Raw genomic sequence first — 114,129 nt, forward strand, 5'->3', positions numbered from 1 at the left:
GCACGGCCGCCGCGTGGGCGAGGTCGACGCGACGCCCGCGACCGAGCTTGAGCTTGATCGCGTCGAAACCCTGCTCGACGAAGCCGAGAGCGTATGTGGCAGACTCCGCGGGCGTCTCCAGCATCGGGATGGGGCTGGCGTACACCGCGACGCGGTCGCGGTGCGGACCGCCGAGGAGACTGTGCACCGGCACGCCGTACGCCTTGCCCTTCAGGTCCCACAGCGCGATGTCCACGCCGCTCATCGCCTCGAGGTAGTAGCCGCGCACCTGGCCGCCGCCGCTCATCGAGGTGAACACGCGCGACCACAGGCGGTCGATGGCGTTGGCGTCCTCTCCGATCAGCAGCGGTTCGATGATGTCGCGCACGACTTGCGCGGTGACCTTGGGCGCGGGAAGCCCGTAGCATTCCCCGACGCCCTCCAGCCCGTCCTCGGTGCGGATCCGGATCAGCGTCGAGTACTGACCTTTCCGCTGCAGCGTCCGGTGGCTCGCCGCCGGCTGCAGGAGCCAGCCGGGCACGTCGCCGTCGGGGTAGAGGCGCGAGAAGGGCGCGATCACCGGAATGGCTTCGATGGACTGGATCCGCAGTGGCGCGCCGAGGGACGCCGAGGAGGTCTGGAGGGTGTCGAGGGTGCTCATGATGTCAGTTCGCCAGCTTCTGCATGTCCGCCTGAGCCGCGTCCAGCGCGTCCTTGGCGGACTTCTGGCCGGTCAGCGCGGCCTGGATCTGCTCGGCGAGCTTGGCCTCCATCTGCGAGTAGTTCGCGAACTTCCACAGCGGGTCGGGGGACGCCGTGTTCGTGATCGCCTTCTGCCAGGTCGACGCATAGGCATCCGAGGTGATCGACGTGTCGCTTTGCGCAGCCACGGTCGTCGGTACGGAGCCGATCTTCTGGTAGCGGTTGATGCCGACCGCGGGCGTCGAGGTGTAGTACTTCGCGAACTCGGCAGCGGTCTGGGTCGGGCCCTTCTTGAAGACCACGATCAGGCCGCCCCAGGTCAGGGACTGCGGGGCGTCCCCCTTCTTCACGACCGGGCGCGCGACGGGCACCGTGCTGTCGAGAAGGGACGGGTCAGCTGCCTGCGACTTGATCGTGCCGCGTACCTGGTTCGCGTCATCGAAGAACGCAGTCTTGCCCTGTGCGTACAGGGTGCGCGCCTCCGGGCGACCGAGCCCTAGGGTGATCAACCCCTCGTTCTTGAGCTTCGTCAGCCACTCGAGCGCCTTGACGGCGCCGGCGTCATTGACGGAGATCTTGTCGCCGTCAACGATCTTCGATCCGAAGGTCTTGAACCACGGGATGAAGTCCTTGATGGTCTCCGGCTTCGTGGCGAGGGCGTACGGCACGATGTCGGCGCCGAGCGCCTTGATCTTGACCAGGTCGGCCTCGAACTCCTCCGTCGTGGTCGGCGCCGCCGAGATGCCGGCTTTGGCGAGCAGATCCTTATTGGAGACCATCCCGATGGAGCCGGTGTACCACGGCAGACCGAGCTGCTTGCCGTCGACCTGGCCGGTCTTCAGGGCGGCCGGGGTGTATCCCGTGCCCTTCGCGTACTCGGTGAGGTCGGCGAGCACGCCGAGCTTGGCGAGCGACTGGACGTCGGCGATGTCGAGCTGCGCGGCGCCCGTCGTGGAACCGTCGCGCGAGCGCAGCAGGATCTGATTGCGATACTCCGCGAACGGGTACGACGCGAGGTCGGCCTTGACACCGTGCTTGTCGGTGAAGCCGGCCACCTCGCTCTGGATGAGGGCCTTCTGCGCGTCCTCGCCGTAGTTCCAGCTCGTGAACGTGAAGTTCTCGTACTTCACCGAGGCGGCGGGCTTGGGTGCGGCGGAGGAGGAGGATCCGGAACAGGCTGTCAGAGCGAGGGCGGCGACGAGACCGAGGCCGACGGCGGCTAGCGCGGTGCGCTTGCCGGTTCGGCGCTGAACTGCAGACATTGGTGCGTCCTTTCGGGGGTGTTGCGGGTTGGCGAAGAGGGTTCGAACCTTATGGGTGTACTTGACTCGGGATTTGGGATTCGGGGGATGTCTTTGGGGGTCAGCCCTTCACGGCACCGGAGCTCAGTCCGGCGACGAAATAGCGCTGCAGCAGGAGGAAGACGATGATCACGGGGAGTGACGCGACCAGAGACGCCGCCATGAGCTCCGGCCAGCGGTCGCTGAACTCGCTGAGATAGGTGTTCACCAGGCCCGGGGGAAGGGTGCGGGTGGCATCGCCCGAGAGCGTCAGGGCGAAGGCAAAGTCGTTCCAGCCGCGGATGAAGGCGAACAGCCCGGCGGCGATCATGCCGGGAGTCACCAGCGGCATCAGGATCCTGTGGATGATCACGCCCTGGCTCGCGCCGTCGACCTTCGCCGCCTCGATGATCTCATCGGGCAGGTTGTCGAAGATGCCCTTCATCATCCACACGCACAGCGGCAGGGTGAAGGTCGTGAACGAGATGATCAGGGCGAGGTAGCTGTCCAGCAGACCCAGTGCGCTGAAGATGCCGTAGATGGTGATCAGAAGCAGGATCTGCGGGAACAGCTGCGACACCAGCAGCAGGAACATGAACGATCGCCGTCCGCGGTAGCGGAATTTCGAGAACGAGTAGGCGCAGTACATGCCGATGAACACGCTGCCCACGGCCGTCACGGACGCCACGAGGATGCTGTTCAACAGGAAATGCACGACCTGACCGTTCGCGAACACCCGCACATATGCACTGAAGTCGAACCCAGTCGGGAACAGCTTCGGGGGGAACGTGAACACGTCGGCGCCGCTGCGCATGCTGGTCAGCAGCATCCAGTAGATCGGAGCCAGGGCGAACAGCGAGATCAGCAGCAGCGAGATGCGACGGCCCCAGGCGACAGGGCGGGTCTCGCTGACGGAGGATGCACGACGGCGTCGTCCGCGCCCCTTCGCATCACGGGTGATGAGCAGTTCGGTGACGCTGGCACCGTCCTGCGCTTCGGAGACAATGGTCATGATTCGCGCTCCATTCCGCGCAGGTAGAGGATGACGACTGGCAGCAGAAGGACCATCCAGAGCACGCCCAGTGCGCCGGCCATGCCGAGGTCGAAGCCCTTGAACGCGGTCTCGTACACGGCCAGCGAGAAGGTCGTGGTCGCGCCGGCCGGGCCACCCTGCGTGAGCACGTACGGCAGGTCGAACTGCTGGAAGTTCCAGATGAACTCCAGGAGCACCACGACGGTCGCGACCGGCGCGAGCCCCGGAGCGGTGACGTAGCGGAACCGCTGCCACGAGTTCGCGCCGTCCATACGCGCCGCCTCGTAGACATCGGCCGGGAACGACTGCAGAGACGCGAGCAGCATCACCATCATCCAGGGGAACGTCGCCCAGGTGCGCGCCACGATGATCGCCGTCATCGCACCCGGCCCGGACTGCAACCAGGCGATGTTGTGATCGATCGCGCCGGCGCTGCGCAGCACGCCGTTCAGGACGCCGTAGTTCGCGTCGAAGATCCACAGCCAGAGGAAGCTAACCACGACACCTGGGAGCACCCAAGGGAACAGCAGTGCGCTGCGGAGTGCCGCACGGCCACGCATCCGCTGATTGAGCCCGAGCGCCGCCACGAGCCCGATCAGGAACGGCAGCAGCGTCGCCGGGATCGCGAACGTCAGCGTCGTGATCGCCAGCGGCAGGAACTCGCTGGTCACGGCGTCGACGATGTTCTTCAGGCCGACGAAGGTCTTGTCCGGGTAGAGCAGATTGCTGTTGAAGAACGCGTCGCCCAGCGCGGCGAGCAAGGGATAGATCAGGATCGCCACGAGCAGCGTCGCCGCCGGAGCGATCAGCAGCAGCGGAAACAACGAGCGGGGGCGGCGGCGATGTGGCGCAGCGGTGATTGCCACAAGTCCTCCTTGACGGTCATGGCAGGCCAGGATCCCTTCGGGTGGGTTCCGGCCTCGGTATGTGAACTACGATATACGAAATGCGAATACTGTCAAATACTGGCAGAATCGATCACGTCGCAACTTCGGACCGCACGAGTCCGGGCGTCGAGGGGAGCCAACATGGCAACGGGATTCGCGGGGCGGCCGCTCGTGGTCGACACGAAGGCCTCACAGATCCGCAAGCGCTTGGCCGATGCGATCGTCGATGGGGAGCTTCAGCCCGGCGACCGACTGGTCCTCGACGAGATCGCACGTCAGCTCGGGGTGAGCAAGATCCCGCTGCGCGAGGCATTGTCCAGCCTCGAGGGCGCCGGCCTCGTCGTGACGACCCCGCATACGGGCCCGCGCGTCGCGCCGCTGCCGTTCCATGAACTGCGCGGCATCTACCATCTCCGCGAGAGGGTCGAGACCCTCGGTATGGAGCTCGCCGTGGACGGTCTCGACGGCGCTGCGGTCGATGCGCTGCGCGAAATCAACGAGACGATGAAACGACGTCTGCGTCGCGCGGACGTCGTTGAGCTCAGCGACCTCAACGCCGAGTTCCACCTCTCCATCGCACGAGCCAGCGGATACAGCACGGTAGCCGAAGTCGTGAGCGAGCTGCTGACGAAAGTCCGCCGATATCGCGCCATCGTCCCCGCACTGGCAGCCAATTGGGAGCACGCCGTCATCGAACACGACCAGATCATCGAGGCAATCAAATCAGGCGATCGCGCTCGCGCGATCGAGACGATGCGCGCACACGTCCATACGCAGGGACGCCTCGAAGGCGTGGAGGGAATCCTCGAAGAGAAGGGGAACGCCCAGCACTGAAACCCACACCCGCTTCGTTGAGATCAGGTTCGTGACGCCGTCCGGCTTGTCGCCGACTCGCAACCCTTCCACCCGTTGCCATGCGGACGTGCATGTCGATCTTCTTCGATGCATGGTGAAGGCAGATCCGGTTCAACGCCTTGAGCTCCCGCTTCGCCGCCATTGATGATCCCACCAGCCTCCTTTAGCAGCTCAGCCCCCGTCGGCGAATGCGCCTCGACGGTGCGACGGCGCCAACTGCGCCGCGACCTCCCGACATTGCCTATCCGTCTCGTAGCCGGCCTCCGCCCGCAGAAGACGTTCCGCATGCCCGGGATCATCAGTCGATCCTGTCGGGGCACAGTTCACGGCAATTGGGGACAAGCATCGCCGCCCCTCGTACAACACGAGATACGCCGCAGCGAGGAGCGCCGCGCGCCACCAGCGTCCGCGCTCCCAGAGTGGCCGCCACTTCGGCAGTGCTTGATCACCGGTCACGCCAGTCCCTCCTCTGGCTGCCGATGAGCGCGCACGCGCCATGTGCCCGCTACCCATCACGTTGTCGGCAGCGCTCGTGGCTCCCAACAGCTGTGATTCTGGCATGGTCCAGCGACGGTCAGAAGCGGTCCGTTGAGGTTCACGGCTTCGCTGCGACAGGCTCGGATCAGATCGGGTTCCGGACGTCGTAAACGATGACGGCCGATTCGAGGTCTGATGTTCGTCCGCTGGCCTTCTCAGCGTCGTCGACCTGCTTTGCCGCGTGCCGAAGGCAGATCCTATTCAGCTCCTTGTACTCACGCCTTGCGGTCTTAAGCGCCAAGAGCGCTTCGTCCGGCACTGCACCCCCGCCAGTCAGCCAATCCTCGATGATGGCCTCCGCAGCCTCCACCGCAGATTCCGCCGAAGCTCGGTGCTGTCGCGCGACCGCGAAGTCTGCATCGGCTGACAGCAACCGTTCGGAATGAGCTTCTCTCACCGTGCGATCCTATCTCCGCCGATGCACCCGTGCCTTGGGCGGGGGAGTCAACATCCCTGGAAGGTGCACCACGAATGCACCACGAGCCGCGCGGATACGCGAAAACCCCCGATTTCTCGGGGGTTTTCATGGCGGTGACGGTGGGATTTGAACCCACGGTAGGGGGTTACCCTACACAACTTTTCGAGAGTTGCACCTTCGGCCGCTCGGACACGTCACCGCGGAAAAGCATACGCGACGGCGGGATCGAGCGCGAATCGAGGGGATCCGGCCGGGCGCGTCGTCGAACGCACCGGATCCCGCCGAGCGCACGGCTCATCGACGCAGAATTCCCGTGCGCTCGATGAGATGCCGTGCACCCGACGAGATCGCGTGTCGTCGACCCGGTCGCGCTGGTGCGCGCCGCATCGGATCACCAGGCTGCGGCGACCTCGGCGTGCGTGCGCAGAATGTCCTCGGTGGATCCGGCCGGGGCGCGCCCGATGCCGCACTCGGTCGCGACGCCGAACGAGGCGGCGTGCGCGGCGGCCGCTGCGATGCGGCGCCTGGCGCCTTCGGCACCGTCCTCGCGGTGCACGAGACCGAGGTACAGCTCGGTGCCCTCGCCCACGGCGAGCGCGTCGAGCGGAGCGAAGTAGGCGTCGTCGTCGTGCTCGATCGGCACCGGCAGGTGCAACCAGGTGAGCGGGCGGGCGGCGGCCCCCGCGACGGCGTTCGCGTAGCGGACCAGGTTCGCCGCGTCGGCGGGCTCGAAGAAGTGCTTCTCGGCAGCATCGCCGTAACAGAGGTGCACGCCGGCCTCGACGTCCGCCGGCACCGCGTCGATGAGCGCCGACAGCCGCGCCACGAGCCCGTCGAACGGGTCGCCTGCCCACCACGCCTCCATGACCTTCCCGTATCCGGCCGCGCGTTCGATGATGCCCATCTCGCTGGCCACATCCCACTGGATCGCGAGGTCGCCGTGCGGGATCGCGGCGAGGATGTCCGCGAGCTCCCGCAGGATCGCCGCCGTGTAGACGGGCTCGATCGCCGCCCGGTCCTCGCCGGCGAAGAACGAGGAGATGACGGCGAGCGGTGTGGGCAGGGACACCTGGAAGCGGATGCCGTCGGCGATCGCCCCCTCCTCGCGCAGGCGACGGAAGACTTCATAGGAGGCGAGCGCCGCAGCTGCATAGCCGAGTGGCGGCAGCGCGATCCCGGCCGCGTCGACACCGTCGCCGATCCGCAGCGGCCGGGCGTCGAGCCCCGCCCCGAAGGGGATCCGTTCGGCGCCCACGCGTTCGATCCCCTCCGCCTGACCCAGCACGTCGGGCTGGAACATGATCCAGTGGAACCGGGTGCCGACCTCACCGTCCGGGATGCGGCGCAACCGCGGCCCGAGGATCTCGGCCGCCGTGCGCATCGTGGTCTCGGCATCGTCGTAGTTGACGCTGCCGACCAGCAGCGCTCCGCGAGGGTTCGTCATGACTGAAAGCGTAGGGCGGTCATCGCTGTCGGTTTTGCACGGTTGCGCTCCGCACACGGCCGCACGGCGAGAGTTAGGATGCCCTAAGAAGACCCCGGAACCCGGATCGGAGGACGCCGTCATGTCGCACATCCACTCGCCCGCGCTCGAGAAGACCGGATTCGCGGTGCTGGATCCGCATGACCAGGCGGCCGATCCCGCCGAATGGCTCGACCTCGCATACGTGCCGTGGCGCTCCTCCGGCGTCACCCGGTTCGCGCCGCTCACGAGCTACTCCGGCGAGGCGGACTGCAACGGCTTCTGGAACCACACCCCGCCGCGCACCGACAAGGACGGCGTCTGGGTGACGGCGCAGACCGCGCTCGCGCCGACGCTGGTGCGGCGCGCGCAGGAGGCCGGCGCGAACATCGGGCGCTGCCGCGTGGTCGAGCTGCAGCCGAACAGTTACGCCGACGCGATCTACAACCTGCATCAGGACGACAACAACCGCCTCAACCCCGATGGCACCGGCTGGGTGGTGCGCGGGTTCTACAATCTCACCGACGACCCGGACTCGCTGCTGATCCTCCGCGAGGATCGGTTCGACCCGGCCACGGAGATGCGCCTTCCACTGCCGGCGGGCTCTCGGATCGTGGTCGACACCCAGCGCTTCTGGCACGCCGTCTGGCATCGTGGCACCTCGCCGCGGTATGCGCTCATCACGTCATGGACCTCGGGCCCTGAGCTCGACGCGCACCTCGCCGCCGGGCACGCGCACTCCGACGTGACGTCGGTGCCGCTGGATCCGGCCGTCGTCGACGCCGCACAGCACGAGCTGCATCGCCGTATCGAGGAGCGCCGCCGGGCGTTCGAGGCGCTGGGCGAGGTGCTGGAGCCCACCGAGCCGCTCTGGCCCTGATCGCGCCGGGGAGGTCCTGCGGTCGGGTCAGCCGGCCGCGACGAGGCGGATCCCAGACGCCTCGAGCTCCCGGAGGGTCGGATCAGCCGGATCCGCGTCTGTGACGACGCCGACCACCTCGTCCAGCGCCAGCACGGTGTAGCGCGACGCCGTGCCGACCTTCTCCTCGCTCGCGAGCACATAGGTCTCCGCGGCCCGCGAAGCGAGAGCACGCTTCATCGCCGCCTCCTCCGGATCGCCGGTGGTCAGCCCGGCCGTGGGATGCACACCGGTGACGCCGAGGAAGAAGAGGTCTGCGCTGATCCGCTGCGCCGCCTCGACGGCCGCCGCCCCGCATGCCACCGCCGAATGCTTGAACAGCTGCCCGCCGATGAGGAACACGTCGGCGGCATGGTCGAGCAGCGCGGCGGCGATCGTGGGGCTGTGCGTGATGATCGTGCACGGCAGCGAGGTCGGGATCTCGGCGACCATCGCCAGGGTCGTGGTGCCCCCGTCGAGGATCACCGTCGCCCCCGGCTCGATGAGGGCCGCGGCGGCGGCCGCGACACGGGCTTTGCTGTCGGGGGCCACGGCAGCCCGCCGCCCGTAGTCCACCACGGCGGGTGATGCCGGAAGCGCGCCGCCGTAGACGCGCACCGCGAGGCCCGCGGCATCGAGCTCGCGCAGATCCCGACGGATGCTGTCCTCGGACAGCCCCAGTTCGGCGGCGACGTCCTTCGCCACGAGCCTGCCGTCGCGATGCAGTCGCTCGAGCAGCATCTCCTTGCGCGCCGCAGCCAGCATTCCGACTCCTTCATGTTTGTGCACGTTTCTGCTGTATTGTACCCGACATGACCAAGCCACTCATGATCCTCATCGCCGGCCCCTACGCGTCGGGAACCGGCGGCGACCCCGCCCTCATGGCGCAGAACCTCACCCGGCTCGAGGAGGCGGCATGGCCGATCTTCCGCGCCGGGCACATCCCGATGATCGGCGAATGGGTCGCACTGCCCGTGCTGTCCAGCGCCGGCGCGACCGGCCCCGGCGACCCGCTCGCCACCGAGGTGATGTACCCGACCGCGGAGCGGCTGCTGCAGCACTGCGATGCGGTGCTGCGCCTGCCCGGCGAATCCCGCGGAGCAGACCAGGACGTCGCGATCGCCGAGGGGCGCGGGATCCCGGTCTATCGCCGTCTCGACGAGGTCCCGGGGATCGCCGCCTGAGCTCACGCTCACGGTGAGGACGTGGGGCGGCGTCAGCCGACGGGCAGGATCCGCCCCGCGTCGAGCCGGACCGTGCGATCGATCGTGCCGGCCGGGGGTTCCACGTGCGAGACGAGCACGACGGTCTGGGATCCGGCCGCGCCCAGCAGATCGCGCAGCAGCGCGTCGGACGCCTCGGGATCCACCCCCGCCGTCGGCTCGTCCAGCACGAGCACCCGGAAGTCGCGCAGGATCGCGCGAGCGAGCGCGATGCGCTGGGCCTGACCGCCCGAGACCAGGGCACCGCGCTCCCCGACCCGCGCGTCGAGCCCGCCTCGCTCCCGCACCCAGGGTCCGAGCCCCACCCGGTCGAGCACGGCGATCAGCTCGTCATCGGTCGCGGTCTCGCGGGCGAAGAGCAGGTTCTGCCGGATGTCCTCGTCGAACAGCATCGGATCCTGTTCGCACAGCCCGACGTGGCGACGCAGCTCGGGTCCCGGCGCACCGCCCGCATCGCTGTCGCCGATGCGGTAGGAGCCGTCGAAGCGCAGGAACCCGACGAGGACGGCGGCGAGCGTGGTCTTGCCCGCGCCGCTGGATCCGGTGACGAGGACCCGCTCCCCCGGCGCGACGTCCAGGTCGAGGTCGCGCAGCGAGGGGGTGCGGGCGCCCGGCCACGACGCGGTCACGCCGCGGAGGCGCAGCGCGCCGTCCTCGATGCATCCCTCGCCCTCGTCGCCGCGCACCTCGGCCGGCAGCGCGGAGGGCAGGAGGGCGTGGATCCGCTCCGCACCGGCGCGGACGCCGCGCCACGCCGAGGCGGCCTGCGGCACGGCCGAGAACACGTCGAACACCGCCATGGGCAGCAGCACGGCGACCGCGAACCAGGGCGCATCGACGGCGCCTCCGGCCTGCCCCGGCGCCGCGACGGCGAGCGCCCAGATCGACGCGAAACCGGCTGCGACCGACACGAGCGCCGAGGACAGCGCCTGCGCCACAGCGGCGCGGGTGGCCGTGCGCCGCAGCGCGTCGTCCGCAGCCCCGATCCGCTCGCGGGCGATGCTCTCCGCACCGTAGGCCTGGAGCACGTCGAGGGCGGTGAGCTCGTCGACGAGGGCACCGGCGAGCTCCGCCCGGTCGCGACTGAGGGCGCGCTCGGCCCGGCCGCCGACGATGCCGCCGAGCACGACCGCGCCGATGACGGCGATCACCAGGCAGACCGCGAGCGCAAGGGCTGCGGCGGGAGCGATGACGGCGAGGACTGCGATCGAGACGAGGGCCACGACCCCGCCGGTCAGCAGCGGCTGCACCACGCGCAGAGGCAGATTCTGCAGGTTCTCCACGTCGTCGACGAGGGCGGCGAGCACCGAGCCGCGGTCCGTGGACCCCAGTCCCGCCGGCGCCAGCGGAGTGAGCCGGCGCACGACCGCCGCCCGCAGATCCGCGAGGCGGCCGAGCGCGGCATCGTGGCCGATGAGGCGCTCGAGATACCGCGTGACGGCCCGGGTGACGGCGAAGAAGCGCACGCCGACGATCGCGACGGAGAGCGGCACGAGGTTGTCGACGAGCGACGCGGTGACGATGAGCCATCCGCTCACCAGCAGCAGGCCGACCGCGGCCGCCGCCGAGACGATCCCGGCGAGGAGCGCGGGCAGGAACCGTCGCGTCCGGGGCATCGCGAGGCGCAGGATCCCGCCGACCGTGTCCGGGAGATCCGGGATCGGATCCGGATCCGACGCCGCTGTCGTCGATGAGGCGGCTGCGGAGTTCGAGCGGGCACCTGCCATACCGGCGACGGTCGCATCTCCCGGATCGATCGAGACCGCGGCGGCGGGAGCGACGACCGGGTCGTCTCCGATCCGCACGATCTGGTCGGCGATCGCACGGGCCGACTCCCGGTGCGAGACCAGCAGCACCGTCGCCCCGTCATCCGCCGCGCGGCGCACCGCGTGCCACAGCCGATGCTCGGTCACGGCGTCGAGGGCGCTCGACGGCTCATCGAGGGCGAGCACACGCGCACCGGATCCGAGCCGGTACAGGGCGCGGGCCACGGCCACGCGCTGCGCCTGACCGCCGGAGAGGCCGGCGCCCTGCACACCGAGCACCTGATCCGGATCCAGTTCTGCCGCGGCCGCGGCGAGCGCACTCCGCACGCGGGCGAGATCGGGGGCCGGGTCGCCGAGCGCGACGTTCGCGGCGATCGTGCCGCGGATGAGCCCGGGGCGCTGGCCGGCCCAGGCGAGCCAGGCGGCCGGATCCAGATCCGTTGCATCCCCGCCCGCGACCTCGCCTGCGCCGTGACGCACCGCCGCACCCCCGACGCGGATGGCGCCGTCGTACGTCACCGCGCCGCGCAGAGCCGCGAGCAGACTCGACTTGCCGGATCCGCTCCGTCCCTCTAGGAGAGTGACAGTGCCGGGCTCGGCCGTGAACGACACCTCGGGCAGCCGGCGAGCTCCATGCCGCACGGCGACCCCGTCGACGACCAGCCGGACCGCCCCTCCTGTTTCGAAGCGCGCGAATGGTTGGATTCCGGGCCCATCAGCAGCAAAGTGCGCGCTTCGAACAGTGGAGGGATCCGCTTCGAGCACCTCGAAGACGTCCTCGGTCGCGGCGACGCCCTCGGCCGCGGCGTGGAACTGCACCCCCACCTGACGCAGCGGCAGGAAGGCTTCGGGCGCCAGCAGCAGCACGAAGAGCCCGACGCCGAGGCTCAGCTCGCCGCCCAGCAGGCGCAGTCCCACCGACACGGCGATGATCGCCACCGCCAACGACGAGAGCAGCTCGAGCGCGAAGCCGGAGAGGAACGAGTACCGCAGCACCCGCATGGTCTCGCGGCGGTACTGCTCGGCGGTCTCGCGCATCCGGGCGGCCGCGCGGCGCTCGCGTCCGAACACCCGCAGCGTGGCGAGGCCCTGCACGGTGTCGGCGAAGCGCGCCGCGAGCGTGTGCAGCACCTGCAGCTGCTTGCGCTGCACGCTGCGCGTCGCAATACCGATGAGGATGAGGAACAGCGGGATGAGCGGCAGCGTGACGAGCGCCGCGAGCCCGCTCGGCCAGTCCTGCCACCACATCACGGCGACGATGATCGGCGTCGCGATCGCCGTCAGCACGAGCTGCGGGATGTAGCGGGAGAAGTACGGATCCAGCGCGTCGAGTCCGTGCCCCGCCGTCACGGCGAGCGCAGCGCGGTTGCGCGAGCCGAGCCACGCGGGGCCGCGGCGGGAGATCGCCGAGAGCAGGGCCGTGCGCAGTTCGCGCCCGGCCTGCGCGGCCGCGCGGGCGCCCCACGCCTCCGACACCCAGAGCAGCGCGGCGCGCACCAGCACCACGAGCGCGAGCAACGGCACGTGACCGAGCGGCGAGCGGCCGGAGGCCACGTCCGTGATGCCCGCCGCCAGCAGGCCCGCGAAGGCGATCGTGACCGCGGTCTGCACCAGGGCGATGCCCGCGGAGACCGCGAGATAGGTGCGCGCGGCGGGCGCCCACCGCAGCAGTCGCGGATCGATCGGCTTCATCGGCTCTCCCACCGGTTCTGCCTCGACGCGGCCATCCGCCGGTAGCTGCGACGCTTGCACGACCTTGCGACGCCTGCAGGATCGGATCCGGTGATTCGATCGTGCCTCCGTCTCCGGATCGTGCACGCGTCGCTTGGCCGCCCTCCCCGTCGACCCGGCACACCCCGTCCACCCCGCACACCCCGCACACCCTGCACACCCCGCACACGCGGCCATCCGCTGGCAGCTGCGACGCCTGCACGACCTCGCGACGCCTGCACGACCGGATCCGCGAATCCGTCGCGCATCCGTGGCGGAGTCGTGCATCCGTCGCAGGCCAGCCGGCCCGGAAGGCGATCCGACCCGGTCATGCGTGCGCGGGTGCGGCCTCGATCGTCGACCGGCGCACGCGCTTGCGGAACACCCAGTACGTCCACGCCTGGTAGGCGAGCACGAGCGGCATCGCCACGAGGGCCGTCCAGCTCATGATCTGCAGCGTGTACGGCGTGCTGGACGCGTTCTGGATCGTGAGCGAGTTCGCCGGGTCGATCGTGGAGGGCAGCACGTTCGGGAACAGCGCGGAGAACAGCATGAGCACGGCGGTGAGGATCGTGACGACCCCGGCGGCGAACGCCCAGCCGTCGCGGCCGCGCAGCGAGAAGACCACCGACACGATGAGGAACACCGCGGCCACGGCGCCGAGCGCGATCACGGCCCAGAGCAGAGACGGTCGTCCGGCGGCGATCACGATCGTCCACACCACGGTCCCGGCCGCCGCGAGGATCGTCGGCAGCGCGGCGAGACGCGCCACGCGGCGGGCCCGCTCGTGCACGACGCCGTCGGTCTTGAGCGCCACGAAGTACAGTCCGTGCAGGAAGAACAGCAGCAGCGTGGTGACGCCCACGAGCAGCCCGTACGGGTTCAGCAGGTCGAACACCGATCCGCGGAAGACGTGCTTCTCATCCAGCGCCACGCCCTGCACGATGTTGCCGAACGCGACGCCCCACAGCAGCGCGGGAACGGCGGATCCGATCACGATCATGGTGTCGAAGCGGCGCTTCCAGCGCGGATCGTCCCGCTGGTGCCGGTACTCGAACGAGACGCCGCGCAGGATGAGGGCGAGCAGGATCACCAGCAGCGGCAGGTAGAAGCCGCTGAACAGCGAGGCGTACCACTCGGGGAACGACGCGAACAGGCAGGCGCCCGCCACGATCACCCAGGTCTCGTTGAGGTCCCAGACCGGGCCGATCGTGTTGATGACCTGGCGCCGCGAGACGTCGTCCTTGCCGAGAAAGGGCAGCGACATCCCGACGCCGAAGTCGAAGCCGTCGAGCACGAAGTAGCCCACGAAGAAGAGGGCGACGATCCAGAACCAGAGCGTTGCGAGATCCATGTCCGTGTCCTTCCTCAGTACACGACCGACGGGACGGGGGCGTCCTCGTCGTGCTTCTCGGTGGTGTCGGGCCCCTTCTTGGCGGCGCGGACGATGAGCCCGACCTCGACGACCGCGAGGGCGGCATAGATGGCGGTGAAGGAGATGAGCGAGATGAGCACCTCGACCCCGCTCACTCCGGGCGAGACCCCGTTCTTCGTCGTCATCAGGCTGAACACGATCCAGGGCTGCCTGCCCATCTCCGTGAACACCCAGCCGACGATGTTCGCGCCCAGGGACAGCGGGAAGGAGTAGATCGCGATCTTCCACATCCACTGCGCGGGCTCGCGCTTGGCGTTCTTTCGGGTGAACCAGAGGCCGGCCACCGCGACCAGCGCGTGGGCCATCCCCAGCCCGATCATCCAGCGGAACGCCCAGTAGGTGACCCACAGCACCGGGTTGAACTCGGTGAGCCCCGTGGACGCGAACTTCTGCGCGTACTCCGCGTTCAGGTCGTTGATGCCGTGCACGCAGCCGTCCAGGGTGTGGTTGGACAGCAGCGACAGCAGATACGGCACGCGGATCGAGAACAGGTCGGTCTTGCCGTCCGGCGTGCCGAGCGTGAACAGGCTGAACGCCGCGTCCTTGCCGCACACCGTGTTGAACGTCGCCTCGGCGGCCGCCATCTTCATCGGCTGCGTGGAGTACATCGCGAGGCCCAGCTGGTCGCCGGAGAGCACGACGCCGGCGGTCGCGACGAGGATCGCCCACAAGCCGAACTTCAGGGACTTCCGCATCGTCACGACGTGCTGGCCACGGGAGAGGTGCCAGGCCGAGACCGAGATCACGACGCCGGCCGCGAGCATGAACGCGCCGAAGATCGTGTGCGGGAACGCGGCGAGCGCGACCTTGTTGGTCAGCAGCGCCACGAAGTCGGTGAGCTCGGCGCGGTTGGTCGCCGGGTTGTACGTGTAGCCGACCGGGTTCTGCATGAACGCGTTCGCGGCGATGATGAAGTACGCCGAGAGGATCGTGCCGATCGCGACGCCCCAGATGGTGGCGAGGTGCACCTTCTTCGGCAGCTTGTCCCAGCCGAAGATCCACAGGCCGATGAAGGTCGCCTCGAGGAAGAACGCGAGCAGCCCCTCGAACGCCAGCGGGGCGCCGAACACGTCGCCGACGAAGCGGGAGTAGTCCGACCAGTTCATGCCGAACTGGAACTCCTGCACGATGCCGGTCACCACGCCCATGGCGAAGTTGATGAGGAAGATCTTCGAGAAGAACCGCGTCAGATGCAGGTACTCGATCTTGCCGGTGCGCACCCATGCGGTCTGGAAGATCGCGGTGACGGTGGCCATGCCGATCGTGAGCGGCACGAACAGGTAGTGGTAGACGGTCGTCAGCCCGAACTGCCAGCGGGACAGGACGAGCGGATCAAGCCAATCCATGCGCGAGGCCTCCTGCGTTCGCGGATCCGGCGAGGGATCCTGTTCCGTGTGGGGATCCGGATCCTCCCGCGGATCCGTTGCGCTCCTCGACCGCGGAGGCGGCGCCGTCCGTGCGGTCCAGCTCGACCGTGCACTCCTCCGGCCGCGCCGCCGAGCGCACGCAGCGCGCCGTGAGCGGGCCGCCGGCCTGGGCGAGCACGCCCTGCATGAGGCCGAGATGCACCTGGCACAGCACCGGTCGGTGCTCCGGCCGCGCGGCGGCGTGCGGGCACGGGGTGAGCTCGACGGTGAGCCGGTCTTCGTCGATGACGGGCTCGAAGCCGCTCTCCTCGAGGTGCTCGACGAGCGCGTCGAGCTGGTAGGTGGCGCGACGGCCCAGTCCGGAGGGGTCCGTCCGCAGCACACGGCGCAGCAGGTCTCCGCGGCGGGCGGCGGCGTCGGCTTTCTGCTTGGCGACCGGGCTCGATGCCTCGGGCGCGCCCGTGGCGGCGCTGTACAGCACGCGCGGGCGACCACGGGTCGTGCGATGCTCGGTGGCCGGCACGACGTACCCGCCCTCGATCAGCCGCTGCAGGTGCTCGCGCACGGTGTTCGGGTGCAATGCGGTGGCCTCGCACAGCTCGCCGATCGTGCGGCGCGGACGCGCCTGCACGAGATGCAGGATCCGCACCCGCGAATAGCTGGAGATCGGCCCGCAGACGGGCCCGGCGCTGGCCATGGCTCCATACTCGCATCGCGCACGGCCGCGGACGGGGACTTCGGCCGTGAATAATGCCGCGCGCGATAGGAGGTTCGGATCACGACCATGCGGAACACGGATCCGTCCGAGGCTCCCGGGTCGGACTCTCCGCGTCAATCCTCCGGGGCGGAGCGGTGAGCGAGGGCGAGTTCGGAGATCGCGGCGACCACCGCGCGCACATCGCCGGGGCTTCCCCCCGCACGACCCGCCACGAGACCGGCGACGAAGGCGCTGAACGGCGCAGCGGGGCGGGCGACGCCGTTCGCGACGTCACGGGCGAGGTCGAGGATCAGCGCGATCGGCAGGTCGTCCTCGGCGAGGCCGAACCGTTCGCGCAGCTCGGCCGCCCACTCGTCGAGCGCCTCCGGGGGCAGGGTGCGGTCGTTCGGGGTCATCGGGGCTCCTCTGATCGTACGGCGGATCCGGCGGCGTCGGCGCGAGCGCGTTCGAGGTCGTCCGGGGTGTCGATGTCGGCCGTGATCCCATCCTCGTCCGCGACCCACCGGATCGGAAGACCGCCGAGCAGGGCGCGGCAGGAGGCGCCGTCCACCTCGCCGAACCCGGCCAGAGCCGCGCGCACCGCGGCGGCGCTGTAGCGTCCGGCGAGCCATTGCGGGTGGCCGCCTGCCCGGAACACGACGGCGTCGGGCGAACGATCGAGACGGGTCGGCTCCCTCTCGGCCAGGCGCGCGATGACCGCCTCGGGGTGAGCGAGATCTCCGGCCAGGAGCAGGAACTCCTCCGCGTCGTCGAGCTCGGGGCGGGACAGGGCCGCGGCGAGCGCCGCGACCGGGCCTCCGAACGGCGGATCCTCGCGCACCCAGGTCACGGCGCGCCCGGGTGCTGCGCCCGTTCGCGCTCCCCTGTCAGCGGGCGCCGGACCGACCGCGACGACCGGGGACACCCCGTGCGCCGCGAGCGCGTCGAGCGTGCGATCCCACGGCGTGGAGACGCCGAGCTCGAGCAGATGCTTGGCCGCGCCGCCCATCCGCCGGGCGCGACCACCCACGAGCACGACCGCGCCGATCGGCGTCGACGCGGAATCGGGTGCCGGCATGAGGCTCAGTCCAGCTCCAGCACGTCGACGAGATCGCCGATCTCCACCTCCGACACGTCGGCCGGCACCACGGCGTAGGCCCTCGCCCCGGCGAGCCCGACCGTGAGATGCGAGCCGGATCCCCCGCGCGTCGCGGGCAGGACCGTTCCGTCCACGATCACTGCCGGCAGGTACTGCCGGCGGTCCGGTGGCGTGCGCCAGGCCGCACCGGCCGGGATGCGCCGCACCGGACGGAGGACCTCGGCGCGGCCCTGCAGTCGCAGCAGCGCCGGGCGCACGAACGTCTCGAACGACACCGCCGCACTGACGGGGTTGCCCGGCAGCCCGAACAGCAGCATGCCCTCCGCGGTCACTCCGAACGCCTGCGGCTTGCCCGGCTGCATCGCCACCGCCACGAACTCCATCGCCTCGCCCATGCTCAGCCGCACGGCCTCGTACGCTCCGGCGCTCACCCCTCCGGAGAAGATGACGACGTCCGCGCCGAGCGCAGCGGCCCGGGCGGCCGCCTCGGCGGGACCGTCGCCGTCGTCGCCGACCACCTCGCGCAGCACGATCTCGGCACCGGCCTCGGCCGCGAGCCCGGCCAGAAGCACGCCGTTGGACTCGGGGATCTGCCCGCGCCGCAGCGGAGCACCGGGCGCGACCAGCTCGGATCCGGTCGACACCACGGCCACGCGCGGGCGCGGCGCGACCTGCACCTCGGCGATGCCGACCGAGGCGAGCGCGGACAACTGCCGCGGACCGAGCAGCGCGCCGGCGGGCAGCACGACCGCTCCGGCCGCGGCGTCGCTCCCGGCTCGGCGCACGTGCACGCCCGCTGCGCGCGGCGCGTGCTGCACGACGGCGGTCCGCAGCGAATCTGCGAGCCCGCCGGCGGTGTCCTCGAAGGGCACGATCGTGTCAGCCTCGGTGGGCAGCGCGGATCCGGTCATGATCCGCACGGCGCAGCCCGGGGCGAGGGGCGGATCCTCCGGGCTTCCGGCGGGCAGATCCGCCGTCACCTGCAGGGTCACCGGCGCGCCCTCCGAGGCGCCCGCGACATCGGCGAAACGCACCGCGAAGCCATCCATCGCGGAGTTGTCGAACACCGGCACCGGGTTCACCGCGACGGCGTCGACCGCGAGCGTCGACCCGCCCGCCCGGTCGATGGGGATCGTCTCGGCAGGGCGGGGACGCACGGCGGCGAGCACCCGGTCCTGCTGCTCCTCGACCGTGCGGAACGTGCTGCCGTGGCTGCCGCCGGGGGGAGAACCGTGACTCATCGCCTGCTCCTCGCGTCCATGCTCCCGAGGGTACCGGTGTACGACGACCCACCTTCCGCTCGCTGGTCGCCAAGCGCCCCTTCCGCGCCCCGCAACGGGCCATACGAGACCACCGAACGAAAGTGCCACACGAAGCCACCTGGCCCACCTTCCGCTCGCTGGTCGCCAAGCGCCCCTTCCACGCCCCGCAACGGGCCATACGAGACCACCGAAGCGGCTTCGGGATGTAGGCATCCCTCGTCGCCCCCTGCCCTACTCCGCCCCGCCCTCTCCTCAGCCCCGGCTGTCCGCACCCCCGGCTAGCCTTGCTGCATGGCCACCAGGAAACCCACCGCACCCGCGTACGTCTGCACCGAGTGCGGATGGACGACCGCGAAGTGGGTGGGCCGGTGCGGCGAATGCCAGCAGTGGGGCACGGTGACCGAGCAAGCAACGCAGACCGGCATCGTGCGCCGGGTCGAGGCCACAGCCCCCGCGGCGGGCCGGCGGGCGCGCCCCATCACGTCGCTCACGTCGCAGGAGTCGCCGCGACGCTCGAGCGGGGTCGCCGAGTTCGACCGCGTGCTCGGCGGCGGCATCGTGCCCGGGGCGGCGATCCTGCTGAGCGGTGAACCCGGGGTCGGCAAGTCCACGCTGCTGCTCGAGGTGGCCGCCGCGGCCGCCCGCGCCGGCCGGCGGGTGCTCTACGCGAGCGGCGAGGAGTCCACCGCGCAGGTGCGCCTGCGCGCCGAGCGCACCGGCGCGCTGCACGACGAGCTCTACCTGGCGGCCGAGACCGACCTCGGCACGATCCTCGGTCACATCGACGAGGTCTCCCCCGAGCTCGTCATCGTCGACTCGGTGCAGACCGTCGCCTCCGCTCTGTCCGACGGGGCCGCGGGTCAGCCCGCCCAGGTGCGCGAGGTGGCGTCTGCGCTCATCCGGGTGGCGAAGGAGCGAGACCTCCCGATCGTGATCGTCGGGCACGTCACGAAGGACGGATCGGTCGCCGGTCCCCGTGTGCTCGAGCACCTCGTCGACGTCGTCTGCCACTTCGAGGGCGACCGGCAGACGTCGCTGCGGTTCGTGCGGGCGCTGAAGAACCGGTTCGGGCCGACCGACGAGGTCGGCTGCTTCGAGATGACCGGATCCGGGATCGCCGAGGTGCCGGATCCGTCGAGCCTGTTCCTCTCCCGCGGGCGCCCCGAGCCGGGCACCTGTGTCGCGATCGCGCTGGAGGGCCGGCGTGCGATGCCGGTCGAGGTGCAGGCGCTCACGATCCCGACCCAGGCGCCGAACCCGCGTCGCGTGGTGAACGGACTCGATTCGTCGCGTGTGGCGATGGTGCTGGCGGTGCTCGAGCGCCGGGCCGGCATCAGGACCAGCGACAAGGACGTGTACGTCTCGACGGTCGGCGGCGTGCGCTTCGTCGAGCCCGCCGCCGATCTGGCGATCGCGATCGCGGTGGCAGGGTCCCTCACGGAGAACGCCGTGCCGCGCACATTGGCGGCGGTCGGCGAACTGAGCCTGGCCGGCGAGGTGCGCCCGGTGACCCAGGCGGCGCAGCGCCGCTCGGAGGCGACCCGGCTCGGCTATGCGCACGTGATCGACGATCGCTCGGCGACACTGCGCGGGGCACTCGGCGACGTCAAGGCGCACCGGGCACCGCGGCGCCTCGACGACGAGATCCCCGCCTTCTGACGGACGTTCACACGTCCTGATGGACGGTCACGCTTCCAGTGCGCGCAGCAGTTCCTCGGGCGGCGCCTGCATGGGGTGCGGACCGGCGATGTCGAGGAACACCGTGGTGATCACGTCGCGATGGGTCGTGAGGAAAGAACGCAGCCACACCGGCGAGTAGATGCCCACACCGGGCGGGAGGTTCGCGGGCTTGTGCTTCGCGTCGCTGAACAGAAGCAGCGCGACGTCACCCGTGGACGGATCCCGATAGGTCCACACCTCTCCGCTGTCCCGAGGGTTGTCCCTCGCACCGGGCCGGATGAGAGGCACGACCGTGTTGCCGTTGCGCAGCGCGAGCGCGACCGCAGCCATGTCCTGCTTCTCGAGCGCCTGCGCGAGAGCTTCGGAGCGGAAATCCGCCGCGGCGGGTGCCCTCTTCTTCGACTTCTTCACGGCCATCGTTCCAGCTTAGAAGTTCCCGCACAAAGAGGAGGACCTCTTCGCTCATCGCTTGGGGACAGATGATTGAAGAGGCCCTCAAAGTCCTCGACGACGGACGACGATGCGCTGGGGACGCTTGAGATTGTCGAAGCCACTGGGGATGGCACCCGTCAAGATCTCGAAGACTTGATGTCTATGGTATCCCAAAGGATGCTCCTAGGCGACAAATTCCCACTTTCCGCCCAGTTTCAGTTGAGCAGGAACTGCATCGGGTTCGTGCTCTGGAACCCGCCGATCGATACCGTCAGCCGGTAGGCGGCCCCGCCGCCGGGGGCGCGCTGCCGGTCCGTCGCCGCGCAGGTGTCCACGCTGGAGCGCGTGCGGTCCCACGTGACAGGGGTGGAGCTGGTGATCGTCGCGCCGGCCTTGATGGTCTGGATCGCGTCGCTCGGCGTCTGCTGGCAGTCCGTGGAACGCCACCACGTGTCGTTGCCGCTGGTGATGGTGAACGCCTGCGTGGTGGTGCCGACGTTCATGGTGCAGTCCTTGGTGCTGCTGTTGGTCAGCGAGATCGACAGCTGCGGATTCTGGTCGGCGGAGTAGGAGTCGTGGTCGGTGACGGCCGTCACCTGCACTTCGGCCGCCGTGCACGGCACCGGCCCCGCATCGGCGGTGCTGGTCGGCGCGGGCGTCGTGGCGGACGGGTCCGGGCTCGCGTCCGCGCTCGGATCCGGCGACGCGGGCGGGGTGGAGGTCGTCGGCGAGGGCGTGGACGACCGTGTGGCGGATGGCGTCGGATCCGGCCCCGTGCCGCCGCGCGCCACGAGCGACCACACGAGCCCGATCAGCAGCGCGAGCAGCACGACGATGATGCCGAGGACCACGATCCGCCGGCGACGATAGACGGCGGCGGACTGGCGAGGGCTCATGCTTCCAGGTTAGACAAGGTGCTTGAGCATGCGCGTGTTGCCGAGCGTGTTCGGCTTCACGTGCGCGAGGTCGAGGAACTCGGCCACGCCCTCGTCACCGCTGCGCAGCAGCTGGGTGTAGACGTCGGGATCGACGACCTGCTCGCCGATCGGCGCGAATCCGCGACGCTGGAAGAACGGCACCTCGAAGGTCAGGCAGAACAGGCGGCTGAGGCCAAGTCCGACCGCGTGCTCCTCGAGGCGCTCCACGATCGCCCGCCCGACGCCGTGGTGCTTCCATCCCTCCTCGACGAGCAGGGTGCGCACCTCGCCGAGGTCCTCCCACATCACGTGCAGCGCCCCGCAGCCGATGAGGCGGCCGTCGGCCTCGGCGACCACGAACTCCTGCACCGCGCCGTACAGCACCGCGATGTCCTTGCCGAGCAGGATCCTTCGCTCCACGAGCGGCTCCAGCAGTGCGTAGATGCCCTGGACGTCGGCGGCCCGCGCGGGCCGGACGAGATAGTCGCTCATCCCTCCAGCCTACGACCGCGCCTCCGCCCTCCGGGGGCGACGCGGCCCCGTCGCCCGCTCACAGGGAACGGGGCGACGGGGCCTGAAGCCCGGCCTGCACATTCAGACGGTGACGATGACGTCATCCGCATCCACTCGCACGGGGACAGGGCGGAGCCCGACGCGGCGATCCGCCGGGTGCTTGCCGGTCAGGATGTCGAACTCGAAGCCGTGCCAGGGGCACACGATGTTCCGGTCCGTGGGGTGGAAACCCGGTCCGCCGCTCTTGAGTCCGTCCTCGCCCCGTACGAGCTGCACGGTGCGCGGCATGATCTTGCCCTGGCAGACCGGCCCGCCCTGATGCGGACACACGTTGTACCAGGCGCGCACCTCTCCGGCGTGGAAGTACAGACCCAACTCGGTGCCGTCGACATCGACGACGATCCGCTCGCGCTCCTGCAGGTCGGCGAGGCTCGCGACCACGACGTCCCGACGCACGACCTGCGCGCTCATTCGGCCCTCCGGTACCAGATGGCCATGTCGAAGAGGTTCACGTCTGCGGCGTCCAGCAACGCCGTGACGAGCACGACGGTCTCGGTCGCGTTGAGCGCGTCCTCGCGGATCGGCCACGCGATCTTGCCGACCCGATCGGTCTTGGCGGAGAAGAGCCGCGCGGCGGCGTAGAGCACATCGGCGATCTGCTCGTCGGAGACCTCGGCGCCGCGCTCCTCGGCGGCGACGTGCTGCACGAGCTCGCCGAGGCGGGCGATGACCGTCGACAGCTCGGCGGTCTCGGGGGCGGTGGTGGTGGTGTTGTCAGTCATGTCAGGAGATCCCGGGTCGTTCCTGGAGCACGCGCTCCGCGGAGGGCTTCTGTCGGTCGGTGGGGAGGTTGAACACGCGTGCGGCGTTCAGCCCGAGGATGTTGCGCTTGGCCTGTTCGGAGAGGAAGGGCAGGCGCGTGATCGTGGACGGTGCATCCCAGTCCCAGTGCGGCCAGTCGGACGAGTAGAGCAACTGGGTCTCCGCGTTGAACGACTTCATGGTCGCCTCGAGCAGCTCCATGTTGGTCCGTTCCATCGGCTGGGTCGTGTACCACATCTCCTTCATGTACTCGCTCGGCAGGCGCTTGAGACCCGGGGCCTCACTGGGGCGCATGAGCACCTCGTGGTCGAGCCGCTGCATGAGGAACGGGATCCAGGCCAGTCCGCTCTCGACCCACACCATCTTCAGCTTCGGGAACCGCTCCGGCATGGCGTTGATGATCCAGTTGGTGACATGGATCTGGTTGTAATGCGTGAACGAGAGCGCATGCATCGAGAGGAACCGGTTCAGCTGCGAGAACGACGGATCCCCCCAGTGGTAGCCGGAGTGGAAGGCAAGCGGCTTGCCACTGTCCTCGATGAGCTTGTAGAGGCGCGTGTAGACATCGGAGTGCACCGGGTTGTTGCGGGTCGAGCACACCGTGTAGCCGATGATGCCCGGATCGTCCGCATAGGTCTCGACGAGCTCCTCGCACACCTCGGGGGTGTTGTACGGCAGGTAGAGCATGCCCTTGAGACGCGGATTCGGAGGCAGGATCACCTCGGTCAGCCAGCGGTTGAACGCGCGACCGAGCACGACCTCGACCTCGTCCTGCGGGTGCATCCCGAGCATCAGCATCGCGCTCGGGAACACCACCTGATAGTCGAGGCCCATGGCGTCCATGCCGCGACGTGCCGCCGTCACGAACGGGTGCCCCTCCGTGCCCTCCACCGGCTCCTTGCGACCCTGGTGACCGATGCGGCCGCCGACGCTCTGGTGCGACATGCCCGGCTGGATGTTCAGCAGCGCGTTGTTGCCGCCGAATCCGTGGAACTGGCTCAGGCCGAGGTCCCGCCACACATCGTTGTCGATGAGGTCGAGCACCTCACCCCAGAAGTGGTCTTCGGAGACGTGGGCGTCGATGTCGACGATGAAGTAGTCGTCGTAGTCGTCTCGCGCCTGCTTCGTCGCGTGGGCGAGCACGTCGCGGGTGTCGGAGCGGCCGCCGATCTCGGCGAGCTCGCGGATCCGCGGCGCGTCGGAGCGGGGTGTGGGCAGGTCACTCATGGGCGTTCCTCTCGGGCGTCGATCGCTCAGTGCGCGGCGACGATCGCATCGGTCATCGTGGTCAGGTAGTCGTCCTCGGACGGCGCGGCGGATACGCGGTGCGGGATCACGACCGCGCGGGCGGGGTTGATCGCGAAGCCGTACGCGTCGCCGGGGCGGGGCACGGCGTCTGCGGCCATCTCGCCCGTGTCGACCCGTACCCGCACCGGCAGGCCGTCCGCGCGGACGAGGAGGTTGACGGCGCTGCCGAGGTAGGTGCTGCGCTCGACGGCCGCGCGGAACCGTCCGGCGCCGGGCGCGAGGTCGTCGACCGGCATGATCCGGGCGTGCGCCGCGCGGAAGGCGACATCGGCCCGCTCCCCCGGCGTGGCCTCGCCGGTCACGACTCCGGCGACGACGAGCGACGTGCCGTCGACCTCGACGTCGGCGATGCCGTCGCGCACCGCGCGGATCGTGCCGGGGAGGATGTTCTGGAAGCCCATGAAGTCGGCGACATACGCCGAGTTGGGGCGGTCGTACAGTTCGCTCGGTGTGCCGTCCTGCACGATCGCGCCTTCGCTCATCACGATGATCCGATCGGAGAGCGTGATCGCCTCCTCCTGATCGTGCGTGACGTAGACCGACGTCGTCTCGAACTGGTTGTGCAGCGAGCGCACCTGCTGCCCCATCTGATAGCGCAGCTTGGAGTCGAGGTTGGAGAGCGGCTCGTCGTAGAAGATGATGCCCGGCCGGGCGGCCAGCGCGCGGGCGAGAGCCACCCGCTGCTGCTGGCCGCCCGACAGGGCGGTGACCGGACGCTTCTCGAAGTCCGCGAGTCCCACCGCGGAGAGCATGTCGGCGACGCGGGTGCGGCGCTCGGCCGCCCCCACCTTCGCGACCTTGAGCGGGTACGCGACGTTCTCCGCCACGCTCATGTGCGGCCAGAGCGCATAGCTCTGGAAGACCATGCCCACCTGCCGCTTGTCGGCCGGCACGAACGTGCGCCGGTCGGTGTCCACGACGATGCGATCGCCCATGCTGATCCGACCGCCCGTGGGGCGCTCGAGACCGGCCAGGCACCGCAGAGTCGTCGTCTTGCCGCAGCCCGAGGGGCCGAGCAGGGTGACGAACTCGCCGGATCCGATCGTCAGATCCAATCCGTGCAGGGCGGTCTTGCCGCCGTAGCGCTTGGTCAGTCCGGATACCTGGACCTCAGTCATGCCGATCAGTGCTCTCTCGCTGGGGGACGTCGGGTTCGAAACGGCTACTTCTTGAACTGCGCGTTGATGAAGTCGAAGTAGGGCTGGTTGAAGTTCGGGTCGGGGTTGGAGAACGGCAGGCGTCCGAGCTTGCTCAGCGCCGGAGCGCCCTGCGGGCCGGGAGCGTCCGGCGTCCAGCCGTACGACTTGTTCTTCTCGGCGAGCGCCTTCTGCCCCTCGGGCGAGTACAGCCAGTTGATGTAGAGCTGCGCGGCGTCCGCGTGCGGGGCCTTGTTCACGATGCACATGCCGGTGCGGGACATGAAGTTGCCGCCGTCGTCGAGCGGGAAGACCGCGGCGACCGGGCCGCCCTTGGCCTTCACGTCCTCGTAGAAGCCCTGGTAGACCGCGATGCCGATGGGGAACCGGCCGCTGGCCACGTCCGCGGGGACGTTGGGCTCGGACTGGGCGAACTGCACGTCCTGCTTGGCGAGCGATTCGACGTAGGGCTTGCCCCACTTGTCGGCGCTCTCCGGCACCATGAGCGAGGTGAGGATGTAACGGATGCCGCCGGGGACGGTCGGGTCGCCGACCGTGATCTTGCCCTTCCACTTGGGGTCGAGCAGGTCCTTCCAGTTCTTCGGGGCCTCGTTCTCCTTGACCATGTCGGTGTTGTAGACGAACACGAAGTAGCGCATCGCGTAGTAGGTGAGGCGGCCGTCGAAGTTCGTCGGGATCTCGAAACCGTCCGGAGCCGTCTGCACGTCGGCCTTGGTGCACAGGTCTGCCTTCGCGGCGACCTGCGGCGACTCCCCGCCGTCGTAGATGTCGGCGATACGGTTGCCGCTCTGCGCCTCGGTCTCGATCTTGGTGATGCTCTGCGCGTCCGGCTGGTCCTGCTGGACGACCTTGATGCCCGGGAAGCGGTCCGTGAACGCCTTGAACAGCGCCTTCTGGGAGGAGACGCTGGGCCCGTAGACCACGATGTCCGTCTTCCCGTCGGCGACGGCCTTGCCGTACAGGTCGTTCATGTGCTTGTTGCCCGCGGCACTGGTGCCGGGGACCTCGATCGGAGTGTCGGGCTTGGCCGCGGCCGTGCCGGAGGAGCACGCGGTCAGGGCGGCGAGCGCGCCGATGGCCAGGGTGGCCGTGGCGAGGCGGAGGGTGGTGCGGGAGAACGTCATCATTCTTCCTCTCGGGTGTGTCAGGGGGTGATCCGGGTGAGGGGGACTGAGGGGGCGCGGCCCGAGCGGCCGGCGCGGGCGCGGAGGACCGCGGCGAGTTTCATGGACCCCGCGGCGAGCGCGAGCACACCCATGGCCGCGACGAGGATGATCATGAACAGCGCGGCGCCCTGCGACATGTTGCCCTGCAGGAACTGCTGGAACGCGGTCAGCGAGACCGGCTGCAATCCCGGCGGGGCGAGCAGCATCGGCACCGACAGGTTGCCTGCGATGAAGAGCGCGGAGAGGAACCAGCCCGACAGGAAGCTGGGGACGACGAGTCGGAGCACGATCGTGAGCAGCACGCGCCAGGATCCGGCGCCGGACGTGCGCCCGGCCTCTTCGAGCTCCGGCGAGAGCTGGGCGAGCGCCCCCTCGGCGATCCGGCTGGAGACGGGGATCGTGGCGACGATGAGCACGAGCGTCATGAGGAACGCGGTGCCGTAGAGGCTGCGGAAGGCGGGCACGTAGAGCACTGCGAACATGTACGCCAGCGCGAGGACGATGCCCGGCAGCGCCCACGGGATCCACACCGAGAACGACGTGTACGAGCGGATGAAGCCCGTGCGGCGCGCCGTGACGTAGGTGGTGAGCAGAGCGACCGCGATCGAGCCGAAGCCGCCGATCACGGCGAGCCAGGCTGTGAGCCCCAGACTCGAGCTGAACTCGGGGTCCGTGAGCATCTGCACGTAGTTGTCGAAGGTGAGCCCGGTGCTCATGACGCCGAAGATCGGCTGCAGGCTGCCGAGGATCATCGCGAACAGCGGCAGGATCAGGTTCAGCAGCAGGAAGAGGACGATGAGGGCCGAGAGCACCCAGCGCACGGGGCCGAGCTCCTGAGGCTCCCGGCGCGAGGTCTTGCCGGTGAGGGTCGTGAAGCTGCGCCCGCGGAGGATCCAGCGCTGCGCGAGGAAGAGCAGCAGCACGAGCACGATGAGCACGAGCGAGAGCGCGAAGGCCTTCGTGTACTCCGCCGGCGCCTGATCGCGGACGTAGTGGAAGATCTGGGTCGAGAACACGAAGATGTTGGCCTGCCGTCCGATCAGCTGCGGGCTGTCGAAGGACTGGAACACGAGCACCGCGATGAGGATCGCGGCCCCGGTGATCGCGGGCCCGACCGAGGGGACCGTGATGGTGAAGAAGGTCCGCACGGCACCCGCGCCGCTGATGGCGGCCGCCTCATCGAGCGACTGGTCGCGATTCTTGAAGGCGCCGAGCATGAGCAGGTACGCGAACGGCATGTAGCCGAGCGACATCAGCAGGAACAGGCCACCCCAGCTCTGGATGTTGATGAGCGGCCCGTGCATGCCGAGCATGCGGCCGAACTGGTTCAGCAGGCCGTTCTGCGGGTTGCCCAGCATGATCCACCCGAGCGTGTGGAACAGCGGCGGCACGAACAGGTTGACAGCCATGAGCGGCGTCAGCAGGCGGCGACCGGGGACGTTGGTGTTCGCCGCGATCCACGCGAAGAGCCCTCCGCCGGCGACGGAGATCGTGCCGCACACGACCACGAGCAGCAGCGAGTTGCCCATGGTCTTCCACGTCTCGGGATCCTGGAAGGCCGCGAGCAGCCCGCCGATAGTGAAGGGCAGGTCGTCGGACGGAAGTCCGTCGCGGAACGCGCCGATCGCGATCATCGAGACCGGGTAGACGAACACGAGCGTCAGGGCGGCGAGGAACACCGTCCACCCGAACCCGCCGGTCAGCGAGCGCCGGATCGATGCTCGCCGGTCGCGTTCGAAGTCGCTTGCCGTCACTGCCCTCTTCTTCCGTTCGCGAGAGCGGATCCGAGACCTCCGGTCACCCGGGATCAGACCGCTCCGTCTGTCGTGTTGTCAGCGTAGGAAGCCGCTGCGCGAGCCTCATCGGGCCCGGCTCCGAAGTCCTTCCCGGGCGGTCCGACACGGTGTCGGAACCCGGGCCGCCGGTGGCGCGATCGTGTCCGTCGGCGATCCCCGGCGCGCGATCGCGACGCGCCGGGGATCGATCAGGGAGTCAGAGGAGGGCCGCGAGGACGGCGTCGTTCTCCGCGGGGAGGCCGACCGTGACGCGCGCACCGCCGGCGTTCGGGAACGGCCGGGCGAGGACGCCCTGCTCCGCGAAGCGCGCCATGAGGGCGCCGGCATCGCCGGGGAGGAAGAGGAAGTTGGACTGGCTCGGGAGCACGGAGACTCCCGCGCCGTCGAGAGCCCGCACGATGCGCGCCCGCTCCGCGACGATGATCGCGATGCGCTCGTCGGCGATCGCGATCCCCTCGGGACTGAAGGCCGCGATGAGCGCGGCCTCGGCGATCCCGTTCAGCGCGAAGCCGACCGAAGTGCGCCGCAGCGCCTCCGCGATCCGCTCCGAGGCCGCCGCGTATCCGGCCCTGATGCCCGCGAGGCCGTGCGACTTCGAGAGCGTGCGCAGGATCACGAGGTTCTCGAACTCGTCGAGCAGCGGCAGCGTGGCCTCGACGGGCTCGTCGGTGACGAACTCCCGGTACGCCTCGTCGAGCACGACGATCACGTTCTCCGGCACCTGCCCGAGGAACGCACGCAGGCCCTCGACCGGGATCAGGCCGCCGGTGGGGTTGTTGGGGTTGCAGAGGTACACGATGCGTGTCTCGGGACGGATCGCCGCAGCCATCGCGTCCAGGTCCATCGCGCCGTCGTCGGCGAGACCGACCGCCGTGGTCTCGGCCCCGGCGAGCGCCAGAGCGGCCTTGTACGCCTCGAAGGACGGTGCCGGGTAGACGCCGTGCACGCCGGGCTCGCAGACGAGCCGCGCGAGACCGTGCAGCAGAGACCCGGAGCCGTTGTCCACCGCGACCCGGTCGGGGGCGACACCGAGAGCCCCGCCGATCGCGGCGCGGGCCGCGGCGCGGTGATAGTCGGGGTAGCGGTGTGACGTCTCGACCGCCACGGTCATGGCCGCGACGATCGGCGCCGACGGCGTCCAGGGCATCTCGTTCTGCGAGAGCCGGATGGGCGGCGGTGTCGCGCCGGCGGGACGGTTCGGGGTCTGCAGCATCTCATCGACGACGCTTCGGAACTCGAGCGACATGCGTCCTCCTCGGGCGGAAGTCAATTGTTAATAATGAATATGAACATTATTGAAGACGCGCCGCCCTGTCAACCCGCTCCGCCCCTCAAACCCTCAGGAGAGCAGTGTCGCGACCGAGGAATGCCGGTGCCGCTCGGCCGCGGACCGCGCAAGGTCGTGATCGCGCTGAGCGACGGCCGCGGCGAAGTCAAGGTGCGTACGCAGCCGCTCGGGGGTGCTGGGCGCCATGGCGCCTTCGAGCTGCTCCGCGATGATGTAGTCGACGAGGTTCGTGTAGAGGCTGCGCAGCAGTTCGTTCGGCGTGATCAGGGCGATCCGCGCGTGCAGCGCCCAGATCGCCGACGGCCCCGCCTCGGTGCCCCACACGGCCTGGAGCCGCTCGGCCAACGTCGCGATCTCGGCGACGTCGTCGTCGCTCGCGTGCTCGATCGCATCGTGCAGCACCAGACCGTCCAGCGCGTCCAGCACGCGGAGGCAGTCGCTCGCGGTCGCCTTGCCCTCGCGCAGCTGCAGCAGCTGGTCGCTGAGCTGCATGAAGGGCGAGCGCGACGCGACGAAGATGCCGCCGCCGGGGCCGGGCTTCGCGTCCACCACGCCGCGCGAGCGCAGCAACTGGATCGCCTCGCCGAGGGTCGCGGGCGCCACCCCGAACCGGGTCGCGAGCTCCTGCCGCCTCCCGATGAAGTGCCCGGCCTTCCAGCCGCCGGAGACGATCTCGTCCTCGAGCGACTTCGCCACCTGCACGGCGACGGCGGCGTTGGTGATCTGCGTCATGACTTCCCCCGGTGATCCCTGCGGTGACCCCGAGCCGGCCACGCGTGAGTACAGAGTATGAGGTGACCCGCCTCGGCGCACCCTCTATTGGATATATTCATCATACTCAATGGCCATCGGCGACCACGGATCGTCGACTCGGGACGAAGGAGCCCCCATGACGGATCCCGCCGCGCTGCGCGCAGACGCCAGATCCCTCCAGCCCGAGCTGGTGCGCCTGCGCCGCGCGCTGCACGCGCACCCCGAGGCGGGCTTCGCGCTTCCCCGCACCCAGCGCGCCGTACGCGACGCTCTCGACGGTCTCGGCCTGGAGATGCAGACAGGGCCGGAGGAGTTCTCCTCGATCACGGCCGTCGTTCGGGGCGCCCGGCCTGGTCCCGCCGTGCTGCTGCGCGCCGACATGGACGCTCTGCGAGTGCAGGAGCGCACCGGGCTCCCCTACGCGTCAGATGTCGACGGGTTGATGCACGCGTGCGGGCACGACCTGCACACCGCCGGCCTCGTCGGCGCGGCCCGGCTGCTGGCGGCGCGGCGGGAGCGGATGGCCGGCTCGGTCGTGCTCATGTTCGAGCCCGGCGAGGAGGCCGGAGGCGGAGCCCTCCGGATGATCCGCGAAGGCGTGCTCGACGCCGCGGGTCCCCGCGTCGAGGCGGCGTACGGCGTGCACGTCCTGCCCGGGCCTGCCGGGGTGTTCTCGACCCGCGGTGGGACGATCATGGCGGGCGCCTGCGCGCTCGAGATCGTGGTCGAGGGCCGCGGCGGACACGGGTCCCGCCCGCAGCAGGCGATCGATCCGGTGCCGGCCGTCGCGCAGATCGTCCTGGCCCTGCACGCGTTCGCGACCCGCCGCTTCCCGACCTTCGATCCGATCGCCCTCTCGGTCACGAAGCTCGCGGGCAGCGAGATCATCAACGCGATCCCCGACACGGCCTCACTGGGAGCGACGGTCCGCATCCTCTCGGACCGCAGCCGCGAGGTGCTGGAGAGGGAACTGCCGGATCTCGCGCACGGTATCGCGGCTGCGCACGGCTGCAGCGCCAGGGTCTCCTTCCGCACCGTCTATCCGGTCACCGTCAACGATGAGACGTGCGCCGAGCGGGCGCTCGCGACGATCGGCGGGCTGCTCGGCACGGAACGCGCGGTCCCGGCCGCCGAGCCGTCGATGGCCTCCGAGGACTTCTCCGCGGTCCTGGCCGAGGTTCCCGGAGCGTTCCTCTTCCTCGGTGCCACACCGGAGGACATCGATCCCGACGAGGCGGAGATGAACCACTCCCCCCGTGCGCTTTTCGACGACGGCGTCCTCGCGGATCAGGCCGCAGCGCTCGCCGCGCTCGCGCTCGCGCACGTCGGCCCCCGATGAGCGACGCCGGATCGCTGCGGGGCGCCACGGACCGCGGAATCGGGGGCCGCGATGTCCGGGCGGGATCGTTCCGCCACCGACCGTCGCCGCCCCCGGGCGGATCAGTGCTTCTCGTGGATGAGCGACCAGGGCGAGGGGAACACGTCCACCCGCACCCGGACGATCGCCGGACGCCGGGCCGCGATCGCGGCCTCGATCGCGGTGCGGACGCCGTCGGCGTCCTCGACGTCCACGAAGTCGATCCCGAACGCCTGCGCGAGCAGCGCGAAATCGGGGTTGACGAGGTCGGAGCCGATGAAGCGCCCGCCGTAGGTGTCGCGCTGGATGCGCCACACGTTGCCGAACCGTCCGTCCTCGAACAGCACGGTCACCAGCGGGATCCCGTACCGCTTGGCGGTCGCGAACTCCTGCAGCGACCAGCCGATCCCGCCGTCGCCGGTGACGGCGACGACCGGGCGGCCACCCGAGCCCACTGCCGCGCCGAGCGCGGTCGGCATCGCATAGCCGAGCGTGCCCTGGTATCCGGGCCACACGTACGAGTGCGGCGCCTGCACGGGGAAGCCGTAGGTGGAGACGTAGCCGATCTGGGTGAGCTCGTTCACGTACACGCCGTCCTCAGGCAGCGCGGCGCGGATCGCGTCGACGAAGGCCATCTGCGGCGCCACGCGCTCGCGGATCCGCTCCTCGCACTCGGCGCGCAGGCGACGCAGCTCGTCCCCCCAGCCCTCCCGCGCCGGGGCCTCGGCGACGAGCGCCTCGAGCACCGCGGTCGCGTCGGCCTGGATGGCGAGGTCGGGCCGTCGCGGGGATCCGAGATCCGCGGCCTCGACGTTGACGAGCGCGATCCGCGCGTCGCCGACGTTCAGCTGCTGCCCGAACGGGGTGAGGAAGCGGCTGCCGAACGAGATCACGAGGTCGGCCGTCGCGCGCAGCTCCCAGAGGGCGAAGGCGGGGAGGGCATGCGGATCGCGCGCGTCGATCGCCCCGCGGCCGTTCTCGCTCATGACGACCGGGGCGTCCAGCTTCTCGGCGAGAGCCGCGATGAGCGCGAACGCGCGCGTCCCGCGCACACCGCCGCCGACGTGCAGGACCGGGCGCTCGCTCTCGGCGAGCAGGCGCAGGAGCGCCGCCACGTCCTCGGCGGGCGCGACCGGCGCCTCCACCGCGAACGGGTCGCCGACTTCGACATCGATCTCGGCGTGCAGCAGATCCGGCCCCAGCTCGAGGGCGACCGGGCGCGGACGTCCGGTGCGCATCTGGCGGAAGCCCTCGTGCACCAGCTCGGGGATCTCCTCGGCCCGGGTGGGCCGCATCGCCCATTTCGTGAGCCCCCCGACCGTCTCGGTCTGACGCGGGATCTCATGCAGCGCACCGAGCCCGCCGCCGACAAGACGCGAGGGGATCGTTCCGGCCAGCAGCATCACCTGCGAGGAGCACGCGTACGCCGTCGCCATGCCCGCTCCGGCGTTGAGCACGCCGGGCCCGGGCACCACCATCGCGACGCCCGGCTTCCCGGATGCCCTGTGGTAGCCGTCCGCCATGTACGTCGTGCTCTGCTCGTGCCGCGGGACGAGCAGATCGATCTCGTCCTGCTTGCGGTACATCCCGTCGGTGAGACCGTCCAGCTGCACGCCGGGGATTCCGAAGACCGTCTCGACGCCCTCGCTGAGCAGGGCCAGGGTGAGCGCGTCGCCGCCTGTCATCTTTGCCATCGCATCGCCTCTCAAGAAATGAATATAATGAATATAGATCTATTTCCCGGATCTCTGCAACGCGACCATCTGTCGGCCGCTTCCTCGGACGCTCGCAACCGCGTTCGGCAGATCCCGGAGAGCAGCGGAAAGGGAGGCGGGCGATGACGCTCGAAGCACAGGTGCAGGCCTATGCGGACCGGCTCGGACGGCCGATCATCGTGTTCGACGCGGAGTTCGCCGTCACCGCGTTCAGCGTGCACGACGGCGACGTCGACCATGCACGACTGGCGATCATCCTGGCCCACCGCGGCTCATCCCGCGCACGGGAGTCGATCAAGGAGTTCCGGGTCGGGCAGGCGGACGGCCCGGTGCTGATCCCGGCGATCGAGGGCGGGCAGACGCGACTCGTCGCGCCGATCCGGCACGACGGCCACCTCGTCGGCTACGTGTCGTCGACCGTCCCGGAAGGGTACGAGCCCGTCGCCGATGACGAGGTGCTGCGCACCGGCCGGGAGCAGTTGGGCGTGGTGCTCGCCGCGATGGCGCTCGGCAACAGGCAGGACGAGGACAGGGCGCTGCGACTGCTCTCCGCGCTTTTCGGCGGGGCGGCGGAACAGCGGGCACGCGCCGCGGACGAGCTGCTCACGAGCGGCCTGCTCTCCCCCGCCCCGCACTACACCGCGATCTCGCTCGCGGTGGCACCTGGCGCCGTGGCGAGCGCAGCCACCCTGCGCCTCCTGCTGGACCGTGCCGTCGCGAGCATCCCGGTGTTCCCGACCCTCAAGGCGGTCGGGGCGGTGATCGACGGCGAGGCCGTCCTCGCCGTGCCCTACGAGATCGACGCCGATCGCCTCACCGCCCTGCTCGCGCAGCCCGCGTTCTCCGCACTGCGCGCCGGAATCGGGGGCGCGCACGCCCCGCTCGCCTCGGCCGTGCGGTCGCTCCGGGAGGCGCGCATCGCCCAGCGCGCCGCGGTCGTCGACGAAGCACGAGGCAGCGTCGCGCACTGGGCCGACCTGGGCCTCGACCGCGTGCTCCTGCAGCTGCCACTCGCGGAGCTCGCACTCACCGATCTCCCCGAGGCGGTGCAGCGCCTGCTCGACGCGCAGTCCGGCCCCGACCTCGCGCACACGCTCGAGGCCTACCTGGACTGCGGCTGCGATGCGCAGCGCACGGCGCAGGAGCTCCACGTGCACCGGAGCACCCTCTACTACCGGCTCGACCGGATCCGCGCGATCGCCGACGTCGACCTCGCCGACGGAGGCGTGCGCCGCGAGCTGCACACCGCGCTGCGCGTCGCGACGCTCGCCGGCCTGCGCTGACGCGCAGACAGCGATCGGACAATTGACTATATTGATTAGAGTTTATTGCGGCCGTCTTCCGACCGCCGCGACCCCGCCGCACGCAAGGGAGCTGCCATGAACGCACTGCTGACCTCGGTCTCCGACCCCGACGGCCGCCCGATCCTCGACGCCGCGACCCGCGCGGAGGTCGGACGCGCCCCTGTCCGCACTGTCGCGGATCTGGAGCGGGCGATCGACGCCGCCCGGACCGCCCAGCCGAGCTGGGCCGCTCTCGGCCACGCCGAGCGCTCCCGACTGCTGCACCTCGTCGCCGACGACCTCGACGCGCACGCCGACGAGCTCGGCGAGATCGTCACCGCCGAGCAGGGCAAGATCGACGGCGCCGGAGAGGTGCACGGCGCCGCGCACTGGCTGCGCGCCGCCGCCGATACGGCCCTGGAGCCGCAGGTGCTGCGCGAGGAGGGCGCCTCCCGCACCGAGCTGCATTACGTCCCGCTCGGCGTCGTCGCCTCGATCGGCCCGTGGAACTTCCCCGTCATGATCGCGGTCTGGCACATCGCGCCGGCGCTGCGCATGGGCAACACGGTCGTCATGAAGCCGTCGGAGAACACCCCGCTGAGCGTCCTCGCGCTCGCGGAGATCTTCCGGCGTCACCTGCCCTCCGACGTCGTGACCGCCGTCTCCGGCGATCGCGAGGTGGGGGCCGCGCTGGCCGCGCACCCCGACGTCGCGAAGATCGTCTTCACCGGATCCACCCCGACCGGCCGGCGCATCGTGGAGAGCTCGGCGCACAACCTCGCCCGACTCACGCTCGAGCTCGGCGGCAATGACGCCGGGATCGTGCTGCCCGGCACGGACGTCGCCGCGGTCGCCGATCGCCTGTTCTGGGGCGCCTTCATGAACACCGGGCAGGTGTGCGCCGCGCTCAAGCGCCTCTACGTGCACGACTCCGTCTACGACGAGGTGGTCACCGCGCTCGCCGAGCGCGCCGAGGCCGCGCCGATGGGCTCGGGACACGACAAGGGCAACCGGCTCGGCCCGGTGCAGAACCCCGCCCAGTTCGACATCGTCTCGCGCCTCGTCGACGACGCCCGCGAGCGCGGGGGCAGGATCGTCACGGGCGGGGAGCCGGCCGCGGATCTCGGCCCGCTCTTCTACCGCGCCACGATCGTCGCCGACGTCGAGGACGGCACGGCGATCGTCGACGAGGAGCAGTTCGGCCCCGTGCTGCCCGTCGTCCGCTACACCGAGGTCGACGACGCGGTGCGCCGCGCGAACGGCACGGAGCAGGGCCTCGGCGCCTCGGTATGGGGTCCGGACGCCGATGCGGCTGCCGAGGTCGCCCAGCGCCTCGACGCCGGCACGGTGTGGATCAACCAGCACGGCGGCGTGGATCCGTCGATCCCCTTCGGCGGCACCAAGGCCTCGGGCTACGGGCTGGAGTTCGGCGTCGAGGGGTTGAAGGCGATGGCGGCGACGAAGGTCATCCGCCGCTGACGGGCTGGCGCCTGCCGGGGGACCGCGTTTCGTCTCGGTCACCTGCGGCGTCCTCGCTCAACGACCCCGGGAGGAGTTCCGGGGTCGTTGAGCGGCCCCGGCGTAGCCGGAGCGAGCCGAAACGCGGCAACCGCCAGGCGGGTCAGACGGCCCCGCGGAGCAGCTCCCAGAGCGCGGCGGCCTCCGGAGCGGTCGGCGCGGCGCCGCGCCAAACCACGGTCTGGTCCTGTCGGACGAGGGTGATCGGCTGGTCGTACTCGGTCGGCAGCCCTTCCGCGACCTCGACGGCGGCGAACGGGATCCCGCGCAGCTCGGCAGCCGCGGCGAGCACCGCGACCGGGACGCCCGGTGCGCACACCGCCGTGTAGCCGGCGGAGAGCAGGTCGTAGAGCGAGGTCCCGTCCGCGACCCGGAAGTGCGGGGCGCGGCAGCCGGGGACCGTCGAGGCCGTGTAGGAGCCCATCGTGTATTCGGGCGCCGTCCCGTCGTCGTACCGGATGATCGGCGAGGCGTCGTAGCTGTAGCCGTAGTTGAGACCCGCCGCGGCGAACTGCGGCTCGTTGAGGTCGTGGACGGCGGCGCCGAACGCTCGACGTGCCTCGTCCCCCTCCGGCCCGTCGTCCTCGAGCGCCGCGGGCAGTCCAGGCTTGGCCAGCTTCTGCTGGTGGCTCATCGCGAAGTGCGAGACCTGCTCCGTGATCGGGCGCCGCTCGGCCTGGTACGCATCCAGGATCCGCTCGTCCGCCCAGCCCGCGATTCGCGCGCCGAGCAGCCAGGTGAGGTTCAGCACGTCGGCGATGCCCGCGTTCATGCCGAACCCCGCGAACGGCACCCAGAGGTGGCAGGCGTCGCCGGCGATGAAGACCCGGCCGTCGCGGAAGCCGTCGGCGAGCAGGCGCCGCGCGACCCAGTCCTCCTTCGAGACGACCTCGTAGGAGAAGTCCTCGTCGACGCCGAGGATCGCGCGGATCGCCGCATCGCGGTCGACGGATCCCGGATCCTCCGCCTCCTGGGGTGAGAGGTAGGTGTGCACGAGGAACGTCCCCGTGCCGTCGATCGCGTAGACGTGGCCCACCCGGCGCGCGTTGAACGTGTAGTAGCCCCAGGCGCGGGGCTCGTCGGCCGACATGAGCCCGTACAGGTGCGGAGCGCGGATGCACGTCGACTGCACGTGCTGCAGCACCGGATCGCCGCTGAGCTTCGCCCCGATCTGCTTGCGCACCGCCGATCGGCCGCCATCCGCGCCGATGAGGTAGCGGGCGCGCAGGGTGCGCTCGTGCGCGCCGTCGAGGTCGCTGATCGTCGCGGTGACGCCGTCCTCGTCCTGTGCGAAGGCATGGAACCGGGTGCGGTTGAGCAGCGTCACCCCGGGCGCCTCCGCCGCGTGCCGGGCGAGGATCGGCTCCAGGAACGTCTGGTTGATGCGGTGCGGCGGCTCGGGCGTCGCCCAGGTCGTGTCGGGCCCGTCCGTCGCGGTGTACCGCTCGCCGCTCGCCGGGATCGGGATGCGGGACAGCTCTCGCCCGGTGAGGGAGGTGCGGAACGCGACGTCCTGCGGGTAGTCGGCGGGAAGGCCCGCCGCGCGCACCTCGGCCGCGATCCCGAGCCGGCGCAGGCTCTCCATCGTGCGGGACGCGACGTGGTTGCACTTCACGTTCGGCGGTTCGAGGAAGTCGCGCGTCTCGACCACGATCGCCGAGACCCCGCGGGAGGACAGGTCGAGCGCGGCGAGCAGGCCGACCGGGCCCGCTCCGATGATGAGGACGTCGGCGTCCGGCGTGCCGGTCATCGTGCTCCGTTCGGGTCGGCCGCCGGACGGATCGGATCCCCGAAGCGGCGGAAGTCGTAGAGGTCGAGGGTGAGCTCCCCCGCGCGCAGGCGCGCCATGTACGCGTCCTCCTTCGCGGCACGAGCGCGCGCCGCGTCGCGGATACGCTCGACGTCGCCAGCGGGCAGGATCGCCACGCCGTCGCGGTCCGCGACCACCAGGTCGCCCGCGTTCACGACGCGGCCGCGCAGCGTGATCGGGATCCCGATCGTGCCGGGCCAGTGCTTGATCGTGCCGCGGATCGAGATCGAGGTGCTGAACGCCGCGAAACCGAGTTCGCGCAGCTGCGCGGTGTCGCGCACGCCGCCGTCGATCACGAGGCCCGCGATGCCGCGCGCCTGCGCCGCCACCGCCATCACCTCGCCCCAGTAGCCGAAGGGCGCTCCCCCGGCGTCGACGACGAGCACATCGCCAGGGCCGGCCGCCTCGAGGCCGTGGTGCAGGGCGAGGTTGTCCCCCGCCTGCGCCGCCACCGGCACCGCGCGTCCGACGATCTCCGCGCCGTCCCAGGCGGGGCGGAACGCCGCGTCGAGGAAGCAGTCCTGCCCGGAGGCCTCGTACAGCGTCGCGCTCCCGAGGCGGAGCAGCTCCGCGGCGTCGACCGGGTTCGCGCCGCTCACGCCTCGGCCCGCTGCAGGTCGTGGTAGCCGTAGCGCGCGCGGGCCTCGGCGATCGACGCGCCGCCGAGCGCTGCGGCGAGGATCGACTCCTCGCGGGCATGGATCGTGTCCGCGACCTCAAGCACCTCGGTCTCGCAGTCCTGCGGGATCGCGACGACCCCGTCGGAGTCGCCGAGCAGGATGTCGCCCGGACGGACGGTGACGCCGCCGATCGTGACCGGCCCCTGCTCCTCGGCGACCTCGACCCGGTCCTTGCCGGTACGCATGAAGCGCCCGCGGCTGTAGATGGGATAGCCGATCGACAGGGCGCGATGCGTGTCGCGGCACACCCCCTCGATCACGGTGCCGGCGATCCCCCTGTGGTGCGCGACGGCGGTGAGGATGTCCCCCCACACCGTGCAGTCCACGCGGGCGTCGTTGTCGAGCACGACCACCTGCCCGGGCTCGACCTGGTCGATGAAGTCGCCGACCGTGCCGGCCGGCACCTGCGCGCTGACGTAGCGGACGGTGAAGGCGCGGCCGACCATGCGCTGGCCGTCGGCGAGCGGCGCGAGGCCGAGCAGGCTTCCGGGGCGGCGCAGCTTGTCGAGCGCGTCCGAGACGGTCGCGGTGCCGAGCTCCCGGAAGCGCTCGATGAGGGGATCCGTCATGGATTCTGCTCCTCTGCGGTGACGGTGGGGAACTGGGAGTCGTGCATGACCTCGCTCACGTCCCGGCCCGCGCGCACGGCCTCCGCCATGCGCACCTCCCGGTCCGCGATGCGGCGGGCGAGGCCCACCACGCGCTCGGCCTGGTCGGCGGGGACGAACACGACGCCGTTGACGTCGGCGATCACGTAGTCGTAGGAGGCGACCGGGACGCCCGCGACCTGGATCCGCTCGTCCGCCGCCTGCTGCACGATCCGGCCGCGCGCGCTCACCGGCACGGCGGCGCGGGCGAACAGGGGCAGGCCGAGCGCGGCGCTCTCCTGCACGTCGCGGCACGCGCCGTCGACGATCACGCCGGCCACGCCGCGGCGCACGGCGGCCTCGGCGAGCAGACCGCCCCAGCACGACACGTCGATGCGGCCGTGGTTGTCGATCACGACGACGTCGTCGGGCTCGGTGACGGCGACGAGCGGCGTCGCGATGTGCGTCGCGGGGCCCGCCGCGGCCTTGGGCGCCGCCGTGACCGTGCGCACCCGGCCCGCGGTCACGCCGGCCGACGGCCAGCGCGGCGCGAGGGCTGTGACGGCGCCGGGGAGGCCGAGCGTGTCCAGCGCGTCCGACACCGCGCAGCTGTCCAGCTCGCGCAGCGCCGCGACGATCGGATCGGTCATCGGGCGGTCCGCTCCCAGGTGAGGAAGCCCATCGCGTTGCCCGTGCCGGCCTCGGTGCGGTAGCACGGCTCGTAGTCGACGTTCGTGACGCTGAGACCGACCTCGTCGGCGATGCCGGCGACCGCGATCCAGTTGCGCAGCTCGGAGGCGCCCGACATCATCTCGCCCGCGGGGACCGACGAGAGGTACGCGGCGTCGTGGTCCTTCATCGCCTGGATGAACTCGGAGTCGAGCTTCTCGTCGATGACGAAGTGACTGAGGCCGCCGGACGCGACGACGCCGACCCTCAGGTCTCCGGGGAACGACTGGATCGCCCGCCCGACGGCGCGTCCGAAGTCGTAGCAGCGCTTGGCGCTCGGCGGATTCGGCTCCCAGAACGTGTTGATGAAGATCGGCACCATCGGGATCGTCGACTCCTGGCCGAGGAAGCGCTGGTAGATGAAACCGAAGCCGTGCGGGATCGTGTGGTTCTCGTAGCGTCCGGCCGGGATGATCTCCGTCGCGCCGGTGTCGAAGTCATCCGCTTGGGTCGACTGGATGATGTGCTTGCCGAGCGCGCGGTGCGTGGGGCGAATGACCGTGCGATCGGGCACATCCCCCATCGCGGCCTCGGCGAGGCCGGGAGCCATCTCGTCCAGCTGCGCCTGCGTGTACGGCACGTGGGCGACCTCGTCGCCCCAGAACACCGAGAACGGTGCGAGCCACTCGTCGCCGTAGGTCTCCTTGTGGTCGCTCGAGATGATGACGAGCACGTCCACGTCCTGATCCGCGATGAAGCGGGAGAGCGAGTCCATCGACGCCTGGCAGCTGTCCCAGCGGCGCTGCATGACGTCGTGGGTGATCTCGGCGGAGAAGTCCTCACGGAGGGCCTTGAGCTCCTCGAACGAGTACGTGCCCCCGCGGAACTTCAGGCCCTTGCTGCGACGGTCGGCGACGCCGCGCGTCTCCCAGGCCTCGGGCGGCGCGGCCTTGAGCTGCGGGCCGTGCGAGGTGCCGAATCCGGCGACGATCTCGGTCATGGTGGATCCTTTCTCGGAGTGCGGGGCGCGGCCGTCAGAGACGGAAGAGGGCGCGCGCGTTGTTCTCGAGCACGTCGGCGCGACGGTCGTCGTCGAGCCACTCGATGTCGTCGATGAGCAGGTGGATGTCGTCGAACCAGCGCCCGGTCGCCGGGTCGATCTGCGACCCGGTGCCCGGCTTCTCGGATCCGAAGAGCACGCGGTCGGTCCCGACGGCCTTGAGCAGCAGCTCGAGGCTCTCCTGGGTGTAGAGGCAGGAGTCGAAGTGGAAGTTGCGCAGCTTGTCGAGGTAGGAGACGCCGGTGCGCACGACCGAGGGCAGGAACCGGCCCATCTGGTACGGGATCGCCCCGCCGCCGTGCGCGACGACGACCTTCAGATCCGGGAAATCGGCGAAGACGTTCGCCTGGATCATGCTCCAGACCGAGACCGTCTCCTCCTGGATGAAGTGCAGGCTGTACGGCTCGCGAGAGGGGAACTTGCACCCCGCCGAGTGCAGCAGCATCGGCACGTCGAGCTCGCAGAGCGCCTCGTAGAGCGGGTACCAGTAGCGCTCGCCCATCGCCGGCGGCACCTCGGTGCCCTCATAGGGGTCGGAGTTGACCATCGCCCCGACGAAGCCGAGCTCGGTGACGGCGCGGCGCAGCTCGGGCAGCCACTGCTCGACGCTCAAGTACGGGCTCTGCGGGATCCCGGCGACGCCCCGGAAGCGGCCGGGGAAGAGCTCGGTCGCGCGGTGGATGAGGTTGTTGGTCTCGGCCGTGAACCACTCGACGATCTTCGTCGGGCGCTCGGAGTGCATCGCGTGGAACGGCCGCGGGGAGAGCAGCTGCAGATCGATCCCCGCCCCGTCGATGTGGTCGAGGTGCGAGATGTTCCCGAAGCTCGGATGCGGTGCGTTGTACGAGGCGATGAGGGCGTCGTCGCTGATGACCGGGGGCTTGCCGCCGTGCGAGCCGCGGGCGGCGAGCAGCGAGGCCTTCCACGCGTAGTACGCATCCGGGGCGGACATGTGGCCGTGGACATCGATGATCACGGGGGCTCCTTCTAGTCTTCTGCGGTCCGGAGGGCCGGGGCTTCGTCGCTGTCTCGACGCTATGAGAGGCCGCATCGGGGCGGATCGGCCGGCTGCGGGAAACTCCCCGGGACGGATCCGACACGGTGTCCGAATCGGGTCCGCCCCGGGCGCCGCGGTTCGGGCGCCGCGGCTCGGAGGTCACTGCACGAGGACGCTCGCGGCGGCGCGGATGCGCTTCAGGAACGGCTCGGCCGGGTCCTCGACGGGGACGTCGCCGCCGCGCAGGATCACCGCGAGCGCGTCGTCGAGCACCATCGACGGGTCCTCCGGCATGCCCGCCGACCGCCACGCGACCTTGCGGTCGGGGCGCACGAGCAGCGCGCCGTCCTCGCCGATCTCGCGCGCACCGTTCCACGCGCCGTCGGCGTCGTCGATCGCGACGACGGTGACCGGCAGGGCGCCGCCAATGAGGTCGATCGCCTCCTGCCACCGGCCCGCGGCGGATTCCGAGGTGAGCAGGGTCAGCCCCACACGCTCGACGAGGTCGTGCGAGGACACCGCGGCGCCGCCCTCCGCGGTGCGGCTCGCCAGCCAGACGTGGGGCAGGTGATGGCCCGGACGCGACGTCGCCTGGAAGTCGGTGGGGTCGGCGGGGTCGCCCGGCACCGGAGTGCCGTCCGGCACCAGAGCGCCCGCCTCGTAGTGGAACCCGGCCTCGACGCCGAGCTGGCTGTAGTCGTGCGCATTGTGCGCGACCTCGGCCTCGACGCGGGCGCGCATCGCCTCCCCCTCGGGGGTCTCGCTCACGAACACCTCGAGGTTGCGGAACCCCTCCGCCTCGTCCTCGCTGAAGCCGAGTGCCGCGGCGATCGGGGGGTGCCGGTTCGCGTTCTCGAGCGAGTGCGCGGTGTACCACGCCACGATCGGCCGCCGCTCGGCCTGATAGCTATCCAGCAGCGCATCGGGGGCCTGGCCGTCCAGCACCGCGGCGAGCTTCCAGCACAGGTTCTGCGCGTCCTGGATGCCGCTGTTCAGGCCCAGGCCGCCCGTCGGCGGGTGCTTGTGCGCGGCGTCGCCCGCGAGGAACACGCGGCCGGTGCGGAACCGCTTCGCGACCAGTCCGTTGTACGTCCACCGGGTCATCGAGTGCATGGTGATGGCATGGTCCTCGGCGAGGCCGAGCATGCGCCGGATCGAGTCGAAGAGCACCTGCTCGTCGCTCGGATCCCCCTCGACCATCCAGCCGGCGACCGAGACCAGCCACTCCTCGGAGTCGCGGTCGTAGTGCGTGGGGCCGAGCGCCTGGATCGTGCCGCGCCGGCGCGCGCCGCCCGCCGGATGCAGGAAATGACCGAGCAGCGCGTCGGGCTCCGACCATGCCGACAGGTCGAGGCTCACGTGGTAGTTCACGACCTCGCGCATGTCCCGCGGCCCTTCCAGCTCGACGCCGAGCAGAGCCGCGCTGTCGCGTCCGCCGTCGGCGCCGATCACGTAGCGGGCGCGCACCTCGCGGACCTCGTCCGAGACCACGTCGCGGATCTCGACGGTCGCGGACTCGGCGTCCTGCCGGATGCCGACGACCTCCTGCTTCGCTCGGATCCGGCCGGGTGCTGCGGCGACCGCGTGCCGGTGGATGAGGGGATCCAGCCGCAGCTGCGGCATGTTCGCGAACGCTCGCGGGCTCGAGGCCCGGTAACGCTCGGCGTCGGGTCCGCCGCCCCATGCCGGGACCTCGCCGATCTTGAGTCCGTCGAAGCGCCCGGGTCCGGTCGCGGTCGTGTACCAGACCGCCTTGCGCCAGCGGTCGTGTGTGGGCGTTGCGGCGTAGATGTCGTCGGCGACGCCCATGTCGTGGAACGCCTCCATGGTGCGCGGGTTGAGCAGGTGGGCGCGGGGGAAGCGGAACACGAAGTCGCGCCGCTCGACGAGCAGCACGTCGATGCCGCGCTGGGCGAGCAGGATCGCACAGCTCAGGCCGACCGGCCCGCCGCCCATGATGACGACCTCGACGGCCTCGGGCCACTCGTCCTCGCCGAGCGGCGGCAGGGGGGCGCGGGGGCTCTTCACGGATGCGGTCACGGATTCCTCCTCGAATGCGGAATCCCAGGCTAGGGAGGGGTCGGAACGCGACGATACGTGCCGAGAACGCGAAAGTCGGCCGCCGATTCCGACACCATGTCGCAACCCGTCATCGCCCCCGGACACGACGAAGGAGGACGTGCCGTCCCCCTCGGAGCAGCACGCCCTCTTCCGCCCGCAGGCCGGTTCTCAGCCCGAGATCGTAGGGACGGTCACCCACTGCCAGTAGGTGAACTCGTCCAGGTTCCAGTGACCGCCGTGTCGGCCGCCGTTGCCGGAGGCGCCGATCCCGCCCATCGGGATGTGCGCGGCGTCGTAGATCGTCTGCCCGTTGACGGCCACCATGCCGGCCCGCAGCCGCGCCGCGAAGCCGAGCGCGCGGGCGACGTCGCGCGTGTGGATCGCCGCCGTGAGGCCGTAGTCGCTCGCATTGGCCAGCGCCAGGGCCTCCTCCTCCGTCCGGAATCGGGTGACGGGCGCGACGGGGCCGAAGATCTCCGACCGGAAGGCCGCATTGTCCCGGTCCACCCCGTCCAGCACCGTCGGTGCGTAGAACAGGCCGTCGTGGGCGCCGCCGTGGACGACACGGGCGCCGTCGGCGATCGCCGCCTGGACGATCCCGTGCACCCGCTCGGTCTGCGCGGCGGTGATGAGGGGGCCGAGCGTCGTACCGGGTGCGAGCGGATCGCCGGGCACCAGTGCCGCCGCGGCCGCCCGCAGGCGCTCCACGTACTCGTCGGCGATGCTCTCATGCACGAGGTGGCGTCCGGTCGCCATGCAGATCTGTCCCTGATGCCGGAAGGAGCCGGCGACGCCGGCGGTGACCGCCTGGTCCAGATCCGCGTCGGCCATCACGAGGAACGCGTTGTTGCCGCCGAGCTCGAGCACCACACGCTTGAGCAGACCCCCGGCGACCTCGCCGACCCTGCGGCCCGCGGCGGAGGAGCCGGTGAAGGAGATCACGTTCGTGTGCGGGGAGCGCACCACGGCCTCCCCCGTCTCGGGCCCGCCGGGGAGCACGTGCAGCACGCCGTCCGGAAGGCCGGCTCGGCGGAACACCTCGGCGATCGCCGCGCCTCCGGAGAACGCCGTCTTGACGTCGGGCTTGAGCAGCACGGCGTTGCCGAGCGCGATCGCCGGCGCGACCGAGCGGATCGCGAGCATGAGCGGGGCGTTCCAGGGCGAGATCACGCCGACGACCCCGACCGGGATCCGCCGCGCCATTCCGATCGTCGCGGGATCCTCGACCGGCAGCAGGTCGCCCTGCGACATCGTCACCAGCCCCGCCGCAGCGACGAGCTCGTCGATGGCTTTGTCGACCTCATGCCGCGCCTTGCCCGGGAGCGAGCCGCTCTCCCGGATCAGGACATGCTCGACGTCCGCGCGGATCTCGCGCAGCGCGGCGGCCGCCCCCATGAGCACCTCGGCTCTGGTGCGGTAGGACGTACGACCCCAGGCGGCCTGGGCGGCGAGCGCGCTCTCGCCCGCGCGTGCGACGTCCGACTCGTCGGCGAGCCCCGCCTTCGCCACGACGCCGCCGTCTCCGGGCGACACGATCGACTGCACGCCGCCGGCCCCGGGAACCCATCCGTCCGAGAAGATGAGCCCGTCGATGTCCTCGATGTGCCACCGCGCCATCGCCGTCTCCGTCCTCCTCGTCGAGTGCTGCCAGGGCGATGCTATTCGACCTGCGCGCCCGCTCTCCCCGTCGCAGCGGCGCAAGGAGGAGCGCTCGGCTCAGACACCGTGTCGTGGGGGCATGACTCAGGGGCGCGACCCGGGCGGCATGCGCGAAGCCACGAGATCTGCTAGTCTGTTGGATTGCGCCTGGCCCGCCGACGTCTCTTCGGCGCCGCGCCATCCGGTCCTGAGATCAATCCTCGAGATGAACCTCGGGCCACCCGTCCGGAGTGACATCCGCGAATCGCACCGATGCGTTTTCGCGCGTCCGGACAGGATCCGACTTTTCCCGGCGGCCGCGCGCCGCCGGACAGCACGAAGAAGTATCACCATGAACATCACCTGGAAACAGGCGGACCACGACGTGTACGTGGCGACCCGAGACGGCGAGTATGCCGGCTTCGTGGCCGTCGACGGTGCGTCGCACGTCCTCCACGACCGGCACAGCCGCCGCCTTGGCAGTTATCCATCCCTCTCCGCCGCGCGCAGCGCCCTGGAGTCCTTCGGTGCGTCCGCATCTGCGGGGCAGCAGCGCCGACGTCGTTCTGCACGGAGCCGTCGCCGTCCATCCACCGCCCGGAGCCGCTGAACCGACCTCTGAAACACGCGAAAGGGGGACGAGCACCGAAGTGCTCGTCCCCCTTTCGCGTGTGGGGAACCGGATCCGGTCAGGCCGCGCCTGCCGCGATGTCCGGCGTGGTCGGGATCGTGCCGGCGGTGTTCACGCCGACGGAGACCTTCTCGCCGCGCGGGCCCGTCGTGAAGACGAACTTCCCGTCCTTCGCGTCCACGTGCACGTGGTCGCCGGGGTTGAGCTCGCCGTGCAGGATCTTCTCCGACAGCTGGTCCTCGACCTCGCGCTGCATCGCACGACGCAGCGGGCGGGCGCCGAGCGTCGGATCGAACCCGATCTCGATGAGCTGGTCCTTGGCCGCATCCGTCAGCTCCACCGTCATGTCGCGGTCGAGCAGGCGGTCGCTGAGGCGCTTCGTGAACAGGCCGACGATCTGACGCAGCTCGTCCTTGTTCAGCTGCGGGAACACGATGACGTCGTCGAGACGGTTCAGGAACTCGGGCTTGAAGTTGCGCTTGAGCTCCTCGTCGACCTTGCCCTTCATCCGCTCGTAGGTCGTCTGCGAGTTGCCCTCGATCTGGAAGCCGACCGGACCACCGGCGATCGCCGACGAACCGAGGTTCGTGGTCATGATGATCACGGTGTTCTTGAAGTCGATGACGCGCCCCTGGCCGTCGGTGAGGCGGCCCTCCTCGAGGATCTGCAGCAGCGAGTTGAAGATGTCCGGGTGGGCCTTCTCGATCTCGTCGAAGAGCACCACGGAGAACGGCTTGCGGCGCACCTTCTCGGTGAGCTGGCCGCCCTCCTCGAAGCCGACGAACCCGGGAGGGGCTCCGAACAGCCGCGAGACGGTGTGCTTCTCGCCGAACTCGCTCATGTCGAGAGAGATCAGGGCTCCCTCGTCGTCGAACAGGAATTCGGCGAGCGCCTTGGCGAGCTCAGTCTTTCCGACGCCCGTGGGGCCGGCGAAGATGAACGAGCCGGAGGGGCGCTTCGGGTCCTTCAGGCCCGCACGCTGACGACGGATCGTCTTGGACAGGGCGGCGATCGCCTCCTCCTGGCCGATGACGCGCTGGTGCAGCGCCTTCTCCATGAAGACGAGGCGGCTGGACTCCTCCTCGGTGAGCTTGAACACCGGGATGCCCGTGGCCTGGGCCAGCACCTCGGCGATCAGGCCCTCGTCGACGACCGCGTTGGTCGCGACGTCGCCGGCGCGCCACTGCTTCTCCAGGCGCAGCCGCTCGGCGAGCAGCTCCTTCTCCTGGTCGCGAAGGGAGGCGGCCTTCTCGAAGTCCTGCTCCTCGGAGGCCAGCTCCTTCTCCTCGCGGACCTTGGCGATCTTGTCGTCGAACTCGCGCAGCTCCGGCGGGGAGGACAGGATCGACAGGCGCAGGCGGGCGCCGGCCTCGTCGATCAGGTCGATGGCCTTGTCCGGCAGGAACCGGTCGGCGACGTAGCGGTCCGCGAGGTTCGCCGCGGCCACAAGGGCGCCGTCGGTGATCTGCACCTTGTGGTGCGCCTCGTAGCGGTCGCGCAGACCCTTCAGGATGTTGATCGTGTGCGGGAGGTTCGGCTCCTGCACCTGGATCGGCTGGAACCGGCGCTCGAGGGCCGCATCCTTCTCGAAGTGCTTGCGGTACTCGTCGAGCGTGGTCGCACCGATGGTCTGCAGCTCGCCGCGGGCGAGCAGCGGCTTGAGGATCGACGCGGCGTCGATCGCACCCTCGGCGGCACCCGCACCGACCAGGGTGTGGATCTCGTCAATGAAGACGATGATGTCCCCGCGCGTGCGGATCTCCTTGGTGACCTTCTTCAGGCGCTCCTCGAAGTCTCCGCGGTAGCGGGATCCGGCGATGAGGGATCCGAGGTCGAGCGAGTAGAGCTGCTTGTCCTTCAGCGTCTCCGGGACATCGCCCTTCACGATCGCCTGGGCGAGGCCCTCGACGACGGCGGTCTTGCCGACGCCGGGCTCGCCGATCAGCACGGGATTGTTCTTGGAGCGGCGGGAGAGGATCTGCATGACCCGCTCGATCTCCTTCTCGCGCCCGATCACCGGGTCGAGCTTGTTGTCGCGCGCGGCCTGGGTGAGGTTGCGCCCGAACTGGTCGAGCACCTGCGATCCGCCCTGGGCCTGCTGCTGGCTGCTGTCGTGCGCGGCGCCGGAGACGGCGGCCGGCTCGCGCCCCGGGGATCCGGAGAGCATCTGGATGACCTGCTGGCGCACCTTGTTCAGGTCGGCGCCGAGCTTGACGAGCACCTGGGCGGCCACGCCCTCACCCTCGCGGATGAGGCCGAGCAGGATGTGCTCGGTGCCGATGTAGTTGTGGCCGAGCTGCAGCGCCTCGCGCAGGCTCAGCTCGAGCACCTTCTTCGCGCGCGGCGTGAAGGGGATGTGGCCGGTCGGCTGCTGCTGACCCTGGCCGATGATGTCCTGCACCTGCTCGCGCACGGACTCGAGGGAGATGCCGAGCGACTCCAGCGCCTTGGCAGCGGCTCCCTCGCCCTCGTGGATGAGGCCGAGGAGGATGTGCTCGGTGCCGATGTAGTTGTGGTTGAGCATCTTCGCCTCTTCCTGGGCGAGGACGACGACACGACGGGCTCGGTCGGTGAATCTCTCGAACATGTCACTCCTTGTTCGTTGCCCGGTGGGGGCTGCCCGGTGAGGGCGATGGCACAGTTCGTGCCGGATACATCGAGAGTAACGACCGGGCGAGGGCCGTATGCCGTTGTTCGCCGTCGGCTGACCCGCGCGACGGACTGTGACGCGAGCGGATCCGGATCCGATCCTGGGGACCGCCGACGGTCCCTGATCCGCTCATCCCTTGACGCCCTTATCGACTGTCGTTATGTTAACGAACATCGATAACAACGTTCCTCGATAAGGAGTTGCCGATGAACGATCTCAGACCGGCGCCCTCGCAGGCGCTGACGACCCGATCCGAACGCGCCGACGCGATCACCGTGCTGATCGTCGGTCTGCTGGCCAGCGTCGTCATCATCGGCCTCGTTTCGCTGCGGGCGCTGCAGACCTTCCGCTCGGACGGCATCGGCTGGATCCTGCCGATTGATCAGCAGCCGATCGAGGCGACCGTGGGATCAGGGGTCGGGTCCCTGCACGGCTACGCGACCGAGGCCCTCGTCATCGCGCCGAACGTGAATGTCGTCAGCATCATCGCGATCGCACTTTCGCACGCCGTCTTCGCCGCGGCCGCACTGACCATCGTGGGTGGAACGCTGTGGATCGCATGGTCGTTCCTGCGCGGCCGCTTCTTCGCGCGGGGAACGGTGCGCGCCCTGGCGGTGATCAGCTGGGCACTCGCCCTCGCCCCCGCGCTGATCTTCATGCTGGACACGTTCGGGCGCAATGGAGTGCTTGCGGCCCTCTCCATCGAGAACGACGGCTCGGTCGATTCAGACCGGTACTGGTCGTGGCTTCCGCTTTTCAGCGCCGGCGTCGCACTGGGCCTCGTCACGATCGCGTTCCGGCGAGGCGCACGCCTGCAGAAGGATACGGAGGGACTGGTATGAACACGAAGGGCAGTGCTACCGCAGCGTCACGATCCCGTCTCGGCGAGGGGTTCGTGCTCGGGCTCATCGCCACCGGCGCGGTGAGCGTCGCGATCGCCGCCCTCGTCGCGATCGTGCTGCGTGCCGTCGCCCTGTTCGGGCTCGCGCCGACGATCCTGCTCCCGATGCACGACGGCGGGACCGTGAAAGCGCTGGCACAGGCGCCTGCCGTGCTGCAGTCGGACTACGCGAGTGCGCACGTCACGGTCGAGGGGATGCCGTTCTTCGCGCGCCTGCTGCTCGTGCTCGAGGGTGCACTGCCCGCGCTTGCGACGATCGGCGTCTGCGCCGTGGCCTGGTGGCTCGGCGTCTCGCTGATCCGGTCTCGGCCGTTCCGGCGCTCCATGTCGACCGCGATCGGGATCGCCGCGTGCCTCGTGATGGCCGGCGGCGTGCTCGGCCAGCTCGCCGGCGCGATCGGGCGCGCGGAAGTCGTCGATCACCTGAGCGTCGGGGATCCGTCGGTCACGCACGTGCTGTGGCCGTTCCTGCTCGAGTTGGATCTCGCGCCTCTCGGCTGGGGCTTCGCGCTCGCCTTGATCGCTACGGCGTTCCAGCTCGGCGCGCGCATGCAGAAGGATGCGGAGGGCCTGGTGTGATCACCTACAACGGAGATCTCTGGGGCTCGCTCGGTCAGGTCGCCATCTACCTCGGCGTGATGCTCGCGGTCGGCATCGTCGTGTTCTGGCGCGGGCGGCGCCGTCGCAGCACCACACTCATCCTTGACATGGCGCTCTCACTCAGCGGTTGGTGGGTCGCGATCTCCGGCTTCGCGCTCATCATGATCATGATCAAGGCGGTCACCACGAACTGGGTCGAACTGGACGGATCCGGGTTCGCCGTCCCTCTCCCAGCAGACCTCCCGTGCACGGAGTTCGGCGACGCGAGCGGACCGTCGATCAGTTGCAGCCCGGCCGCGATGGCACGATTCACCGTGGTGAACGCGAGCGGGGGGATCCATGCCCTCGCGGCGATCAGCCAGACCTGCAGCCTCATCGTCTCGACGTTACCGGCGGCGTTGATCGCAATCATCTGCTTCCAGACGCTGCGCGGTCGGGCGTTCCATCGCACGGTGACCCGCGCGCTGATCGTCGGCGCCGTGGTGCTCCTGGTGGTCGGGATCGCCGGCGATCTGCTGAGCGACATCACCAGCACCTTGGCGGTGCGCGAAGCCTTCCCCGCCGGATCGCCGTGGCACCCGGACTCATTCGTTCTCTCCGCGAGTCTGCTTCCAGTCGGCGGGGCGATCGCACTGTCAGCCCTTGCCGCGGTGTTCCACCAGGGCATCCGGATTCAGAAAGAACGCGATCTTCTGCAGCAGGACACGGAGGGCCTGGTGTGACCCCCGCGGCCTCCGACGAGGACGACACCGGGATCCACTGCCGCCTCGACGAACTGCTCGCCGCGCGCGGGATGACGCTCACCCAGTTGAGCGAGATGGTCGGGGTGAGCATCGTGAATCTGTCGGTGCTCAAGAACGACCGGGCCAGGGCGATCCGCTACTCGACCCTGCGCGCGGTGTGCGAGGCGCTGCAATGCGAGGTGGGTGACCTGCTGGTCCTGGCCGCGCGAGACTGAGCGCTGGGTCCGGCCCGTGACTCCGCAGCGCGAGCCTCCCTGGATCAGGCCACGGGCGGGGCCGGCGGTGCGGCAGGCTGGGCCGGCGCGGGCACGGCGCCATCGATCGGCTCGATCACCACGGCGGTGCCGTAGGCGCACATCTCGCTGAAGCTGCCGAGCGAGCCGGAGTCGAAGCGCATGGCGATCACCGCGTTGGCACCGCGCTGCACCGCTTCGCCCCACATCCGGTTCATCACCTCGTAGCGGCTCTCGTACATGAGCTTCGTGAACTCGGGGATCTCTCCGCCGCCGAGGGCACGGAAGCCCGCGGTGAAGCCCTGTCCGAAGTTCGTGGAGCGCACGGTGAGGCCCATGACCTCGCCGAGCACCTGGGTCACGCGATAGCCGGGAACGTCGTTCGTCGTCACCATGAACATGCGCTCATCGTCGCACGGCGACCGGATCCGGCGCACCTGTCTTCCTGCCTCCCATCTCCACCTCTCCCAGAGCGCGCACAGGCGCTCCCGGAGTCTGCACAGGTGCCCGTCGGAAGATCGAAGTCCCGCCAGACCGCAGACCCGCACGACAACTGCCCCCGACAGGAACGGATCCGGACGATGACGATGAGCCCCCAGCACGCCGCCCGGCGCCGCATGTATCGACGACGCCGGTGGGTCGTGGGGATCATCGCTGTGATCGTGCTCGCGCTGATCGCCGCGGCCGCGTTCGTGGTCATCACCTACGCCGACGCGAACAACGGGATCCATCGTTCGTCGATCGCCGGCGTGACGGGGCCGAAGCAGAACACCGGCGAGACGAACATCCTGATCATGGGTCTGGACAGCCGGGTGGATGAGAACGGCAAGCCGTTCCCGCAGGCGATCTACGACCAGATCCACGCGGAGGATGCCTCGGTCGGCGGCTACAACACGAACGTGCTGATGCTGATCCACATCCCCGCGAACGGCGGGAAGGCGGTGGGGATCTCGATCCCGCGCGACGACTACGTGGACTTCCCCGACTCCCCCGGTGGCGTGGACAAGGGCAAGATCAAGGAGGCGTACGGCGATGCCATGAACGCCTCGATGCAGAAGCTGACGGACAAGGGCGTCGCAGAGGCCGACGCGTATCAGCAGTCCCGCACGGCGGCGCGGCAGAGCACGATCAAGACGGTGTCGGCGTTCCTCGGCGACGTGCGGATCGATCACTTCGTCGAGGTGACGATGGCCGCCTTCTACGAGGTGGCCGAGGCCGTGCAGCCCATCACGGTGTGCCTGAACCATGCGACCGCCGATACGTTCTCGGGCGCCGACTTCCCCGCCGGCGTGCAGGAGCTGAACGCCGCGCAGTCGATGGCGTTCGTGCGGCAGCGCCGTGACACCACGTCGAGCGACTTCGACATGACGGATCTGGATCGCACCCGACGCCAGCAGGCGTTCATGGTGTCGCTGGCGGTGAAGCTCAAGCAGGCGTCAACGTTCACCGACTTCGGCAAGCTGCAGAAGCTCATCGACGTGGCGAAGAAGGACATCGCGCTCGACGACCAGCTGGATCTGCTGTCGTTCGCGCAGCAGGCGCAGAGCCTGGCCGGCGGCAACATCTCGTTCGTGACGCTGCCGATCGACCACTTCGACACCATCGACGGGCAGAGCGTGAACATCGTCGACGTGGACGCGATCCGCGCACAGGTGCACGACCTGCTGAACCCGCCGACCGCTGCGCCTTCTGCGTCCCCGGCGCCGTCGTCGTCTCCGGGATCGACGTCCGGATCCGGGTCGTCCGGGTCCTCCGCCCCGGCGACGCCGAACCCGGTCTACACGGACTCGTCGTCCCCGCTGCAGTCGGGGAACGTACCCTGCGTGAACTGACGCAATCTATGGCGGCGTGTCATCGCCACCGCGACACCGCTCTGTCGCGCGAGGGCGCGCCGTCGTACGGTTGTCGTCGTGAGTCGTGTCGCCAAGGTCGCCACCGGGGTCGGTGCCGCCGCCGTCGTCGCGGGGTTGGTGGTGCTGGCCTACCCCGCGTTCGCCACCCTCGGCGGCATCGGGCGTCCCGCCGCAGCCGCGGCGGCTTCGGCCAGGCCTCGCAGTACTCCGGTCGCCACCGCTTCGCCCACGCCCAGCCCGGACGGGTGCACCGCCGAGGCGTCCTACAACCTGATGGGCGATGCGGCACACCTGCTCAAAGCCGACGCGATCCAGGACCGCGGATCCCGGCCCGGAGCGCGGGGAGACATCGTCACGCATGCCGACGGCGTCTACGCGTACGTCGTCGCCCCCAACGACAACCTGTTCGCGATCGAGGATCGCCTGTGCTTCGACCAGTGGACGCTCGCGCGGTTCAACCACGTCGTCGGCATCGCCATCCAACCGAGCGCGCAGTTGATCGTCCGCCCCGACCCCACGCTCCCGTGGATCGATTCCTACCACCCGTATGACGAGGTGCCGGGAGTGAGTAACGCGGACTACACCGACGGACTGGCAGCCATCGGCGCCGCTGTGCGCACGCAGGATCTGGACACCGCCCGAACGATCTGGAACAGGCTCGTGTCCGGCCACGTCTCCCCGGCTGCCGAGGCCGCCGCGACGAAGGCCTTCGATGACAGCGATTGGGCGGTGCTGGATCAATTGTTCCCGTAGCCGAGGCGCGTTCTGCGGCGAGGCTTCGACGGCCAGGCGCTTCGGCTCACCCGGCCGAGGACCCTTCGCGGGCTCGGTCAGGCGGCGGGGCGGAACCGTTTGGGTGGCGGATCCACGTCTCCCCAGAGGTAGCGCAGCGGCAGCCGCCGGGCGAGGATCGTCGTCGCCCCGTCGGGCCCGCGGAGGATGAAGTCGTCCTTGCCGTCTCGGGTGATCCGCCACCCGCCGTGATGCAGTTCCCCGTGGTGGAACCGGCACAGCAGGATCCCCCGGTCGATGTCGGTGCGGCCGTGGTCGCGATGCCATTCGTCGATGTGGTGCGCCTCGCAGTAGGACGCGGGCCGGTCGCACCCGGGCCATCGGCAGCCGCCATCGCGCACCGCCAACCCGATCCGCTGTTTAGGCGTGAACAGCCGTTCCTCGCGGCCGACGTCGAGCGGGTTGCCGCACGAGTCGACCGCCACCGTGACCGCGCCCGCCTCGCAGAGCCGCCGCTCCGCGACAGCTGCCGATACGACGGTGAGCCCGTCTTCGGTGACGGCGATGCGGCCGAACGCGCCGGTGGCGTCGATGGTCTGCACGATCCGCAGCCCTGCCTGGCGAGTGCCGAAGACCGCGGGCGCGTCGGTCAGCACGCCGGCGCGCACGATATCGAGGAGCAGGTCGTACGCGAGCTGATCATTGGAGCACGCGTCCGCGGTCAGGTCGGCCGCCGCCTCCTGCTCGTCCGCGTCGACGAACCTGGGCCCGCCCCGGCGCGGGCGCAACGCCGCAGCGAAGATCGTGTCGAAGAACGCCCCGCCCTCATCGTCGAACACCATGCTCCCGCGCCGGGTGCCCTCCTGATCGAGCCAGGTGCGGAACGCCCGCCGCTCGTACCGCGCCCGGCAACGCTCCTCGGCCCCGACCGGATCCAGCAGGTCCCGCACGCATCGCGCGTGTGCCAGCAACTCCTCCACCGTGCGCCGCGAGGCCTCCTCCACCAGCTGCCCGGCGGCGGTCCACCACGCCTCCTCCGCCCCGGAGGGAGGTTCACCGAGCCCGCGACGGATCGCATCGAACTGCGCCGACGTCAACCGGCCCGCCCGCAGCGCCGCACGCAACGGCTCGAACCACGGCAGCACCGGATCCGGCCCGGGCGGCACCGCAGTGCTCCCCTCGACGCCCGCGGGCCGGGGATCCGCGGAGTCCTCGGACCCTGGATCCACGGCGGCCGAGGACTCCGGCTCCTCCGCCGGATCGGGCCCCTCATCGAGGAGCGCCTCCCCCACCCGCACCTGCCGGGACGCCTCCGCCTTGCTCATCCCGCCGAGTGCCTGCACCAGCGACGCCGCCGACCGATGCCCCAGCCGCTGCGCCAAGCCTTCGTGCCCTGCACGCCAGGTCGACCGGGCATGGAGCACGCCCGCCTCGATCGCCTGCAGCTGCTCGATCAGAACCCCCAACTCCGCGGTCTCCCCGAACGTGGTCACCAGTTCCGCGTCATCCAGACCGACGATCACGGACTGCGCATCGTCGATGCTCGCACCCGCGCCGAACCGGCCCCGGAGGGCCGGGATCAACGCTGCGATCGCATCGAAGGAAGCCATGTCCCATGATCTCAGCGACCACCGACATTCGAAGATCTGTCCACAGGTCGAATCCTGAGATCTGCCCGCGAATCACGACGCCGAATCCTCTGGCGCGCAGGCCCGGGGCCGCAGTATTTTGATCCTCGTGAGCCGCGCAGCCAAGGTCGCCACCGGCGTCGTGGCCGCCGCCGTCGTCGCAGGCCTGGTCGTGCTCGCCTATCCCGCGTTCGCCGCGCTCGGGGGCATCGGCCACCCGGCCGCGAGTGCGGTGACGTCGACGCGTCCGACAGCCGTGTCGGATCCCGCCCCTTCCCCCACGCCGAGCAAGGACGCTGGATCCGGAGACTGCCCTGCGGAGGCCTCCATCAGCCTCAGTGGTCAAGACAAGGCCCACATGGTTCCGACGCTCGTGAAGGCAGACGCACTGACGGACCGAGGCACAAGGCCCGGTGCGCGCGGCGAGGTGGTCAGCAACGCGCAGGGCATCTACTCCTACATCGTCGCTCCGAACGACAACCTGATCTCGATCGGGCAGCGCCTCTGCATCGAGTACGGGAACGTGGCCCTGTATGACCACGTTCTCGGCGCCGCGATCCAGCCCGGTGCGCAGCTGATCCTCCGCCCCGACCCGTCGATCCCCTGGATCGACCCCTACGTACCGTTCGACGCGATCCCGAATGTGACCAACACGGTCGATTACAACAGCACGATCTACGAGATGGGCGCCGCCGTGCGCACGCACGATCTGGACACCGCTCGGGCGCTCTGGGCCCGGTCTCTCTCCGGGCATGTCTCCCCCGCCGCCCAAGCTGCCGCGACTGCAGCGCTCGACGCGGGCGACTGGGCGGTGCTGGATCAGCTGTTCCCGTAGCCAGCGTCCGCGCGCACCGGAGCCGACGGCACCGTCGCCCCGCATCGAGCAGGAATCGAGAAGCGCCCTGCGGCGCCGGATCCGAGACTCGAAGCATGAACATTCAGCGCATCACCATCGAGACCGAACCCGAGGCCGTGCAGGCGGCCGAGGCCTTCTACCGCGACGCACTGGGACTGGCGGAGCGCGTCGCCGTCCGCGCCGCCTCCGAGCCGAGCAGCGGGTTCCGCGGCTTCGCTCCGTCGCTCATCTTCGTGCAGCCGGGCGACGTCGACGCGGCCGTCGAGCGGGCGCTGGCCGCCGGGGCGAAAGTCATCAAGCCGGTCGCCAAGAGCCTCTGGGGCTATGGCGGCTCGTTCCTCGCGCCCGACGGCACCGCCTGGCAGATCGCGAGCGCCAACAAGACCGCCACCGCGCCCGCCACGGGTGAGGTCGAGCGGCTCGTCCTGCTGCTCGGCGTCGACAGCGTCAAGACCAGCAAGCGCTTCTACCAGGAGCAGGGCCTGACCGTCGCGAAGAGCTTCCCGTCCTACGTCGAGTTCGACTCGGGCGACGTCAAGCTCGCTCTCTACAAGCGCGCCTCCCTCGCGAAGCAGGTCGGCATCGACCCGAGCGGCAGCGGATCCCACCGGCTCGCGGTCGTCGCGGGCGGGACCTTCACCGACCCCGACGGCTACGCGTGGATGACTGCGGAGAGCATCGTCAGCGCCGGGTGACGGCGAGGAGGAGCCACCCGGATCCGGGCCCCTCGAGAGATGCTTCGGGACCGGATCCGGGTGCGCCCGCAGGTGCGCCGCGTTTCGTCTCGCTGCGCTCGCTCAACGACCCCCGGGGAGCGCCCGCCCAACTACCCCCATCGAGCGCCCCCGGCGCCGCGAGCCTGCGTCATCGTTCGTCACACCCGACCCCGGAATACCAGCGGACTCATAGCGTTGAACTCATCCGGCGCCACGGCGCCCGCTGACCTGGCGCGAACCGCGCCGATCTTCCCCGGCGCACCCACGCGCTCCGACCAGGAGTCTCTGATGAGCACAACCACCCCCGCGGCACGGCGCCCCAAGGCGCCGGACACGCGCGGCCCCGTCCGCAAACTGCTGACCTCGTTCGGCTTCCAGATCATCGCCGCGCTCGTGCTCGGCATCGCGGCGGGCCTCATCGGTCGCCAGCTGGGCGCCACGCACGACACTCACACGGTGCTGTCCGACACGCTCGACAAGATCGGCGGCTCGTACGTCACGCTGCTGCGCGCAGCGGTGGTGCCCCTCATCTTCACGGCGATCGTCGCGAGCATCTCGAACCTGCGCCGCGTGCAGAACGCAGCCCGCCTGGCCGGTCAGACCATCCTCTGGTTCGCGATCACCGCGTTCATCGCCGTCTCCATCGGCATCGTGCTCGGCATCACCATCCAGCCGGGCGCGCACGCCGGCACCGACCTCGTGAAGGGCACCGTGCCCACCCAGGGCACCTGGTGGAATTTCCTGCTCGGCCTGATCCCGCAGAACTTCCTCGGCCTGGCCGTCAACACGACCGCCGGCCCGACCGACGGCACCTTCGTCTCGGGCGTTAACTTCAACATCCTCCAGGTGATCGTGGTCGCCGCCGCGGTCGGCATCGCCGCCCTCAAGGCCGGCCGCAAGGCAGAGCCGTTCCTCGCCTTCACGGAGTCGCTGCTCAAGGTCATCCAGCGCGTGCTGTGGTGGATCATCCGCATCGCCCCGATCGGCACCTTCGGCCTCATCGGATCCGCCGTGATCAACTACGGCTGGGACAAGCTGACCTCGCTCGCCTGGTTCACGGGCGCCATCTACATCGGCCTCGCGCTCGTGCTGTTCGTGGTCTACCCGATCCTTGTGAAGACGCACGGCCTCTCGATCAAGCAGTACTTCACGGGTGTGTGGCCCGCGGTGCAGCTCGGCTTCGTGAGCCGCTCGTCGATCGGCACGCTCCCGCTGACCGAGCGCGTGACCGAGCGCAACCTCGGCGTGCCCCGCGGCTACGCCTCGTTCGCCGTGCCGCTCGGCGCCACCACCAAGATGGACGGCTGCGCCGCGATCTACCCGGCCCTGGCCGCGATCTTCGTCGCCCAGTTCTTCCACATCGACCTGAGCATCATGCAGTACCTGCTGATCGTCATCGTCTCCGTGGTCGGATCCGCCGCGACCGCCGGCACCACCGGCGCGATCGTGATGCTGACCCTCACCCTGTCCACGCTGGGCCTGCCGCTCGAGGGCGTCGGCCTGCTGCTCGCGATCGACCCGATCCTGGACATGGGCCGCACCGCGGTCAACGTCGCGGGTCAGGCTCTGGTGCCGACGATCGTCGCCAAGCGCGAGGGCATCCTCGACCTCGACCTCTACAACGCGCCGCGCAACGGTCTGCCGTTCGCCGAGGACATCGACGACGAGGCGCCCGAGGCCGTCGAGTCCGCCGCCGACGAGGCCGCGGTCGGATCCGCCGCGCGCTGACGCTCCTGCGCGAATGAGGCCCTCGGATCCTTCGGGATCCGAGGGCCTCGTTCGTCGACCCGTCTCCCTCAGGACTCCAGCAGGGCGACGTCGAGATCGAAAGCCAGCACCGCCGCACGCACGAGCAGCCGTTCCTGGTCCTCTCCGAGGAAGCCGATCGTGCGCCCCAGTCGATCCACCGGAATCGTGAGGACGTTGTCGAGCGATACCGCGCAGTCGTGATCCAGTCCATTGCGAGGCCCCACGGACACCTCGCTGCTGAGCCCCTTCACCGTGGAGGTGATCGGCGCGACGGTGACCTTCGTCATCGCATGCCGCGCGGCCTCGCGAGTGAGCACCAGCACCGGCCGGGTCTTGTCCAGCCGTGCCAGGCAGATCTCACGCATCAGTCGCCGACGTCCAGGTGGTTCGCCGCCCAGTCGACGAGCCCGTCCAGGTCATCCGCCGCGCCCTCTCGGTGCAGGATCTCCGCATCGCGCTCGGCGAGCAGCCGGCGCATCTCCCGCTCCAGCGCCGATGCGACCAGCGCGGCCCTGCTGCTCACGCGTCCCGCGGCGACCTCTTCGTCGAGGAACGCGACGACCGGATCCGGCAGACGCACGGCGATCTGAGTGCTCATGGTCGCACTCTACTCCGGTTGCATCCCAGTTTGGGATGCATCCGCGGGCAGATCCCAAGTGATTCGGGGTCGTTGAGCGAGCACGGCCGCAGGCCGAGCGAGACGAAACGCGGTGATCTCGCGAGGGCACCGCGTTTCGTCTCGGTCGCCTTCGGCGTCCTCGCTCAACGACCATCCGTCGTCCAGGGATCCGCTCGTTCCCGTCCTCGGATCCGGCGTCAGCGCTCGGCAGGACCCGTCGCCATCCGGGTGTCGAGCGCGAGCTCCTCGGCGTCCATCGCCGTGATGAGCTCGCGCATGACCTCCTCGTTCAGGGTGCCGGCGTCGCGCTCGGCGATGAGCACGTCGCGGCGCACCTGCAGCCAGCCTTTCGACAGGCCGACGAGCTCGTCCCGGCTCGGGCGGGGCATGGCGTCCTCATCGCGCTGCCCCTTCTCCGTATCCCGCTCCACGCGGGTGAACCGCTGCGCGAAGCGGTCGAACCAGCCCAGCGACGCCGCACCGTGCTTCCGCTCCCACGCCGCGCGCTTCTCGTCGAGGAAGACCTTGCCCGCCTCGCGGGTGCGGGTGCGCACCTGCGCCAGCTGCCGGCGATCCTCCTCATCTTCATCGGTGACGTCGGCGACGCCGAGCCCGCGGATCAGCAGCGGCAGGGTCAGCCCCTGGAGCAGCAGGGTGCCCACCGTCACCAGGAACGCGACGACGACGATCGCGTGGGCCGCCTCCGTGTCGAGCCCGGCGAGATCGGCCGCGGCGAGCGCGGTCGCCAGGGTGACCACGCCGCGCATCCCTGCCCAGGAGATCACGGCGTTGTCGCGCCAGCTCAGCTGCGACTCCTGGAACCGCTCGCGCAGCTCCTCCTCGCTCGGTCGACGGCCCGTCCAGCCCCGCCTCCGCTGCTTCTCTGCGACGGCGTCGACCCGTTTCTGGAACTGCCCGGACGCGAGGGCCTTCTCGAACTGCCGCAACCGCAGCCGTGACCAGAACGCACCCCAGGCCGATGCCGGATACACGAACAGCGGCCGCACCAGCAGCACCACCACGAACACCGCCGTCGCGAGCCAGAGCACGCCACCGACCTGCGTCGCGCCCAGCTCGCCGATCACCGGCGGCAGCTGCAGTCCGATGTACGCGAACACGAACGCCTCCAGCAGGAAGTCCGCAGACAGCCAGATCGGAGCCTCCTGCATCCGCGTCGCGTAACTGGTCCGAGGCGCGTTGTAGCCGACCACGAGCCCCATTGCGACGACCGCGAGCACCCCGGATCCGTTCAGGTGCTCCGTGATCGCGTAGATCCCGAAGGGCGCGAGCAGCCCGAAGGTGCCGATGACCACCGGATCCGAGATGCGCATCCGCAGCTGGTGCATGCCGAGGCCGGCGACCGCGCCGATCGCGACGCCGACGACGACCGCGACCAGGAACTGCCAGACGCCGTCCCAGACGGTGAGGGTCGCGCCGGCGACGATCGCGGCGAACACCCGGTAAAGCGTCAGCGAGGTGGCGTCGTTGATCAGGCTCTCCCCCGACAGCACCGTCATCACCCGCCGCGGCAGGCCCAGCTTGCGGCCGATCGCGGCGGCGGAGACGGCATCGGGCGGCGCGACGATCGCGCCGAGCAGCAAGGCGCCGGGCAGGGTCAGCGACGGCATCAGCAGCCACGCCACGAGCCCGACGGCCGCGGTCGTGACGACGACCAGGCCGATGCCGAGCCGCCGGATCTGCGGCATGCTGCGCCGGAAGCTCACGAACGACACGTCGAGCGACGCCGAGTACAGCAGCGGTGGCAGCACGAGCGTGAGCAGCACGTGCCCGTCGATCCGGAGGTTCGGCACCGCCGGGATGAAGGACACGGCGAGCGCAACCACGGTCACGAGCAGCGGCGCCGGCCATCCGCGCCAGCGTGCGACCGCCGCGACGATGACGGATCCGACCAGCACGTAGAAGATCTCGGCGTCCATGCCGCCAGGGTAGCGGGGCACTGCTGTCGCGCCTCTGTCGCGACGCTGTCGGGACGGGACCGGATCCGTCAGCCACTGGAGGCGAGCAGGCGGACGACCTCCCCGTCCGGCGTCTGCCGGAAGTCGACGTAGTGCATCCCCACCGCCATGAAGCCCTCCGGCGCCTCGAGGCAGACGACCTCGTCGGCAACCGGATCCGACCCGGCCCTCAGCTCCGCGAGCACCTCCGGCGGCGCCACCGGCACCGCCACCACGACCCTCGCCGCGCCCCTGGCTCGCGCGATCGCGCAGGCGGCGCGCACCGTCGCGCCCGTGGCGATGCCGTCGTCGACGATGAGCGCGGTGCGTCCGATGAGCGGCTCGGGCGCACGCCCGCTGCGGAACAGCTCCGCCCGCCGTTGCACCTCGGCGCGTTCGCGGCGTTCCACGGCACGCAGGGTCTGCTCGTCCACTCCGGCGGCGCGTACGACGTCGGCGTTGCGGACCGCCGCGCCCTCCTCGCCGACGGCGCCCATCGCGAGCTCCGGTTGCCAGGGCACGCCGACCTTGCGCACCACGAGCACGTCGAGCGGAGCGCCGAGCGCCCGCGCCACCTCGGCCGCCACCGGCACTCCACCGCGGGGCAGGCCGAACACCACCGGATCCGGGGGCGGATCCGCCACCAGCAGCGCGCCGAGCCGCCGGCCGGCGTCGGCGCGATCCGCGAACCCGTGCATGACTCCGGACTACGCCGTGCGGACAGCACGGTCAAGACGGACGGCACGCCGGGGGGCGCTGAGCGAGGGCGTGCCGCGCGAGGGCGCCGCGCGCGTCGAGCGCCGACGGGCACCCGACCGCGCGCGTGGAACGCCGAACCACCCCTTTGCGCGCGAACCACCCCCTTCTGCGCGGCGTGCACGGGGGTGGCTCGCACAGAAGCGGGTGGCTCGGCGCCCCGCCGCACACTGCGCCGCGGACGTGCGCCCCGACCGCAGGCCGCGGCGCGGCAGAGATGCGGATCCGGAATGCCCCGGCACCCGCTCGCGTTGTCGAAAGCGATGTCTTCTCTCGCGCTCTCCGTCCTCGACCTCGTCCCGGTGCGCACCGGGCAGACCAGCGGCCAGGCGGTGTCGGCGTCGCTCGCCCTCGCCGCGCGCGCCGATGAACTCGGCTATCGGCGGTACTGGTTCGCCGAGCACCACAACATGCCGGCGGTCGCCTCCACTGCCCCGCCCGTGCTGATCGCCGCAACCGCCGCGCGCACGCAGCGCATCCGGGTCGGATCCGGCGGGGTCATGCTGCCGAACCACGCGCCGCTCATCGTCGCAGAGCAGTTCGCCGCACTCGAGGCGATCGCTCCCGGCCGCATCGATCTCGGCATCGGCCGCGCCCCCGGCAGCGACCCGGTCATCACCCAGCTGCTGCGGGCAGCCGGCACGGCCGGCGACGTCGAGCACTTCCCCGACCACGTGCAGGACATCGCGCTCATGCTGCAGCCCGACGGCGCGACCGTGCAGTTCACCTCGGGCGGCGAGTACGCGGTGCGCTCCACGCCTGCGGCCGCAGGCGCCCCCGAGGTGTGGCTGCTCGGATCCAGCGACTACTCCGCACAGCTCGCCGCTTCGCTCGGTCTGCCGTACGTGTTCGCGAACCACTTCTCCGGGCAGGGACTCGACCGGGCCCTTTCGCTCTACCGCGAGGGCTTCCGTCCCACCGAGGCGCACCCCGAGCCGCGCACCTTCCTCACCGCGAACGTGGTGGCGGCGCCCACGGCCAAGGAGGCGTCGGATCGGGCGATCCCGCAGCTGCGCATGATGGCGCGCCTGCGCCTGAACCGTCCGCTCACGGCACTCGAGACCGTGGAGCAGGCCCGCGCGGCCCTTGCGGCGAACCCCGATGCGCAGGAGGAGCAGATCCACGCTGCGGCGCTCGCGAACTGGTTCGTCGGCGACGCCACGACCGTGCGCGCAGAGCTCGAGGCGTTCGCCGCGCAGCACGGCGTGGACGAGATCATGGTCTCGCCGGTCGCCGGATCCTTCGCCGCCGAGGATCCCGACCGCACGCCCGGCCGGACGCAGACGCTGGAGTTGCTCGCGGGCTGACGGGCGGCCCGACTCGCCCGACGGCGTGCTCGCTGCTCAGAACAGGGTGCCGAGCTTGGCGATCGTCTCGACGACGTGCCGGGCCTGGTCGGCGCCGATCCCGAGCTCCGAGCGGATCCGAGTCTCGGCTTCGGCGGTCCGGCCCTGCTGCACGAGAGCGATGATCTCGTCGGGGAGCTTCGCCGAGAACGACGACGCCGTCGTCCCCTCGGGTGCGGCCGGCTCCGCTCGATGACGCCGGGACGCGGTGCTCGACCAGCTGACCGTCGTCGAGCTCGTCGACGTCGTCCGCGTCACTCCGTCGTCGGCGGGGTTCGCGTGCGGATCCGCCCCGCCCGTCCTCAGGAACGAGCGGACATCGGAGCGGGAGAGCCCGTCGACCGCACGCCGCGCCCACTCCGGTTCGTGCCGGCCCGTCGCCGCCATGAGAGCCGTCACCGCCTCGTCGACCCGCCCGTCGGCCACCAGGGTGAGGACCTCGTTCGGCACGATGTGGGAGCCCGCGGCCGCCCCGGTGTCGGCGTCGGGAAGCGGAGAGGTCTGGGGACCGACCGTGGCACCGGCCATGAACTCAGGACTCGTTCGCGTGCCCATCGCGCCCGGATCCGCTGACGCGGCGGGCGGAGTCGCATGCATGCCCGACGACGGGTTCAGCACGGCGCCCGATGGCAGGGTCGCACCGATGCCACGGTCGTCGGCACCGCGGGGGCGCCTCAGCGCGCGCACCAGGATCACGATCACCGCGGCGGCGACCGCCACCACGACCAGCCCCGCGACAAGCAGCCCACTCGAGATCATGACTCCACCGTAGAGGGCCGCCCGACCGGACAATCGCTCGGCGCAGATGCACCCGGGTCGGGACGCGCACGGGACACCGGAGGCGCCAGGACCCGGCCTAGGCCTCCGGTTCGCCCGCGATCAGCCCGCGCAGCCAGTCGCGGGCCTCGACGAAGACGTCGTCCGCGTAGCGCTCCGGATACTGCACGATGCGACGGTCGGCGCGCGGGTACGAGCCGAGGTAGACCACGCGCGGACTGAACCGGCGGATGCCGAGCAGCGCGTCGGCCATGCGCTCGTCCTGGATGTGGCCGTCCGCGTCGAGGACGAACCGGTACCGGCCCAGCTCGTCGCCGATGGGCCGGGACTGCAGCAGCGACAGGTTGATGCCGCGGGTGGAGAACTGCTCCAGCAGTTCGAGCAGCGCACCGGCGTGGTCCTCGGGGAGCTCGACGATGAGCGAGGTCTTGTCGGCGCCGGTCGGCGGGGCCGGCGCGGTCGTGCGCGCGACCAGTACGAAGCGCGTGACGGCGTTGTCGTTGTCGCCGATCCCGTCGGCGAGCAGCTCGAGCTCGTGGTGCGCCACGATGCCGGGGGCCGCGATGGCGGCGTCCGCCGGGAGCGAGCCGTCCAGGATCCCCAGCGCCGAGGCGACGTTGCTCGCCGCGGGCACGTGCTGGTGGGTCGGGATGTGCTCGCCGAGCCAGCCGTAGCACTGGGCGTAGGCGACCGGATGCGCGGCGATGACCGTGACGTCCTCGATGCGCGTCCCCGGAGCGGCGACCAGCACGAAGTCGACCTTCACCAGGTACTCGCCGACGATCCGCAGGCCCGGCAGGGTGGCCAGCGCGTCGAGCGTCGTGGTGACCCCGCCCTCGACCGAGTTCTCGATCGCGATCATCGCGGCGTCACTGCGCCCCTCGAGCACGTCGGCGAGCGCCTCGCCCACGTTGTGCACCGGGCGCCAGTCGTGTCCGCGCGCCTCGGGCACCTGCTCCAGCGCCGCCTCGGTGAACGTCCCCGCAGGGCCGAGGTAGCTGTAGGTGCGGCGGGCGGGGGCGGCATCGGTCACGGCGTTCAGCCTAGTCCGGGGCGCGTCCCCGCCTCCGGTCGATGACGCGGGCGGGCGCACGAGGTCGGCCACCTGCCCGATCGATGCCCCGCGCCGAAACGATGGTGCGTTGCGCGGCCCGGCGCGGCAGACTATCCCCATGACGAGCCGTGCCGGCCTCCCCGCGGAGGAAAGCGACCTGATCGACGTCGACGAGCTGATCGCCGCCTACTACGACCGGATCCCGGATCCGAAGATCTCCACGGAGAGGGTCGTCTTCGGCACGAGCGGGCATCGCGGATCCTCGCTGAGCGGCAGCTTCAACGAGCAGCACATCCTCGCCACGACCCAGGCGATCGTCGACTACCGCACCGCGCAGGGCATCACCGGCCCGCTGTTCCTCGGCCGCGACACGCACGCCCTCAGCCGTCCGGCCGAGCGCAGCGCGATCGAGGTGCTCGTCGCGAACGGCGTCGACGTGCTCGTCGACGCACGCGACGCCTGGGTGCCGACGCCGGCACTCAGCCACGCGATCCTCACGTACAACCGCGACCGCACGGACGACGAGCCCGGCCGCGCCGACGGCATCGTGGTCACCCCGTCGCACAACCCGCCGCGGGACGGCGGCTTCAAGTACAACCCCCCGCACGGCGGCCCCGCCGACACCGACGCGACCGGCTGGATCGCGAACCGTGCGAACGAGCTCATCGAGGCGGGCTTAGAGGGCGTGCGGCGCACCCGCTTCGCCGACATCGACACGAGCGAGCTCGGCACCTACGACTTCCGCGACGCCTATGTGCGCGACCTGCCCTCGATCATCGACATCGACGCGATCAAGAAGGCCGGCATCCGGATCGGAGCGGATCCGCTCGGCGGCGCGTCGGTCGAGTACTGGGCCCTCATCGGCGAGATGCACGGCCTCGATCTGACCGTGGTCAACCCCGAGGTCGACCCGACCTGGCGGTTCATGACGCTGGACTGGGACGAGAAGATCCGGATGGATCCGTCCTCCCCGTCGGCGATGGCGTCCCTGGTCGCGAAGAAGGGCGACTTCGACGTGCTCACGGGCAACGACGCCGACGCCGACCGGCACGGCATCGTCACCCCTGACGCGGGCCTGATGAACCCGAACCACTACCTCGCGGTCGCGATCGACTACCTGTTCTCGCACCGCGCGGGCTGGGGCCGCGACGCCGCGATCGGCAAGACCCTGGTGTCGTCGATGATCATCGACCGCGTCGCCGAGTCGCTGGGCCGGCGCCTGCTCGAGGTGCCCGTCGGGTTCAAGTGGTTCGTGCCGGGGCTGTTGGACGGCTCCGTCGCGTTCGGCGGCGAGGAGTCGGCCGGGGCGTCGTTCCTGCGCAAGGACGGATCCGTGTGGTCGACCGACAAGGACGGCATCCTGCTGTGCCTGCTGGCCGCGGAGATCATCGCCGTGACCGGCAAGACCCCGTCGGAGCGCTACCGCGAGCTCGAGGAGGCGTTCGGCGCCTCCGCCTATCAGCGCGTGGACGCCCCCGCGACGCCTGAGCAGAAGGCCACGCTCGGCAAGCTGTCTCCGGCATCCGTCGCCGCCACCGAGCTCGCCGGCGAGGCGATCACGGCCAAGCTCTCGCATGCCCCCGGTAACGGCGCGGCCATCGGCGGCCTCAAGGTGCAGACCGAGCACGCCTGGTTCGCCGCACGCCCCTCCGGCACGGAGGATGTCTACAAGCTCTACGCCGAGTCGCTGCTCGGGCCCGACCACCTCGCCCGCGTGCAGGAGGAGGCCAGAGCCGTGGTCAGCGCCGCGCTCGAGGGCTGAGCGCGGAGCGCAGCGACGAGACGAAGGGCGTCTCCGTCCTCGTCACTCAACGCCCCTGGGAACGCACCAGGGACGCGCTTAGCCTGCCTGGCCGTTTCCCGGGGTGCTGCCCCGCACCACGACCTCGACAGGCAACGGACCCTGAGTCCAGTCGTCATCGACGATGGCGCGGAACGCCTGGTAGCCGGCGGCGTTGAGCGGCAGTCTCACCGTTGTGAGCGCGGGTGTCACGTCACCGCTCGCGGGTACGTCGTCGAATCCGCAGACCGCGATGTCGGCGCCGACCTCGCGCCCCGCGGCTCGAATGGCGGAGATCGCGCCGAGCGCCACGACATCGCTCATCCCGAACACGAGCGTGCCGGGCTCGACCCCCTCCGCCAGGGCCGCCGCCATGGCCGCCGCGCCCGACTCCCGCCGGAAGTCGCCGCGGTGGATCCGCTCCATGTGACCTCCGCCCGACCCGAATCCGCGGGCGAACCCGTTCAGACGGTCGTCGGAGGTGCGCACCCCCTCGGCGGCGCCGATGCCGATCGCGGTGCGGTATCCGAGTGCGGCCATGCGTCGGCCGAGCTCCTCCGCACCGCCCGCGTTGTCGATGGTGATCGCCCGAGCACGGTCCCCGGCGCCGGTCGGGCGGTCGCCGAACGCGACGACGCGGCCGCCGTAGCGCTCGAACGCCTCGAGTTCGGAATCGCTCGAAACGGATCCCGCCCCCTCGTCGATGCCGTCAGCGCGGGAGGCCGCGAGGATGAGGCCCTGCGGACGCTGGCCACGCAGAGCGCGCAGGATCCTGTTCTCGCGTTCCGGGTCCCGCTCGGTGATGGAGATCGTCACGACGAGACCACGCTCGTCCGCGCCGCGGGCGACACCCGCCGCGATCTGACCGAAATAGGGATCGGCGATGTCGGCGACGAGCAGCGCGATGACCGGCGAGTGCCCGCGTGCCGTTGCCTGGGCCGACATGTTCGGGGTGTATCCGAGCGCCTCCGCGGCGCGCTCCACGCGCTCGCGGAAGGCTCCGGCGACCTTGCGCTCAGAGCCGTTCAACACGCGAGATGCGGTCGCCAGCGACACCCCGGCCTCCCGCGCGACGTCCTGCAGCGTGGCCGCGTGAGCGTCTGAGGAGACCGCACGCGGGGAAGGGCTTACCGGGCTCATGCCCCGAGCATAGTCCGCGACATTCCCGCCGAGAGGTACCCGCGCAGCGCAACCGATTCGGCCGCGAGTGCCGCCGGATCATCGTCCGGCACGAACTCGAGCAGTGCGTCGCGTGGGGGCGCAGGGGCGGCGGCAGCCGCGGCGAAGAACGCACGCCACAACCCGTCACGCGCGGTGAGCGGCAGCCGCTCGGTCGCAGGCCACCACGAGAACACGTGCACGGCGGAGACCAGGTCGGCGATGCGGGCGTACTCGGCCACGGCGGCCGCGTCGGAGGCCGCGACAGTGGGCTGCCAGTAGGTCGACAGATGCGGGCTGGCGACGTCGTCCAGCACCCGGAGCGTCTGTTCGGCGTCATCGGCGAGCGTGCGCCCGTGGAACTCCAGGGCGAGCGAGATCCCGCGCCTCCCCGCCTGCTCAGCGGCGGAGGCAAGGGCGTCGATGGTCGCTGCGCGCCCCGCCGCGGTGGCGTCCGCCGATCCGATCCGTCCCGCCCACACGCGGATCCGATCCGCGCCGAGCGCCGCGGCGGAGTCGAGGATCGGCGCAATGTCCTCCGCCGGATCCGCGCGGAAGTACGAACCGTACGAGGCGACGGCCAGCCCGGCGTCCGCCGTGATCCGCGCGACCTCGGCCGCGCGCGCGGCATCACCCGGGGGCACGTGCACGTCGCCGCCCCATTCGATCGCCTGGAGCCCGGCGCTCGCTGCGAGCGCCGAGATCGCGGCCGGATCCAGCTGGCGGAAGGTGACGGAGCACAGCCCCGGTCGGATGGTCATGGCGTTCAGCCTTTCATGTGGCGTCGGGCTCGGTTTCCGGTGGCGCTCGGTCTCCGGTGGCGCTCGGTCTCGCCGGACCTCGGCACGTCGCACCGCGTTCCCCCTTGAGACCGAACCTCCGTCCCGAAACCCACGATAAGAACGTCGGTCTCGTGACGCAGGTTCGGTCTCGCGGGATACGACGAGCGGTTACCGCAGGTGCGGGGAGACCGCCGCGCCGAACGATTCCGCCGTGCGGCGGACGACCTCGGCCGGATCCTGGGCCCAGATGTCGGCGTTGAAGATCTCCACCTCGATGTCGCGGTCGTACCCCGTCGCGACGACCGCCTGCGTCAGCGATCCGAAGTCGACGATGCCGTCGCCCGGGTAGTGCCGGCTGAGCAGCACGTCGACGGGCAGCGGCGTCTTCCAGTCGCACACCTGGTACGTCGCGATGCGGCCCTCACGGCCGGCGCGGGCGATCTGCTCGAGCACCTGCGGATCCCACCAGACGTGGAACGTGTCGACCGCCGCCCCGACCACGGCCGGGTCGAAGCCCGCCGCGATGTCGAGTGCCTGCCCGAGCGTGGAGACCACGCACCGGTCGGATCCGAACATGGGGTGCAGGGGCTCGATCGCGAGCGTGACGCCGGCGGCGGCAGCATCGGCGGAGAGCTCGCCGATCGCGTCGCGCACCCGCTCGCGAGCACCCGCAATGTCGCGCGATCCCTCGGGCAGTCCGCCGGCGACGAGCACCAGCACCGCCGTGGAACCGGCGGCCCCGGCGGCGGCGAGGGTCGCGGTCTCCTCGATCGCACGGCGGTTGTCGTCGAGCGCGGCGACGCGCTCCGGCCCCGCCGGGAGGGTGAAGAACCCGCCGCGGCAATGCGTGGTGAAGCGCAGCCCGGAATCGGCGAGCATCCGCGCCGCCACGTCGAGGCCGACCTCGTTCACGGGCTCGCGCCACAGGCCGATGCCCTGCACGCCCGCCTCGGCCGTGACCTGCAGCGCTGTGGCGAGGTCGGCGTACTTGATCGTGGCCTGGTTGATCGACAGGCGCGGGTCGACGGCGCTCATGCGGTCACTCTCCCCAGGTCGATGCCGTTCAGCGCGAGCATGCCGTGCCAGCGCTCGCGGGCGAGTTCCGGATCCTCGAGCGCGAGCGATGCGTTCGCGAGCTCGACGATGCGGCTGAGGTGCGGCAGGCTGCGCGCGGAGTGCAGACCGCCCACCATCTGGAACGCCGGCTGGTGGCCGTTCAGCCAGGCCAGGAACGCGACGCCGGTCTTGTAGTAGAACGTGGGCGCGGCGAAGACCTGGCGGCTGAGCTCCTCGGTGGGCCCGAGGATCTCGAGGTACCTCGCAGGATCCCCCGCGTCGAGTGCCTGGATGGCCGCCGAGGCGACCGGGGTGATCGCGGCGAACGCGCCGAGCAGGGCGTCGGAGTGGCTGCGGTTGTTCTCCGCGAGGGCGCCGCGTTTCGTCTCGGTCGCGCTGCGCGCGTCCTCGCTCAACGCCCCCGAGAGAGACCCGCTGCGCGCGTCCTCGCTCGACGACCCCGACGAGTCACCGCCGATCAGGCCGACGTAGTTGAAGTCGTCGCCGGTGAACATGCGCACGCCCTCCGGGAGCTGCGCGCGCACCGCGATCTCGGACTCGGCGTCCAGCAGGCTCATCTTCACACCGGCGACCTTGCCCGGGTTCTCGGCGATGATGCGCAGCAGCGTGGCAGACGCCTCACGCCAGTCGGAGGATCCGAAGTAGCCCTCCAGCTGCGGGTCGAATGCGGTGCCGAGCCAGTGCAGCACGACCGGGGCGGTCGCCTGCTGCAGCACGGCGGCGTACACACGCAGGTAGTCCGTGCGCGACTCCGCGACGCGGGCGAGGTGGCGCGAGGCCATGAGTACGGGGCCGGCGCCCTGCTCCTCGGTGAAGTGCAGCTGCTCGACGTAGGCGTCGATCACTCGCTGCAGCGAGATCCGCTCCTCGTCGACATGGTCGGTGTTGACGCCGACGACGACGGATCCGCCCTCCTCGCGCGCGACCTCGGCGCTGCGCGCGATCAGCTCGCGCGTGGCCGCCGCGTCGAGCCCCATGTTGCGCTGCGCGGTGTCCATGGCGTCGGCGACGCCGAGGCCCCAGGAGTACACGTTGCGGCGGAATGCGAGCGTGGCGTCCCAGTCGATGTCGGCGGGCTGGCCCGGCGTGTTGTCGGCGTGCACCTTGGGCACCACATGCGCGGCTGCGTAGGCGACGCGGCTCTGCAGCGGCACGGTCGGACGCGTGTAGGCGCCGGAGTCGTTCAGTGCGGCATCGGTCCTCGTACCGTCGGCCGCGAGGAGGCGGATGGTCGTCATCGGATCCGCCTCAGTCCAGGCTCAGCGCGGGCAGCGCGATCTTGCGTCCCTCGGCGGAGGACTGCAGGCCGGCCTCGGCGAGCTGCACGCCGCGAGCCCCGGCGAGCAGGTCGAAGGCGTAGTCGGTGCCGAGCACATAGGACTCCAGGTACTCCTCCCACTGCTGACGGAAGCCGTTCAGGAACACGTCGTTCACGGGCACGTCGGCCCAGTCGGCGTCGTAGTCGTGCGCGTCGGCCAGGTCGGGGTTCCACACCGGCTTCGGGGTGGCGTTGCGGTGCTGGATCTTCGCGCCGAACAGGCCGACGACGGCGGATCCGTGGGTTCCGTCGACCTGGAACTCGACGAGCTCGTCGCGGTTCACCCGCACGGTCCAGCTGGAGTTGATCTCGGCGACGATCCCGCCGGAGAGCTCGAAGATGCCGTAGGCCGCGTCCTCGGCGGTCGCGGTGTAGTGCTCGCCGTTCTCGTCCCAGCGGTCGGCGATGTGCACGGCGGCCTGGGCGTAGACGCTCTCGACCTCACCGAAAAGGTTCTCCAGGACGTAGTTCCAGTGCGGGAACATGTCGCTGATGATGCCGCCGCCGTCCTCGGTGCGGTAGTTCCAACTCGGGCGCTGCGCCGGCTGCCAGTCGCCCTCGAACACCCAGTAGCCGAACTCGCCGCGCACCGACAGGATCCGCCCGAAGAAGCCGGAGTCGATCAGCCGCTTGAGCTTCTGCAGACCCGGCAGGTAGAGCTTGTCGTGCACGACGCCGGTCTTGACCCCGGCCGCCTGCGCCAGACGAGCGAGCTCGAGGGCCTCCTCGACCGACTCGGCGGTGGGCTTCTCGGTGTAGATCGCCTTGCCCGCGGCGATGGCCTTGCGGATCGCGGTCGCGCGCGCCTTGGTGACGAGGAAGTCGGCGTAGATCTCCCACTGCGGATCCGCGAGCGCGGCGTCCAGGTCGGTGGTGTAATCGGCGATGCCGTGCTTCGCGGCGAGCTCGGCGAGCTTCTGCTCGCTGCGACCGACGAGGATCGGCTTCACGGTGACGCGGCTGCCGTCGGGCAGCTCGATGCCGCCCTGGTCGCGGATCGCCAGGATCGAGCGCACAAGGTGCTGGCGGTAGCCCATGCGCCCGGAGACGCCGTTCATGATGATGCCGATCTCGCGAGTGGTCGTCTCAGCCACGGTGTTTCCTTCGTCTCGTGCCCACCTGCGGGTCGTGTCGTGGATCCCGATCCGGTAAGCGCTTTCCAGTTCGCATCATCCTGACATGGGAACGCGCTTTCCGCAAGTGGCGCACGCCCGTCACGGGGGTCGCGGATCCGCCCCCGGGGACCTCGGAGTCAGGCGCTCGCGCGCACGATCAGCGACGGCTTCAGCAGCGGCGGATCCGCGACGTCCCGCCCCTCGACCCGGTCGACGACGAGCCGCACGGCCAGCTCGCCGAGCGCGGCGAAGTCCTGCCGGATCGTACTGAGCGGAGGTCGGAACTCGGCGGCGTCGGCGATGTCGTCGAAGCCGAGCACAGCCACCTCGTCCGGAACGCGACGCCCCGCGTCGGCGAGAGCCCGCAGCAGGCCGAGGGCCATCTGGTCATTGGCGGCGAAGACGGCGTCGACCGAGGCATCGGCTGCGAGCACGCTTCCGCGGTCGTGGCCCGAGCGTGCACTCCAGTCACCCCGCACCGGATCCGGGACCGGGAGCCCGCGCGCGGCGAGCTCCTCTCGCCAGCCGCGCTCGCGCTCCGCCGCAGCGAACGAGCCCTCGGGCCCCGCGAGGTGGTGCACGGTCGCGGCGCCCCGGTTCAGGAGGTGCGCGGTCGCCGCGCGGGCTCCCGCCGCGTGGTCGGTCCCGATGACGGTGAACCGCGGATCCGCGGGGGAGTCGACGACGACGAGCGCGAGCCCGGCCGGATCCGCGTCACGCGCCAGCACGGACGCCTCGTTCAGCACGACCGCCCCGTCGACGCCCTGGTCGTGCAGCCGGTCGAAGGCCTCGCCGATCCGCCCCTCGACGCCGAGGGTGACCACGGCGAGCGCGTAACCGCGCGCCTCCGCAGCCTCGGAGACGGCCTGCAGGAGCGCGGAGTTGCCGACCGTGGCGAGGGTCTGCGCGACGACGCCCAGGGTCTCGGACCGCCCCGTGCGCAGCGCTCGCGCGGCGCGGTGCGGACGGTAGCCGAGCTCGGCCATGGCGGCCTCGACACGCTCGCGCGTGGCCGGATCCACCCGCGGGCTGTCGTTCACGACGCGCGAGACCGTCTGTCCGGACACCCCGGCGCGCGCGGCGACCATCGCCATGGAGACGCGCCCGGTGGACCGCGGCCCCCGGCGGGCGCCACCCGCCGCAGCGCCGTCGGCGATCCGGCGGAGCTCCTCGAGCTCGTCGTCGTGCTTCGGCATCGCCTCGCCTCTCCCCTGCCGGTCCCCGCGCGTACCGATCTCAGGAATGTTGACGCTATCACGCCATGTGCCCTATCGTGTTTACGTGAACATGGAAATCGATCCTGAGTACGGCACGGGCGCGCCGGCCGACGGCCCCGCCGCGCTCCCGGGCAGCACGGCCGCGCGCACCGGCGCCGCTCAGTCCGACGATGCCGCTCAGGCCGACGGCACCGGCGCCGCGACGCCGGCAACTGCCGGGGCGCCCGGCGCAACTCTCGAGGTCACCGCGCTCGGCGCGGGCGTGGTCAAGCGCGCCACGCGCCTCGCCGACGGCCGCGACCTCATCTACTACGACGACCCCGGCACTGCGCTCGGTCCCGACCGGAGCGCCGATGCCCGCGCCCTGGATCCCCGTCCCGACACCGCATCGATGCGCCAGGACGTGCTGACCGGCGACTGGATCACCTTCGCGACGAAGCGCCAGACCCGGGTGATGATGCCGAGCGCGGATGCGGATCCGCTCGCGCCCCAGTCTCCGACGAACCCCTCCGAAGTGCCGTCGCGCTATGACGTCGCGGTGTTCGAGAACCGCTCCCCGTCGTTCGGCCCCGCCCTCGCCGAGGCGGTCGGCGCAGCGCCGGCGGCCGTCGACCCGCCGCGCGGCCTGGACGACCTCGAATCGATCGGGCTCGAGCGCACCCGCACCAGCGTGGGCCGGTGCGAGGTCGTGTGCTTCAGCCCGGAGCACGCCGGATCCTTCGGCACCCAGTCCGTCACCCGCGCGCGCACCGTGATCGAGGCTTGGGCCGACCGCACCGCGGCACTCTCGGCCCTTCCCGGCATCGAGCAGGTGTTCCCGTTCGAGAACCGCGGCGAGGCGATCGGCGTGACCCTCCCCCACCCGCACGGCCAGATCTACGCCTACCCGTATGTCACGCCGCGCACGCAGCGACTGCGCGAGAGCATCGCCCGCACCGGCGCCGACCTGTTCGACCGGGTCCTGGACGCCGAACAGCGTTCGGAGCGCATCGTGCTGCAGGGCGAGCACTGGACCGCGTTCGTGCCGTTCGCCGCACGCTGGCCGCTCGAGGTGCAGCTGATGCCGCACCGTCATGTGCCCGACTTCGCCGCGCTGGACGACGCCGAGCGCGATGAGCTCGCTCCCCTTTACCTGCACTTGCTGCGCGGCGTGGATGCGCTCTACGGCACGCCCACCCCGTACATCGCCGCCTGGCACCAGGCACCGGTGAGGGTCGGGCGCGACGAGATCCGGATGCGGCTCGAGCTCACCAGCCCGCGCCGTGCCGCCGACAAGCTGAAGTTCCTGGCCGGATCCGAATCCGCGATGTCCGCATGGACCGCCGAGATCCTGCCCGAGGATGCCGCCGCGCGTCTGCGCGACGCGATCGCATCCGTGCCCGCTCCGACCACCTGACCCGGCGCCCCGCCGCCTGCCCTCTCTCGCCGACCATGTCCCCTTCCCGCTCCCGATTCAGCGCTTTCGCCGCCGGAAGTGGGACATGACCCCACCAGAAGTGGGACGCCGTCGGCGGAACACCCCTCCCGAGGAGACCCGATGACCTTTGCCCGCACCGCCGACCCCGCCACCACCGCGTCCCACGCGGTCGGTGCCGCGACGGAGCTGTTCCGCAGCCTGACCGGATCCGACCCGGTCGGTGTGTGGTCGGCGCCGGGACGCGCGAACCTCATCGGCGAGCACACCGACTACAACGACGGGTTCGTGCTGCCTTTCGCGATCCAGCACCGCACGGCTGCTGCCGCGCGCCTGCGCACGGACGGCCGGATCCGCGTCGCCTCCACCTTCGCCGCGGAACCGGTCGAGGTCGCGCTCGACGACCTCGAGACGCTCTTCCCGTCCGACGGCGCCCCCCGTGTCGCGGAGTGGGCGGCGTACCCCCTCGGCGTCGCGTGGGCGCTGCGCGCTCTGGTTCCCGCCTGGGCCGCCGGCACCTTCGCCGGCGTCGACATCGCGATCGCCTCCGACGTGCCGGTCGGGGCGGGGCTCTCGTCGTCCGCCGCGATCGAGGGCGCCACGGGCGCCGCCCTGAACGAGCTCTGGGGCCTGGGGCTGGATCCGGTCGCGCTCGCGCAGGCCGGCCGCCGCGCCGAGAACGAGGCCGTCGGCGCCCCGACGGGGATCATGGACCAGATGGCGTCGACGCTCGGGCAGGCGGACGCCGCGGTGTTCCTGGACTGCCGCACGCTGGACACTCGCGCGATCCCGCTCGGATTCGCGGAGGCCGGGCTCGAGGTGCTCGTGATCGACACCGGCGTGAAGCACGCCCACTCCACGGGGGGCTACCGCGAGCGTCGCGAGTCCTGCGAACGCGGAGCCGCCGCCCTCGGCGTGGCAGCACTGCGCGACGTCGCCGTGGCTGATCTGCCGCGTGCCGCCGAGCTGCTCGACGAGGTCGACTTCCGCCGGGTCCGGCACGTCGTGACCGAGGACCAGCGCGTGCTCGACACGGTCGCCGCCCTCGCTGCGCACGGACCGCGCGCGATCGGCGCTCTCCTCGTCGCCTCGCACGTGTCGATGCGGGACGACTTCGAGATCTCGATCCCCGAACTCGACACCGCCGTCGACACCGCCCTCGCGCACGGCGCGATCGGCGCACGCATGACCGGCGGCGGGTTCGGCGGCGCTGCGATCGCGCTCGTCGACCACGACCGGGTGCCGGCCGTCGCCGAGGCCGTACGCGTGGCGTTCGCCGAGGCCGGCTTCGCCGAGCCGCACCTGTTCACGGTCGTCCCCTCGGCCGGCCCGCACCGCGACGTCTGAGCCTCCGTCTCGGTTTCGAAGCGCGCACTTGGTTGCATCCGGCATCGGAATGCAGCAATGTGCGCGCTTCGAAACCGGATCCGGATCCAAACCGGAGCCGAATCCGGCCCGGTGATCGCCCAGCAAGAGCCCTGCCAGAATGAGACCCGCGCAATCGCGCGACGGAAGGAGACCCATGTCCTGGCTTGTCACCGGCGGCGCCGGCTACATCGGATCGCACGTGGTGCGCGCGCTCGCAGAGGCCGGGCTCACCCCCGTCGTGCTGGACGACCTCTCCAGCGGCGTCGCCTCGTTCGTGCCCGAGGGCGTCGCCTTCGTGCAGGGCAGCATCCTCGACCGGGAGCTGGTCGAGCGCACACTCCGCGAGCACGGCGTGCAGGGCGTGATCCACGTCGCCGGCTTCAAGTACGCCGGAGTCTCGGTGCAGCGCCCGCTGCACACCTACGCGCAGAACGTCGAGGGCACCCGGGTCATCCTCGAGGCGATGGCTGCGGCCGGCGTCGCGAACATCGTGTTCTCCTCGAGCGCGGCGGTGTTCGGCACGCCCGACGTGCCGCTCGTCGTGGAGGAGACCGACAAGCGGCCGGCCAGCCCCTACGGCGAGTCGAAGCTCATCGGCGAGTGGCTGCTGCGCGATCAGGCCGTCGCGACCGCCGGATCCGAGACGCCCCTCGTGCACACCTCGCTGCGCTACTTCAACGTCGTCGGATCCGCGGATCCGTCCGTCTACGACGTGAGCCCGCACAACCTGTTCCCGATCGTCTTCGAGAAGCTGCTCGCGGGTGAGACCCCGCGCATCAACGGCGACGACTACGCCACGGAGGACGGCACGAACGTGCGCGACTACGTGCACGTCGGCGACATCGCGCTCGCTCACGTGGCCGCCGCGCAGCGCATGATCGCCGGCGAGGCCGTCGAAGCCACTTACAACCTCGGATCCGGCGACGGCCTCTCGGTGCGTCAGATCATGGACGCGATGGCGCGCGTGACCGGCATCGCCTTCACACCGGAGATCGGTCCGCGCCGCCCGGGCGATCCCGACCGCATCGTGGCCACCGGCGAGCGCGCCGCGCGCGACCTGGACTGGCGGATGCGCCACTCGGTCGACGAGATGGTGCGCTCCGGCTGGGAGGCCCGCCGCAACGCCGGCTGATCGGCCCATGGTCCGGGCCGTTGAGCAAGCTCGAGCGCAGGCGAAGCGTCCCGCCCCGGGTCGTTGAGCGAGCCCCGAGCGCAGCGAGGCGCGAGACGAAACGCGGTGCCCTTGCGAGAGCACCGCGTTTCGTCTCGGTCGCCTGCGGCGTCCTCGCTCAACGACCCCGGGAGGGCGCTCAGCGGATCCGCCGCCTGCAACGCGGAACGCGGCCTCCCCGACGGGAGACCGCGTTCCGTTGACCGAGCGCCGGACTACGCCTGGGGTGCGTTCGCGGCGGCGATGAGCTGGTCGACGCCCTCGCGGTCGAGGCCCCAGCCGAACGCGGGGAGGCGCCCGAGCGGGAACGAGCCCATCATCTTCGCCATGGCCTCGCCCGACATGATGCCGTCGCCCTCGCCGCCGAACTGCTCCTGGAGCGCGGCGAACGCGCCCGCGACCATCGGCCCCGCGACCGGGTGCGCGAACACCGCGGCCAGCGTGGACTCGGGCGTGAGCGGAACCATGACCGCGTCGCCGGCCACGTCGACGACGGTGGAGCCGCGCAGGTCGCGGCTGGAGGCCCCGGCCTCGACGCGGTACGCGCCGCCCTCGACGACGAAGCGATCGACCCGGATGTCCCAGTACGCGAGGTCCTCGCGGCGCACGGTCAGCACGACGTCGGTCGTGGCGCCCGCGGCGATCTCGACCGACGCGAACGCCTTGAGCTCGCGGGGGGCGCGCTCCACGGCGGAGGCGACCGGGGCCACGTAGACCTGCACGACCTCTCGGCCGTCGCGGGATCCGGTGTTCGCGACGGGAACCGTCACCGCGATGTCGCCGGAGGCCGTGACCTCGGCCGCGACCTCGCCGTACGCGAACGACGTGTACGACAGGCCGTGGCCGAACGGGTAGGTCACCGCGATGTCGCGGGCGTCGTACCAGCGGTAGCCCACGAAGATGCCCTCGCCGTAGCGGACGTGCCCGTTCGAGCCGGGGAAGTTGCCGAACGCCGGGGTGTCCTCGAGGCGGTGCGGGATCGTCTCAGCCAGGCGGCCCGAGGGGTTCAGCGCGCCGAGCAGCACGTCGACGGTCGCGGATCCGCCCGCCTGACCCAGCAGCCACGCCTCGACGATCGCCGGCACGCGGTCGGCGAAGGGCAGCGCCACGACGGATCCGTTCGACAGCACGACGACCGTGCGCGGATTGGCGGCGAGGACCGCGTCGAGCAGCGCGAGCTGGTGCGCGGCGAGGTCGATGTGGTCGCGGTCGAAGCCCTCCGACTCCTCGGCGTCGGTGAGGCCGAGGAACACCACGGCGACGTCGCGGGAGGCGGCGAGCGCGACGGCCTCGGCGCGCAGGGCGTCCTGCCCGTCCGTTGCGGCGTCGAAGGCGAAGCCGGGTGCGAAGGCGACCCGATCGCCCGCCGCGGTGGTGAGCGCATCGAGAGCGGAGTCCACGCGGGTCGGGTTGATGTGCGACGATCCCCCGCCCTGGAAGCGCGGAGTGCGGGCGAACTCGCCGATCAGCGCGATCGAGGCGTCCTCGGCGAGCGGCAGCAGCGGGGCGCCGTCGACGGCCTCGTTGCGCAGCAGCACGATCGAACGACCTGCGACCTCGCGGGCCAGCGCGTGGTGCGCGTCGACGTCGAGCGGCCCGGCGACGGCCGGGCGGGCCTGGGCGCGGCCGACGAGGTCGAGCACGCGTCCCGCGGAGGCGTCCAGCGCCGACGCCACCGCCGGGTCGGAAGCCGCAGCGGTGGCCACGGCGCGGTCCGGGGCGCCGTCACTGCCGGGCATCTCCAGGTCCAGGCCGGCGACGAGTGCGGCGACGCGGTCGTTCACCGCACCCCAGTCGGAGACGACGAGACCCTCGAAGCCCCACTCGTCGCGCAGCACCTGCGTGAGCAGCCAGGGATCCTGCGAGGCGTAGACGCCGTTGATCTTGTTGTACGAGCACATCACGGTCCACGGTTGCGCGTCCTTGACGACGCGCTCGAAGCCGCGCAGGTAGATCTCGCGCAGGGGTCGCGGATCCACATCGCTCGAGGCGGTCATCCGCTCGAACTCCTGGTTGTTCGCCGCGAAGTGCTTGAGCGAGCTGCCGACCCCCTGCGACTGGATGCCCTTCACGAGCCCCGCGCCCATCGCGCCGGAGACGATCGGGTCCTCAGAGACGTACTCGAAGTTGCGTCCGCACAGCGGCGAGCGCTTGATGTTGATGCCGGGGCCGAGGATCACGGCCACGTCCTCGATCGCCGACTCGACGCCGAGCGCGACGCCGACGCGCTCGGCGAGGCCGGGGTCGAAGGTGGAGCCGAGGCCCGAGGCGGGCGGGAAGCAGGTCGCGGGGATGCTCTCGCTGAGACCGAGGTGGTCGCTCTCCGCCGCCTGCTTGCGCAGTCCGTGCGGGCCGTCCGTGACCATGATCGACGGCACGCCGATCCGGTCGATGGGCTTGAGCGTCCAGAAGTCCTTGCCGCTGGTCAGCGACGCCTTCTCCTCGGTGCTGAGCTGGGGCAGGTGATCGCGGGGCGATGTCATTGTCGACTCCTTCGTGGACGACTCTCGGGTGACGGGCAGGGCCAGTCGATCAGGTTCCGGGATAAAAAGCAAGCATTACTCGGTTTTTGATGCCGCGGATCCGGATCCCGGGATAGTCTCGGGACATGGCACGACGAGGTTCGTACGCGAAGGGCATTGCGAAGCGCGAGGAGATCCTGCACGCAGCCCTCGCCGTGGTCGCCCGCGAGGGCTATCACGGGGCTTCCGTGAAGGAGCTCGCCGAGGCGGTCGGCCTCAGCCAGGCAGGACTCCTGCACTACTTCGACAGCAAGGACGAGCTGTTCGTCGAGATCCTGCGCACGCGCGACGAGGTCGACATGGCCGGTCATGCCGGGGCCGTGGAGGCCGTCGACCTCGACGAGATGCGCGACGGCTACCTCGAGATCGTGCGCCACAACGCCCGCGTCCCGGGGCTCGTCGAGCTGTTCACCCGGCTCGCGGCCGACGCCGCGGACCCCGAGCATCCCTCGCGCGTCTTCTTCGCCGAGCGCGGCGCGGGTCTGCGCGACCGGTGGGCGGGCACGATCGCCGACGCTCAGGCCGAGGGCCGGATCCGCGGCGATGTCGATCCGGTGCTGGCCGCGCGCCTCCTGCAGGCCGTGTCGGACGGCGCCCAGATGCAGCTGCTCGTCGAACCGGAGCTCGACATGACCACCCTCATCGAGACGCTGTTCGACCTCATGCGGGCGCCGGCGGAGACCCCCTGACGAACCTGCACCCGGTCGGCGACGGCGGAATCGCTCCGGTGATCCCACCGCCAGGTCCGCCACCGGACCGCACCGTCGCCGACCGGGATCCTGTCATGCCTCCAGCAGCGGGCGCACCGAGGCGTACGCGTCGCGCACGTCGCGCGAGGGCGTGTCGAACACCCGCGCGACGCCGTCGCGGTCGTACCGCGTCCACCCGGGGTCGCCGCCCGCGATGAAGGCGACCGCGGCCCCGTGCACCTCGTCGGCAAGGGCCTGCGGCGGATTCGGGCCGGCCAGCGGCACCATGGCGGGACCGTCCAGGCAGTCGAAGAAGAACGGCACGTCGAGGCAGTGCTCGGCGAACCCGAACGTGACGGACGGCCAGGAGAACCGGTACACCCAGGTGGGGGCTGCGCCCCGATCGGCGACGATGCGAAGGATCGCGCGACGGAACATCTTGTCGGTCAGCACGCGTCCGGCCAGGCGCGCCTTGCCCAACGCCTGCACATCGGCGTTCGCGGCCAGGTAGGCCTTGCGCGCCGGCTTCGCGACGCCCAGCTTCCCGAGCAGCATGCCCGTGGGCACCCAGCGCAGCATCTTCGCCGCGTCACCCATCGCCATCGTGAACTCGTCGTCGGTGGCGCCGAGTACGAGCGGCTTGTCGGATCCGACGCCCGCGCGGAAGGAGTCGGGAGTGGGGCGCAGGATGAGGTCGCCGTCGACGGACGGCCCGAGCGGCAGCCCGTTCTCGACGATGTCGCTCATGTCACCGCCGTCGAAGGCGGTGAGCTTCTTCTGCGCCTCGAGGATCCGCTCCTCGCTCAGCGCGCCGAGGCCCTCCCGGGTCGGGGCGACGCCGAGCTCGGCGGCCAGACGGCGCCCGAACTCCTCCGAGCGCGCGGCCGACACATCGGCGAGCGCGCCCGAGATCGCATACACGCCGTGGAACAGGTGCTGGGCCTTCTCCATGCCGAGCAGGGTCATCACCGCGCCACCGCCGGCGGACTGCCCGGCGATCGTGACCCGGGCGGGGTCGCCGCCGAACGCGGCGATGTTGCGCTGCACCCATTCCAGGGCGAGCAGCCAGTCGCGCACTCCGCGGTTCGACGGGGCGTCCTCGATCCAGCCGAAGCCGTCGAAGCCGAGCCGGTACGAGATCGTCACGGTCACGACGCCGTCGCGGTTGAAGTTGCGGCCGTCGTACCAGGGGCTGGCCGGGGATCCGGCGAAGTAGCCGCCGCCGTGGATGTAGACGAGCACGGGCATGCCCGTGGCGTCCGCCGCCGGGTCGGCCGGGATCGCCGGCGTGTACACGTTCACGTTGAGCGTGGAGTCGCCCTCGACGCTGGGCTCGGGGATGAGGGTCACCCCCGGGTCGCCGCGCTGCGCGGTCGCACCGAACTCGGCGGCGTCGAACACGCCCTCCCACGGCGCCTTGGGCACCGGTGCCGCGAACCGCAGCTCGCCCACGGGCGCCTCGGCGAACGGGATGCCGAGGAACGCCGCGGACTGCGGGTTGCCCGTGCCGCCCGTGGTGGGGCGCCAGCGACCGCGGACCACGCCTGCTGCGACCCGCACCTCGGGCTGCGCGAGCACGGCGTCGGCCGCGACGGAAGAGGTCTGAGTGTTCTCCATCGGAGTTCCTTTCGTGGAGGAGAAGGTTGCCGCTCCCCGCAGCCGCACCGGATCCGGTCCGGCCGCGGGGAGCAGCGGACTGCTATCTGACCGACTTGATCGGCGCGATGGCGACGGCGCCGAGGACCGCGAACACGATCGCGAACACGAACAGCACCGGATAGCCGCCGAAGGAGCCGATGATGATCGCGGCGATCGGTGCGCTCAGCGCCTGCGGGATGTTGGTGGCGACGTTGAGGATGCCGAGGTCCTTGCCCGCCGAGGTGCCCTCGTTCGGCAGCACCTCGGTCATGAGCGCCGCGTCCACCGACATATAGAGGCCGAAGCCGACGCCGTTGACGATGCTCATGATGATCATGCCGGTCATGTTCGGCACGACCAGCGGGAACGCGAGCCCGGCCGCCATCACGACGGTGGCGACGTAGATGAACACCTTGCGGCGCCCCACCTTGTCGCTCCACCAGCCGGAGAGCGCGATCGCGATCAACGTCGGGACGAAGGCCACGAGCGTCAGGGTCATCACCGCGCCCTGAGCCTGCTGCAGCGGCAGCTTGATGTAGTCGGTCAGGATGTACAGCTGATACGCCGAGACGACGAAGTAGCCCAGGATCAGCAGGAAGCGACCGGTGAAGGCCCAGAAGAAGTCGGGGTGCCGGCGCGGGTTGATCCAGAAGCCCTTGAAGAACGCGCTCCAGCGGAACGGTTCGACGACCGCGTCCTTCGAGGACCAGTCCTTGTTGAACAGCGCGAACAGGATCGTGACCACGATCACGGCGATGCCGAAGACCGAGTAGCCGAGCCCCAGCTGTGCACCGAGGCCGACCGCGAGCATGACGCCGACCGTCATGCCGAGCTGCGTGCCGAGGCCGATCGTGGCGCTCGCGCCTCCGCGCTTGGCACGCGGGAAGCGGTCGGCGGTGATGGTCGTCAGCGGAGCCTGCAGGAAGTTCAGCGCGACCTGGATCAGCACCCAGAACACCGTGATCCAGATCAGGTCGGTCAGCGAGCCCATGCCCAGCAGCAGGACGCCGCCGATCAGCGCACCGAGCACCATCCACGGCACGCGTCGGCCGAAGCGCGAGCGGGTGCGGTCGCTGAGGGCGCCCGCGATCGGCTGCGCGAACAGGGTGAAGATGAACGACGTCGTCGTGACGATGGCGAGGTTGGCGACCTTGTTCTTCTCGTCGAGCAGCAGGATCTGCGTGGGCAGCAGGATCGCGATGAGCCCGCCGTAGGTCGCGAACAAGGTCATCGAGGCGATGAGCAGGCTGGGCAGCAGCCGCTTGGTCGCCGGCGGACTCGCAGCCGGCTCCCCCGCCGTGGGAGCGGTGGCCCGGATGAGCCCTGTGGGGGCGATCTCGGCGGCGGGATCGGGAGGGGTGATGGTCATGGGACGGCTCCTCATCGAGCGGATCGGGTGCGGATCCAAATCCCGAACCTTGTTTGGTATTTGGATCCGACTCGTATTGTGACACCGAAACCTGAACACTGCAAGGGTTTGGGTGTCACAAACCGATCGTCGTTCATGTTTCGTGACGGACGGATATCCTGATCCCATGGCCAAGAGAGGCGCGTACGCCAAGGGCGTCGTCAAGCGCGAGGAGATCCTCGAGGCCGCGCTCGAGATCGTCGGCAGGCTCGGCTACCGCAACGCCTCGGTACGTGAGATCGCCGACGCCGTGGGGCTGAGCCCGGCCGGCCTGCTGCACTACTTCGGCACCAAGGAGCAGCTGTTCGTCGAGATCCTCCGTGCGCGGGACGCGCACGACTTCGCCGGCCCGCCCGACGGCGACTTCTTCGAGACGTTCCTCGCCGTCATCCGACACAACGCCGAAGTGCCGGGCCTGGTCCAGCTGTACACCCAGCTGCAGGCCGAGGTCGCCGATCCCGACCACCCGGCGCGGGCCTTCTTCCTCGACCGCACCGCGGCCGTGCACGCCGCCGCACGCGAGGAGTTCATCGCCGCGCAGCAGAACGGACTCATCCGCGCCGACCTGGATCCGGAATGGATCATCCGCGCCGGTCACGCGCTCGCGGACGGGCTGCAGAACGCGTGGATGCTGGATCCGACCATCGACATGGCCGCCGACGTCGAGCAGTTCTTCGCGTTGCTGAAGCCCTGACACGCCGGTCGCGGATCCCCGATCGAGCGCCGCGAGACGAAGGGTGATTGATCACCGGTCTCAGTATCGGTTGGCGACGATCTGCAGCAGCGCCTCGTGGTCCGGAATGGTCACGGTGTGGGGCCAGGGCGGTGATTCCTTCTTGCCCGACCATGTCAGGTGCACCAGCACCACCCGATCCCGGGCCACGGCGAGCACGTCATCCTGCGGCTCGGCTTCAGCGACCACCGTCCATCGCACGCCTGCCAGGGGATGCTTCCTCGCAATCTCACGGCGCAGCTCCTCTGTCAGCATGGCCGCACGACGCGGGTCGCCGCGAAGGTCGATCATCGGCTCCCCGAACACCGCAACGTCTGCCCAGCTCACAACCACACCGTATCCATTGGACAGGCCAATCGGGAGTACCAACGATCGGGCTGCAGTTGTGGTCGTCGAAGTTCGCTGCGTCTGCGGGTTCCAACGCCGATGCCCGTTCCAAACTCAGTCGATTCGGGTGTTCCGCCCGCAGATCCGGCCGATGGCGCCCTATTCGACCGAGTTCGACACCGGATTCCCGCCGGTTACCCTGATCGGGTGACCGCCGACGCACCACTCGCCCAGACCGACTCCGGCCCCGTCCGGGGATTCTGGCGGGGCGAGCCCGGCACGCCCGGCGCCTCGGCGGCATTCCTCGGGATCCCGTTCGCTGCCGCGCCCGTGGGCGAACGGCGCTTCTCGGCCCCGAAGCCGCCCGAGCCGTGGACGGAGGTGCGCGACGCGACGGCGTTCGGCCCCACGGCGCAGCGCGGCGACAAGGGCGAGACACTCATCCCCGAGCCGAGCATCCCCGGCGCCGCGACGCTGAACGTGAACGTGTTCACGCCGTCGGTCGAGGGATCCCGGGCCGTCATGGTCTGGATCCACGGCGGCGGCTACGTCGACGGCTCCCCTGCCAGCCCCTGGTACGACGGCGCCGCCTTCAACCGGGACGACGTGGTGACGGTGAGCGTCTCCTACCGGCTGGGCTTCGACGGCTTCGGCCTCATGCCGGGCGCTCCCGCGAATCGCGGGGTTCTGGACTGGATCGCGGCATTGGAGTGGGTGCAGCGCAACATCGCCGCGTTCGGCGGGGATCCGTCGCGCGTGACGATCGCCGGGCAGTCCGCTGGAGCCGGTGCGGTGCTGACCCTGCTCGGCCTGGAGCGCGCCCAGCACCTGTTCCACGCGGCAATGGCCTTCTCCCCTGCGCTCGCGGACATCGACCCGGATCTGGCGTCGCGACGCACCCGGGCGCTGGGCGTGCTGCTCGGCTGCGCACCCGACGCCGACGGCTTCCGCACGGTGCCCGAGCGCACCCTGCAGCGCGCCCAGCCGAAGGCCGCCCTGCTCGGCGCGACCCGGTTGAAGGCGCTGCTCGCTCCGCTCGCCGAGGGGCTGCCCTGGGGTCCGGTGGTCGACGGCGATGTCGTGCCGCGGCCCGCCGTCGCGGCGTTGCAGGCAGGGATCGGCGCCGACAAGCCGCTCCTGCTCGGCGCCACCGATGACGAGTTCACCATGACCATGGACCAGGCACCGGGCGTGCTGCGGTTCGTGCCCGCGTCGTTCGCGCTGATGCTGCTCACCCGCGATCGCAGCATGCGCCGCGCCTACCTCGCCGCGAACCGGGAGCAGCGCCGCCGCGGCACCCCGGCGCTGCTCGGACGGTTCGTGACGGACCGGGTGTTCCGCTCACTCGTGGTGCGGGCCGCCCAGGCCCGCGGCGATGCCCCCACCTGGGCCTACCGCTTCGCCTGGGTGTCTCCCGCGAAAGGGTGGTCATGCCACTGCCTCGACGTGCCGTTCTGGTTCGACGTGCTCGAGGATCCGTTCGTGGAGCGCCTGGCCGGCCCCACCCCGCCGCAGCACCTCGCGACCGAGATGCACGCCGTCGCGGCCCGGTTCGTCGAGGAGGGCGATCCGGGCTGGCCGCAATGGCGCACGGATCCGGGCCTCTCGCGCGTCTTCGGCGGCGGGCCCGCCGAGCCCGCGCTGTCGGCGACCGCCTACGACGGAGCCCTGCCGCTGGCCTGACCGCGCACGCCCTCGCCTTCGCCCCTCCCCAGGGGCCGTTGAGCGAGGACGCCGCAGGCCCTCATCGCCCGGAGTGGCCGGCCTTCTGCCGTGTTCGCTCAGAAGGACGAACCCGCCGTCCGATGGGAGCGGGACGGCGGGTTCGGGTCGATGCGGGGCCTGCGCCCCGGGCGGATCCGATCAGGCGATCGGGTCCAGCAGCGGGATCTCGTAGCGGTGCGGCGTGCCGAAGCGGTGCGCGGTGACCGAGACCGCCTGCTCGCGCAGGAAGGTCAGGATCTCCACGCGGCCGGCGGCGACCACGGGGTTCGCGTACAGCGCGAGGCTCGGCGAGCCGTCGACCGCTGCCGCCGTCGCAGCCGCGGCGGCGCCGACGAGGCGCACCCGGCCGTCCCGCGCAGCCAGGCGCTGGGCGTGCGCGGCCCATGCGGCGGCGTCCTCGGTGGCGACGGTCACGTCCTGCGTGCCGAGCCAGGTAGCCACGGATCCCGGCAGCGGAGCGAGCGTGCTGACGGTCACCCGCGCGCGGGCCCGGCGGCCGGCGGCGACCACACGGATCAGCTCGGCGACGCGGTCGCCCTCGAAGCGCACCGTGACCGGCACGGCCTGGTAGCGCAGCGCGTTCTGCTCGGTGGTGAGGCCGGTGGCGTCGCGCACCACGCCGAACTCGTCGGCCCAAACGTCGATGTCGGTGGCCAGCGCGCCGCGCAGCCACGCGATGTCCGCGTCGGCATCGCCCGCAGCCGCGAGCGCACCCACGGCACCGGTCGCGAGCGCGTCGAGCTCCCGCGTCGACGTGACGGGAGCGTCGGTCCACTCCGAGAGGCCCACGAGGTAGTTCGGGCCGCCCGCCTTGGAGCCGGCGCCGACCGCGGCCTTCTTCCAGCCGCCGAACGGCTGGCGCTGCACGATCGCACCCGTGGTGCCGCGGTTGACGTACACGTTGCCCGCCTGGATCGCGGCGAGCCACGTCTGGATCTCGTCCTCGTCGAGGGAGTGCAGCCCCGAGGTGAGGCCGTAGTCGATGTCGTTGACGACGTCGATCGCCTCGTCCAGGGAGTCGGCGGTCATGATGCCGAGCACCGGGCCGAAGTACTCCACGCGGTGGAACTCGCTTCCGCGCTGGACACCGTCGCGGATGCCCGGGCGCCAGAGCTGGCCGGCATCGTCGAGCTTCTCCGGCTGCAGCAGCCAGCTCTCACCCGCGTGCAGCGTGGTCAGGGCGCCGAGCAGCTTGCCCTCGGCCGGGCCGATGAGCGGGCCGATGCGGTTCGAGCCGTCCTCCGGCGTGCCCACGTCGTAGGCGCGCACGGCGTCGACGAGCTGGCGTCGGAACCGCTCGGAGCGCGCAGCGGATCCGACGAGCACCACGAGCGAGGCCGCGGAGCACTTCTGCCCGGCGTGGCCGAAGGCGGCGTAGGCGACATCCTTCGCGGCGAGGTCGAGGTCGGCCGACGGCGTGACGATGATCGCGTTCTTGCCGCTGGTCTCGGCGAGCAGCGGCAGGTCCTGGCGGAAGCCGCGGAACAGCTCGGCCGTCTCGTAGCCGCCAGTGAGGATCACGCGGCCCACGGCCGGGTCGCTCACGAGCTTCGTGCCGAGGTCGCGCCCGTCGAGCTGCACGTACTGCAGCACCTCGCGCGGCACGCCGGCCTCCCACAGCGCCTCGACCATGACCGCGCCGGAGCGGCGGGCCTGACGGGCGGGCTTGATGATGACCGGGGATCCGGTCGCCAGCGCCGAGAGGGTGGATCCGGCCGGGATCGCGACGGGGAAGTTCCACGGCGGGGTCACCACGGTCAGTCCGACCGGCTGCATGACCGCGCCGTCGACGTCGGCGAGCTGCTTGGCGCTCTCCGCGTAGTAGTGCGCGAAGTCGATCGCCTCGGAGACCTCGGGGTCGCCCTGCTCGATGACCTTGCCGGCCTCGGATCCCATGACCTCCAGCAGCTCGGCGCGACGCGCTTCGAGCACATCGCCGGCCTTGTGCAGGATCGCGGCACGCCCCTCGGCGCCGAGTGCACGCCAGGCCTCGCCCGCGGCGACGGCGGTCGAGATCGCGTCGTCGACCTGCTCCGGCGTGGAGAGGGTGTTCGCTTCGACCGTCGCGTTGCCGAGCTCCGAGCCCTTCATGCGGGCGCGGATCGCGTCACCCCAGGCGCGGTTGGCCGCGAGCGACGGGTCGGTGTCGGGGGCGTTCAGGAAGCCGTCCGTGAGTCCCGCGGTGATGGGAGCGGTACGGTCCTGCACGCGGTTGGTGCCGGGCACCTCGGTCGGCATGCTGCGCACGGAGGCGAGGAAGCGCTCCTTCTCGCGTTCGAAGAGCTTCGGGTCCGCGTCGAGGTCGAAGACCGCCGACATGAAGTTCTCCTGCGAGGCCCCCTCCTCGAGGCGGCGGATGAGGTAGGCGATCGCGACGTCGAACTCGTCGGGGTGCACGACCGGGGTGTACAGCAGCAGGGATCCGACCGTGCGCTTGACGACCTGCGCCTGAGCCGAGGCCATGCCGAGCAGCATCTCGAACTCGATGCCCTCGGTCACTCCGCGCTTGGAGGCGAGCAGCCAGGCCATCGCGATGTCGAAGAGGTTGTGGCCGGCGACACCGATCCGCAGGTTGGCCACGTGCTCGGGGCGCAGTGCGTACTCCAGCACGGCCTTGTACGAGGCGTCGGACTGCTGCTTGGTCGACCAGGTGGCGAGCGGCCAGCCGTGCGACTCGGCGTCGACGGTCTCCATGGGCAGGTTCGCGCCCTTGACGACGCGCACCTTGATCGGCGCGCCGCCATCGGCCACGCGCTTCGCCGCCCACTCCTGCAGGCGGATCATCGCGCCGAGCGCGTCGGGCAGGTAGGCCTGCAGCACGATGCCGGCTTCGAGGCCGCGGAACTCCGGACGTTCGAGGATGTTCGTGAAGACCGCGATCGTGAGGTCGAGGTCCTTGAACTCCTCCATGTCGAGGTTGATGAACTTCGCGGATCCGTCGGGCATGCCCTTGAGCGCGATCCGGTACAGCGGCAGCAGCGCCTCAGCGGCGTCGGCGACGGCGGCGTCGAACGCCCACGGGCTGTGCGGGGCGACGGTCGACGAGACCTTGATCGAGACGTAGTCGACGTCGTCGCGCTCCAGCAGACGGCGGGTGCCCTCCAGGCGGCGCGCGGCCTCCTCGCGGCCGAGGATCGCCTCGCCGAGGAGGTTGATGTTGAGCTTCACGCCCTGGCTCTCGCGGATGTGCGCGATCGACTTGCCGAGCTTCTCGTCGCGGGCGTCGACGATGAGGTGGCGCACCATCTGGCGCAGCACCGTGCGCGCCGCGGGCACGACGATCCCGGGGACCATGCCTGCGGTCGCGCCGCCGAGCCCGATCGCGGCCTTCATCGGCGCGGGCAGGAAGCCCGGGGTGAGCGGCACGAGCTCCTTGAGCTTCGCGGCGGCGACCTTGAGGTCCTCCGGACGCACGACGCCGTCCACGAAGCCCACGGTGAAGTCGAGGCCGTTGGGGTCGCGCAGCACGCCGGCGAGACGCTGGCCCGCGGCGTCGACGGGGACCTCGCGGCTCTCCACGAGCCACTTCTTGACGAGGGCGACGGCGTCGTCGGCGAGGGCGGAGAGATCGTCGATGCCGGCTGCGGTGCCGACAGGGCTTTCGTTGGCGGTCATGGTTCCTCGTGGGTTCGGTGCCGGGTCGGGATCACGCGCACGCGCGCGGGATGCTCCCAGCATGGATCCGATCTCCCTGCAGGAAAAGCGATGATTCCTGGCGAGTATCATTCGATCCTGTCGATGCATTGTGGGGCCTCGGCACATCCGCCATCGACGCCTTACCCGCGAGACCGAACCTGCGTCCCGAGACCGACGATCACATCGTCGGTCTCGGGACGTGAGTTCGGTCTCGCGATCGCCCGGAACGGCCGGACGGCGAGACAGCAGAGGAGGGCCACCATGTTCGAGTTGCGCCGATTGCGGTTGCTGCACGAGTTCGCCCTGCGCGGCACGATCGCCGAGGTCGCGCATTCGCTGTCGTACAGCCCCTCGACGGTGTCGCAGCAGCTCGCGCTGCTCGAGCGCGAGGCCGGAGTCGCCCTGCTCGAACCCGATGGGCGCCGTATCAGGTTGACCCCGGAGGGCAGGGTGCTCGCCGAGCACGCCGCGCGCGCCCTCGAACTCGACGAGCAGGCCCGGCAGGCGCTCGCGCACGCCCCGGCCGAGGCCGTGCGGATCAGCGCCATGCCGACCGCCGCCGAGACCATCGTGCCGGCCGCACTCACCGCGCTCACCGTCGCGCATCCGCACCTGCGCGTCGAGATGACCGAGGCCCCGCCCGAGGAGGGCCTGTTCGAGCTCACCGCGCGCCGGTTCGATCTCGTGATCGCCGAGCAGTATCCGGGCCACACCCGGGAGCGGCACGCCGGCAACGCGCACGAGCTCATCGGCGAGGATCCGATCCGCCTCGTCCTGCCTCCCGGCGAGCGCGCCGTGTCGCTCGATCGGCTGCGAGACCGGCCCTGGGTCATGGAGCCGACCGGATCCGCCGCGCGCCAGTGGGCGGTCCAGCAGTGCCGCGCCGCGGGCTTCGAGCCCGACGTGCGCTTCGAGGCCGCCGATCTGACCGCGCACGTGCGGCTGATCGAGACCGGCCACGCGGTCGGCATGCTGCCAGATCTCATCTGGGGCGACACCCCTGCAGCGGTCACCTTCGCCGAGCTGCCCGGATCCCCCGTGCGGGAGGTCTTCACGGCCGTGCGCGAGTCGGCGCGGGGGTCCGAAGCGATCGGCGCCGTGCGCGGCGCGCTCGCGGAGGCGTTCGCACAGCACCGTCGCCCCCGCGCCCGCTGAGCCGGCCGGGACCGTCGCAGCCGGGGCACGAGAAGCGCGGCCGGCTCACCGCTCCGGCCTGTGACGATCAACACATCCCGCGACGATCAGCACACGTTTTCTCCGGATCCGTGTGCTGATCGTCACAATGTGTGCCGATCGTCACGGGCCGGCAGGCAGGGGCTCAGCCCTCCCGCACGCTCGCATGCGGGATCCGCTGCCGCATCACCCGCACAGCCTCGGGGCTCACGTCGACGAGCAGAGCATCGCGGCCGAGTGCGGAGGCGACGGCGCCCGCGGTACCGGATCCGGCGAACAGATCCAGGATCCGATCCCCCGGACGACTGGACGCCTGGATCATGCGGCGCAGGATCCCCTCCGGCTTCTGGGTCGGATAGCCGGTCTTCTCCCGCCCCGACGTGGGCACGATCGTGTGCCACCACACATCGGTGGGCAGCTTGCCGCGCTCCCGCTTGGCGGCGCTGACCAGGCTCGGCGCCATGTAGGGCTCGCGCTCGATGTCGTCGACGTTGAACACGTGCCCGCCCGGCGTCTTCACGTAGACGAGGATCGTGTCGTGCTTCGTGGGCCAGCGCGTGCGCGGCTTGGCGCCGTAGTCGTAGGCCCAGATGATCTCGTTCAGGAAGCAGTCCCGCCCGAACACCGCGTCCAGCATGACCTTCGCGTAGTGCGCCTCGCGGTAGTCGAGGTGCAGGTAGAGCGTGCCGTCGTCGGCGAGCAGCCGCCACGCCTCCTCGAGCCGCGGCATGAGGAAGTCGCCGTAGTCGTCGAATCGATCGTCGTACGCGTGCAGCAGCTCGCGCACCCGCTCGTAGCGGTGCCCGTGGAAGCCGTGGTTGACCTCGCGCGAGCGCTCCTCGGGGGCCGGCCGCTCCGTTCTCAGGATGGATTTCGCGGATCCCCGGATTCCGGGCACGGAATCCGCCGAGTCCCCGGACTCATCCTGAATCGCGTCCGCCGGGCGGTCGGCACGGCGGCTCGAGACCGCGTGCCGCTCCTGCGTGCGGCCGGTGTTGAACGGCGGATCCAGGTAGACGAGCGTGAAGGATCCGTCCGGCAGCGTGCGGGCGACGTCCAGCGCCTCCCCGTGCACGATCTCGACGGCGCCGGGCGTCGGCGCGCCCTCGGCGGCCGGGCTCACGGAACCCGGTGCAGCCACGCCTCGGTGCCGAACTTCGTGCGCACGAGCTCCTCCGCGGCCTCGTACTCGTCGGCGGCGATCACGCCGTCCTCGGCACCGGTGACCGCGCGGAACGTGTCCTTGAACCGCTCGATGATCTCGGCGCGGCTGAGGCCGGTCTGGCTGCGCAGCGGATCCACCCGCTTGGCGGCCGAAGCCGTGCCCTTGTCGCTGAGCTTCTCACGGCCGATCCGCAGGACCTCGGTCATCATCTGGCCGTCGATGTCGTAGGACAGCGTGGCGTGGTGCAGCACGCCTCCGTTGGCGAGCCGCTTCTGCGCGGCGCCGCCGATCTTGCCGCTGGGGCCGGCGATGTCGTTGAGTGGCTGGTACACCGCGTCGATGCCGAGCGAGCGCAGCGCCTGCAGCACCCAGTCGTCGAGGAACGCGTAGGAGTCGGCGAACGTCATGCCCTGCACGAGCGTCGCCGGCACGTACAGCGAGTAGGTGATGATCTGACCGGCGGCCATCATCATCGCACCGCCCCCGGAGATGCGCCGGACGACGTCGAAGCCGTGCTTCGCGGCCCCGGCCGGATCCACCTCGTTGCGATACGACTGGAAGGATCCGATCACCACGGCGGACTCGTCCCACTCCCAGATCCGCAGCGTGGGACGACGCCGACCCTCGCCGACGCGGGTGGTGAGCACCTCATCGAGGGCGAGGTTCATCCGCGGCGAGACGGCCTTGTCGTGCAGGATCTCCCAGTCGAAGTCGCGCCAGCCCGGCGCCGTGACGAGCGCGCGGCGCACCGCGGTCCCGACGGCCTCGGGCGTGAGTCCGAGCAGTTGCGCACCCTCGGGAAGCGCGGCGCGCACGGCGGCGGCGATGGCCGATGCGTCCGTCTCGACGGGCAGTCCGGTGACCGCGGCGTTGATGTCGTCGAGGGCGTCGTCCGGCTCGAGGAAGAAGTCCCCCGCCAGCCGGAAGTCGGCGATCGCGCCGTCCGTCACCTCGAAGTCGACGACGACCAGCTTGCCGCCAGGAACCTTGTACTCACCGTGCACCGCTCCAGCCTACGGGGCGGCGGCGCGGGGCGGACCCGCGTCAGTCCCGGGACGGGACGCGCTTGTCGAGCCAGGCGAGCAGATCGGCGCGGACCTCGGCCTGCTGCAGTTCGTTGAAGATCTCGTGACGCGCGTCGGGGTACACCAGCGTGGTCACGTCAGTGAGGCCGGAGCGGTTGCGGTAGTCGTCGGCGAGGCGGTGCACGCTGCGCGGTCCGCCGACCGGGTCGTCGCGGCCGACCATGAGCAGCACGGGCACGTCGTTCGGGAAGTCCTTGCCCGGGCGTCCGTAGAGCCGCGCGGCCTCGATGGGTCCGAACAGCTTCAGCAGCGGGACCTCGGTGGTCAGCGGATCGGCGCGGAACGCCTCCCACACGGCGGGATCGCGCGTGAGCCACTCGAGCCCGTGCGCGGCCGGTCCCTTCCATCGCGCGTTCAGCGGCCGCGAGTTGAGATCGGTCGGGGTGCGGTGGGCGGATCCGGTGAGGATCACGGCGTCATAGGCGTCCGGATGCGCGTTGAGCACCATCTGGGCGAGGAAGGATCCCCAGGAGTGACCGAGCAGCACGAGCGGCAGCCCGGGGTTCTCCGCGCGGATGAGCTCGGTCAGCTGCCACTCGTCGGCCACGACCGCGCGCATGCCGCCGGGGCCGAGCCGCCCCAGCTTCGCCGCGTCGCCATGCTGCTTCATGCCCGTGCGCCCGTGCCCACGGTGGTCGTCGGCGTAGACCGTGAAGCCGGCGGCGGTGAGCTCGGCGATCACCGCGCCGTAGCGGCCGGCGTGCTCGCCGACCCCGTGCAGCAGCTGCACCACCCCGCGGGGCGTGACGCCGCCGGCGGCGGGGTGGACGTCGTAGACGATCGCGATGCCGTGTGCGTCGGTGAACTCGGCGGTGCGGGGCTCAGCCATGCCCCGAGTCTACGGATCCGGCGCCCGCACGCCGCATCGGGTCTGCAGATGACGCGGCCCGCGTCGCACGGATGCGGTGTCGTGGGTCGGCCCGCGTCGGCTGGAGCACGCGTCAGATCCCGACTGCGACCGGGGCTCGCGCCAGATCCCGACTGCGACCGGGGCTCGCGTCAGAGCCCGAGCGCGGCGCGCACGGCGAGCGCCTCCGCGAGGTCGGTGACCTCGTGGCCGCCGCCGTCGTCGGCCGCGGATCCCATCCGCACGGATCCGGACGCGGCGACCGTGCGCTTGGCGGAGAAATGCAGGGCGTCCACCCCGGTCGCGGCGATCTCCGCAGCGTTGACCGCGGTGACGCCGCTGCCGGCCATCACCTCGATCCGGCCGGCGGCATCCGCGACCAGGGCCCGCAGCATGTCCACACCGTCGCGCGCGGCCGACGCTCCGCCCGAGGTCAGCACGCGGGTGAGCCCCAGGGCGAGGGCGACGTCCAGCCCCGCGACGAGATCCGGGGTGGCGTCGATCGCCCGATGCAGAGTCACCGCGGCATCGGCGCTCGTCTCGCGCGCCGCGTCTCGCAGCCGCACCAGCGCATCGGCGTCGAGCTCGCCGCCGGCGGCCTGCGCGCCGATCACGACGCCCGTCGCGCCGTGCGCGAGCATCCACCGCACATCCCGCACCGCGGTCGCGATCTCCTCCGCGTCGTAGTGGAACCCGCCCGCGCGGGGGCGCACCAGCACGTGCACCTCTGGACCGCCGTGCGCCGCCGCCTCGACCGCGAGCTCGAGTGTCGCGGGCGACGGCGTGAGTCCGCCGAGGGCGAGGGCCTGCGTCAGCTCGACGCGGCGCGCGCCGATCTCGCGGGCGACGCGCACTCCGGCAGCGTCCTGGACGGCGACTTCGAGCGCGAGGGGCATCCGACCATTCTCACCGTTCGACGAAGCGGGCGGAATGGACGCGCGGGCATTTGTTCAGCCTCTTGCATGACGTATTCGCCCCGCCGGGCCGAATACTTAGTTAGGCTATCTAAGCAATGACCTCCGAGAACCTGCACGAGACCGCCACCGAACTGCGCCTCGCCACGTTCCGACTCGCCCGCCGGCTGCGCTCCGTGCGCGCTGTGGACAGCCGCAACACGGCGATGAGCGATGCCCAGCTGGGCGTGCTCGCCGCGCTCCGCGCGCACGGGCGCCACTCCCTCACCGCCCTCGCCGACCGGGAGCGCGTCACGGCGCCGACCATGAGCGCCCTCGTGACAGGCCTCGAGGAGCAGGGCTACGCGATCCGGATCCCCGACGAGGTGGATCGGCGCCGCGTGCACGTGGAGATCACGCCCGCAGGCGAGACCGTCGTGACGGAGACCTTCGAGCGTCGCACCCAGCTGCTGATGGCCGAGATCACCGAGCTCGACCTCACCGACGACGAGCTGCGGGTGCTGCACGAAGCCAGCATCCTGATGCGGAAGCTGGCCGAGCTGTGAGTCAGATGTTCCGCTCCTTCGGGGCCTACAACTACCGGATCTGGTTCTTCGGCGCGATCATCTCGAACATCGGCGGCTGGATGCAGTCGACCGCGCAGGACTGGGTCGTGCTCACCGAGCTCACGCACAACGACGCGACGGCGATGGGCGCGACCATGGCGCTGCAGTTCGGGCCGCCCCTGGTGCTGGTCGGGCTCACGGGCCGGGTCGCCGACCGCTTCGACCGGCGTCGGATCCTGCTCGTCACGCAGAGCACGCTGATGGCGCTCGCCATCGCGGTCGCCGTGCTCCTGCTCACGCACGTGATGACGCTGCCGTTGATGCTCGTGTTCGCGGCGTGCTTCGGCATCGCGAACGCGTTCGACGCCCCCGCCCGGCAGGCGTTCGTCTCCGACATGGTCTCGATGGAGAACGCCTCGAACGCGGTCGCGCTGAACTCCGCGTCCTTCAACATGGCGCGGCTGATCGGCCCCGCCGTCGGCGGTCTCGCGATCGTCGCGCTCGGATCCGGCTGGGTGTTCGTCGCCAATGCGGCCACGTTCCTCGCGATGATCGTGGCGCTGCTCCTGATCCGCACCCGCGAGCTCATGCCGCGGCCGAAGAACCGCCGCGCCGGCGGGCTCATCGTGGGCATGCGGTACGTGGGCAGCCGCCCGGACCTCGTGGTCGTCTTCGCGATGGTCTTCCTCATCGGCGCGTTCGGCATGAACTTCCCGATCTTCGCGTCGACCATGGCGCTCGAGTTCCACAAGCAGGCCGACGGCTACGGTGTGCTCAGCTCGGTGCTCGCGATCGGATCCCTCACCGGGGCACTGCTGGCCGCCCGCCGCGATCGCGCCAGGGTGCGAGTGCTGATGATCGCCGCCGGCGGGTTCGGCGGCGCCTCGATCGTGTCGGCGCAGATGCCGACCTACGTCTCCTACGCGGTCACGCTCGTGTTCGTCGGATTCTCCACGGTGACCATGCTGACGACGGCGAACGGCTACGTGCAGACGACGACGGATCCGGCCCTGCGCGGCCGAGTGCTCGCGTTGTACATGGCCGTGGTGATGGGCGCGACACCGATCGGCGCCCCGATCGCAGGCTGGGTGGCCGACGCCTTCGGGCCACGTGCGGCGATCATGGTCGGCGGCGCCGCCGGACTCCTGTCGTTCGCGATCGGCGCGGCGTGGATGCTCTACTCCGGGCGGCTGCACCGCCGGGAGGAGTCCCGCTTCCTGCTCACGCTCGACGAGACGCGGCCGGTGCGGGTGGTGGAGGCGATGCGGCGCGCGGTGACCCCGCCGATCACGAGCGCGACCACGCCGATCCGGGTCGAGCCGCGCGCCGCGGGCTCGGGCGACGACGCGTGAGCGGCGCATCCTCGGCCGAGGACGCCCGCGGCCGTCGGTCGCTGCTGCCCGCGCTCGGTGCGCTCTCGGCGTTCGGCCCGCTCTCCATGGATCTGTACATCCCTGCGCTGCCCCAGCTCGGGCGGGATCTGCACACCACCGAGACCCTCGCCCAGGTGACCATGAGCGCATGCCTCATCGGGCTCGCACTCGGTCAGCTGCTGTGGGGCCCGATCAGCGACCGCTACGGGCGCCGACGCCCGCTGCTGTGGGCGGTCGCCGGGTTCGCCCTCGCCTCGCTCGTGTGCGCCCTCTCGCCGTCGATCGAGCTGCTGATCGCGGTGCGCCTGCTGCAGGGTCTCTGCGGCGCGGCGGGGATGGTGATCGCCCGCGCGGTCGTGCACGACGTGTACGAGGGTGCGGAGGCGACGGCGGGCTTCGCCGCGCTCACGGCGATCGCCGGTGCAGCACCCGTGCTCGCCCCGCTGCTCGGCGGCCTGCTGCTGACGTTCACGGACTGGCGCGGTCTGTTCGTCGCGCTCGGCGTGATCGGCGCGCTGCTCCTGCTGACGGCAGCGCTCGCCGTGCCCGAGACCCACCCCCGCGCGGAGCGCACCACGGGCGGGCTCGGCAATGACCTGCGCGGGATCGGAGCGGCCCTCGGCAACGGGCCGTTCCTGGTGTTCGCCCTCACTCTGGGGCTCGCCGCGGGAGGGTTCTTCGCCTACCTGCAGATGTCGTCGTTCGTGCTGCAGAACCAGTTCGGCGTCGACGCTCAGGGCTTCGCACTCATCTTCGCCATGAACTCCGGCGGCATCGTGCTGGGGGCCTGGCTCAGCCGCCGCCTCGCACGCCGCACCGACGGGCGCCGCTTCGACGGTCGCCGCGTCGTGCTGACCTCGCTCACCCTCGGCACCGCCGCGGCCGCGGCGGTGCTGGCGAGCGCGCTGCTGCACAGCCCGCTGCCGTGGCTGCTCGCGCCGCTCTTCGTGCTCGTCGGACTGCACGGCGTGAACAACCCGACGCTGACCGCGCTGGCGCTGTCCCGCATCACGCGCGGGGCGGGGTCCGCCTCCGCCATCCTCGGCACGCTCTCGGCCCTGCTGGGCGCTCTGGTGCCGCCGCTGCTCTCGCGCGCCGGAGCGTCGGCCGCTCTCATGGGCGGGACGATGCTGGTCGCCTTCGCCGCCGCACTGGTGCTGCTGGCCGCGACCGGGCGGATCACACGCGCACGAGACCGGCCTGATCCACCGGCCTGAACGGATCCGGACCGCGCATCCGTCCTCGCCTCCGCTCCCCCGCTGCCGCTCCGTGGTCGCCGCTCCGTGGTCGCCACCTGCGGCCAGGCCCCCGGCCCGGACGCGATCCAGGTCCGCTGAGCAGTCCGGATCTGCGAAGTTCTTACGGATCCGTGATCTCGCCGCCCTGGGGATCCTGCAGATTCGTACGCTGAGAGCATGACCGGATCCGCTTCGCGTGACAGGGCAGGGGCCGCCGCAGCCGGCATCGCCGCGGCCCTGCTGGGGATCGGCGCGGGCGAGCTCATCGCGACGCTGCTGGCGCCGCAGTCCAGCCCGTTCGCGGTCGTCGGCGGCACCCTGATCGACGCTGCCCCGGCCTGGGCGAAGGACACGGCGATCGCCTGGTTCGGCACCGGGGACAAGACGGCGCTGCTCACCGGGATCGCGATCATGCTGCTCGCCGCCGCGGCCGCGCTGGGGCTCGGCGAACGACTCCGAAGCGGCATCGGAGTCGCCGGTTTCGTGGTGCTCGGAGCCGCGGTCTCGCTGATCGCCCCGCTGCGCGCCGACGCCGCCACCCTGTCCTGGCTGCCCGCGCTGCTGTCCGGGATCGTCGCCGCCCTCGTGCTGCGCATGCTCCTGCGGCGGCTGCCCGACCGGCGCCTACCCGACCGCGACACTGCATCTGCGTCTCGAGACAGCAGACGAGAACTGCAGTCTCGAGACGGAGATGCAGTCTCACGGTCCTCGGGCGAGGAGGCGCCGGGCTCGCCGGAATGGAAGGACTCGCCACCCGCCCCTCACGAGACGCCCGCATCCTCGCCCGAACACGCCGCCCCTGCCGCTTCGCAGCCCTGGGGCGAGGAGATCCCGACCGCACCCGACGGGCCGCCCGTGCCCGTGGCTCCCCGCGCGACGAACGACACCTCCCGCCGCCGCTTCCTGGCCTGGACCGTCGGCACCGCCGCCGTCGGGATCCTCGCGGCCGTCGCCGCCACGGCGGCGCGGGCCGGATCCGTCGCCGTCGGCACCGTGCGCAGCGCGCTGCACCTGCCCCGGCCCGCGGTGCCCGCCGCTCCGGTCCCGGCCGGCGCCGCGCTGAAGGTCGACGGCCTGAGTCCGCTGATCACCCCGAACGCCGACTTCTACCGCATCGACACCGCGCTCGTCGTGCCGCAGGTGGATCCCGCGACCTGGCGGCTGCGCATCCACGGAATGGTCGCGCACGAGGTGGAGCTCACCTGGGACGAGCTGTTGGCGCTCCCACTCGTGGAGAGCGCCGCCACGCTGTCCTGCGTGTCGAACGAGGTCGGCGGCGACCTCATCGGCAACGCCGTGTGGCTCGGCTACCCGATCCGCGAGCTGCTCGCGAGGGCGCAGCCGTCCGCCGACGCCGACATGGTGCTCTCGACCTCCGCGGACGGCTTCACGGCGGGCACACCGCTGGAGGTCCTGACCGACGACCGGGCCGCACTGCTCGCGATCGGCATGAACGGCCAGCCGCTGCCGTTCGAGCACGGGTTCCCGGTGCGCATGGTGGTGCCGGGTCTGTACGGCTACGTCTCGGCGACGAAATGGGTCACGGATCTGGAGGTCACCCGCTTCGACCGGGCGACCGCGTACTGGACGGCGCGCGGCTGGTCTGAGCGCGGCCCGATCAAGCTCGAGTCGCGCATCGACGTGCCTCGAGGCCCCGTCCCCGCCGGCGACACGGTGATCGCCGGGGTCGCGTGGCAGCCGCATGCCGGCGTCTCCGCCGTCGAGGTGCAGGTCGATGACGGTCCGTGGCAGCGCGCCGAGCTCGCCCCGGCGATCTCGGCCGACACCTGGGTGCAATGGCGGCTGCCGTGGAAGGCGACCGCCGGCCAGCGCACCGTCCGCTGCCGGGCGATCGGCGCCGACGGCACCGTGCAGACCGCGGACGTCGCACCCCCGGCGCCGGACGGTGCGACGGGCTGGCACACGATCGGGGTGACGGTCAACGCCTGAGCCGGCACAGGATCCTCACGGAATCCAAACGCTTCACTTCCTTCACGAATTTGTGAAATCGGCGTAGCATCGCCGCCATGAACACGATCATCCGCACCGACGGCCTCACCAAGCACTACGGCCGCGTGCATGCGCTCGACGGACTGGACCTCAGCGTCGACGAGGGCCAGGTGCACGGCTTCCTCGGCCCGAACGGGGCCGGCAAGTCCACCACGATCAGAATCCTGCTGGGTCTCGCCCGCAGGACCGGCGGGTCCGCCACCGTCTTCGGGGAGGATCCCTGGACATCGGCCGTGGGCATCCACCGCCGCGTCGCATACGTGCCCGGCGACGTCAGCGTCTGGCCGAATCTCTCCGGAGGCGAGGCGATCGACTTCCTCGCACGCCTCCGGGGAGCTGCGACCAAGGACCCCTCCTACCGCGCGGAGCGGGAGCGCCTCATGACGGCGTTCCAGTTCGACCCGCGCAAGAAGGGCCGCGCCTATTCGAAGGGCAACCGGCAGAAGGTCGCGCTGATCGCCGCCTTCGCCGTCCCCGCCGACCTGTACATCCTCGACGAGCCGACCAGCGGGCTGGATCCCCTCATGGAGGTCGTCTTCCGCGACGAGGTGCAGCGAATCAGGAGCCGCGGCGCGACCGTGCTGCTCTCCAGCCACATCCTGTCGGAGGTCGAGCTGCTCTGCGATCGCGTCAGCATCATCCGCGCCGGGCGGATCGTGGAATCCGGCACGCTCTCGGAGCTGCGCCACCTCACGCGCACCGAGGTGTCGTTCGAGGCCGCCGACGACGCCGCCCTGGCCGGGATCCCCGGCGCGCACGACGGCACGTTCGACGACGGCCGGGTCCGGTTCACGGTCGACAGCGACGCGGTCCCGTCGGTGCTGCCCGTGCTCGCGCAGCGCAGCGTCGCGGGCCTGCGCATCGAGCCGCCCTCCCTGGAGGAGCTGTTCCTTCGGCACTACGGCGACGACCTGGCCGCTCTGCGAGCCGCCGAAGAGGACGGCGGCACCCGCGCCTCGCGTCGCGCCGCCATGAAGGAGTCATGATGGGCGCCCTGCTCCGGCAGCGCCTGCGCCGCGACTGGCTGCAGGTGCTGCTCTGGATCCTCGCCACGGTCCTGATGGCCGCCGCCGGCTACTCGGGCGTGACCCAGTCCTACGCCACCCACACCGATCGGGTCGAGGTGCTCTCGGCGGTCATGGCGAACCCCGTCATCATGATGTTCCGCGGGCTCCCCTCCGGAGCCTCGGAGGGGCAGTTCCTCTCGTTCGAGGTCCTGCCGTGGCTCACGATGCTCGCCGCACTGATGAGCACCTTCCTCGCCGTCCGCCACACCCGCGGCGACGAGGAGGCGGGCCGCACGGAACTCGTCGCGGCCACCCCCGTGGGGCGCGCACTGCCGACCGTCGCCACGATCATCCACGGCGCAAGCGCGAACATCGTCCTCGGCGTCCTGGTGGCGGTGACACTGATCGGGTCCAAGCTCGACGCGACCGGATCCTGGCTCATGGGCGCGACCTCCGCGACGACGGGCATCGCCTTCCTGGGCATCGGCCTGCTGGCCGCGCAGCTCATGCGCACCTCCCGCGGGGCCAACGCGCTCACCGTGTGGATCCTGGTCGGCACGTTCCTGGTGAACGGGATCGGCAATGTCGCGGGCACGCCCAGCGACGACCTCACCCGCATCACGAGCTCGGGGCTTGTCTGGGCCTCGCCGTTCGGCTGGGCCGAGCAGGCGCGCCCGTACGACGCGAACGACGGCTGGCCCGCGCTGCTCGGGCTCGCATTCGGGCTGCTGCTGGCGATCGTCGCCGTGGCGCTGCAGTCGGCGCGCGACATCGGCGAGGGCTTCGTCCCAGCTCGCCCCGGCCGCGTGCACGCCCGGCCCGCGCTGTCGACGCCGCACGCGCTCGTGTGGCGGCTGACCAACGGCGCGATCATCGGCTGGGCCGTCGGCGGCGCGCTCACCGGCGTGCTCGCGACCAAGCTGTCCGGGCTCGCCGGGCAGATCTCGGGGCAGAACCCCGCGGTGCAGCAGATCCTCGACAAGATCGGCAAGGCCGGCAACCTCGAGGAGACCGTCGTCTCGGTGTTCTTCACGATGATGGGGATCCTGGCCGCATGCGCCGCCGTGCAGATCGTCGCGCGCGCGAGGCAGGAGGAGGCGCACGGCACCGCCGAGAGCGTGCTCGCACAGCCGGTCGGACGGGTGCGGTGGCTGCGGGACTACCTGCTGGTGGCGACGTTCGCGATCGCGATCATCGTCGCGGCGGCGATCCTCGCGGGCTACGCCGGACTCGTCGGCAACAAGGACGCGTCGTCGCTGATGCAGGTCGTCACCGTGGTCGGAATCGGGCAGGGCCTCGCCGCCTGCGTGTTCACCGTGCTCACCGGGATCGCATTCGTACTGCTGCCGCGCGGCACGGTCCCCGTCGCGTGGGCGCTCGTGCTCGTGGCCACGCTGTTCGGCCTGTTCGGTCCGCTGTTCGGGCTGCCGGAGTGGACCACGCGGTTCTCTCCGTTCTCGGTCACCCCGATCGTGACGAACGGCGACGTGGACCTGCGCGGGACGTGGTGGCTCGTGCTGGTGGTCGCGGCCGGTGCGACCGCGGCGCTCGCTCTGATGCGCCGCCGCGAACTCCGGACCGCGGGATGATGGGCTCATGAAGGCGCAGGATCCGGCACCGCTCGTGCACCACGGGGTCGATGCCGCGGAGGCCGCGGCGGCGATGATCGCCGCCGTCGGCTTCCCGCGCATGCCGGGACGCGTGATGATGGCGCTCATCGCCGCGCCCGCGGATGGATACACCGCGGCGGAGCTGGCCGAACGGCTGGGCATCAGCGCGGCCGCGGTGTCGGGGGCGGTGCGCTACCTGCAGACGATCCAGGTGATCCGTCGCGTCTCCCGGCCCGATCGCCGGCGCGACCACTACGTCATCATCCCGGACACCTGGTACGGGCTGATGACGAACAACGGCCCGATCTACGAGCGCCTCGCCGCGCACATCGAGGCGATCGGGGCCGAGCACGCCGACGACCATGCCGCCCGGGATCGGGCCTCGGAGATGGCGGAGTTCTTCCGGTTCATGGCGCGGCGCATGCCGCAGCTGATCGACGAGTGGGAGGCCCTGCGCGCCGAGCATCGCCTGGCGGAGTGACCCCCTCCGCTCCGGTGCTGCTCCCGTCCCGGCCCATGATCGCCGAAACCCCCGCGCAGCGCCGAGACCCCCACGTGGCGGCGCCTGCCCGTGGGGGTTTCGGCGCGCCGTGGGGGTCTCGGCGAGCTCGTGCACGCGGGGAAGCCCCGCGGGCCGACCGGACGTACCCGAGCCGCGGGCGTCAGCCGCCGAGCACCACGCGGAGTTGCTCGAGCGCCCAGTCCAGCTCGGTCGCACGCACCACGATGGGCGGGGCGATGCGGATCGTCTGGCCGTGGGTGTCCTTCACGAGCACGCCACGGTCCAGCAGCTTCTCCGCGATCTCGCGTCCGGTGCCGCGCGACGGATCGATGTCGACCCCGGCCCACAGACCGGCGACGCGCACCTCGGTCACCCCGTGGCCGAGGAACGCCTCGAGGCCGGCGCGCAGGTGTTCCCCCAGCGCGCGGGCGCGCTCCTGGAACTCCCCGGACTCGAGCATCTCGACCGCGCGCAGCCCGACGGCCGCGGCGAGCGGATTGCCGCCGAACGTGGATCCGTGCTCGCCCGGACGGATGACGCCCAGCACGTCCTCGTTCCCGACGACGGCCGAGACGGGCAGCAGCCCGCCGCCGAGCGCCTTGCCGAGCAGGTACAGGTCGGGCACGACGCCCTCGCGATCGCACGCGAAGGTCTCGCCCACGCGTCCGAGTCCAGACTGGATCTCGTCGGCGATGAACAGCACGTTCCGCTCGTCGCAGATCTCCCGAATCCGCCGCAGGTAGCCGTCGGGCGGGATGATCACGCCACCCTCACCCTGGATGGGCTCGACGAGCACGGCGACGGTGTCATCGGTGATCGCCGCCGCGATCGCCTCGGCGTCGGCGTAGGGCACCGCGTCGAAGCCGGGCGTGAACGGACCGAAGCCGTCACGCGCCGACTCGTCGTCGCTGAAGCCGACGATGGTCGTGGTGCGGCCGTGGAAGTTGCCGTGCGCCACGATGATGCGCGCCGCGTCCGGGCGCACGCCCTTGACACGGTAGCCCCAGGCGCGGGCGACCTTGATGCCGGTCTCGACGGCCTCGGCGCCGGTGTTCATCGGCAGCACCAGATCCTTGCCGCACAGCCGGGCGAGAGCCGCGGCGAACGGCTCGAGCCGGTCGTTGCGGAAGGCGCGGCTGGTGAGCGCGACCCGGCCCAGCTGCTCCTCGAGGGCGGCGACGAGCGCGGGGTGACGATGCCCGAAGTTCACCGCGGAGTACGCCGCGAGCAGGTCGAGGTAGCGCTTGCCCTCGACGTCGGTCACCCATGCGCCCTCGGCACGGGCGATCGTGACATCGAGCGGGGCGTAGTTGCGCGCCACGTGCGGCTCGGCGCCGGCCTCCGGATCCTGCCCGGCGATCGTGCCGTGCTCCGCGTACTCCCTGACCTGCTCCGGCGTCATCACGCGCCCCGCAGTTCCAGGGTGCAGCACTTGATGCCGCCGCCGCCGAGCAGCAGCTCGCTGAGGTCGACCATGAGGGGGTTGTAGCCGCGCTCGCGCAGCTGCTTCTCGAAGCCGGTCGCGCGCGGCGAGATGATCACGTTGTAGCCGTCGCTCGCCGAGTTCAGGCCGAACACGGCACCGTCCTCGTCCGAGACCAGGATCGCGTCCGGGAAGCGCTCCTCGAGAATCGCGCGGCTGGCGTCGTCGAAGGCGTGCGGAAGGTATGCGATGTTCGCGGTCGCCGGGCCGCCGTTCTCCTCGCCGATCACGGGGTCGAGCACGGTCAGCGCGGTGTCGAGGTGGTAGAAGCGCGGGTCGACGAGCGTCAGCGTCACGACCTCGCGACCGAAGACCTCGCTCACCTCGCGGTGGCTGTCGCCGGCGGAACGGAAGCCCGTACCGGCCAGGATCACGTCGCCGGCGAGCAGGAAGTCGCCCTCGCCCTCGTTGATCTCCTTCGGCATCACGGTGTCGAAGCCGTGGGTGCGGAACCAGTCGGCGAACGCGGGGGACTCGCCCTGGCGCTGCTCGTAGTAGAACGACGGCACGTAGGCACGGCCGCCGATCACGAAGCCGCCGTTGGCCGTGTAGACCATGTCGGGGTAGCCGGCGAGCGGCTCGATGAGCTCGACCTCGTGCCCCAGCTCGAGGTACAGGTCGTACAGCTTCTGCCACTGCGCGACGGCCTTGGCCGTGTCGGTGGGGTTCGCCGGCTCCATCCACGGGTTGATGCTGTAGTTCACCGTGAAGTGCTCGGGCTTGCACATCAGGTACCGGCGGTGGTGCGCGGTACGGGCCGGCGTGGCAGTGGCGGTCTCAGGCGTCGACATGAGGCTCCTCGGAATCTTCGGTCGCGGCGGACGCTGTCCTGAGGCCCGGCGGTCCTTCGATCCGTTGTGCGGAGAAGATGCGACACGGGCACGCCGCCGCCCATTGTCTCACCCGAGCCTGGATATGGCCCTCACGGCGCGGCCGCGGCCGAAGGCGGCCGATGTCAGCCCGGCAGCGTGTCGCCGATCGCGCGCAGGTAGCGGTCGGCGTCGAAGTCCTCCAGAAGCGCGGTCTGCACCGCCGCACCCTGCACCAGTCCGACGATCAGAAGCGCCATCCCCTGGGCCCAGGCCTCGGGATCGGAAGGAACCGGATCCGGCTGCGTGCGGGACCAGGCCACCATCGACTGCACGAACACCTGGCGCACTTCCGGGAAGACCCGGGACACGAGCGCGCGCAGCTCCGGATCCGTCACCGCCTCACCCCAGGTCTGCACGATCAGCGGCAGCGTAGCGATCTCGCGCAGACCACGGATCGTCATCACCGCCAGCTCACGCGGCGACCTCGGCGCGGGCCGCCCGTCGGCGCCGACGCCGATCTCGGCGATGCGCTCGCCGAGCACGGTCTCGGCGACCGCCTCGAGCAGTTCCTGCTTGCCGGCGAAGTAGCCGTAGATCGCCCCCGCCGACGAACCCGACTCGGCGATGATGTCGGCCATCGACGTCCGCTGATATCCGGTCCGTCCGAACGACCGCATGGCCGCGGCGATGATCTCGGCGCGACGCTCCTGCTTGCGCTCTGCGCTGATCTTCGGCATCGGGACCTCCTGGCTTGACTTCTCACTCTCTCAGGTGAACTATACAAAACGAACATTCATTCTGTTTGGAGTCCTCGTGAACACCGCACCGCGCAACGTTCTGCACACGACCTGGCCCCGTGCCGTCCTCACCGCCCTCGGCGCCTGCCTGATCGTCGGCGTGGTCCTCCTCGGCTTCGCCTGGCCCTCGGTCACCGCCTCGCCGAAGAACCTCCCGGTCGGCATCGTCGGATCCGACGCCCAGGTGACCCAGGTCGAGAAGGCGATCGCCGAGAAGGCCGACGGCGCGGTGAGGCTCTCGGTGTACGACGATCGCGCCGCCGCCGTCGCCGCGATCAAGAGCCGCCACGCCTATGGGGCGATCGTGCTCGGAGCCGCGCCGACGGACGCACCCGAGATCCTCACCTCCTCGGCGGCGAGCACCGCGGCCGCGCAGCTGCTGCAGGGACTAGGCACCGGGCTGCAGGCGCAGATCGACGCGCAGATCCGCAGCACGGTCGAGAAGAACGTGCAGAAGGCGGCGGCCGCAGGCCCCGCGGGTGCCACCGCGCTGCAGAAGCTCACGATCCCGACCGTGACGGTCGTGGTGAACGACGTCGTGCCGCTCACGGACTCCGACCCGCGCGGCACCGGCATCGCCGCGGCCATGTTCCCGCTGACGCTCGGCGGCATGCTGGGCGCGATGGTGGTCTCGTTCGCCATCAAGGGCAGCTGGCGGCGGCTGGCCGGGCTCGCCGTCTATGCGGTCGGCGCGGGCCTGGTGCTGACCTCGATCCTGCAGGCCTGGTTCGGCGCCCTGCAGGGCGACTTCCTGACGAACGCCGCGGCGATCGCCCTGTCGATCGCCGCGGTCTCGGCGCCGATCGTGGGGCTGTACAGCCTGATCGGCGCCCCCGGGCTGGGGCTCGGCGCCGGGTTCACGCTGCTGATCGCGAATCCGCTGTCGGCCGCGACGATGCCGGTGGAGTTCCTGGCGACGCCATGGGGATCGTTCGGTCAGGCCCTCGCGCCGGGCGCCGCGGGCACCCTGATCCGCACGCTCTCGTACTTCCCCGACGCGGCCACCGGCACGCAATGGACGACGCTCGCGATCTGGGCCGGCGCAGGGCTCCTGCTGCTCGCGCTGAGCGGTGTGCGGCGACCCGCCTCTGCCGCGGCGGGGCTGTCGTCGACCTCGTCCGCGCAGCCGGCCACCGCCTGACCCGGCGCGTCAGATCACCCCCGCGCTCCAGTCGTCGGGGTTGCCGTAACGGTGCGCGGTGATCGCGATGGCCTGCTCGTGCAGGAACGGCAGCAGCTCGATGCGGCCGGCGGTGGTCACCTCGCCGGCGAAGATCGCCAGATCCGGATCCCCCTGCACCGCCTCGGCGAGCGCGGCTTGCAACGCCGCGACGTCGTCCGCCGCGCCCACGATGCGCACGCGGTTCGGCCGCGCCGGCGCACCCTCCACAGCGGGTTCCTTCTCGCTTCCGTCGCGCTCTCTGCCGCTTTCCGTCAGGCTTTCCGGCAGTTTCTGCGACGGGAGCAGATCGGATCCGTGCGCCGTCACCGCCGGCCCCGTGAACCGCTGGGTCCACTCCGCGTCGCTCTCCACGAACACGGTGACACCGGCCTCCCCCAGCACGCGGCGCACCGCAGCGGGCAGGCCGATCGGCGACGACAGGGTGAACGCTCCCCCGCCGCGGATCGCCGCGATCGCCACCCGCAGCAGCGCGCGCAGGGGCGCCTCGCCCGTGGCGCGCACGGCGACGGGCACCGAGCGGTACCGGAAAAGATTGCGCTCCACGCCGAGACGCGAGACGTCGCGCACGCGCCCGAATTCGCGATCCCAGGCCAGCGCATCCGATAGCGCCGCCCGGCGCAGCCACTCGAACGCCGCGTAGTCCAGCGACGGCTGGGCCGCCTCGATGAGTGCGGTGATGCGAGAGTCCAGCCCGCGCAGATGCAGGGTCGTGGATCCGGCCCCGCCGGTGTCCCGCCAGGATCCGAGCCCGATCAGGTGGTTCGGCCCGCCCGCCTTCGTGCCGGTGCCGACCGAGGAGCGCTTCCACCCGCCGAAGGGCTGACGCTGCACGATGGCGCCGGTGATGCCCCGGTTCACGTAGAGGTTGCCGGCCTGCACGCGGTCGAGCCAGAGGGCCAGGTCGTCCGGATCCTGCGTGTGCAGCCCCGCCGTGAGCCCGTAGTCCACCGCGTTCTGCAACTCGACCGCCCGCGCGAGCGTCGGGGCGTGCATGACGCCGAGGACCGGACCGAAGAACTCCTCGCGATGGAAGCGCGATCCCGGCTGCACGCCGAGACGGATGCCCGGCGTCCACAGCCGCCCCTCCGATCCGGGGATCTCGCGCGGCTTCAGCAGCCACTTCTCGTCGGGACCGAGCTCGGTGAGCGCCCACTGCAGCTTGCCCTGCGGCGGTTCGATCACCGGCCCGACCTCGGCGCGCGGATCCTCGGGCCACGCCACCCGCATCGACCGGGTCGCGTCGACGAGCTGGCGCGCGAACCGCTTCGACCGCCCCACGGGGCCCACCAGGATCGCGAGCGACGCGGCGGAGCACTTCTGCCCGGCGTGCGCGAACGCGCTCTTCACGAGGTCGGCCACGGCGAGATCCAGATCCGCCGACGGGGCGATCACGATCGCGTTCTTCCCGCTCGTCTCGGCGTGCAGAGCCAGGTCGTGCCGCCAGCTGCGGAACAGCGCGGCGGTCTCGAAGGATCCGGTGAGGATCACCCGGTCGACCTCGGGATGCGCGATGAGCGCCCGGCCGAGCTCGCCCTCGGAGATGTCGACGAAGGCGAGCAGGTCGCGCGGGATCCCCGCATCCCACAGCGCAGCCGCGATCACGGCCGCCGAACGCCGGGCCTGCGGCGCCGGCTTGAACACGACACCGGATCCCGCGGCGAGCGCGGCGAGCACGCCGCCCGCGGGGATCGACAGCGGGAAGTTCCAGGGCGGGGCCACCACGGTGACACGGGACGGCACGAACGCGGCTCCGGGGATCGCGTCGAGCTCGCGGGCCTTGGCGGCGTAGTAGCGCGCGAAATCGACGGCCTCGCTGACCTCCACATCACCCTCGGAGATCACCTTGCCCGTCTCGGCGGCAGCGACCTCGATGAGCTCGGCGCGACGCGACTCGAGCACCGCGGCGACTCGCAGCAGCACCTCGCCGCGCTCGGCGGCCGGTCGAACACCCCACGCTCCCGCCGCAGCCCGCACGCGGGACAGGATCCGCTCCAGCTCCGCCTCTTCGGCGACGCGCGCGCTGCGCACGATCCCGTCGCCCGTCGTGGACGCTGGGATCCGGGCGAGGATCTCATGGGCCCACTCGCGGTTCGCCGGCAGCGCCGGATCGCTGTCCACGGCGTTGCGGAAGCCGGGCGCGCCCGCAGCGACGGCGGACTCGTCCTCGCGCGCGGCGAACACGGCCGTCTCGACGAAGGTGTCGCCGGGATCCACGGCCTCGGCGATGCCGAGCACGGCCTGCGTGAGGGCGGCGGACTCCGTGTCGGGATCCGTGGTGAGCGCGGTGGACTCGTGCACCGGGGCGAGCCGGTTCTGACGGCGGCGCGGACGCGCGAGCAGCCCGGGATCGGCGGAGCGCTCGAGCGACAGCGCGAACCGGTTGATCTCGCGATCGAGTGCATCCGGATCCTCATGCAGCCGGAACGCCGCGGAGAGGAAGTTCTCCGGGGAGGCGGTCTCCTCGAGCCGTCGCACCAGATAGCTGATCGCGACGTCGAACTCCTGCGGCTTGACGACCGGCACGTACAGCAGCACGTGCCCGACCTCGCGACTCACCGCCTCGACCTGCCCCTGGGCCATGCCGAGCAGCATCTCGAACTCGATCGGCGCGGATCCGGATCCGTCGTCACCGATCTCGGGTCGCACCCCGCGATCGCCGGCGAGCAACCACGCGTACGCGATGTCGAAGAGGTTGTGACCCGCGATGCCGATGCGCACGGCCCGCACCGATTCGGGCGTGAGCGCCGCGTCCAGGCAGCGCAGGTAGTTCGCATCGGTGTCGATCTTGGTGTCGTAGGGGGCGGGCGTCCAGCCGTGCAACGCGGCCTCGACCCGCTCCATGGCGAGGTTGGCGCCCTTCACGAGGCGCACCTTGATCGGCGCACCGCCGTGGTCGACGCGATCCTTCGCCCAGGCGGTGAGCTCGCGCAGCGCCGGCAGGGCGTCGGGCAGGTAGGCCTGCAGCACGATGCCCGCTTCGAGGTCCTTCAGCCGCGGATCCTCCATGATGCGCGTGAACACCGCGATGGTGAGGTCGAGGTCGCGGTACTCCTCCATGTCGAGGTTGATGAATGTCCTGCGGCTCTTGGGGCTCGCCGAGGCCCACGGATCCCCCGCCGCCGTCAGATACAGCGGCAGCAGCCGCTCCGCCACCTGCTCGACGACCTCGTCGAACGCCCACATCGAGATGCGGCTCACGACCGCCGAGACCTTGACCGAGACGTAGTCGACGTCGTCGCGGCGGATGAGATCGTGGATCCCGTCGAGGCGGCGCTGCGCCTCGTCCTCTCCGAGCACGGCCTCGCCGAGCAGGTTGAGGTTCAGGCGGGCGCCGGTCGAGCGCAACTTGGCGATCGCGGGGCCGAGCTTGGCCGGGCGGGCATCGGCGATGAGGTGGCCGACCATCTCGCGCAGCACCGTGCGGGCGATCGGCACCGTCGGCGCGGGGATCCCCTGCGCGACCAGGCCGCCCGCACGGACGGCCGCCCGCAGATACCAGGGCAGGAAGCCGGGCACGAGGGGAGCCACCCTGTGCAGTCCGGAGGCCGCCGCACCCAGGCTCTCCGGCCGCATCACGTCGTCGACGAAGCCGAGTGTGAACGGCAGCCCGTTCGGATCCCGCAGCACCCCGGCGAGCCGCTCGGCGGCCGGATCCGCATGCGAGGAGGCGGCCTCGTCGATCCAGCGCTGAGCCAGGGCCACGGCCCGGCGCGCGCGCTCGGTCTCCGAGGCGTTCAGCCACTGCGGCATCGGTTTCGTCCTTCCCGCCCCGCGCCGTCGGGTGGGCGCGGAGTGCTCCCCTCAAGCATGGCGTTCCTCACCGCCCACGGCAGGGCGGCACGCCCTCCGCGCCTCTCTATATGCTCAGTCGACCCAGACGCTCGGTGCGGGAGCCTTGGTCGGCGGCAGCGCCGAGGCGGCGGCCCAGTCGTGGATCCAGTCCTCGACGCCCGGCACGTCTTCGGGACGACCCAGGGCACCGAAGAACTCCTCGTGCGAGACCGTCCCGCCGGTGCGGCGCAGCATGCGCGCGCGCACGATCACCTTGGCGTACACCTCGCCGTCCACGACCGCACGATGCTCCATGAACAACGCCTTGTCGTCGTGACCGATGAAGCGCGACTCGACATCGAACCGCTGCCACAGCTCGAGGGACTTGCGGAAGGTGATCGTCTCGCTCGAGACCACGGCGTACCAGCCGCGCTCCTTCATGGCGTCGAACAGTCCCGTGCGGATCAGCAGGTCCCACCGACCGAGGTCGAACAGCGACAGATACCGGCCGTTGTTCATGTGCCGCAGGATGTCGAGATCCGTCGGCAGCGTGGTGAGTCGGATCCGCCCGACGGCCGTCGGCGCCAGGGTCTGCCCCCGGCGGGAGCGCCTGCGGGCGGAGAGGATGACGAGCAGAGTGCGCCAGATCACGTTCACACGAGGAGCGTAGTGAATCCGGCACGGAATCCCCTGATCGATTGTCGGATCCGCACAGTCACGGCACGACGTGTCACGTGGCGAAACGAGCCCGTAACGCTCGATTTCTCCTCAGCGCACCGCGCGCGTAGAGTCGCGAACATGAGCGCCGAAGCCCTTCCCACCGTCACCGTCCGGCCCGTTCGCGATGTCGATGCCGAAGCGCTCGGCCGTGTGCACGCGAAGTGCTGGCACGAGACCTACGACCACCTGATCAGCACCGCGACGCTCGAGGCCGTCTCGCCCAAGCGCCTCGCCGAGCTGTGGACGCACTGGGCATCCCAGGGCGAGGAGTACCGCATGAGCGCGGCGCTCGTCGACGGCGAGATCGTGGGCTTCGTCGGTTCCGGCCCTGCTCGGGACGAGAACCCCCCGGCGGAGCGCGAGCTCTACTTCATCTACCTGCTGGACGCCTGGCACGGCACCGGCATCGGCCAGCGACTCTTCGAGGCGGCCGTCAGCGCCGGCGAGAGCTCCTACCTCTGGGTCGCCGAGGACAACCCCCGCGCGCACCGCTTCTACGTGCGCAACGGCTTCGTGCTCGACGGCGCGTCGCAGCAGGAGCCGTTCCTCGGCGAGACCATCAAGGAAGTCCGCTTCGTGCGCTGAGCCCGGCGGCGGCTCAGCGGGCTGCGGCGTAGCCCTCGGCGCCGCACCCTTCTGCGCCGAAACCCCCACGCACCGTCGAAACCCCCTCTGAGCCACGTCGCTCCGAGGGGGTTTCGACGGCCAGAGAGGGTTTCGACGCTGCGGCGGGGCCTCGATGCGGATCCGATCGCGCGAGGCCACGGATGGCCACGGGCCAATCGGTCTCAGCCGTCGATCGCGTAGAGGAGCACCCGGCCGGCGTCCTCGAGCCGCTCACCGCGGAGCGTGTAGCCGAGGCGGTCCAGGATGCGGATCGATCCGGCGTTGTCCGCGTCGACGGTCGCCCAGACCTCGGGCAGCCCCAGGGCGAAGCCGTACTCGGTGACGGCGCGCGCGAGCTCGGTGCCGATCCCCTGCCCCCACTGCGACCGCGCGAGGATGTAGACGAGCTCCCAACCGGGCACGTCATCGCTCGGCGAAGGCTTGATCTCGGCGTGCCCCACGACCGCGCCGCCACGTTCGACGGCCCACACGGCGAAGCGCTCGGTCGGGTAGACCTTGTCGAAGACCCGCCCGAACAGCGCACGGTCCTCCTGCTCGGTCTGCTTGCCGTCGCCGACGTAACGGGCGACGGCG

At 70.8% G+C, this 114,129-nt stretch carries 99 protein-coding genes and 1 tRNA gene (2 of these 100 cut by a window edge); 35 read left to right on the top strand and 65 right to left on the bottom strand.

Annotation, left to right across the window (positions count from 1 at the left end; genetic code table 11):
- From LXM50_RS09850 to LXM50_RS09865, 4 genes are all read right to left on the bottom strand, one after another.
- Positions 1–640, bottom strand: the 5' portion of a protein-coding gene (locus LXM50_RS09850; RefSeq protein WP_233311142.1) for a mandelate racemase/muconate lactonizing enzyme family protein. It extends 563 nt beyond the left edge of the window; 640 of the gene's 1,203 nt are visible here — the first part of the coding sequence; the start codon lies at positions 638–640; its stop codon lies beyond the left edge, outside the window.
- A gap of 4 nt (positions 641–644) precedes the next feature.
- Positions 645–1,943, bottom strand: a complete 1,299-nt coding sequence (locus tag LXM50_RS09855; protein ID WP_233311143.1) for an extracellular solute-binding protein — start codon at positions 1,941–1,943, stop codon at positions 645–647.
- Positions 1,944–2,043: 100 nt separating this feature from the next.
- Positions 2,044–2,973, bottom strand: coding sequence for a carbohydrate ABC transporter permease (locus LXM50_RS09860; protein ID WP_233311144.1), 930 nt, complete (start codon positions 2,971–2,973; stop codon positions 2,044–2,046).
- Positions 2,970–3,860 (bottom strand): carbohydrate ABC transporter permease, encoded by an 891-nt coding sequence (locus LXM50_RS09865; RefSeq protein WP_233311145.1) that lies wholly within the window; start codon positions 3,858–3,860, stop codon positions 2,970–2,972. The genes LXM50_RS09860 and LXM50_RS09865 overlap by 4 nt, the downstream gene beginning before the upstream one ends.
- Before the next feature lie 162 nt (positions 3,861–4,022).
- On the opposite strand from LXM50_RS09865, the gene LXM50_RS09870 reads away from it, so the two are divergent.
- Positions 4,023–4,715 carry a GntR family transcriptional regulator gene (locus LXM50_RS09870; protein WP_233311146.1) on the top strand — a complete coding sequence of 231 codons (693 nt, stop codon included), beginning with the start codon at positions 4,023–4,025 and terminating at the stop codon, positions 4,713–4,715.
- Between the two features lie 643 nt (positions 4,716–5,358).
- On the opposite strand, the gene LXM50_RS09875 is transcribed toward LXM50_RS09870, so the two are convergent.
- From LXM50_RS09875 to LXM50_RS09885, 3 genes are all read right to left on the bottom strand, one after another.
- Positions 5,359–5,670, bottom strand: a complete 312-nt coding sequence (locus LXM50_RS09875) for a hypothetical protein (protein WP_233311147.1) — start codon at positions 5,668–5,670, stop codon at positions 5,359–5,361.
- A 129-nt stretch (positions 5,671–5,799) separates the two neighbouring features.
- Positions 5,800–5,890: transfer RNA gene (locus LXM50_RS09880), tRNA-Ser, on the bottom strand.
- 192 nt (positions 5,891–6,082) lie between these two features.
- Positions 6,083–7,135, bottom strand: a complete 1,053-nt coding sequence (locus tag LXM50_RS09885; RefSeq protein WP_233311148.1) for a hypothetical protein — start codon at positions 7,133–7,135, stop codon at positions 6,083–6,085.
- A gap of 121 nt (positions 7,136–7,256) precedes the next feature.
- Here LXM50_RS09885 and LXM50_RS09890 point away from each other — a divergent pair, with 121 nt between their 5' ends.
- Positions 7,257–8,033: a hypothetical protein gene (locus LXM50_RS09890; RefSeq protein ID WP_233311149.1), complete on the top strand. Its 777-nt coding sequence runs from the start codon at positions 7,257–7,259 to the stop codon at positions 8,031–8,033.
- 27 nt (positions 8,034–8,060) lie between these two features.
- Here LXM50_RS09890 and LXM50_RS09895 read toward each other — a convergent pair whose 3' ends face one another.
- Positions 8,061–8,816, bottom strand: coding sequence for a DeoR/GlpR family DNA-binding transcription regulator (locus LXM50_RS09895; protein WP_233311150.1), 756 nt, complete (start codon positions 8,814–8,816; stop codon positions 8,061–8,063).
- Between the two features lie 47 nt (positions 8,817–8,863).
- Between LXM50_RS09895 and LXM50_RS09900 the strand changes: the two genes are divergently transcribed.
- Positions 8,864–9,235, top strand: a complete 372-nt coding sequence (locus LXM50_RS09900) for a DUF4406 domain-containing protein (RefSeq protein ID WP_233311151.1) — start codon at positions 8,864–8,866, stop codon at positions 9,233–9,235.
- Between the two features lie 32 nt (positions 9,236–9,267).
- Here the strand turns inward: LXM50_RS09900 and cydD are convergent, their stop codons facing one another.
- The 7 genes from cydD to glp all read right to left on the bottom strand — a co-directional run bounded on the left by cydD (position 9,268) and on the right by glp (position 18,589).
- Positions 9,268–12,732: a thiol reductant ABC exporter subunit CydD gene (gene cydD / locus LXM50_RS09905; protein ID WP_233311152.1), complete on the bottom strand. Its 3,465-nt coding sequence runs from the start codon at positions 12,730–12,732 to the stop codon at positions 9,268–9,270.
- 346 nt (positions 12,733–13,078) lie between these two features.
- Positions 13,079–14,104 carry a cytochrome d ubiquinol oxidase subunit II gene (gene cydB, locus LXM50_RS09910; protein ID WP_233311153.1) on the bottom strand — a complete coding sequence of 342 codons (1,026 nt, stop codon included), beginning with the start codon at positions 14,102–14,104 and terminating at the stop codon, positions 13,079–13,081.
- 14 nt (positions 14,105–14,118) lie between these two features.
- Positions 14,119–15,531, bottom strand: coding sequence for a cytochrome ubiquinol oxidase subunit I (locus tag LXM50_RS09915; protein ID WP_233311154.1), 1,413 nt, complete (start codon positions 15,529–15,531; stop codon positions 14,119–14,121).
- Positions 15,518–16,249 carry a metalloregulator ArsR/SmtB family transcription factor gene (locus tag LXM50_RS09920; protein WP_233311155.1) on the bottom strand — a complete coding sequence of 244 codons (732 nt, stop codon included), beginning with the start codon at positions 16,247–16,249 and terminating at the stop codon, positions 15,518–15,520. The genes LXM50_RS09915 and LXM50_RS09920 overlap by 14 nt, the downstream gene beginning before the upstream one ends.
- A gap of 134 nt (positions 16,250–16,383) precedes the next feature.
- Positions 16,384–16,665 (bottom strand): DUF6457 domain-containing protein, encoded by a 282-nt coding sequence (locus LXM50_RS09925; RefSeq protein ID WP_233311156.1) that lies wholly within the window; start codon positions 16,663–16,665, stop codon positions 16,384–16,386.
- Positions 16,662–17,327 (bottom strand): molybdenum cofactor guanylyltransferase, encoded by a 666-nt coding sequence (locus LXM50_RS09930; protein WP_233311157.1) that lies wholly within the window; start codon positions 17,325–17,327, stop codon positions 16,662–16,664. Before LXM50_RS09930 ends, LXM50_RS09925 begins: the two co-directional genes overlap by 4 nt.
- A gap of 5 nt (positions 17,328–17,332) precedes the next feature.
- On the bottom strand, positions 17,333–18,589 hold the full coding sequence (glp, locus tag LXM50_RS09935; protein WP_233311158.1) for a gephyrin-like molybdotransferase Glp: 1,257 nt from the start codon (positions 18,587–18,589) through the stop codon (positions 17,333–17,335).
- Positions 18,590–18,901: 312 nt separating this feature from the next.
- On the opposite strand from glp, the gene radA reads away from it, so the two are divergent.
- Positions 18,902–20,269 carry a DNA repair protein RadA gene (gene radA / locus LXM50_RS09940; protein ID WP_233311159.1) on the top strand — a complete coding sequence of 456 codons (1,368 nt, stop codon included), beginning with the start codon at positions 18,902–18,904 and terminating at the stop codon, positions 20,267–20,269.
- Between the two features lie 27 nt (positions 20,270–20,296).
- Here the strand turns inward: radA and LXM50_RS09945 are convergent, their stop codons facing one another.
- The 11 genes from LXM50_RS09945 to LXM50_RS09995 form a co-directional block, all read right to left on the bottom strand.
- A complete protein-coding gene (locus LXM50_RS09945) occupies positions 20,297–20,707 on the bottom strand; it encodes a dehydrogenase (RefSeq protein WP_233311160.1) in 411 nt (136 codons plus the stop codon).
- Between the two features lie 230 nt (positions 20,708–20,937).
- Positions 20,938–21,618 carry a hypothetical protein gene (locus tag LXM50_RS09950; RefSeq protein ID WP_233311161.1) on the bottom strand — a complete coding sequence of 227 codons (681 nt, stop codon included), beginning with the start codon at positions 21,616–21,618 and terminating at the stop codon, positions 20,938–20,940.
- Positions 21,619–21,627: 9 nt separating this feature from the next.
- Complete coding sequence (locus tag LXM50_RS09955) at positions 21,628–22,131, bottom strand: amino-acid N-acetyltransferase (protein ID WP_233311162.1); 504 nt, start codon at positions 22,129–22,131, stop codon at positions 21,628–21,630.
- 102 nt (positions 22,132–22,233) lie between these two features.
- The gene (locus tag LXM50_RS09960) at positions 22,234–22,623 is read right to left on the bottom strand and encodes a Rieske 2Fe-2S domain-containing protein (RefSeq protein ID WP_233311163.1); all 390 of its coding nucleotides are present in this window, start codon (positions 22,621–22,623) and stop codon (positions 22,234–22,236) included.
- Positions 22,620–22,934 carry a hypothetical protein gene (locus LXM50_RS09965; RefSeq protein WP_233311164.1) on the bottom strand — a complete coding sequence of 105 codons (315 nt, stop codon included), beginning with the start codon at positions 22,932–22,934 and terminating at the stop codon, positions 22,620–22,622. The genes LXM50_RS09960 and LXM50_RS09965 overlap by 4 nt, the downstream gene beginning before the upstream one ends.
- A gap of 1 nt (position 22,935) precedes the next feature.
- Positions 22,936–24,201 carry an amidohydrolase family protein gene (locus tag LXM50_RS09970; protein WP_233311165.1) on the bottom strand — a complete coding sequence of 422 codons (1,266 nt, stop codon included), beginning with the start codon at positions 24,199–24,201 and terminating at the stop codon, positions 22,936–22,938.
- Between the two features lie 26 nt (positions 24,202–24,227).
- Positions 24,228–25,400, bottom strand: a complete 1,173-nt coding sequence (locus LXM50_RS09975) for an ABC transporter ATP-binding protein (protein WP_233311166.1) — start codon at positions 25,398–25,400, stop codon at positions 24,228–24,230.
- Positions 25,401–25,444: 44 nt separating this feature from the next.
- Positions 25,445–26,563 carry an ABC transporter substrate-binding protein gene (locus LXM50_RS09980; protein WP_233311167.1) on the bottom strand — a complete coding sequence of 373 codons (1,119 nt, stop codon included), beginning with the start codon at positions 26,561–26,563 and terminating at the stop codon, positions 25,445–25,447.
- 20 nt (positions 26,564–26,583) lie between these two features.
- On the bottom strand, positions 26,584–28,359 hold the full coding sequence (locus tag LXM50_RS09985) for an iron ABC transporter permease (protein ID WP_233311168.1): 1,776 nt from the start codon (positions 28,357–28,359) through the stop codon (positions 26,584–26,586).
- Between the two features lie 238 nt (positions 28,360–28,597).
- Positions 28,598–29,647, bottom strand: coding sequence for a histidinol-phosphate transaminase (locus LXM50_RS09990; RefSeq protein WP_233311169.1), 1,050 nt, complete (start codon positions 29,645–29,647; stop codon positions 28,598–28,600).
- 93 nt (positions 29,648–29,740) lie between these two features.
- Complete coding sequence (locus tag LXM50_RS09995) at positions 29,741–30,421, bottom strand: FadR/GntR family transcriptional regulator (RefSeq protein WP_233311170.1); 681 nt, start codon at positions 30,419–30,421, stop codon at positions 29,741–29,743.
- A gap of 157 nt (positions 30,422–30,578) precedes the next feature.
- Here LXM50_RS09995 and LXM50_RS10000 point away from each other — a divergent pair, with 157 nt between their 5' ends.
- The gene (locus LXM50_RS10000) at positions 30,579–31,781 is read left to right on the top strand and encodes a M20 family metallopeptidase (RefSeq protein WP_233311171.1); all 1,203 of its coding nucleotides are present in this window, start codon (positions 30,579–30,581) and stop codon (positions 31,779–31,781) included.
- A gap of 101 nt (positions 31,782–31,882) precedes the next feature.
- Here the strand turns inward: LXM50_RS10000 and LXM50_RS10005 are convergent, their stop codons facing one another.
- The gene (locus tag LXM50_RS10005; protein ID WP_233311172.1) at positions 31,883–33,493 is read right to left on the bottom strand and encodes a thiamine pyrophosphate-binding protein; all 1,611 of its coding nucleotides are present in this window, start codon (positions 33,491–33,493) and stop codon (positions 31,883–31,885) included.
- Positions 33,494–33,636: 143 nt separating this feature from the next.
- Here LXM50_RS10005 and LXM50_RS10010 point away from each other — a divergent pair, with 143 nt between their 5' ends.
- Together LXM50_RS10010 and LXM50_RS10015 are read left to right on the top strand one after the other, a co-directional pair.
- Entirely contained in the window at positions 33,637–34,797 is a 1,161-nt protein-coding gene (locus tag LXM50_RS10010; protein WP_233311173.1) for a CdaR family transcriptional regulator, read from the top strand.
- A gap of 96 nt (positions 34,798–34,893) precedes the next feature.
- Complete coding sequence (locus tag LXM50_RS10015; RefSeq protein WP_233311174.1) at positions 34,894–36,276, top strand: aldehyde dehydrogenase family protein; 1,383 nt, start codon at positions 34,894–34,896, stop codon at positions 36,274–36,276.
- A gap of 142 nt (positions 36,277–36,418) precedes the next feature.
- On the opposite strand, the gene LXM50_RS10020 is transcribed toward LXM50_RS10015, so the two are convergent.
- The 8 genes from LXM50_RS10020 to LXM50_RS10055 all read right to left on the bottom strand — a co-directional run bounded on the left by LXM50_RS10020 (position 36,419) and on the right by LXM50_RS10055 (position 45,796).
- Positions 36,419–38,065 (bottom strand): FAD-dependent monooxygenase, encoded by a 1,647-nt coding sequence (locus tag LXM50_RS10020; protein ID WP_233311175.1) that lies wholly within the window; start codon positions 38,063–38,065, stop codon positions 36,419–36,421.
- Positions 38,062–38,724: a 4-carboxy-4-hydroxy-2-oxoadipate aldolase/oxaloacetate decarboxylase gene (locus LXM50_RS10025; protein ID WP_233311176.1), complete on the bottom strand. Its 663-nt coding sequence runs from the start codon at positions 38,722–38,724 to the stop codon at positions 38,062–38,064. The genes LXM50_RS10020 and LXM50_RS10025 overlap by 4 nt, the downstream gene beginning before the upstream one ends.
- Positions 38,721–39,374 (bottom strand): RraA family protein, encoded by a 654-nt coding sequence (locus LXM50_RS10030; RefSeq protein ID WP_233311177.1) that lies wholly within the window; start codon positions 39,372–39,374, stop codon positions 38,721–38,723. Before LXM50_RS10030 ends, LXM50_RS10025 begins: the two co-directional genes overlap by 4 nt.
- A complete protein-coding gene (locus tag LXM50_RS10035) occupies positions 39,371–40,042 on the bottom strand; it encodes an RraA family protein (RefSeq protein WP_233311178.1) in 672 nt (223 codons plus the stop codon). Before LXM50_RS10035 ends, LXM50_RS10030 begins: the two co-directional genes overlap by 4 nt.
- Complete coding sequence (locus LXM50_RS10040) at positions 40,039–41,061, bottom strand: hypothetical protein (RefSeq protein WP_233311179.1); 1,023 nt, start codon at positions 41,059–41,061, stop codon at positions 40,039–40,041. Before LXM50_RS10040 ends, LXM50_RS10035 begins: the two co-directional genes overlap by 4 nt.
- A 34-nt stretch (positions 41,062–41,095) precedes the next feature.
- Positions 41,096–42,097 carry an amidohydrolase family protein gene (locus tag LXM50_RS10045; RefSeq protein WP_233311180.1) on the bottom strand — a complete coding sequence of 334 codons (1,002 nt, stop codon included), beginning with the start codon at positions 42,095–42,097 and terminating at the stop codon, positions 41,096–41,098.
- Between the two features lie 180 nt (positions 42,098–42,277).
- Positions 42,278–44,158, bottom strand: a complete 1,881-nt coding sequence (locus LXM50_RS10050; RefSeq protein WP_233311181.1) for an FAD-dependent oxidoreductase — start codon at positions 44,156–44,158, stop codon at positions 42,278–42,280.
- A gap of 189 nt (positions 44,159–44,347) precedes the next feature.
- Positions 44,348–45,796, bottom strand: coding sequence for an aldehyde dehydrogenase family protein (locus LXM50_RS10055; protein ID WP_233311182.1), 1,449 nt, complete (start codon positions 45,794–45,796; stop codon positions 44,348–44,350).
- 373 nt (positions 45,797–46,169) lie between these two features.
- Here LXM50_RS10055 and LXM50_RS10060 point away from each other — a divergent pair, with 373 nt between their 5' ends.
- Positions 46,170–46,427: a hypothetical protein gene (locus LXM50_RS10060; protein WP_233311183.1), complete on the top strand. Its 258-nt coding sequence runs from the start codon at positions 46,170–46,172 to the stop codon at positions 46,425–46,427.
- Positions 46,428–46,506: 79 nt separating this feature from the next.
- Here the strand turns inward: LXM50_RS10060 and LXM50_RS10065 are convergent, their stop codons facing one another.
- On the bottom strand, positions 46,507–49,035 hold the full coding sequence (locus tag LXM50_RS10065) for an ATP-dependent Clp protease ATP-binding subunit (RefSeq protein WP_233311184.1): 2,529 nt from the start codon (positions 49,033–49,035) through the stop codon (positions 46,507–46,509).
- A gap of 269 nt (positions 49,036–49,304) precedes the next feature.
- Between LXM50_RS10065 and LXM50_RS10070 the strand changes: the two genes are divergently transcribed.
- The 4 genes from LXM50_RS10070 to LXM50_RS10085 are packed head-to-tail and all read left to right on the top strand — an operon-like array spanning position 49,305 to position 51,557.
- On the top strand, positions 49,305–49,940 hold the full coding sequence (locus LXM50_RS10070; RefSeq protein ID WP_233311185.1) for a hypothetical protein: 636 nt from the start codon (positions 49,305–49,307) through the stop codon (positions 49,938–49,940).
- Positions 49,937–50,578: a hypothetical protein gene (locus tag LXM50_RS10075; protein WP_233311186.1), complete on the top strand. Its 642-nt coding sequence runs from the start codon at positions 49,937–49,939 to the stop codon at positions 50,576–50,578. The genes LXM50_RS10070 and LXM50_RS10075 overlap by 4 nt, the downstream gene beginning before the upstream one ends.
- Positions 50,575–51,321: a hypothetical protein gene (locus LXM50_RS10080; RefSeq protein ID WP_233311187.1), complete on the top strand. Its 747-nt coding sequence runs from the start codon at positions 50,575–50,577 to the stop codon at positions 51,319–51,321. The genes LXM50_RS10075 and LXM50_RS10080 overlap by 4 nt, the downstream gene beginning before the upstream one ends.
- A complete protein-coding gene (locus LXM50_RS10085) occupies positions 51,318–51,557 on the top strand; it encodes a helix-turn-helix transcriptional regulator (RefSeq protein WP_233311188.1) in 240 nt (79 codons plus the stop codon). The genes LXM50_RS10080 and LXM50_RS10085 overlap by 4 nt, the downstream gene beginning before the upstream one ends.
- A 44-nt stretch (positions 51,558–51,601) precedes the next feature.
- Here LXM50_RS10085 and LXM50_RS10090 read toward each other — a convergent pair whose 3' ends face one another.
- Positions 51,602–51,976, bottom strand: a complete 375-nt coding sequence (locus LXM50_RS10090; protein WP_233311189.1) for a YbjQ family protein — start codon at positions 51,974–51,976, stop codon at positions 51,602–51,604.
- 180 nt (positions 51,977–52,156) lie between these two features.
- Here LXM50_RS10090 and LXM50_RS10095 point away from each other — a divergent pair, with 180 nt between their 5' ends.
- Together LXM50_RS10095 and LXM50_RS10100 are read left to right on the top strand one after the other, a co-directional pair.
- Positions 52,157–53,407 (top strand): LCP family protein, encoded by a 1,251-nt coding sequence (locus LXM50_RS10095; protein WP_233311190.1) that lies wholly within the window; start codon positions 52,157–52,159, stop codon positions 53,405–53,407.
- Positions 53,408–53,485: 78 nt separating this feature from the next.
- The gene (locus LXM50_RS10100) at positions 53,486–54,181 is read left to right on the top strand and encodes a hypothetical protein (RefSeq protein ID WP_233311191.1); all 696 of its coding nucleotides are present in this window, start codon (positions 53,486–53,488) and stop codon (positions 54,179–54,181) included.
- A 77-nt stretch (positions 54,182–54,258) separates the two neighbouring features.
- Here the strand turns inward: LXM50_RS10100 and LXM50_RS10105 are convergent, their stop codons facing one another.
- The gene (locus tag LXM50_RS10105; RefSeq protein ID WP_233311192.1) at positions 54,259–55,770 is read right to left on the bottom strand and encodes an HNH endonuclease signature motif containing protein; all 1,512 of its coding nucleotides are present in this window, start codon (positions 55,768–55,770) and stop codon (positions 54,259–54,261) included.
- A gap of 127 nt (positions 55,771–55,897) precedes the next feature.
- On the opposite strand from LXM50_RS10105, the gene LXM50_RS10110 reads away from it, so the two are divergent.
- The 3 genes from LXM50_RS10110 to LXM50_RS10120 all read left to right on the top strand — a co-directional run bounded on the left by LXM50_RS10110 (position 55,898) and on the right by LXM50_RS10120 (position 59,088).
- Positions 55,898–56,623, top strand: coding sequence for a hypothetical protein (locus LXM50_RS10110; RefSeq protein WP_233311193.1), 726 nt, complete (start codon positions 55,898–55,900; stop codon positions 56,621–56,623).
- Between the two features lie 95 nt (positions 56,624–56,718).
- Positions 56,719–57,339 carry a VOC family protein gene (locus tag LXM50_RS10115; protein WP_233311194.1) on the top strand — a complete coding sequence of 207 codons (621 nt, stop codon included), beginning with the start codon at positions 56,719–56,721 and terminating at the stop codon, positions 57,337–57,339.
- Between the two features lie 309 nt (positions 57,340–57,648).
- Positions 57,649–59,088 (top strand): dicarboxylate/amino acid:cation symporter, encoded by a 1,440-nt coding sequence (locus tag LXM50_RS10120; protein WP_233311195.1) that lies wholly within the window; start codon positions 57,649–57,651, stop codon positions 59,086–59,088.
- Between the two features lie 68 nt (positions 59,089–59,156).
- On the opposite strand, the gene LXM50_RS10125 is transcribed toward LXM50_RS10120, so the two are convergent.
- The 4 genes from LXM50_RS10125 to LXM50_RS10140 all read right to left on the bottom strand — a co-directional run bounded on the left by LXM50_RS10125 (position 59,157) and on the right by LXM50_RS10140 (position 62,381).
- Positions 59,157–59,474, bottom strand: coding sequence for a type II toxin-antitoxin system PemK/MazF family toxin (locus tag LXM50_RS10125; protein WP_233311196.1), 318 nt, complete (start codon positions 59,472–59,474; stop codon positions 59,157–59,159).
- Positions 59,474–59,707 carry a hypothetical protein gene (locus LXM50_RS10130; protein WP_267920808.1) on the bottom strand — a complete coding sequence of 78 codons (234 nt, stop codon included), beginning with the start codon at positions 59,705–59,707 and terminating at the stop codon, positions 59,474–59,476. Before LXM50_RS10130 ends, LXM50_RS10125 begins: the two co-directional genes overlap by 1 nt.
- Before the next feature lie 218 nt (positions 59,708–59,925).
- On the bottom strand, positions 59,926–61,665 hold the full coding sequence (locus LXM50_RS10135) for a sodium:proton antiporter (protein ID WP_233311197.1): 1,740 nt from the start codon (positions 61,663–61,665) through the stop codon (positions 59,926–59,928).
- Between the two features lie 68 nt (positions 61,666–61,733).
- Complete coding sequence (locus LXM50_RS10140) at positions 61,734–62,381, bottom strand: phosphoribosyltransferase (protein WP_233311198.1); 648 nt, start codon at positions 62,379–62,381, stop codon at positions 61,734–61,736.
- A gap of 321 nt (positions 62,382–62,702) precedes the next feature.
- On the opposite strand from LXM50_RS10140, the gene LXM50_RS10145 reads away from it, so the two are divergent.
- Positions 62,703–63,746: an LLM class flavin-dependent oxidoreductase gene (locus LXM50_RS10145; protein WP_233311199.1), complete on the top strand. Its 1,044-nt coding sequence runs from the start codon at positions 62,703–62,705 to the stop codon at positions 63,744–63,746.
- Between the two features lie 36 nt (positions 63,747–63,782).
- Here the strand turns inward: LXM50_RS10145 and LXM50_RS10150 are convergent, their stop codons facing one another.
- Both LXM50_RS10150 and pheA read right to left on the bottom strand, forming a co-directional pair.
- Positions 63,783–64,544, bottom strand: a complete 762-nt coding sequence (locus LXM50_RS10150) for a hypothetical protein (RefSeq protein WP_233311200.1) — start codon at positions 64,542–64,544, stop codon at positions 63,783–63,785.
- Positions 64,545–64,641: 97 nt separating this feature from the next.
- On the bottom strand, positions 64,642–65,604 hold the full coding sequence (pheA, locus tag LXM50_RS10155) for a prephenate dehydratase (RefSeq protein WP_267920795.1): 963 nt from the start codon (positions 65,602–65,604) through the stop codon (positions 64,642–64,644).
- A gap of 130 nt (positions 65,605–65,734) precedes the next feature.
- Between pheA and pgm the strand changes: the two genes are divergently transcribed.
- Positions 65,735–67,378 (top strand): phosphoglucomutase (alpha-D-glucose-1,6-bisphosphate-dependent), encoded by a 1,644-nt coding sequence (pgm, locus tag LXM50_RS10160; protein ID WP_233311202.1) that lies wholly within the window; start codon positions 65,735–65,737, stop codon positions 67,376–67,378.
- A gap of 78 nt (positions 67,379–67,456) precedes the next feature.
- On the opposite strand, the gene LXM50_RS10165 is transcribed toward pgm, so the two are convergent.
- The 6 genes from LXM50_RS10165 to LXM50_RS10190 all read right to left on the bottom strand — a co-directional run bounded on the left by LXM50_RS10165 (position 67,457) and on the right by LXM50_RS10190 (position 73,940).
- Positions 67,457–68,536 carry a LacI family DNA-binding transcriptional regulator gene (locus tag LXM50_RS10165; protein ID WP_233311203.1) on the bottom strand — a complete coding sequence of 360 codons (1,080 nt, stop codon included), beginning with the start codon at positions 68,534–68,536 and terminating at the stop codon, positions 67,457–67,459.
- The gene (locus LXM50_RS10170; RefSeq protein ID WP_233311204.1) at positions 68,533–69,315 is read right to left on the bottom strand and encodes a sugar phosphate isomerase/epimerase; all 783 of its coding nucleotides are present in this window, start codon (positions 69,313–69,315) and stop codon (positions 68,533–68,535) included. The genes LXM50_RS10165 and LXM50_RS10170 overlap by 4 nt, the downstream gene beginning before the upstream one ends.
- A gap of 189 nt (positions 69,316–69,504) precedes the next feature.
- Positions 69,505–70,371 (bottom strand): sugar phosphate isomerase/epimerase, encoded by an 867-nt coding sequence (locus tag LXM50_RS10175; RefSeq protein WP_233311205.1) that lies wholly within the window; start codon positions 70,369–70,371, stop codon positions 69,505–69,507.
- The gene (locus LXM50_RS10180; RefSeq protein WP_233311206.1) at positions 70,368–71,651 is read right to left on the bottom strand and encodes a dihydrodipicolinate synthase family protein; all 1,284 of its coding nucleotides are present in this window, start codon (positions 71,649–71,651) and stop codon (positions 70,368–70,370) included. The genes LXM50_RS10175 and LXM50_RS10180 overlap by 4 nt, the downstream gene beginning before the upstream one ends.
- Before the next feature lie 10 nt (positions 71,652–71,661).
- Positions 71,662–72,789, bottom strand: a complete 1,128-nt coding sequence (locus LXM50_RS10185; RefSeq protein WP_233311300.1) for a Gfo/Idh/MocA family protein — start codon at positions 72,787–72,789, stop codon at positions 71,662–71,664.
- A gap of 194 nt (positions 72,790–72,983) precedes the next feature.
- A complete protein-coding gene (locus LXM50_RS10190) occupies positions 72,984–73,940 on the bottom strand; it encodes a LacI family DNA-binding transcriptional regulator (RefSeq protein WP_233311301.1) in 957 nt (318 codons plus the stop codon).
- Between the two features lie 187 nt (positions 73,941–74,127).
- Here LXM50_RS10190 and galT point away from each other — a divergent pair, with 187 nt between their 5' ends.
- From galT to galE, 3 genes are all read left to right on the top strand, one after another.
- Positions 74,128–75,459, top strand: a complete 1,332-nt coding sequence (gene galT / locus LXM50_RS10195; protein WP_233311207.1) for a galactose-1-phosphate uridylyltransferase — start codon at positions 74,128–74,130, stop codon at positions 75,457–75,459.
- Positions 75,460–75,600: 141 nt separating this feature from the next.
- Positions 75,601–76,824: a galactokinase gene (gene galK, locus LXM50_RS10200; RefSeq protein ID WP_233311208.1), complete on the top strand. Its 1,224-nt coding sequence runs from the start codon at positions 75,601–75,603 to the stop codon at positions 76,822–76,824.
- A 175-nt stretch (positions 76,825–76,999) separates the two neighbouring features.
- On the top strand, positions 77,000–77,977 hold the full coding sequence (gene galE, locus LXM50_RS10205; protein ID WP_233311209.1) for a UDP-glucose 4-epimerase GalE: 978 nt from the start codon (positions 77,000–77,002) through the stop codon (positions 77,975–77,977).
- 254 nt (positions 77,978–78,231) lie between these two features.
- On the opposite strand, the gene LXM50_RS10210 is transcribed toward galE, so the two are convergent.
- Positions 78,232–80,499 (bottom strand): glycoside hydrolase family 3 C-terminal domain-containing protein, encoded by a 2,268-nt coding sequence (locus LXM50_RS10210; RefSeq protein ID WP_233311210.1) that lies wholly within the window; start codon positions 80,497–80,499, stop codon positions 78,232–78,234.
- Positions 80,500–80,624: 125 nt separating this feature from the next.
- Between LXM50_RS10210 and LXM50_RS10215 the strand changes: the two genes are divergently transcribed.
- Positions 80,625–81,227: a TetR/AcrR family transcriptional regulator gene (locus LXM50_RS10215; protein WP_233311211.1), complete on the top strand. Its 603-nt coding sequence runs from the start codon at positions 80,625–80,627 to the stop codon at positions 81,225–81,227.
- A gap of 93 nt (positions 81,228–81,320) precedes the next feature.
- Here the strand turns inward: LXM50_RS10215 and LXM50_RS10220 are convergent, their stop codons facing one another.
- Positions 81,321–82,844: a carboxylesterase/lipase family protein gene (locus LXM50_RS10220; RefSeq protein WP_233311212.1), complete on the bottom strand. Its 1,524-nt coding sequence runs from the start codon at positions 82,842–82,844 to the stop codon at positions 81,321–81,323.
- Between the two features lie 82 nt (positions 82,845–82,926).
- Entirely contained in the window at positions 82,927–84,234 is a 1,308-nt protein-coding gene (locus tag LXM50_RS10225; RefSeq protein WP_233311213.1) for an MFS transporter, read from the bottom strand.
- A gap of 166 nt (positions 84,235–84,400) precedes the next feature.
- On the opposite strand from LXM50_RS10225, the gene LXM50_RS10230 reads away from it, so the two are divergent.
- Positions 84,401–84,967 carry a TetR/AcrR family transcriptional regulator gene (locus LXM50_RS10230; protein ID WP_233311214.1) on the top strand — a complete coding sequence of 189 codons (567 nt, stop codon included), beginning with the start codon at positions 84,401–84,403 and terminating at the stop codon, positions 84,965–84,967.
- Between the two features lie 60 nt (positions 84,968–85,027).
- Here the strand turns inward: LXM50_RS10230 and LXM50_RS10235 are convergent, their stop codons facing one another.
- A complete protein-coding gene (locus LXM50_RS10235) occupies positions 85,028–85,333 on the bottom strand; it encodes a hypothetical protein (protein WP_233311215.1) in 306 nt (101 codons plus the stop codon).
- A 207-nt stretch (positions 85,334–85,540) separates the two neighbouring features.
- Here LXM50_RS10235 and LXM50_RS10240 point away from each other — a divergent pair, with 207 nt between their 5' ends.
- Entirely contained in the window at positions 85,541–87,016 is a 1,476-nt protein-coding gene (locus LXM50_RS10240; protein WP_233311216.1) for a carboxylesterase/lipase family protein, read from the top strand.
- Positions 87,017–87,196: 180 nt separating this feature from the next.
- Here the strand turns inward: LXM50_RS10240 and LXM50_RS10245 are convergent, their stop codons facing one another.
- The gene (locus tag LXM50_RS10245) at positions 87,197–90,673 is read right to left on the bottom strand and encodes a bifunctional proline dehydrogenase/L-glutamate gamma-semialdehyde dehydrogenase (RefSeq protein ID WP_233311217.1); all 3,477 of its coding nucleotides are present in this window, start codon (positions 90,671–90,673) and stop codon (positions 87,197–87,199) included.
- 282 nt (positions 90,674–90,955) lie between these two features.
- On the opposite strand from LXM50_RS10245, the gene LXM50_RS10250 reads away from it, so the two are divergent.
- Positions 90,956–91,849: a LysR substrate-binding domain-containing protein gene (locus tag LXM50_RS10250; RefSeq protein ID WP_233311218.1), complete on the top strand. Its 894-nt coding sequence runs from the start codon at positions 90,956–90,958 to the stop codon at positions 91,847–91,849.
- 163 nt (positions 91,850–92,012) lie between these two features.
- Here the strand turns inward: LXM50_RS10250 and LXM50_RS10255 are convergent, their stop codons facing one another.
- From LXM50_RS10255 to LXM50_RS10270, 4 genes are all read right to left on the bottom strand, one after another.
- Positions 92,013–93,008, bottom strand: coding sequence for a site-specific DNA-methyltransferase (locus tag LXM50_RS10255; protein WP_233311219.1), 996 nt, complete (start codon positions 93,006–93,008; stop codon positions 92,013–92,015).
- Complete coding sequence (locus LXM50_RS10260; RefSeq protein ID WP_233311220.1) at positions 92,987–94,036, bottom strand: biotin/lipoate A/B protein ligase family protein; 1,050 nt, start codon at positions 94,034–94,036, stop codon at positions 92,987–92,989. The genes LXM50_RS10255 and LXM50_RS10260 overlap by 22 nt, the downstream gene beginning before the upstream one ends.
- A 40-nt stretch (positions 94,037–94,076) precedes the next feature.
- Positions 94,077–94,946 carry an alpha/beta fold hydrolase gene (locus LXM50_RS10265; RefSeq protein ID WP_233311221.1) on the bottom strand — a complete coding sequence of 290 codons (870 nt, stop codon included), beginning with the start codon at positions 94,944–94,946 and terminating at the stop codon, positions 94,077–94,079.
- Between the two features lie 170 nt (positions 94,947–95,116).
- Complete coding sequence (locus LXM50_RS10270) at positions 95,117–95,860, bottom strand: copper homeostasis protein CutC (RefSeq protein ID WP_233311222.1); 744 nt, start codon at positions 95,858–95,860, stop codon at positions 95,117–95,119.
- 116 nt (positions 95,861–95,976) lie between these two features.
- Here LXM50_RS10270 and LXM50_RS10275 point away from each other — a divergent pair, with 116 nt between their 5' ends.
- The 7 genes from LXM50_RS10275 to LXM50_RS10305 all read left to right on the top strand — a co-directional run bounded on the left by LXM50_RS10275 (position 95,977) and on the right by LXM50_RS10305 (position 104,142).
- A complete protein-coding gene (locus tag LXM50_RS10275) occupies positions 95,977–96,423 on the top strand; it encodes a MarR family winged helix-turn-helix transcriptional regulator (protein WP_233311223.1) in 447 nt (148 codons plus the stop codon).
- A 5-nt stretch (positions 96,424–96,428) separates the two neighbouring features.
- Positions 96,429–97,775 (top strand): MFS transporter, encoded by a 1,347-nt coding sequence (locus LXM50_RS10280; RefSeq protein ID WP_233311302.1) that lies wholly within the window; start codon positions 96,429–96,431, stop codon positions 97,773–97,775.
- The gene (locus tag LXM50_RS10285) at positions 97,772–99,013 is read left to right on the top strand and encodes a multidrug effflux MFS transporter (protein ID WP_233311224.1); all 1,242 of its coding nucleotides are present in this window, start codon (positions 97,772–97,774) and stop codon (positions 99,011–99,013) included. The genes LXM50_RS10280 and LXM50_RS10285 overlap by 4 nt, the downstream gene beginning before the upstream one ends.
- 198 nt (positions 99,014–99,211) lie before the next feature.
- Positions 99,212–100,984, top strand: coding sequence for a molybdopterin-dependent oxidoreductase (locus LXM50_RS10290; protein WP_233311225.1), 1,773 nt, complete (start codon positions 99,212–99,214; stop codon positions 100,982–100,984).
- A gap of 77 nt (positions 100,985–101,061) precedes the next feature.
- A complete protein-coding gene (locus LXM50_RS10295) occupies positions 101,062–102,030 on the top strand; it encodes an ABC transporter ATP-binding protein (RefSeq protein ID WP_233311226.1) in 969 nt (322 codons plus the stop codon).
- Positions 102,030–103,640: an ABC transporter permease gene (locus tag LXM50_RS10300; protein ID WP_233311227.1), complete on the top strand. Its 1,611-nt coding sequence runs from the start codon at positions 102,030–102,032 to the stop codon at positions 103,638–103,640. Before LXM50_RS10295 ends, LXM50_RS10300 begins: the two co-directional genes overlap by 1 nt.
- Before the next feature lie 7 nt (positions 103,641–103,647).
- Positions 103,648–104,142, top strand: coding sequence for a GbsR/MarR family transcriptional regulator (locus tag LXM50_RS10305; protein WP_233311228.1), 495 nt, complete (start codon positions 103,648–103,650; stop codon positions 104,140–104,142).
- A 181-nt stretch (positions 104,143–104,323) separates the two neighbouring features.
- Here LXM50_RS10305 and rocD read toward each other — a convergent pair whose 3' ends face one another.
- The 3 genes from rocD to LXM50_RS10320 form a co-directional block, all read right to left on the bottom strand.
- Entirely contained in the window at positions 104,324–105,565 is a 1,242-nt protein-coding gene (gene rocD, locus LXM50_RS10310) for an ornithine--oxo-acid transaminase (RefSeq protein WP_233311229.1), read from the bottom strand.
- Positions 105,565–106,437, bottom strand: coding sequence for a dimethylargininase (gene ddaH / locus LXM50_RS10315; protein WP_233311230.1), 873 nt, complete (start codon positions 106,435–106,437; stop codon positions 105,565–105,567). Before ddaH ends, rocD begins: the two co-directional genes overlap by 1 nt.
- A gap of 164 nt (positions 106,438–106,601) precedes the next feature.
- Positions 106,602–107,195, bottom strand: a complete 594-nt coding sequence (locus tag LXM50_RS10320) for a TetR/AcrR family transcriptional regulator (RefSeq protein ID WP_233311231.1) — start codon at positions 107,193–107,195, stop codon at positions 106,602–106,604.
- 76 nt (positions 107,196–107,271) lie between these two features.
- On the opposite strand from LXM50_RS10320, the gene LXM50_RS10325 reads away from it, so the two are divergent.
- Entirely contained in the window at positions 107,272–108,396 is a 1,125-nt protein-coding gene (locus LXM50_RS10325; RefSeq protein WP_233311232.1) for a hypothetical protein, read from the top strand.
- Between the two features lie 9 nt (positions 108,397–108,405).
- On the opposite strand, the gene LXM50_RS10330 is transcribed toward LXM50_RS10325, so the two are convergent.
- Together LXM50_RS10330 and LXM50_RS10335 are read right to left on the bottom strand one after the other, a co-directional pair.
- Positions 108,406–112,188, bottom strand: coding sequence for a bifunctional proline dehydrogenase/L-glutamate gamma-semialdehyde dehydrogenase (locus LXM50_RS10330; protein ID WP_233311233.1), 3,783 nt, complete (start codon positions 112,186–112,188; stop codon positions 108,406–108,408).
- A gap of 114 nt (positions 112,189–112,302) precedes the next feature.
- Entirely contained in the window at positions 112,303–112,866 is a 564-nt protein-coding gene (locus LXM50_RS10335; protein ID WP_233311234.1) for an acyl-CoA thioesterase, read from the bottom strand.
- 141 nt (positions 112,867–113,007) lie between these two features.
- Between LXM50_RS10335 and LXM50_RS10340 the strand changes: the two genes are divergently transcribed.
- A complete protein-coding gene (locus LXM50_RS10340; RefSeq protein ID WP_233311235.1) occupies positions 113,008–113,514 on the top strand; it encodes a GNAT family N-acetyltransferase in 507 nt (168 codons plus the stop codon).
- Positions 113,515–113,717: 203 nt separating this feature from the next.
- Here the strand turns inward: LXM50_RS10340 and LXM50_RS10345 are convergent, their stop codons facing one another.
- Positions 113,718–114,129: the 3' portion of a GNAT family N-acetyltransferase gene (locus LXM50_RS10345; protein WP_233311236.1), read on the bottom strand. 134 nt of this gene lie beyond the right edge of the window; only the last 412 of its 546 coding nucleotides appear in the window; its start codon lies off the right edge, out of view; its stop codon occupies positions 113,718–113,720.

Source organism: Microbacterium sp. Au-Mic1 (assembly GCF_021341785.1).
In the GTDB taxonomy this organism is placed as follows: domain Bacteria; phylum Actinomycetota; class Actinomycetes; order Actinomycetales; family Microbacteriaceae; genus Microbacterium.

Excerpts from the sequence above, each read along its gene's own strand:
- LXM50_RS10265 (WP_233311221.1), bottom strand. The coding sequence starts at position 94,946 with ATGGCTGAGCCCCGCACCGCCGAGTTCACCGACGCACACGGCATCGCG.
- LXM50_RS10300 (WP_233311227.1), top strand. The coding sequence starts at position 102,030 with ATGGGCGCCCTGCTCCGGCAGCGCCTGCGCCGCGACTGGCTGCAGGTG.
- LXM50_RS09930 (WP_233311157.1), bottom strand. The coding sequence starts at position 17,327 with ATGCCGGCACCCGATTCCGCGTCGACGCCGATCGGCGCGGTCGTGCTC.
- LXM50_RS10230 (WP_233311214.1), top strand. The coding sequence starts at position 84,401 with ATGGCCAAGAGAGGCGCGTACGCCAAGGGCGTCGTCAAGCGCGAGGAG.
- LXM50_RS10225 (WP_233311213.1), bottom strand. The coding sequence starts at position 84,234 with ATGACCATCACCCCTCCCGATCCCGCCGCCGAGATCGCCCCCACAGGG.
- LXM50_RS10320 (WP_233311231.1), bottom strand. The coding sequence starts at position 107,195 with ATGCCGAAGATCAGCGCAGAGCGCAAGCAGGAGCGTCGCGCCGAGATC.
- LXM50_RS10105 (WP_233311192.1), bottom strand. The coding sequence starts at position 55,770 with ATGGCTTCCTTCGATGCGATCGCAGCGTTGATCCCGGCCCTCCGGGGC.
- ddaH (WP_233311230.1), bottom strand. The coding sequence starts at position 106,437 with ATGTCGACGCCTGAGACCGCCACTGCCACGCCGGCCCGTACCGCGCAC.
- rocD (WP_233311229.1), bottom strand. The coding sequence starts at position 105,565 with ATGACGCCGGAGCAGGTCAGGGAGTACGCGGAGCACGGCACGATCGCC.
- LXM50_RS09885 (WP_233311148.1), bottom strand. The coding sequence starts at position 7,135 with ATGACGAACCCTCGCGGAGCGCTGCTGGTCGGCAGCGTCAACTACGAC.
- LXM50_RS10250 (WP_233311218.1), top strand. The coding sequence starts at position 90,956 with ATGTTCGAGTTGCGCCGATTGCGGTTGCTGCACGAGTTCGCCCTGCGC.
- LXM50_RS10095 (WP_233311190.1), top strand. The coding sequence starts at position 52,157 with ATGACGATGAGCCCCCAGCACGCCGCCCGGCGCCGCATGTATCGACGA.
- LXM50_RS10280 (WP_233311302.1), top strand. The coding sequence starts at position 96,429 with ATGTTCCGCTCCTTCGGGGCCTACAACTACCGGATCTGGTTCTTCGGC.
- LXM50_RS09960 (WP_233311163.1), bottom strand. The coding sequence starts at position 22,623 with ATGAGCGCGCAGGTCGTGCGTCGGGACGTCGTGGTCGCGAGCCTCGCC.
- LXM50_RS10065 (WP_233311184.1), bottom strand. The coding sequence starts at position 49,035 with ATGTTCGAGAGATTCACCGACCGAGCCCGTCGTGTCGTCGTCCTCGCC.
- LXM50_RS10340 (WP_233311235.1), top strand. The coding sequence starts at position 113,008 with ATGAGCGCCGAAGCCCTTCCCACCGTCACCGTCCGGCCCGTTCGCGAT.
- LXM50_RS10010 (WP_233311173.1), top strand. The coding sequence starts at position 33,637 with ATGACGCTCGAAGCACAGGTGCAGGCCTATGCGGACCGGCTCGGACGG.
- LXM50_RS10210 (WP_233311210.1), bottom strand. The coding sequence starts at position 80,499 with ATGACATCGCCCCGCGATCACCTGCCCCAGCTCAGCACCGAGGAGAAG.
- LXM50_RS10180 (WP_233311206.1), bottom strand. The coding sequence starts at position 71,651 with ATGACGACCATCCGCCTCCTCGCGGCCGACGGTACGAGGACCGATGCC.
- galK (WP_233311208.1), top strand. The coding sequence starts at position 75,601 with ATGACCTTTGCCCGCACCGCCGACCCCGCCACCACCGCGTCCCACGCG.
- LXM50_RS09915 (WP_233311154.1), bottom strand. The coding sequence starts at position 15,531 with ATGGATTGGCTTGATCCGCTCGTCCTGTCCCGCTGGCAGTTCGGGCTG.
- LXM50_RS10245 (WP_233311217.1), bottom strand. The coding sequence starts at position 90,673 with ATGACCGCCAACGAAAGCCCTGTCGGCACCGCAGCCGGCATCGACGAT.
- LXM50_RS09895 (WP_233311150.1), bottom strand. The coding sequence starts at position 8,816 with ATGCTGGCTGCGGCGCGCAAGGAGATGCTGCTCGAGCGACTGCATCGC.
- LXM50_RS10090 (WP_233311189.1), bottom strand. The coding sequence starts at position 51,976 with ATGTTCATGGTGACGACGAACGACGTTCCCGGCTATCGCGTGACCCAG.
- LXM50_RS10115 (WP_233311194.1), top strand. The coding sequence starts at position 56,719 with ATGAACATTCAGCGCATCACCATCGAGACCGAACCCGAGGCCGTGCAG.
- LXM50_RS09995 (WP_233311170.1), bottom strand. The coding sequence starts at position 30,421 with ATGACGCAGATCACCAACGCCGCCGTCGCCGTGCAGGTGGCGAAGTCG.
- LXM50_RS10150 (WP_233311200.1), bottom strand. The coding sequence starts at position 64,544 with ATGATCTCGAGTGGGCTGCTTGTCGCGGGGCTGGTCGTGGTGGCGGTC.
- LXM50_RS10170 (WP_233311204.1), bottom strand. The coding sequence starts at position 69,315 with ATGACCATCCGACCGGGGCTGTGCTCCGTCACCTTCCGCCAGCTGGAT.
- cydB (WP_233311153.1), bottom strand. The coding sequence starts at position 14,104 with ATGGATCTCGCAACGCTCTGGTTCTGGATCGTCGCCCTCTTCTTCGTG.
- LXM50_RS10290 (WP_233311225.1), top strand. The coding sequence starts at position 99,212 with ATGACCGGATCCGCTTCGCGTGACAGGGCAGGGGCCGCCGCAGCCGGC.
- pgm (WP_233311202.1), top strand. The coding sequence starts at position 65,735 with ATGACGAGCCGTGCCGGCCTCCCCGCGGAGGAAAGCGACCTGATCGAC.
- LXM50_RS09955 (WP_233311162.1), bottom strand. The coding sequence starts at position 22,131 with ATGAGCGACTATCTCGTCCGGCCCGCGCGGGCCGCCGACGTCCAGGGC.
- LXM50_RS09965 (WP_233311164.1), bottom strand. The coding sequence starts at position 22,934 with ATGACTGACAACACCACCACCACCGCCCCCGAGACCGCCGAGCTGTCG.
- LXM50_RS10190 (WP_233311301.1), bottom strand. The coding sequence starts at position 73,940 with ATGGCGATGGTCGCCGCGCGCGCCGGGGTGTCCGGACAGACGGTCTCG.
- LXM50_RS10005 (WP_233311172.1), bottom strand. The coding sequence starts at position 33,493 with ATGGCAAAGATGACAGGCGGCGACGCGCTCACCCTGGCCCTGCTCAGC.
- LXM50_RS10215 (WP_233311211.1), top strand. The coding sequence starts at position 80,625 with ATGGCACGACGAGGTTCGTACGCGAAGGGCATTGCGAAGCGCGAGGAG.
- LXM50_RS10015 (WP_233311174.1), top strand. The coding sequence starts at position 34,894 with ATGAACGCACTGCTGACCTCGGTCTCCGACCCCGACGGCCGCCCGATC.
- LXM50_RS09900 (WP_233311151.1), top strand. The coding sequence starts at position 8,864 with ATGACCAAGCCACTCATGATCCTCATCGCCGGCCCCTACGCGTCGGGA.
- LXM50_RS10165 (WP_233311203.1), bottom strand. The coding sequence starts at position 68,536 with ATGAGCCCGGTAAGCCCTTCCCCGCGTGCGGTCTCCTCAGACGCTCAC.
- LXM50_RS09950 (WP_233311161.1), bottom strand. The coding sequence starts at position 21,618 with ATGAGCCCTCGCCAGTCCGCCGCCGTCTATCGTCGCCGGCGGATCGTG.
- LXM50_RS09975 (WP_233311166.1), bottom strand. The coding sequence starts at position 25,400 with ATGACTGAGGTCCAGGTATCCGGACTGACCAAGCGCTACGGCGGCAAG.
- LXM50_RS10175 (WP_233311205.1), bottom strand. The coding sequence starts at position 70,371 with ATGAGCGCCGTCGACCCGCGCCTGTCGATCAACCAGGCCACGATCAAG.
- LXM50_RS09925 (WP_233311156.1), bottom strand. The coding sequence starts at position 16,665 with ATGACCCCGAACGACCGCACCCTGCCCCCGGAGGCGCTCGACGAGTGG.
- LXM50_RS10060 (WP_233311183.1), top strand. The coding sequence starts at position 46,170 with ATGAACATCACCTGGAAACAGGCGGACCACGACGTGTACGTGGCGACC.
- LXM50_RS10140 (WP_233311198.1), bottom strand. The coding sequence starts at position 62,381 with ATGCACGGGTTCGCGGATCGCGCCGACGCCGGCCGGCGGCTCGGCGCG.
- glp (WP_233311158.1), bottom strand. The coding sequence starts at position 18,589 with ATGAGTCACGGTTCTCCCCCCGGCGGCAGCCACGGCAGCACGTTCCGC.
- LXM50_RS10130 (WP_267920808.1), bottom strand. The coding sequence starts at position 59,707 with ATGAGCACTCAGATCGCCGTGCGTCTGCCGGATCCGGTCGTCGCGTTC.
- radA (WP_233311159.1), top strand. The coding sequence starts at position 18,902 with ATGGCCACCAGGAAACCCACCGCACCCGCGTACGTCTGCACCGAGTGC.
- cydD (WP_233311152.1), bottom strand. The coding sequence starts at position 12,732 with ATGAAGCCGATCGATCCGCGACTGCTGCGGTGGGCGCCCGCCGCGCGC.
- LXM50_RS09990 (WP_233311169.1), bottom strand. The coding sequence starts at position 29,647 with ATGTCGCTCGAGTTCCGAAGCGTCGTCGATGAGATGCTGCAGACCCCG.
- LXM50_RS10030 (WP_233311177.1), bottom strand. The coding sequence starts at position 39,374 with ATGACGGATCCCCTCATCGAGCGCTTCCGGGAGCTCGGCACCGCGACC.
- LXM50_RS10040 (WP_233311179.1), bottom strand. The coding sequence starts at position 41,061 with ATGACCGAGATCGTCGCCGGATTCGGCACCTCGCACGGCCCGCAGCTC.
- LXM50_RS10070 (WP_233311185.1), top strand. The coding sequence starts at position 49,305 with ATGAACGATCTCAGACCGGCGCCCTCGCAGGCGCTGACGACCCGATCC.
- galE (WP_233311209.1), top strand. The coding sequence starts at position 77,000 with ATGTCCTGGCTTGTCACCGGCGGCGCCGGCTACATCGGATCGCACGTG.
- LXM50_RS10330 (WP_233311233.1), bottom strand. The coding sequence starts at position 112,188 with ATGCCGCAGTGGCTGAACGCCTCGGAGACCGAGCGCGCGCGCCGGGCC.
- LXM50_RS10145 (WP_233311199.1), top strand. The coding sequence starts at position 62,703 with ATGTCTTCTCTCGCGCTCTCCGTCCTCGACCTCGTCCCGGTGCGCACC.
- LXM50_RS10000 (WP_233311171.1), top strand. The coding sequence starts at position 30,579 with ATGACGGATCCCGCCGCGCTGCGCGCAGACGCCAGATCCCTCCAGCCC.
- LXM50_RS10035 (WP_233311178.1), bottom strand. The coding sequence starts at position 40,042 with ATGACCGATCCGATCGTCGCGGCGCTGCGCGAGCTGGACAGCTGCGCG.
- LXM50_RS10075 (WP_233311186.1), top strand. The coding sequence starts at position 49,937 with ATGAACACGAAGGGCAGTGCTACCGCAGCGTCACGATCCCGTCTCGGC.
- LXM50_RS09970 (WP_233311165.1), bottom strand. The coding sequence starts at position 24,201 with ATGAGTGACCTGCCCACACCCCGCTCCGACGCGCCGCGGATCCGCGAG.
- LXM50_RS10305 (WP_233311228.1), top strand. The coding sequence starts at position 103,648 with ATGAAGGCGCAGGATCCGGCACCGCTCGTGCACCACGGGGTCGATGCC.
- LXM50_RS10020 (WP_233311175.1), bottom strand. The coding sequence starts at position 38,065 with ATGACCGGCACGCCGGACGCCGACGTCCTCATCATCGGAGCGGGCCCG.
- LXM50_RS10055 (WP_233311182.1), bottom strand. The coding sequence starts at position 45,796 with ATGGCGCGGTGGCACATCGAGGACATCGACGGGCTCATCTTCTCGGAC.
- LXM50_RS10125 (WP_233311196.1), bottom strand. The coding sequence starts at position 59,474 with ATGCGTGAGATCTGCCTGGCACGGCTGGACAAGACCCGGCCGGTGCTG.
- LXM50_RS10275 (WP_233311223.1), top strand. The coding sequence starts at position 95,977 with ATGACCTCCGAGAACCTGCACGAGACCGCCACCGAACTGCGCCTCGCC.
- LXM50_RS09870 (WP_233311146.1), top strand. The coding sequence starts at position 4,023 with ATGGCAACGGGATTCGCGGGGCGGCCGCTCGTGGTCGACACGAAGGCC.
- LXM50_RS09920 (WP_233311155.1), bottom strand. The coding sequence starts at position 16,249 with ATGGCCAGCGCCGGGCCCGTCTGCGGGCCGATCTCCAGCTATTCGCGG.
- LXM50_RS10185 (WP_233311300.1), bottom strand. The coding sequence starts at position 72,789 with ATGAACGGCGTCTCCGGGCGCATGGGCTACCGCCAGCACCTTGTGCGC.
- LXM50_RS09890 (WP_233311149.1), top strand. The coding sequence starts at position 7,257 with ATGTCGCACATCCACTCGCCCGCGCTCGAGAAGACCGGATTCGCGGTG.
- LXM50_RS10220 (WP_233311212.1), bottom strand. The coding sequence starts at position 82,844 with ATGGAGAACACTCAGACCTCTTCCGTCGCGGCCGACGCCGTGCTCGCG.
- LXM50_RS10295 (WP_233311226.1), top strand. The coding sequence starts at position 101,062 with ATGAACACGATCATCCGCACCGACGGCCTCACCAAGCACTACGGCCGC.
- LXM50_RS10135 (WP_233311197.1), bottom strand. The coding sequence starts at position 61,665 with ATGGACGCCGAGATCTTCTACGTGCTGGTCGGATCCGTCATCGTCGCG.
- LXM50_RS09855 (WP_233311143.1), bottom strand. The coding sequence starts at position 1,943 with ATGTCTGCAGTTCAGCGCCGAACCGGCAAGCGCACCGCGCTAGCCGCC.
- LXM50_RS10120 (WP_233311195.1), top strand. The coding sequence starts at position 57,649 with ATGAGCACAACCACCCCCGCGGCACGGCGCCCCAAGGCGCCGGACACG.
- LXM50_RS10270 (WP_233311222.1), bottom strand. The coding sequence starts at position 95,860 with ATGCCCCTCGCGCTCGAAGTCGCCGTCCAGGACGCTGCCGGAGTGCGC.
- LXM50_RS09945 (WP_233311160.1), bottom strand. The coding sequence starts at position 20,707 with ATGGCCGTGAAGAAGTCGAAGAAGAGGGCACCCGCCGCGGCGGATTTC.
- LXM50_RS09980 (WP_233311167.1), bottom strand. The coding sequence starts at position 26,563 with ATGACGTTCTCCCGCACCACCCTCCGCCTCGCCACGGCCACCCTGGCC.
- LXM50_RS09860 (WP_233311144.1), bottom strand. The coding sequence starts at position 2,973 with ATGACCATTGTCTCCGAAGCGCAGGACGGTGCCAGCGTCACCGAACTG.